This is a genomic window from Actinocorallia aurantiaca (assembly GCF_039533685.1).
Lineage (GTDB): Bacteria > Actinomycetota > Actinomycetes > Streptosporangiales > Streptosporangiaceae > Actinocorallia > Actinocorallia aurantiaca.
This window is the reverse complement of the sequence record NZ_BAAATZ010000007.1, coordinates 238503-343798: the sequence shown is the minus strand read 5'-3', so window position 1 is coordinate 343798 and position 105296 is coordinate 238503. Positions and strand designations below refer to the sequence as shown.

Annotated in this window: 93 protein-coding genes, 1 pseudogene and 2 riboswitches; of the genes and pseudogenes, 45 read left to right on the top strand and 49 right to left on the bottom strand. The window is 71.2% G+C overall.

From position 1 onward, the window contains the following. From ABD327_RS12045 to ABD327_RS12035, 3 genes are all read left to right on the top strand, one after another. Window positions 1–1389 (top strand): hypothetical protein (locus tag ABD327_RS12045; protein ID WP_344450400.1); only part of this gene is annotated, 1389 nt, incomplete at its 5' end. A 162-nt stretch (window positions 1390–1551) separates the two neighbouring features. After that, window positions 1552–2565, top strand: a complete 1014-nt coding sequence (locus ABD327_RS12040) for an oxygenase MpaB family protein (RefSeq protein WP_344450399.1) — start codon at window positions 1552–1554, stop codon at window positions 2563–2565. A 129-nt stretch (window positions 2566–2694) separates the two neighbouring features. Further along, on the top strand, window positions 2695–3330 hold the full coding sequence (locus ABD327_RS12035) for a TetR/AcrR family transcriptional regulator (protein ID WP_344450398.1): 636 nt from the start codon (window positions 2695–2697) through the stop codon (window positions 3328–3330). Window positions 3331–3334: 4 nt separating this feature from the next. On the opposite strand, the gene ABD327_RS12030 is transcribed toward ABD327_RS12035, so the two are convergent. From ABD327_RS12030 to ABD327_RS12015, 4 genes are read right to left on the bottom strand one after another with little or no spacing between them, the layout of a single operon-like run. Then, the gene (locus ABD327_RS12030) at window positions 3335–4090 is read right to left on the bottom strand and encodes an SDR family NAD(P)-dependent oxidoreductase (protein ID WP_344450397.1); all 756 of its coding nucleotides are present in this window, start codon (window positions 4088–4090) and stop codon (window positions 3335–3337) included. A gap of 3 nt (window positions 4091–4093) precedes the next feature. Beyond that, window positions 4094–5371, bottom strand: coding sequence for a cytochrome P450 (locus tag ABD327_RS12025; RefSeq protein WP_344450396.1), 1278 nt, complete (start codon window positions 5369–5371; stop codon window positions 4094–4096). Window positions 5372–5382: 11 nt separating this feature from the next. After that, window positions 5383–5844, bottom strand: coding sequence for a hypothetical protein (locus ABD327_RS12020; RefSeq protein ID WP_344450395.1), 462 nt, complete (start codon window positions 5842–5844; stop codon window positions 5383–5385). A 3-nt stretch (window positions 5845–5847) separates the two neighbouring features. Then, window positions 5848–7215, bottom strand: coding sequence for an aromatic ring-hydroxylating oxygenase subunit alpha (locus ABD327_RS12015; RefSeq protein ID WP_344450394.1), 1368 nt, complete (start codon window positions 7213–7215; stop codon window positions 5848–5850). Between the two features lie 1176 nt (window positions 7216–8391). On the opposite strand from ABD327_RS12015, the gene ABD327_RS12010 reads away from it, so the two are divergent. Both ABD327_RS12010 and ABD327_RS12005 read left to right on the top strand, forming a co-directional pair. Further along, window positions 8392–8538, top strand: coding sequence for a hypothetical protein (locus ABD327_RS12010; RefSeq protein WP_344450393.1), 147 nt, complete (start codon window positions 8392–8394; stop codon window positions 8536–8538). Beyond that, window positions 8535–8978: a hypothetical protein gene (locus tag ABD327_RS12005; protein WP_344450392.1), complete on the top strand. Its 444-nt coding sequence runs from the start codon at window positions 8535–8537 to the stop codon at window positions 8976–8978. Before ABD327_RS12010 ends, ABD327_RS12005 begins: the two co-directional genes overlap by 4 nt. Here ABD327_RS12005 and ABD327_RS12000 read toward each other — a convergent pair. Then, window positions 8975–9880, bottom strand: coding sequence for an SDR family NAD(P)-dependent oxidoreductase (locus ABD327_RS12000; RefSeq protein ID WP_344450391.1), 906 nt, complete (start codon window positions 9878–9880; stop codon window positions 8975–8977). The genes ABD327_RS12005 and ABD327_RS12000 overlap by 4 nt on opposite strands. 141 nt (window positions 9881–10021) lie before the next feature. Here ABD327_RS12000 and ABD327_RS11995 point away from each other — a divergent pair, with 141 nt between their 5' ends. Further along, window positions 10022–10885, top strand: coding sequence for a helix-turn-helix transcriptional regulator (locus ABD327_RS11995; protein ID WP_344450390.1), 864 nt, complete (start codon window positions 10022–10024; stop codon window positions 10883–10885). 35 nt (window positions 10886–10920) lie between these two features. Here the strand turns inward: ABD327_RS11995 and ABD327_RS11990 are convergent, their stop codons facing one another. Further along, window positions 10921–11661 (bottom strand): hypothetical protein, encoded by a 741-nt coding sequence (locus tag ABD327_RS11990; RefSeq protein WP_344450389.1) that lies wholly within the window; start codon window positions 11659–11661, stop codon window positions 10921–10923. A gap of 157 nt (window positions 11662–11818) precedes the next feature. Here ABD327_RS11990 and ABD327_RS11985 point away from each other — a divergent pair, with 157 nt between their 5' ends. Next, window positions 11819–12241, top strand: coding sequence for an NUDIX hydrolase (locus tag ABD327_RS11985; protein WP_344450388.1), 423 nt, complete (start codon window positions 11819–11821; stop codon window positions 12239–12241). 52 nt (window positions 12242–12293) lie between these two features. Here ABD327_RS11985 and ABD327_RS11980 read toward each other — a convergent pair whose 3' ends face one another. Then, window positions 12294–12731: a VOC family protein gene (locus ABD327_RS11980; RefSeq protein WP_344450387.1), complete on the bottom strand. Its 438-nt coding sequence runs from the start codon at window positions 12729–12731 to the stop codon at window positions 12294–12296. A gap of 192 nt (window positions 12732–12923) precedes the next feature. On the opposite strand from ABD327_RS11980, the gene ABD327_RS11975 reads away from it, so the two are divergent. The 4 genes from ABD327_RS11975 (at window position 12924) to ABD327_RS11960 (ending at window position 17386) form a co-directional block, all read left to right on the top strand. Continuing rightward, complete coding sequence (locus tag ABD327_RS11975) at window positions 12924–14072, top strand: DUF2235 domain-containing protein (RefSeq protein ID WP_344450386.1); 1149 nt, start codon at window positions 12924–12926, stop codon at window positions 14070–14072. 124 nt (window positions 14073–14196) lie between these two features. Beyond that, on the top strand, window positions 14197–15057 hold the full coding sequence (locus ABD327_RS11970) for an SDR family NAD(P)-dependent oxidoreductase (protein WP_344450385.1): 861 nt from the start codon (window positions 14197–14199) through the stop codon (window positions 15055–15057). A 10-nt stretch (window positions 15058–15067) separates the two neighbouring features. Next, window positions 15068–16663 carry a MerR family transcriptional regulator gene (locus ABD327_RS11965; protein WP_344450384.1) on the top strand — a complete coding sequence of 532 codons (1596 nt, stop codon included), beginning with the start codon at window positions 15068–15070 and terminating at the stop codon, window positions 16661–16663. A gap of 276 nt (window positions 16664–16939) precedes the next feature. Next, window positions 16940–17386: a hypothetical protein gene (locus ABD327_RS11960; RefSeq protein ID WP_344450383.1), complete on the top strand. Its 447-nt coding sequence runs from the start codon at window positions 16940–16942 to the stop codon at window positions 17384–17386. A 244-nt stretch (window positions 17387–17630) separates the two neighbouring features. On the opposite strand, the gene ABD327_RS11955 is transcribed toward ABD327_RS11960, so the two are convergent. Next, window positions 17631–18503, bottom strand: a complete 873-nt coding sequence (locus ABD327_RS11955; protein ID WP_344450382.1) for a S41 family peptidase — start codon at window positions 18501–18503, stop codon at window positions 17631–17633. Between the two features lie 697 nt (window positions 18504–19200). Between ABD327_RS11955 and ABD327_RS11950 the strand changes: the two genes are divergently transcribed. Next, window positions 19201–20190 carry a BP74-related protein gene (locus tag ABD327_RS11950; protein WP_344450381.1) on the top strand — a complete coding sequence of 330 codons (990 nt, stop codon included), beginning with the start codon at window positions 19201–19203 and terminating at the stop codon, window positions 20188–20190. 8 nt (window positions 20191–20198) lie between these two features. Here ABD327_RS11950 and ABD327_RS11945 read toward each other — a convergent pair whose 3' ends face one another. From ABD327_RS11945 to ABD327_RS11935, 3 genes are all read right to left on the bottom strand, one after another. After that, window positions 20199–20663 (bottom strand): NUDIX hydrolase, encoded by a 465-nt coding sequence (locus ABD327_RS11945; RefSeq protein ID WP_344450380.1) that lies wholly within the window; start codon window positions 20661–20663, stop codon window positions 20199–20201. Between the two features lie 20 nt (window positions 20664–20683). After that, window positions 20684–21823, bottom strand: a complete 1140-nt coding sequence (locus ABD327_RS11940; protein ID WP_344450379.1) for a TIGR03364 family FAD-dependent oxidoreductase — start codon at window positions 21821–21823, stop codon at window positions 20684–20686. A 91-nt stretch (window positions 21824–21914) separates the two neighbouring features. After that, entirely contained in the window at window positions 21915–22364 is a 450-nt protein-coding gene (locus ABD327_RS11935; protein ID WP_344450378.1) for a hypothetical protein, read from the bottom strand. Between the two features lie 20 nt (window positions 22365–22384). Between ABD327_RS11935 and ABD327_RS11930 the strand changes: the two genes are divergently transcribed. Further along, window positions 22385–23197, top strand: coding sequence for a DUF899 family protein (locus ABD327_RS11930; RefSeq protein ID WP_344450377.1), 813 nt, complete (start codon window positions 22385–22387; stop codon window positions 23195–23197). Window positions 23198–23285: 88 nt separating this feature from the next. Here ABD327_RS11930 and ABD327_RS11925 read toward each other — a convergent pair whose 3' ends face one another. Next, window positions 23286–23690 carry an SgcJ/EcaC family oxidoreductase gene (locus tag ABD327_RS11925; RefSeq protein ID WP_344450376.1) on the bottom strand — a complete coding sequence of 135 codons (405 nt, stop codon included), beginning with the start codon at window positions 23688–23690 and terminating at the stop codon, window positions 23286–23288. Between the two features lie 82 nt (window positions 23691–23772). Here ABD327_RS11925 and ABD327_RS11920 point away from each other — a divergent pair, with 82 nt between their 5' ends. Further along, window positions 23773–23979 carry a protein kinase domain-containing protein gene (locus ABD327_RS11920; RefSeq protein WP_344450375.1) on the top strand — a complete coding sequence of 69 codons (207 nt, stop codon included), beginning with the start codon at window positions 23773–23775 and terminating at the stop codon, window positions 23977–23979. 108 nt (window positions 23980–24087) lie between these two features. Further along, window positions 24088–24753, top strand: a complete 666-nt coding sequence (locus tag ABD327_RS11915; protein ID WP_344450374.1) for a maltokinase N-terminal cap-like domain-containing protein — start codon at window positions 24088–24090, stop codon at window positions 24751–24753. A 171-nt stretch (window positions 24754–24924) separates the two neighbouring features. On the opposite strand, the pseudogene ABD327_RS11910 reads toward ABD327_RS11915, so the two are convergent. The 7 genes and pseudogenes from ABD327_RS11910 to ABD327_RS11880 form a co-directional block, all read right to left on the bottom strand. Further along, window positions 24925–26153, bottom strand: a pseudogene (locus tag ABD327_RS11910) (Cmx/CmrA family chloramphenicol efflux MFS transporter). Window positions 26154–26524: 371 nt separating this feature from the next. Continuing rightward, window positions 26525–26965 (bottom strand): DUF3592 domain-containing protein, encoded by a 441-nt coding sequence (locus ABD327_RS11905; protein WP_344450372.1) that lies wholly within the window; start codon window positions 26963–26965, stop codon window positions 26525–26527. 178 nt (window positions 26966–27143) lie between these two features. Further along, complete coding sequence (locus ABD327_RS11900; protein WP_344450371.1) at window positions 27144–27680, bottom strand: dihydrofolate reductase family protein; 537 nt, start codon at window positions 27678–27680, stop codon at window positions 27144–27146. 37 nt (window positions 27681–27717) lie between these two features. Beyond that, entirely contained in the window at window positions 27718–28605 is an 888-nt protein-coding gene (locus ABD327_RS11895) for a M23 family metallopeptidase (protein ID WP_344450370.1), read from the bottom strand. Further along, entirely contained in the window at window positions 28602–29162 is a 561-nt protein-coding gene (locus ABD327_RS11890) for an ArsR family transcriptional regulator (RefSeq protein ID WP_344450369.1), read from the bottom strand. The genes ABD327_RS11895 and ABD327_RS11890 overlap by 4 nt, the downstream gene beginning before the upstream one ends. A 45-nt stretch (window positions 29163–29207) precedes the next feature. Beyond that, complete coding sequence (locus ABD327_RS11885) at window positions 29208–29357, bottom strand: hypothetical protein (RefSeq protein WP_344450368.1); 150 nt, start codon at window positions 29355–29357, stop codon at window positions 29208–29210. 114 nt (window positions 29358–29471) lie between these two features. Further along, window positions 29472–29975: a winged helix-turn-helix transcriptional regulator gene (locus tag ABD327_RS11880; RefSeq protein ID WP_344450367.1), complete on the bottom strand. Its 504-nt coding sequence runs from the start codon at window positions 29973–29975 to the stop codon at window positions 29472–29474. Between the two features lie 98 nt (window positions 29976–30073). On the opposite strand from ABD327_RS11880, the gene ABD327_RS11875 reads away from it, so the two are divergent. Together ABD327_RS11875 and ABD327_RS11870 are read left to right on the top strand one after the other, a co-directional pair. Then, entirely contained in the window at window positions 30074–31504 is a 1431-nt protein-coding gene (locus ABD327_RS11875; protein WP_344450366.1) for an MFS transporter, read from the top strand. A gap of 285 nt (window positions 31505–31789) precedes the next feature. Continuing rightward, window positions 31790–32779 carry a tetratricopeptide repeat protein gene (locus ABD327_RS11870; RefSeq protein ID WP_344450365.1) on the top strand — a complete coding sequence of 330 codons (990 nt, stop codon included), beginning with the start codon at window positions 31790–31792 and terminating at the stop codon, window positions 32777–32779. Between the two features lie 28 nt (window positions 32780–32807). Here ABD327_RS11870 and ABD327_RS11865 read toward each other — a convergent pair whose 3' ends face one another. After that, window positions 32808–33326 carry a nitroreductase family protein gene (locus ABD327_RS11865; RefSeq protein WP_344450364.1) on the bottom strand — a complete coding sequence of 173 codons (519 nt, stop codon included), beginning with the start codon at window positions 33324–33326 and terminating at the stop codon, window positions 32808–32810. Window positions 33327–33839: 513 nt separating this feature from the next. On the opposite strand from ABD327_RS11865, the gene ABD327_RS11860 reads away from it, so the two are divergent. Then, on the top strand, window positions 33840–34169 hold the full coding sequence (locus ABD327_RS11860) for a hypothetical protein (RefSeq protein ID WP_344450363.1): 330 nt from the start codon (window positions 33840–33842) through the stop codon (window positions 34167–34169). 992 nt (window positions 34170–35161) lie between these two features. Then, window positions 35162–35755 carry a TetR/AcrR family transcriptional regulator gene (locus tag ABD327_RS11855; RefSeq protein ID WP_344450362.1) on the top strand — a complete coding sequence of 198 codons (594 nt, stop codon included), beginning with the start codon at window positions 35162–35164 and terminating at the stop codon, window positions 35753–35755. Window positions 35756–35791: 36 nt separating this feature from the next. Here ABD327_RS11855 and ABD327_RS11850 read toward each other — a convergent pair whose 3' ends face one another. Next, window positions 35792–36493 carry a hypothetical protein gene (locus ABD327_RS11850; protein WP_344450361.1) on the bottom strand — a complete coding sequence of 234 codons (702 nt, stop codon included), beginning with the start codon at window positions 36491–36493 and terminating at the stop codon, window positions 35792–35794. Between the two features lie 105 nt (window positions 36494–36598). Beyond that, a riboswitch (SAM riboswitch) is annotated at window positions 36599–36711 on the top strand. A 38-nt stretch (window positions 36712–36749) separates the two neighbouring features. Between ABD327_RS11850 and ABD327_RS11845 the strand changes: the two genes are divergently transcribed. From ABD327_RS11845 to ABD327_RS11800, 10 genes are all read left to right on the top strand, one after another. After that, window positions 36750–38384, top strand: a complete 1635-nt coding sequence (locus tag ABD327_RS11845; protein WP_344450360.1) for an ABC transporter substrate-binding protein — start codon at window positions 36750–36752, stop codon at window positions 38382–38384. Next, entirely contained in the window at window positions 38381–39358 is a 978-nt protein-coding gene (locus tag ABD327_RS11840; protein WP_344450359.1) for an ABC transporter permease, read from the top strand. Before ABD327_RS11845 ends, ABD327_RS11840 begins: the two co-directional genes overlap by 4 nt. Beyond that, complete coding sequence (locus ABD327_RS11835; protein ID WP_344450358.1) at window positions 39342–40169, top strand: ABC transporter permease; 828 nt, start codon at window positions 39342–39344, stop codon at window positions 40167–40169. The genes ABD327_RS11840 and ABD327_RS11835 overlap by 17 nt, the downstream gene beginning before the upstream one ends. After that, window positions 40166–41788: a dipeptide ABC transporter ATP-binding protein gene (locus tag ABD327_RS11830; RefSeq protein WP_344450357.1), complete on the top strand. Its 1623-nt coding sequence runs from the start codon at window positions 40166–40168 to the stop codon at window positions 41786–41788. The genes ABD327_RS11835 and ABD327_RS11830 overlap by 4 nt, the downstream gene beginning before the upstream one ends. Continuing rightward, a complete protein-coding gene (locus ABD327_RS11825; protein ID WP_344450356.1) occupies window positions 41785–42921 on the top strand; it encodes an NAD(P)/FAD-dependent oxidoreductase in 1137 nt (378 codons plus the stop codon). Before ABD327_RS11830 ends, ABD327_RS11825 begins: the two co-directional genes overlap by 4 nt. A 70-nt stretch (window positions 42922–42991) precedes the next feature. Beyond that, window positions 42992–44338: an NtaA/DmoA family FMN-dependent monooxygenase gene (locus ABD327_RS11820; protein ID WP_344450355.1), complete on the top strand. Its 1347-nt coding sequence runs from the start codon at window positions 42992–42994 to the stop codon at window positions 44336–44338. Further along, the gene (locus ABD327_RS11815) at window positions 44335–45522 is read left to right on the top strand and encodes an LLM class flavin-dependent oxidoreductase (protein ID WP_344450354.1); all 1188 of its coding nucleotides are present in this window, start codon (window positions 44335–44337) and stop codon (window positions 45520–45522) included. The genes ABD327_RS11820 and ABD327_RS11815 overlap by 4 nt, the downstream gene beginning before the upstream one ends. Continuing rightward, window positions 45519–46007 (top strand): GNAT family N-acetyltransferase, encoded by a 489-nt coding sequence (locus tag ABD327_RS11810; RefSeq protein WP_344450353.1) that lies wholly within the window; start codon window positions 45519–45521, stop codon window positions 46005–46007. The genes ABD327_RS11815 and ABD327_RS11810 overlap by 4 nt, the downstream gene beginning before the upstream one ends. A 34-nt stretch (window positions 46008–46041) precedes the next feature. After that, window positions 46042–47175, top strand: coding sequence for an LLM class flavin-dependent oxidoreductase (locus tag ABD327_RS11805; protein WP_344450352.1), 1134 nt, complete (start codon window positions 46042–46044; stop codon window positions 47173–47175). Then, a complete protein-coding gene (locus tag ABD327_RS11800) occupies window positions 47172–48095 on the top strand; it encodes a glutathione S-transferase C-terminal domain-containing protein (protein ID WP_344450351.1) in 924 nt (307 codons plus the stop codon). Before ABD327_RS11805 ends, ABD327_RS11800 begins: the two co-directional genes overlap by 4 nt. 63 nt (window positions 48096–48158) lie before the next feature. On the opposite strand, the gene ABD327_RS11795 is transcribed toward ABD327_RS11800, so the two are convergent. Continuing rightward, entirely contained in the window at window positions 48159–49790 is a 1632-nt protein-coding gene (locus ABD327_RS11795) for an AMP-binding protein (protein WP_344450350.1), read from the bottom strand. Window positions 49791–49895: 105 nt separating this feature from the next. Between ABD327_RS11795 and ABD327_RS11790 the strand changes: the two genes are divergently transcribed. From ABD327_RS11790 to ABD327_RS11780, 3 genes are all read left to right on the top strand, one after another. Continuing rightward, window positions 49896–50759, top strand: coding sequence for a helix-turn-helix transcriptional regulator (locus tag ABD327_RS11790; RefSeq protein WP_344450349.1), 864 nt, complete (start codon window positions 49896–49898; stop codon window positions 50757–50759). A gap of 187 nt (window positions 50760–50946) precedes the next feature. Further along, a complete protein-coding gene (locus ABD327_RS11785; RefSeq protein ID WP_344450348.1) occupies window positions 50947–51540 on the top strand; it encodes a TetR/AcrR family transcriptional regulator in 594 nt (197 codons plus the stop codon). Between the two features lie 76 nt (window positions 51541–51616). Beyond that, window positions 51617–52162 (top strand): dihydrofolate reductase family protein, encoded by a 546-nt coding sequence (locus ABD327_RS11780; RefSeq protein ID WP_344450347.1) that lies wholly within the window; start codon window positions 51617–51619, stop codon window positions 52160–52162. 206 nt (window positions 52163–52368) lie between these two features. On the opposite strand, the gene ABD327_RS11775 is transcribed toward ABD327_RS11780, so the two are convergent. The 5 genes from ABD327_RS11775 to ABD327_RS11755 form a co-directional block, all read right to left on the bottom strand. Further along, complete coding sequence (locus ABD327_RS11775) at window positions 52369–53772, bottom strand: oxygenase MpaB family protein (RefSeq protein ID WP_344450346.1); 1404 nt, start codon at window positions 53770–53772, stop codon at window positions 52369–52371. 49 nt (window positions 53773–53821) lie between these two features. Further along, window positions 53822–54988: a PucR family transcriptional regulator gene (locus ABD327_RS11770; RefSeq protein ID WP_344450345.1), complete on the bottom strand. Its 1167-nt coding sequence runs from the start codon at window positions 54986–54988 to the stop codon at window positions 53822–53824. Further along, window positions 54985–55878, bottom strand: a complete 894-nt coding sequence (locus tag ABD327_RS11765; RefSeq protein ID WP_344450344.1) for a hypothetical protein — start codon at window positions 55876–55878, stop codon at window positions 54985–54987. The genes ABD327_RS11770 and ABD327_RS11765 overlap by 4 nt, the downstream gene beginning before the upstream one ends. Window positions 55879–55934: 56 nt before the next feature. Next, on the bottom strand, window positions 55935–57743 hold the full coding sequence (locus ABD327_RS11760; RefSeq protein ID WP_344450343.1) for a hydroxysqualene dehydroxylase: 1809 nt from the start codon (window positions 57741–57743) through the stop codon (window positions 55935–55937). 133 nt (window positions 57744–57876) lie between these two features. Then, window positions 57877–58488 (bottom strand): TetR/AcrR family transcriptional regulator, encoded by a 612-nt coding sequence (locus ABD327_RS11755; protein ID WP_344450342.1) that lies wholly within the window; start codon window positions 58486–58488, stop codon window positions 57877–57879. Between the two features lie 80 nt (window positions 58489–58568). Between ABD327_RS11755 and ABD327_RS11750 the strand changes: the two genes are divergently transcribed. Together ABD327_RS11750 and ABD327_RS11745 are read left to right on the top strand one after the other, a co-directional pair. Beyond that, entirely contained in the window at window positions 58569–60038 is a 1470-nt protein-coding gene (locus tag ABD327_RS11750) for a flavin-containing monooxygenase (protein WP_344450341.1), read from the top strand. A 115-nt stretch (window positions 60039–60153) separates the two neighbouring features. After that, window positions 60154–61497 carry an FAD-binding oxidoreductase gene (locus ABD327_RS11745; protein ID WP_344450340.1) on the top strand — a complete coding sequence of 448 codons (1344 nt, stop codon included), beginning with the start codon at window positions 60154–60156 and terminating at the stop codon, window positions 61495–61497. A 78-nt stretch (window positions 61498–61575) separates the two neighbouring features. Here ABD327_RS11745 and ABD327_RS11740 read toward each other — a convergent pair whose 3' ends face one another. Further along, entirely contained in the window at window positions 61576–63210 is a 1635-nt protein-coding gene (locus tag ABD327_RS11740; protein WP_344450339.1) for a protein kinase domain-containing protein, read from the bottom strand. Window positions 63211–63306: 96 nt separating this feature from the next. Then, entirely contained in the window at window positions 63307–63957 is a 651-nt protein-coding gene (locus tag ABD327_RS11735) for a TetR/AcrR family transcriptional regulator (protein ID WP_344450338.1), read from the bottom strand. 134 nt (window positions 63958–64091) lie between these two features. Here ABD327_RS11735 and ABD327_RS11730 point away from each other — a divergent pair, with 134 nt between their 5' ends. Continuing rightward, complete coding sequence (locus ABD327_RS11730; RefSeq protein ID WP_344450337.1) at window positions 64092–65147, top strand: hypothetical protein; 1056 nt, start codon at window positions 64092–64094, stop codon at window positions 65145–65147. Next, window positions 65144–66901: a hydroxysqualene dehydroxylase gene (locus ABD327_RS11725; RefSeq protein WP_344450336.1), complete on the top strand. Its 1758-nt coding sequence runs from the start codon at window positions 65144–65146 to the stop codon at window positions 66899–66901. Before ABD327_RS11730 ends, ABD327_RS11725 begins: the two co-directional genes overlap by 4 nt. A gap of 64 nt (window positions 66902–66965) precedes the next feature. Here ABD327_RS11725 and ABD327_RS11720 read toward each other — a convergent pair whose 3' ends face one another. Next, entirely contained in the window at window positions 66966–68336 is a 1371-nt protein-coding gene (locus ABD327_RS11720; RefSeq protein ID WP_344450335.1) for an MFS transporter, read from the bottom strand. A gap of 92 nt (window positions 68337–68428) precedes the next feature. Between ABD327_RS11720 and ABD327_RS11715 the strand changes: the two genes are divergently transcribed. Next, window positions 68429–68986: a TetR/AcrR family transcriptional regulator gene (locus ABD327_RS11715; RefSeq protein WP_344450334.1), complete on the top strand. Its 558-nt coding sequence runs from the start codon at window positions 68429–68431 to the stop codon at window positions 68984–68986. 189 nt (window positions 68987–69175) lie between these two features. After that, window positions 69176–70006, top strand: coding sequence for a siderophore-interacting protein (locus ABD327_RS11710; RefSeq protein ID WP_344450333.1), 831 nt, complete (start codon window positions 69176–69178; stop codon window positions 70004–70006). Window positions 70007–70014: 8 nt separating this feature from the next. Here ABD327_RS11710 and ABD327_RS11705 read toward each other — a convergent pair whose 3' ends face one another. After that, window positions 70015–71991 carry an AfsR/SARP family transcriptional regulator gene (locus ABD327_RS11705; protein ID WP_344450418.1) on the bottom strand — a complete coding sequence of 659 codons (1977 nt, stop codon included), beginning with the start codon at window positions 71989–71991 and terminating at the stop codon, window positions 70015–70017. Between the two features lie 81 nt (window positions 71992–72072). Here ABD327_RS11705 and ABD327_RS11700 point away from each other — a divergent pair, with 81 nt between their 5' ends. Next, entirely contained in the window at window positions 72073–72951 is an 879-nt protein-coding gene (locus tag ABD327_RS11700; protein ID WP_344450332.1) for an alpha/beta fold hydrolase, read from the top strand. Between the two features lie 36 nt (window positions 72952–72987). Here the strand turns inward: ABD327_RS11700 and ABD327_RS11695 are convergent, their stop codons facing one another. From ABD327_RS11695 to ABD327_RS11680, 4 genes are all read right to left on the bottom strand, one after another. After that, window positions 72988–74220 (bottom strand): alginate lyase family protein, encoded by a 1233-nt coding sequence (locus tag ABD327_RS11695; RefSeq protein WP_344450331.1) that lies wholly within the window; start codon window positions 74218–74220, stop codon window positions 72988–72990. A 102-nt stretch (window positions 74221–74322) separates the two neighbouring features. Beyond that, on the bottom strand, window positions 74323–76140 hold the full coding sequence (locus tag ABD327_RS11690) for a glycoside hydrolase family 15 protein (RefSeq protein ID WP_344450330.1): 1818 nt from the start codon (window positions 76138–76140) through the stop codon (window positions 74323–74325). A 76-nt stretch (window positions 76141–76216) separates the two neighbouring features. Next, window positions 76217–76780, bottom strand: a complete 564-nt coding sequence (locus tag ABD327_RS11685) for a hypothetical protein (RefSeq protein ID WP_344450329.1) — start codon at window positions 76778–76780, stop codon at window positions 76217–76219. An 87-nt stretch (window positions 76781–76867) separates the two neighbouring features. Beyond that, the gene (locus ABD327_RS11680) at window positions 76868–78619 is read right to left on the bottom strand and encodes a protein kinase family protein (protein ID WP_344450328.1); all 1752 of its coding nucleotides are present in this window, start codon (window positions 78617–78619) and stop codon (window positions 76868–76870) included. Between the two features lie 207 nt (window positions 78620–78826). Here ABD327_RS11680 and ABD327_RS11675 point away from each other — a divergent pair, with 207 nt between their 5' ends. Next, window positions 78827–83512, top strand: a complete 4686-nt coding sequence (locus tag ABD327_RS11675; RefSeq protein ID WP_344450327.1) for a phosphatase PAP2 family protein — start codon at window positions 78827–78829, stop codon at window positions 83510–83512. A 38-nt stretch (window positions 83513–83550) separates the two neighbouring features. Here the strand turns inward: ABD327_RS11675 and ABD327_RS11670 are convergent, their stop codons facing one another. From ABD327_RS11670 to ABD327_RS11660, 3 genes are read right to left on the bottom strand one after another with little or no spacing between them, the layout of a single operon-like run. Further along, complete coding sequence (locus ABD327_RS11670; protein ID WP_344450326.1) at window positions 83551–84429, bottom strand: alpha/beta fold hydrolase; 879 nt, start codon at window positions 84427–84429, stop codon at window positions 83551–83553. A 2-nt stretch (window positions 84430–84431) separates the two neighbouring features. Beyond that, window positions 84432–85811: a LuxR C-terminal-related transcriptional regulator gene (locus ABD327_RS11665; protein WP_344450325.1), complete on the bottom strand. Its 1380-nt coding sequence runs from the start codon at window positions 85809–85811 to the stop codon at window positions 84432–84434. Continuing rightward, a complete protein-coding gene (locus tag ABD327_RS11660; protein WP_425547096.1) occupies window positions 85775–87100 on the bottom strand; it encodes an AAA family ATPase in 1326 nt (441 codons plus the stop codon). Before ABD327_RS11660 ends, ABD327_RS11665 begins: the two co-directional genes overlap by 37 nt. A gap of 252 nt (window positions 87101–87352) precedes the next feature. On the opposite strand from ABD327_RS11660, the gene ABD327_RS11655 reads away from it, so the two are divergent. Continuing rightward, window positions 87353–88870 (top strand): cobyric acid synthase, encoded by a 1518-nt coding sequence (locus tag ABD327_RS11655; RefSeq protein WP_425547095.1) that lies wholly within the window; start codon window positions 87353–87355, stop codon window positions 88868–88870. Further along, window positions 88867–89613, top strand: coding sequence for a cobalt-precorrin-6A reductase (locus ABD327_RS11650; RefSeq protein ID WP_344450322.1), 747 nt, complete (start codon window positions 88867–88869; stop codon window positions 89611–89613). Before ABD327_RS11655 ends, ABD327_RS11650 begins: the two co-directional genes overlap by 4 nt. Before the next feature lie 36 nt (window positions 89614–89649). Here ABD327_RS11650 and ABD327_RS11645 read toward each other — a convergent pair whose 3' ends face one another. The 6 genes from ABD327_RS11645 to ABD327_RS11620 form a co-directional block, all read right to left on the bottom strand. Continuing rightward, complete coding sequence (locus ABD327_RS11645) at window positions 89650–90426, bottom strand: CbtA family protein (protein WP_344450321.1); 777 nt, start codon at window positions 90424–90426, stop codon at window positions 89650–89652. Between the two features lie 94 nt (window positions 90427–90520). Continuing rightward, window positions 90521–90733, bottom strand: coding sequence for a CbtB domain-containing protein (locus ABD327_RS11640; protein WP_344450320.1), 213 nt, complete (start codon window positions 90731–90733; stop codon window positions 90521–90523). 161 nt (window positions 90734–90894) lie between these two features. Further along, the gene (cobA, locus tag ABD327_RS11635; RefSeq protein WP_344450319.1) at window positions 90895–91968 is read right to left on the bottom strand and encodes a uroporphyrinogen-III C-methyltransferase; all 1074 of its coding nucleotides are present in this window, start codon (window positions 91966–91968) and stop codon (window positions 90895–90897) included. Beyond that, window positions 91965–93368, bottom strand: a complete 1404-nt coding sequence (locus tag ABD327_RS11630) for a cobyrinic acid a,c-diamide synthase CobB (RefSeq protein WP_344450318.1) — start codon at window positions 93366–93368, stop codon at window positions 91965–91967. The genes cobA and ABD327_RS11630 overlap by 4 nt, the downstream gene beginning before the upstream one ends. Continuing rightward, window positions 93362–93976, bottom strand: a complete 615-nt coding sequence (cobO, locus tag ABD327_RS11625) for a cob(I)yrinic acid a,c-diamide adenosyltransferase (protein ID WP_344450317.1) — start codon at window positions 93974–93976, stop codon at window positions 93362–93364. Before cobO ends, ABD327_RS11630 begins: the two co-directional genes overlap by 7 nt. 62 nt (window positions 93977–94038) lie before the next feature. Then, window positions 94039–96087, bottom strand: a complete 2049-nt coding sequence (locus tag ABD327_RS11620; protein WP_344450316.1) for a VWA domain-containing protein — start codon at window positions 96085–96087, stop codon at window positions 94039–94041. 22 nt (window positions 96088–96109) lie between these two features. Next, window positions 96110–96242: riboswitch (cobalamin riboswitch) on the bottom strand. 64 nt (window positions 96243–96306) lie between these two features. Between ABD327_RS11620 and cbiE the strand changes: the two genes are divergently transcribed. Beyond that, complete coding sequence (gene cbiE / locus ABD327_RS11615) at window positions 96307–97515, top strand: precorrin-6y C5,15-methyltransferase (decarboxylating) subunit CbiE (protein WP_344450315.1); 1209 nt, start codon at window positions 96307–96309, stop codon at window positions 97513–97515. Then, window positions 97488–98279, top strand: a complete 792-nt coding sequence (locus ABD327_RS11610; protein WP_344450314.1) for a cobalt-precorrin-4/precorrin-4 C(11)-methyltransferase — start codon at window positions 97488–97490, stop codon at window positions 98277–98279. Before cbiE ends, ABD327_RS11610 begins: the two co-directional genes overlap by 28 nt. 40 nt (window positions 98280–98319) lie before the next feature. On the opposite strand, the gene ABD327_RS11605 is transcribed toward ABD327_RS11610, so the two are convergent. The 3 genes from ABD327_RS11605 to ABD327_RS11590 all read right to left on the bottom strand — a co-directional run bounded on the left by ABD327_RS11605 (window position 98320) and on the right by ABD327_RS11590 (window position 102099). Further along, window positions 98320–98994, bottom strand: coding sequence for a collagen-like domain-containing protein (locus ABD327_RS11605; protein ID WP_344450313.1), 675 nt, complete (start codon window positions 98992–98994; stop codon window positions 98320–98322). A gap of 70 nt (window positions 98995–99064) precedes the next feature. Continuing rightward, window positions 99065–99307 carry a hypothetical protein gene (locus tag ABD327_RS11600; RefSeq protein WP_344450312.1) on the bottom strand — a complete coding sequence of 81 codons (243 nt, stop codon included), beginning with the start codon at window positions 99305–99307 and terminating at the stop codon, window positions 99065–99067. Between the two features lie 878 nt (window positions 99308–100185). After that, window positions 100186–102099 carry a protein-arginine deiminase family protein gene (locus ABD327_RS11590; RefSeq protein ID WP_344450311.1) on the bottom strand — a complete coding sequence of 638 codons (1914 nt, stop codon included), beginning with the start codon at window positions 102097–102099 and terminating at the stop codon, window positions 100186–100188. Window positions 102100–102261: 162 nt separating this feature from the next. On the opposite strand from ABD327_RS11590, the gene ABD327_RS11585 reads away from it, so the two are divergent. Continuing rightward, window positions 102262–102855 (top strand): DUF4291 domain-containing protein, encoded by a 594-nt coding sequence (locus tag ABD327_RS11585; protein ID WP_344450310.1) that lies wholly within the window; start codon window positions 102262–102264, stop codon window positions 102853–102855. 37 nt (window positions 102856–102892) lie between these two features. Here the strand turns inward: ABD327_RS11585 and ABD327_RS11580 are convergent, their stop codons facing one another. Next, window positions 102893–104257 carry an outer membrane protein assembly factor BamB family protein gene (locus ABD327_RS11580; RefSeq protein WP_344450309.1) on the bottom strand — a complete coding sequence of 455 codons (1365 nt, stop codon included), beginning with the start codon at window positions 104255–104257 and terminating at the stop codon, window positions 102893–102895. Between the two features lie 723 nt (window positions 104258–104980). Then, a partial coding sequence (locus ABD327_RS11575; protein WP_344450308.1) for a hypothetical protein occupies window positions 104981–105296 on the bottom strand: 316 nt, incomplete at its 5' end.

Genomic DNA, 105296 nt, shown 5'->3' with positions numbered 1-105296 from the left:
CTGGCCGTGCGCGCCCAGGCCGTGGGCGCCGTACCGCAGGCGGAGCTGCTGCGCGCGGCCCACACCGCCAGGCTGGCCGGGCTGCACCGCGCCGAGGCCGCCGCGCTGCGGGTCGTACGGGGGGTGCGGGCCGCCAGAGCGCGGCGCGACGGGCACCGCCTGGCCGACCTCACCGGCGCGATGCGCGAACTCCTGCTGGCCACGAGCCTGCTGGCGTCGGGCCGAGGCGGCGCGGCCGTGGTCGGGACCGCGCGCCGCGACTACCGGCAGGGAACCTCCCTGCGCGTCCAGGGCGTCTTCCGGGAACCGGTGATCAGCGCGACGGGATACGGGGGAGTGGTCACCCACCTCGTCGCGGAGGACGGCGGCTGGTTCTCGGTGGCCGACGTCAAACCCGGCGGTCCCTCCCGGGCGAGAGCCGCCGCCAACGCCCCCGTCGCGATGGGCGGCACAGTCCTGGACCACGCCGAGCTGTCCCGCTCCGGCCTGCTCATCGCCGGAGTGACGATCTCCCCGGACGGCCGTCTCGGTGCGGGCAAGGGCGTCCGCGCCATGCCGTCCCCCGGGCTGGATTGGCAGGAGACCCCCGCCGTCCTGTTCGGGCGCCCCCTGGCCGAGGTCGTCGCCGACCGCCTCACCATCGCTCCCGGAGCCGACCCCGTCGAGGCCGAAACCCACCTCCGCCGCCCCTTCGGCTGCGACCTGGTGATCGTCGGCCCCTCGGGCGACCATCTCCTGGCCCACGAGCTGACCCCCGACGACGAGCCGACCGGCCCGCCGATCCGCCTCACCCCGGCCCAGCACCACCCCGACCTGGCCCACATGGCCAACTTCCGCCAGTTGGCGTCCCGCCCCGGCATCCGCATCCGGGCGGTCGCCCGCGTCGACCCCGACCGCGCCACCACCCTCACCCTCCTGGCGGTGGCCCCCGTCCCGGGAGCCGCCCTCACCCTCCGCCTCCCCGCCGAGTGGAAGGGCCACGCCGACCTCGGCTACGACAACCTCCAGGGCGCGCACTTCCCGCCCGCCTCGGAGTTCCCGCCCCCGCACCCCTTCGGCCCGCCCTCCGACCCCCTGGCGGACTCCCCGTTGTGGCGGGTCCGCCGCCTGGTCGAACTGGCCGTCTCCGGAGGCCGTCGTGCGATAGCCGAATCCGCCCGCGACAACGGTTCCGCTCCCGCCCTCCTTCACCGCTCGGGCTTCCACAACGCCGCCGACCTCACCACGACCCTCACCGCCGAGGCCGACCGCCGCACCCGCGACGTCTTCGGCCGCCTCACCGACACCGACTCCCGCGGCTTCGCCACGGCCTGGCTCGCCGCGTCCCTCCACCTCACCGCCACCGAACGCGCCCTGATCCGCGCCACCTGGACGCCGCCGGGGGACTGACGTCCCGGAGAGAACTCGGAAGGCGAAGGCCCCCGGGCCGGCGGATCGACCGCCGGCCCGGGGGCCTTCGCCTCACGGTTTGCCCCCGGTCTGGACGCACCCGTACCCGAACGCTTATTCTGGGCACAGGTGTAGCCAGAATATTCCTCGAGGGAGCCTCCCATGCCGCCCACGCTCGACCTGGTCCCGAACCTCCTCGCCCAGAAGTTCGACGAGGGATTCGACGCGAACGTGCGATCCAAGTTCTTCCGGGGCCTGGACTTCGCCGGCCCGGAGGGCGACCCCGGCTGGTTCGGCCCCGACAGCGCCGTCTGGTACGTGCACTCGCACTTCCCGACGATCATGCTCGGCCTGCTCGCCGCCTCCTACATCGAGGGCCTGGACCCGAGCATCAGCTGGATGGGCTACGACCACTCCCGCCTGGCCGAACGCGGCGAGGACGGCATCCCGACGGGCAGCATCGACCCGGCGGGAGCCCAGGTCCGCCTCGGCCACTCGCTGTCGTTCTTCATCGGCACCGCCTACGGTTCCACCCAGACCGCGGAGAAGCTGGCCCGCACCGTCCGGGCCATGCACCACACCATCAAGGGCGTCCGCCCCGACGGCGTCCGCTACGACGCCGACGACCCCGAGTGGCTCCGCTGGAACTACGCCACCGTCGTCTGGGGCCTGGCCACCGCCCACGAGCGCTACCACCGCAAGCCTTTGCGCGACATCGACCGCTACTACGGCGAGTTCGTCCGCGTGGGCGAGGCCCTCGGCGGCACCGACCTTCCCACGACGAAGGCCGAAGTGGCCGAATGCCTGAAGTCCTACCTCCCCCGCCTGGCCGTCACCCCCATCAAGGCGTTCAGCACCGGCCCCAACCTCCGCGACAGCAAGCTCAAGCCCTGGGAGCCCGGCAGCCCCTTCTTCGACTGGGCCGCCCGCGACCTCCTCCCCGACTGGGCCCAGAAACTGGCCCTCTACGACCCGCCCAACCCGATCGCCCTGCACGCCCGCCGCGCCTCCCTGTGGCTGACCCTCAACACCCTCCACGAGACCGTCGGCCCCCTCCGAGAGTTCCGCGAGGCCCAGGCCCGCGTGGCCAACGGCACCACCGCCCCCGTCGCCTCCACCGCCCCCACCGAGCCCGACCCGACGCTGACCCGCGAAGAAGTCGAAGCCATGGCCTGACCGTTTCGCTTCGGGTATTTCCGCCGAGACCGACCTCGCGCAGGATCGGCGACCATACGGAACCAAGCGATGATCTCGTGCCCGGTAAAGTGCTCTGCAGAGCCGTTGTCAGCGAGCCGGGGAGATTCCGTGTCGACCACTCCGCCGATTCTGGGCCGGCCGGTCGCCGCCAAGGGCGAAGAGACCAGGCAGCGCATCATCGAGGCCACGATGCGCTGCGTGGCGGAAATGGGCTACTCGCGAGCGACAATTCGAGAGATCGCCCGTGTGGCCCAGATGACCAGCGGCAGCCTCTACCACTACTTCCCCAACAAGTCCGAGCTCGTCAAGGCCGCGTTCCTCGAGCTCGCCGGGATCTCGCTGCCCCGGCTGTCCGCGGCCGCGGACCGCGCGGACGGCGTCCTGGACAAGCTGATGGCCGTGTTCGACGAGGGCGACCGGTTCCTGCGCGACCATCCCTTCGCGGTGGCGTTCGATCGCGCGATCCGCGCGGAGAGCGCTGCTGACCTCCACCTGGCCGAGGACAGCAACACAATCTTCACCGCGCTCCGCGACGTGGTCGCGGGCATCATGGAGCAGGCCCGACGGGAGGGAGCCCTGGGGCCGGAGGCCGACGTGGAGAGCGCCTCGAACGCGATCCACACCATCATGCTGGGCCTGTGCGAGCACACGGCCAACACGCCGCCGGAGGTCTACCAGGCCACCGGACGCGCGCTGAGGCTCCTCATCCAGGGCTCCCTGTTCGACTACACGAAATTGGCATAGGCACTCACGTCTTACGGCCGCCGTTGACGCCGAGGACCTGGCCGGTGATGTACGACGACGCGTCTTCGCAGAGGAAGACCGTGGCGTTGGCGATGTCCTCGGGTCGGCCGGCCCGGCGCACGGGGGTGATGCTGACGAAGTGCTCGAGCGAATCGTAGAAGCTGCCTCCGGCGATCGACTTCTCGAGCATCGGGGTCACCACCATGCTGGGCGGGATCGTGTTGACGGTGATCCCCTTGGGGCCGAGCTCGAGAGCCAGGCTCTTGGTGAGCCCGATCAGCCCCGTCTTCGAGCTGACGTAGGCCGACATGTACGCTTCGCCGCCCTGCGCGCTCGAAGACGAGATGTTGACGATCCGGCCCCATGAGGCGGCTTTCATGTCGGGCAGCACCGTCCGGGTGCAGAGGAACGGCCCGCGCAGGTTGATCGCCATGACCCGTTCCCACAGCTCGTCGGTGATCTCGGAGAACTTGCCGAACTGCACGATGCCGGCGTTGTTGACCAGGATCAGCACCGGGCCGAGGTCGGCCCGCACCCGCTCCACGGCGGCCTCGACCAGGAAGCGGTCGGAGACGTCGACCACGTAGCCGTTGACCGTGGCTCCCCCCTCGCGCAGCCGGGCGACCTCGGTGTCGAGCAGCTCGGCCTGGACGTCGAAGACGGCGACCTTGGTGCCGCGTGCGACGAGCGCCTCGGTGATCGCCAGGCCGAGGCCGGAGGCCCCGCCGGTGACGATCGCGGTGGTTCCCTCGAAGGGCATGGTTCAGGTCCTCCCGACCGGGCTGAACTCGATGTGCAGTTCGGTGAGCCCGCGGAGGATGAACGTCGGGATGTACCTGTAGCGCCGGTCGCCCGCGGGGCCGTGCCGGTCCTCGTCGATCCGGATGTCGGAGGTGCGGTCGAAGAGGCGCTGAAGGCTGATCATGGCCTCGGCCCGGGCCAGGGGCGCGCCCGGGCAGCTGTGGACCCCGCGGCCGAACGCGACGTGGTTCCGCGCGTTCTTGCGGTCGACGTCGAAGACGTCGGGTTCGGGGAACCTGCGTGCGTCGCGGTTGGCCGCCGCGTTCAGCAGCATCACCGTGGTGCCCGCGGGGAGGTCCACACCGCCGAGGGTGACCGGGACCTTGGACAGGCGGAAGTCGCCGCGGATCGGGCTCTCGTACCGCAGGGTCTCCTCGATGAAGCCGGGGAGCAGGGCGCGGTCGGCGCGCAGCTTCGCCTGCAGCGCGGGATCCTCGGCGATCAGCATCACCGCGGTGCTGAGCAGCCGGACCGTGGTCTCCTGACCGGCGGCGAACAGGTTGGCCGCCACGCACACCGCGTCGATCACCTCCGGGGTGCTCCCGTCGGGGAAGGTGGCCGCCGAGACGCCGGTCAGGACGTCGTCGCGCGGGTCGCGGCGGCGGTCCTCGATGTACTCGGTGAACTTGCCGTAGAGGTATTCCAGGGGCGAGTGCGCCAGCGTGTCCCCCTCTTTGCTGCTGCCGAGCACGCTCCCCGTCAACAGCGCCTCCCGGAACTCGGCGTGGTCGGACTCCGGGACGCCGAGAAGGTCGGCGATGACGAGCATCGCGAACGGAGACGCGAACTCGCCGTTGAACTCGCAGCGGTCGCCGACCAGCACCTCGTCGAACTGACGGTCGGCCAGCCGCCACATGAACTCCTCGTTCTCCTTCAGGCGCCTCGGCGTGATCATCCGGGACAGGAGCCCGCGGTGGGCGGTGTGGACCGGGGGGTCCATCGTCGGCAGCTGGTCGCTCATCGGCAGCTTGTCGCGGTGCGCGACGATCAGGTCGGAGATGTCGTCGCCTTCGAGCGGGACGGGGAACCCGGGAAACGGACCGGTGACGGAGGTGCACGAGGAGAACCGCTCGCTGTCGTTGTAGACCTCGACGACTTCCTCGTAGCCGGTGATCATCACTACGCCGTGGTGCTTCTCCCGGCGGACCGGGCACTCACCGCGCATGGCGGCGAGGTAGGGGTACGGGTCGTGCAGGAGTTCGTTGTCCGTGAAGAAGTTCGCGGAATCGATGTCGGTCACTTCAGCTCCACTCACTCCGAGATCTGGACGCCCTCGTAACTCTTGAGCATGTCGTTTCCGGGCAGCGCCATCTGAAGGTAGACGTCGATGTGCCGGATCTTGCCGGCCTCGTTGAACTCGTAGACCGAGACCGAATTGACGATGCTCTTGTAGTCACCGATCCGGCTGCGCTCCTCGAGTTCGAGGAAGACCAGGCCCGGCTTCTCGGTGACCCGTTTGAAAGAACACTCCCAGTCGGCGGAGGTCGCCCAGCCGGTAAGGAACTCGACATATTCCTGCCAGTTCATGACCTCTTTGAAGTTGCCGATGCGCTCGAACTCGTCGACCGCGACCAGCTCGGCCAGCGGAGCCCAGTCCGCGGTGGAGAAGCCGGGGCTCTTCGCGCCGTCCACCAGCCGCTTCGTCGTCAGGCCGTACTCCAGCGCCTTGCGGGAAAGACCGGTGTGCTCCTTGATGACTTCCTGCAGCTCCATGGATCACACCTTGTCTTCCGCGCCGGCGAGGTACCTGTCCACGACCGAGTGGTAGTGGGCGATGACGATCTCCTCTTTCACCAGCGTCATGTGCTCGAGCCGCTTGTTGCGCAGGCCCCGCTGCTGTCGCGGCATCTGCTCGTAGTCCTGCTGGAGGGCGAGGAAGTACGGGAAGCTCCCCGGCTCCTCGACCTCGGTCGGCTCCGCCCGGAACGCTTCCCGGTGCTCCGGAGGCAGCCACATGTAGCTGCTGATGTGCCAGACGCACTTTCCGGGGTCGCCCTCGGGGTCCGGCGTGGCCAGGATGACCGTGGCCTCACCGGCGCGGATCGTCATGAAGAAGTTCGGGAAGAGCACCCAGCCGTGGTTGTCGCTCATCTGGGCGTCGGTCAACGCGCCGACGTCCAGGCCCATGCCGGTCAGTGTGTCGCGCGTGGCCTGCTGCAGCAGCGTGCGAGCGGTGACGCCCTCGGGGAATCCGAGTTTCCCGTTCTCGTCGCGGTGGACGTCGACGAGCTCCTCGAACCGGGGCAGCACCGTGGTCACCGTGGGGAAGGTCCCCGGAAGCTCCCTGATCCCCTCGACCTGGTCCTCCGGGCCGAAGACCGACACGTTCGCCACCTCGAAGGGGGCGACGGACACGCTGTGGTCGCCGAGGAAGAGGTGCCGGCTCTTGGACGGGTCGATGTCGATCACTTTGAGGAGTTCCGGATGGATACCCGAGATGTGGTATCCCTCCGAGAACGCGTCGACGACGACCTTCCAGTTGCAGTCCAGGCCCTCCCGGACGTCCAGCACCGTGACCATCTCGTCGAGGCGATAGGGGGCCAGGAGTTTCGGGATCTCGTCGCCCAGGAACTCGGTGAGCGGTGTCGCGTCCGGGTCCGGGTTGAGGAAGACGAACCCGGCGAAGCACTCGACCCGCACCGGGAGGAGCGAGTTCTCGTCCTTGTCGACCGGGTCGAGGGCCTTCTCCCTGAGGATCCCCTTCAGCTTCCCGTCGAGGTCGTACGACCACAGGTGGTACTGGCACAGGAATCCGCGCTTGGAGTTCCCCCTGCCCGCGCACAGCGGGTTGCCCCGATGCCTGCAGGCGTTGACGAACCCGCGGATCTCGCGGTCCTTCCCTCGGACGATCATGTAGGACTGGTCGAAGAGCCGGTACTCCTTCCAGTCGCCGACCTCGGGCAGCTCGTCGACGCGGCCGACGACCTGCCAGACCCGCATCCAGATCAGATCCCGCTCGTTCTCCTGGATCTCCCGGGACGTGTAGCGGTCGGTCGGAATGCGCATGCGGTACCTGTCGGACGGTATGTCCGCCAGGCCCAGTCCCGCTTCCTCGACCCGCTCACTCGGCCTCACTGATGACATGGACCTCATCCTCCTCGTCTGTGGCAGAGGTCGCTCGGTGATGCACCCGGTAAGGGGTCCGGGCATTTCCTGGGGTGTCGTTATCGCGTTCCCGACCTTCATCGGAATTTTTGAACAGACCTGACGGTGCAATTATCCGCTCAGGATGGGGCGATAATTGATCGCTTGATTGATTAGCATCATGAAGGATGAATCGAGGGGATGTCAACACTCTTCTCTAAAACTGAGAATCCTCCTACCCGGCTGGATCTGACGCACCCAGCCCGACCTGGGAGTCCCTGGGCCGCGGTCTGATGGAGTCCGTCTCGACGACGATCGCCGGCGCCGCGCACGGCGCGTAGGGCCATCGCCGGGACGGCCGGAGATGCAGCACCCGTTCGCGGGAAATGGGTGGTGGGCCCGATGGCGGTGGCGGCCGATGCTGGGGCTGAGCGGTGAGGCATCCGGATCGCGGAGGCGTGAGGGCACGCCGACCGGGGCGGAATTCCGAGGCACCGGCTTTTCTCAGACCGAGGTGATCTGCATGCGGTTCAGTTCCGTCCGGGACGGCGACGTCCCTGGGGCCGGCTCGCGGCGCGGCCCGTACGCCGCCGTCGATCTGGGCAGCAGCCGGATCCGGGTCAGCGTCCCCGCCTACAAGGTGATGATCGACCGGCCCTCGTCGCTTCCCGTGGAGCCGGACGCCCCGGCGCCGGAGCCCGAGGGCGTCCGGCCCCGACGCCGGCCGCGGTGGAGGCCGCCGCGGGCTGCCCGGTGCGCACGATGGAGGCCCCGCTGGCCGCCGCGGTCGGAGCGGGGTAGGCGAGCGAGGACATGAGCCCCCGGCTGGTGATGGACATCGGCGCGGGCCTCGCCGAGATGGCGGTGATCGCGGGAGGGGAGGTCGGCCACACACGATCCGTCCAGTACCGCCTCGAGCAGCGCCCGGCAGCGCGAACCTGCGGCTGCCGCGGCACGTGCACGGCCGACTGGCCGAGGAACTGCAGCGGATGCTGGACGGACTGCCGGCCCGGCTGCGGTTCCGGGCGCGTTCCCGGGGCCTGCTGCTGACCGGCGGCGGCGCACTGCTCCCGTCCCTGCCGGGAGGCCTCGCCCTCCAGCTGGCCATGACCGTCCGGATCGCCCCCGATCCGGCCCGCGCGACCATCCGCGGCATTCGCCGTCCAGCAGACGCTCGTGCCATACCACCAGGTCACGAGCATCTATACGCCCTACAACGGCTACTACCCGCTGGCACCGTGGGCCGGACTCGCCGTCTTGGCCGGCTACGCGGTGGTGAGCCTGGCCGTGGCGGCGATCCTTCTCCACAGGAGGGACGCGTGAGAGCGGCCCTGCACGCGGAGTGGACGAAGATACGGACCGTCACCGGCCCCCTGTGGCTGCTGCTCGGCATGATCGCGGCGACAGTGGCCCTGAGCGCCGGGGCGACGCTACGCGTGACCGCCGGGTCGATCCTCTACCTGATCCTGATCGCCCTGCTCAGCCTCGGCATCGCCGCCATCGTGCGGGACTCCGCGACCGGCATCGGGGTCGTCCTCGGCCTGCTCTACCTTCTTCCCCTCATCTCCCAGGTGATCGGAGACCCGCACTGGCAGCGCCTGCTCCATCAGATCGGGCCGATGAGCGCCGGGCTCACCGTCCAAGCCACCACCGACCTCCACAGCCTGCCCCTCAGCCCCTGGGCCGGTCTCGGCGTCACCGCCGGATGGGCCGCCGCCGCGCTCATGGCCGGCGGCTTGCTGATCCGCATACGCGACGCTTAGAGCGCCGCGGTGAATCGTTCGGCGGCGTCCCAGAGTTCGCTTTCGCGCTGCGGGTCGTATGACTCCTCCGACGATCTGGCCACCTTGCCGCGGTCGACGTAGGAGCCGTTCGGCGCCTCGGTCGTGCCGAGGACGACGTCGGCGAGGTACCGGCCCGCGGCGCGGCGGCTGGTCGCGAAGGGCGTGAGGGTCAGCGCCGGAAGGACGTACCGCATCGCGAACCGGGAGACGGGGCCGGCGTCGCGGGCCAGGCCGGTGCCGGGGACGAACGCCGGGTTGTAGGCGACGGCGTCGATTCCCTCCGGCAGGCGGCGAGCGTACTCGTGTACGAGGTGGATGGCGGCCAGTTTGCTCGTCGAGTACGCGGTGCGCCCGCCGGCCGTGGTGTCCGACCCGGGGAAGGCGCCCGTACGGGCGAGGATCTCCGGGGACTGCCAGCGCGGGCCGGGCACCATGCCCAGGTTGTGCTTGAAGTCGCCGAAATGGGTGTCGCTGACGGTGATCACGATTCGTGAGGGAGGGACGAAACGGTCCTGGAGCAGGCGGACGAACAGGTGGTTGGCGAGCACGTTGACCGTGAAGGTCGCCTCGAGCCCGTCGGGCCCCTCGGTGAGCGCGTTCGCGTATTGCACGCCCGCGTTGCCCGTGAAGCCGCGCAGCGGCGGGAGGTCGCCCCGGTCGAGGCGGTCCCGGATCTCGGCGGCGGCCGACCGGACGCTCTCGAGCGAGCCGAGGTCCGCCGCGACATACGAGACGTCCTCGCCGAGCTCACCCGACAGCCGTGCGATGGCGGACTCCCTGGCGACGACGAGGAGATGCACGTCCGGCCGGCCCAGGACGCGTTCCGCGGCGACGCGGCCGATCCCGCGGCTCGCGCCCGTCATCACGATGGTGGAGCGCATGGCAGATTCCTCCAGTGGTCGAGCGCCCGGAGCGGCGCACCACCACGTTCGTCCCTCCCGCCGCCGCGGACCAGTGCCGTGTCCGTCCCTGGGACCGGCAGTACCCAGGCTCATCCGGTGGGATGCGGCGACAATGGCCCCATGGCCACTTCCCGTTCCGGCTTCGGCGCGCTCCTACGCGCCTGGCGCGACCGTCTCGCCCCCGCCGACGCCGGCTTCCCCGCGACGCCCGGCCGCCGCGCTCCGGGGCTGCGTCGCGAAGAGCTCGCGCAACTGGCCGGCCTTTCCGTCGACTACGTCCTGCGGTTGGAGCAGGGCCGCGCGACACACCCCTCGGCCCAGGTCGTCGGCGCTCTCGCCCGTGCCCTTCAACTCTCCCGGACCGAACGCGACCAGCTGTACCGGAGCGCCAGCCTTCTCCCTCCGCAGGACGGGACGGTCAGCACGCACGTGCCTCCGGGCGTGCAACGGCTCGCCGCACGCCTCGGCGACTTCCCCATCGGAGTGTTCACCGCCGACTGGACCCTCGTGTGGTGGAACTCCATGTGGAGCGCCCTGCTCGGCGATCCGTCCGCGTTTCCCGTCATCTGGCGGAACCTCGCCCGTGTCCTGTTCACCAGCGGAGTCGCTTTTCCCGTCCGGCCCGAACGCGGGCAGGACGCCTTCGAGGCGTCGATCGTCGCCGACCTCAAGGACGCCGCGTCCCGCTACCCCGCGGATGCCCGCCTTGCCCGCCTCGTGCAGGACCTCCGGGAAACGTCCGACGTGTTCGCCCGACTCTGGGCCACGGAGACGGAATCCGCTCAGCACACCACCGACCGCAAGACGATCCGCCATCCGGAGATCGGCGACATCTTGCTCGACTGCGACGTCCTCATCGTCCCGGGCGCGGACCTCCGCATGGTCACCTACACGGCGGCCGCCGGAAGCAGCGACGCGGGGAAACTCGACCTTCTCCGCGTCACCGGCATCCCGGCGGCGAACCACTCACACGATCGGCTGTAGCCTCCACCGCCCCGATCCGGTACGGGGTCCGCCGGTCAGGCCTTGCCGTCGGCGGTGTAGCAGCTGAACGTCGCGTTGAGGTAGGCGCCCTGCGGGCGCGTTCGGTCGGAGGCGTCGGTGAGGTCGATCTGTACCGCACCGCGTCCGGCGAGGGTGAAGGGGTGGGCTTCGACGTTGCCGGACTCGACGCCGAACTCCTGAAGGTCGGCGAGTTCCTGGATGACGGAGGCCGTGGCGGTGTTGCCGGCGTCGCCGTTCTTGGCGAGGAAGATCGTGCCGCTGCGGCAGCTCGTCGAGTCCATGCGCAGTTCGGTGTCGGTGCCACTGCCGTGGGAGTAGACGTACCGGAAGAGCACGCCGCCGACGTCGACGGTCTGGGTGGAACGTCCGGTGATCTGCGACAGCGTCACGTCGGCGTAGGAGTACAGCGTGTGCACCGCCGTGGCCTTGGTGCGCTTGCCGCGGTCCCGCACCAGGATCCGGTAGCGGTACTTGCCCCTGACGGGTGCTTTGACGGTGACGGTTCCGGAGTTCCCGGACAGCGTCCGGACCGTCGTGTACTTCGCCGCCGTCCCCACGGTCCGCTGCAGCAGGACGCTGCCGCGCTTGGGCTTCCCGCTCGCCTTCCAGCTGACCTTGACCTTGGAGTTCTGACTCACCCGGTACCGGTCGAGCTTGAACGAGGCCTTGGGCGCGGCCTGAGCCGGTGAGGCGAGACCGAGCACCAGCAGAAGACCGGTCGAGAGGGTGAAAACCGGACGAAGATAAAGTCGCATAGGGTTTGTTCCTTTTCCGGATGGGTCCCTGTGCGGATAGTGTTCCGGAAAAGTCGATAATTTGCTGTCGTTTTGGAGTGATTTAAGCCTTGGGGTTTTTGTCGCAAATGTGTATGTTTACTGGCAAAGTTAAAGACCTGAGGTTCGGTGGGAGCGAATGACCAAAAGATGGCCGGTTTCCGTAAAAGGGGTCGTTCTCGACCGCGTGGGGCGTGTTCTGCTGCTGCGGAACGAGCGGGAGGAGTGGGAGCTGCCAGGGGGCAGGCTGGAGTTCGAGGAGACGCCCGAGGAATGCGTCGTCCGTGAGCTCTTCGAGGAGTCCGGCTGGACGGCCGAGGCGGGCCCGTTGCTGGACGTGTGGGTATACGAGCCGATCCCGAACGCCAAGGTGCTCATAGTGACCTACGGGTGCCACCTGCTGGAGGGCGACGTCACCCCGAGGCTGAGCCACGAGCACAAGGAGATCGGCATCTTCGAACCCGAAGAGGTCGGGGGGCTCGTGATGCCGGAAGGCTACAAGAACTCGATCCGCGCCTGGCGCCGACGGCAGACGGCTCCCTCCGGATCCGCGTTCGAGTAGGCGCGCCGCCTTCCCGGGAAGCGGCGAGGGCGGACCTGCCGGGGTCGCTCGCTCAGAAGACCGGCTGGCCGACGCTCAGCAGGTTCCCCTCGCTGTCCCGGAACCAGGCCCCGAAATCGGCCCGTGCCCCCGTACTCGGGAAGTGCCCTTCGACCCGGACGATCCCGTCCCGGGTCCGCCCACCGCCGTACTCCTCGGCCAGCTCGAACTCTTCGAACACCACACCGCGCCGCTTGAGCTCCGACACGACCGCCTCGATGTCGTCGACCCGCCACGACATCTGGGTGAAGGTCCCCGGCGAGGCCCCCGCCGACTGGAACAGACTGAACTCCGCCCCTCCGCACCGGTACAGCAGCCCGCCGGGCCGTTCTTCGGCGGGTTCCAGCCCGAGCCGCTCGGAGTAGAAGCGCCGCGCCCGCTCCAGATCCTGTGCGGGCAGCCTGGTCGACACGCGCGCCTGCTCCAGTCCGATCCCGTTGTCCGCGTCCATGTCCTCCATTGTGCCGTGAACACCGCGCCGGGACGAAGGCGAAAACTAATGATAGTCAATGCTTTTCATAAAATAGATTGAACTGTCTATCTTTTGATGCCGATCGCTTTGTCCTTGTCGTTTCATGGTGAGCGGAGTTCATGACGGGGAATGGTTCGAACATGTGCCGCGCCGAGAGGGAGGAGGGCGGCCATGGGAGTCAAGCGCCTCATCGTCTGCTGTGACGGCACCTGGAACACCGCCGACCAGATGGTGGCAGGACGTCTCTGCCCGACCAATGTCACAAAACTCGCCCTGTCCGTCGCTCCGGTGGACTCCGCCGGGGTGGAGCAGCGCACCTATTACCGCAGCGGAGTCGGTACCAGCCGGTGGGAACGCCTGCGCGGCGGCGTGTTCGGTTTCGGGCTGTCGCACAACGTCTTCGACGCCTACCGCTTCCTCATCGACAACTACGAGCCCGGGGACGAGCTGTTCTTCTTCGGGTTCAGCCGGGGCGCGTTCACCGCACGCAGCCTCGCCGGCCTGGTCCGCAACTCCGGCGTCCTGCGCCGGGAGAACGCGGGCCGGCTGGATGAGGCATGGGCCCTGTACCGCGACAGGGTCGAGAAGCCGAGCGGCATGGCCTCGACCCTGTTCCGGAACTCGTACTCGCACGAACCCCGGATCCGCTTCCTGGGCATGTTCGACACCGTCGGCACCCGCGGCATCCCGCCTCTCGGCCCTCGCCTGCTCAGGCCGGTCGTCGAAAGGATCAACCACCGCTGGGAGTTCCACGACACCACGCTCAGCTCCCGGGTCGACGGCGCGTTCCACGCCCTGGCGCTCGACGAGCGGAGGTCGGTGTTCGAGCCGACGCTCTGGCACCGGCAGCCCGACGCCGGCGACCAGGAGCTCAAGCAGGTGTGGTTCGCCGGAGTCCACTGCGACGTCGGCGGCGGCTACTGCGACACGTCCCTGTCCGATCTGACCTTGCTGTGGATGGCGGACCAGGCGTGCAGGTACGGCCTGCAGTTCCTGCCCATCGCCTTCCAGCCCGGAAGCCCCGCCGAGACGTCCCCGGACGAGAGCACCCGCTTCACGGTGGCGCCCGACCCCATGGGCCGCCTGCACTCCTCCTGGAAGGGCCTCTACCGCCTGACCGATCCCCTGGACCGAATGATCGGCACGGCCATGAACGAACAGAACATCCCCGACGGCTGCGAGCGCCTGGCCACGACCGCCAAGGAGCGCCACGACACCGATCCCCGCTACCGCCCCCGCGGCCTCGTCGCCTACCTGAAAGACCCGGCGAACATCCACCTGGAACCGGTCTCGGAGGCAGCGCGCATCAGCGACCGGTGACAGAGCCGACCTCCTCGCCCGCTTCCAGGTCGGCCAGGCGGGCGGCGGTGGGGGAGGACCTCTGCGAAGTCCGTGGTCATGCCGGTTTGCGTTCGAGTGCGCTCGAAGCCGTAGCGTCGCCGCCATGACGACACGGACCTGGATCATCACCGGCGCTTCCCGCGGTTTCGGGCGCGCGCTGGCGGAGTCGGCGCTCGCGGCGGGCGACCACGTGGTGGCGGCGGTGCGCCGGCGCGAGAGCGTGGCCGACCTGGAGGAGAAGTACCCGGACGACTGCCTGATCGCGAAGTTCGACGTCCGAGACGTCACCGCGGCTGCGGGCCTCGTGCGGGATGCCCTCGACCGCTTCGGCCGGCTCGACGTGCTGGTCAACAACGCGGGCCGGGCCGTGGTCGGGGCGGTCGAGGAGGTCGGCGACGCGCAGCTGCGGGAACTGATGGATCTGCACCTGTTCGGCCCCGCCGCACTGGTGCGCGCGGCGCTGCCCGCGATGCGCGAGCGGGGCACCGGGACGATCGTGCAGATGAGCAGTCAGGGCGGGCGGATGTCGTTCCCCGGCGTGGCGGCGTACTCCGCGTCGAAGTTCGCTCTCGAAGGCTGGTCCGAGGCCCTGGCAGGGGAGGTCGCGCCGTTCGGGATCCGCGTGATGATCGTCGAGCCCAGCCGGTTCCGGACCGGTTTCCACACGGCCGACGTGCTCGAGTTCGCCGAGGCCTCCGAGACCTACGGTGACGTGCTCGCCGGCGTCCGCGCGGACATGGCCGGGGTCGACGGCCTCCAGGAAGGCGACCCGGCGCGGGCGGCCGAGATCATCGTGTCCCTCGCGCACGGTGCCGAGGTGCCGCTGCGGCTGCCGCTCGGACGCGAGGCGGTCGAGCGGATCTCGGGCGCGTACCGGTGTGGCCTGGACGAGGTCGAGCTGTGGGCCGAGACCGCCCGCAGTGCCGACTTCGAGGGCGTTCCGGCTTCGGTCCGGCCGATCTAGGCTGACCGCCATGGCCACCGACGATCTGATGACCAGGGCGCTCGAAACGCTCGGGGACGACGGCCGGCCGTCGGTCGAGGCGATCCACCGTCTCACCGACCTGGCCGACGTACCCGAGTCGATGACGATCGCCGAGATCGCCGATCTCCTCGGCGTCTCGCCCCACACGCTGCGCTACTACGAGCGGGCCGGGCTGGTCGAGGTGCCCCGCGACGGCAAAGGCCATCGCGTCTACGATGCCGAAGCGGTGCGGCGCCTGGTCTTCCTCACCCGGATGCGGCTGTCCGGCATGCCGATGCGCGACCTGCAGCACTACATCTCGCTCGTTGACGCAGGGAAGCACACGGTGCCCGAGCGGCTCGACATGCTGCTCGAACACCGCGACACCGTCCGCCGCCGACTCCGTGAGCTGACCCTCTCCCTCGCCGCGATCGAGTACAAGATCACCACGTATGGGGGCTCGACCGGACCGGACGAGGTTCAGGCCCTCGACAACGACACCGGCACCGACCGGCCGTACGGCGCAGCCGCACGAGCCGCTGCGACGGGTACCGGCAGGTTAGTGACGCCGCCACTCGCGGGAACGCCTCGGCACGGCCGTGGACGACCAGAACCTCCCCAACGACGACGAGCGCCTGGCCGCGACCGCCAAGGAGCGCCACGACATCGACCCCCGCTACCGCCCCCGCGGCCTCGTCGCCTACCTGAAAGACCCGGCGAACACCCGTCTGGAACCGGTCCCGGAGGCAGCGCGCATCAGCGACCGGTGACAGAGCCGACCGCCGCCGGTCCAGTGATCTTTTCCCGGTTCGATCGGGACAGCGGTCACCTCCCCGCAGACGTCTGGAATGGGACGGTGTCCGCCGGGCCTCTGCTGGAAGGAACAGGTGTGCTGGAGACCGTCGTCCTACTCGCCGGAACAAAGGACCGCTACAACCCCGAGACCGGACCCTACGCGTTCGCCGCAGTGGAGATCGTCCTCGTGGGGTTGACCTTCGGGTTGGTGCGTCTCGCCAAGGTGTTCTGCTGGGACGACTGGCTGATGGTCCGAGGCCGGCTGGTCCATGTCGCGGACCTGCCGGACGTGAGGCCGTGGCGCCGGATCGCCCTCACGGGAACGGCGGCCGCAGGGCCGGACGGGATCCTACGGGCTCCCTTGAGTGAAGAGCCCTGTGTCTGGTGGAGCGTCACGACACACGAGTCCGGCCCGAGGGCCGTCGCCGGTGAGCGGCAGGAATGCTCCGAGGGTTCCTTCACCCTCGAAGACGCGACGGGCGGCGTCGTCATCCCGATCGGCGAGGACGGCATCCGCGGCTCGACGCGGAGTCTCCGCCAGGAATCCGCCGATGAGGACCGCCCCGGCGTCAGGATCGTCCGGCAGGAGCGCATCATCCCCGAGGGAGCACGCCTCCAGTTCAACGGCACGCCTCTGGCCGATGAGGACGGCCGCCCGGTGTTCCCCGGGTACGAGACACGCATCGCGACCGTCGAGCTGGCGCACCACTGGCGGCACGGATGGTTCAAGGGCCTGCTGCTGGTCGCCGCCGCCATCCCCTTCCACGCCGCCGCGATCACGGTTCTCGTCATCTCCATCAGAGATTTCTGAGCCGCCCCACCACCGCCGCGGCGCGACTACAGGGCAGGTTCCCGGAAAATGGGTGCCAGCCCGGATGGCGACGGCCGCAGCGATGGCCGATGCTGGGACAGGGAACAACGGAGCGCCCGAATCGGGCCAGAAGAATCCGTTTCGACGATGCCGCCCGAGCCGCGCACCACGCGCCGGGCCATCCCCGAACACGGAGCGGACCGACGCTCCGGATCACGCCGGGGGGNNCCCCCTCCCCCCCCCGACGTGCTCCAGGCACGCGAGTGGAGTGACACGATGCCCCAGAACCTGACCGACGACGACGTGACGAACCGAACCCTCCTGGGCCGGCTGACGCTGCCCCTCACCGGCTGGACCGCCCGCCTCTACCATCACGACGGCCACCCCGCCCGCCTGGTCCTGGACCCCGGCGGCGGCTCACCCCTGACCTATTCGCTGCTCCGCCCGCCGGTGCCGGAGCAACTGCTGCTCCAAGCCCACCACGTCGGCCTCGACCGCGCCTTCGGCCCCGCGGCGATCAGCACGGTCACCCTGGCCTACGGAATGACCGGCCGCGGCCCGACCGAACCATCCTTCCTCCGCCACCGCACCTGGCGCCCGCCCCTCGTCCACGAGGCCCGCCCCCTCACCCTGGCCGACCACATCTGGCTGGCCGAGGCCCCTGGCCACTTCGACGAGGCCCGCGTCACCGCCGACGGCCACACCGCCGTCCGCCTCGTCTGAGCCACAGAGGCGCTCGTCACAGCAGCCCGGAGGCCGCCGGGAGGTTCTCATCGCGCCTCAGCCCGGTTTCGTGGTTCTCGCCACGAAACCGGGCGGATGGTCTGTCAAGACTGATGCGTTCTCGTGAGCGGGACGGCCGCGCAGGCTCAAGCGCCTGCCCTGGATCAGATTTCGGGGTCGTCCAGGCCGCCGCCCAGGTCGGGAACCGTTCCCCGAACATGTGGTGGATCGCCGGCCACTCGAGTCACCGCAGCCAGGTGAGGGCGAGGGCCAAGGCGTCCTCTCCCCGTTCGTCCGGGGCGATCGGGTTGTTGTCGTAGACGCGGCCCAAGCGGTCCGCCTCCTTGGAACAGGTGAGGATGAGCCGTGCTCCATCAGGGAGGTCGATGCCCTCGTTCCCGGTGGCGTAGCCTGCGGTCGGTTCGCCGAAGGTGCGGACACGGGGCAAGCCCAGGAAGGAGATCAGGGTGGCCTCGGCGGCACTCGCCGTGCCGCGGTCTATGAGGATGGCGGTCCTGGGACGCAGGTGGCGCAGCACGTAGGGATTCGGTACCGGTGATTTGTTCGTGGGACCGTCGAGGACTCTTCCTTCGCGGAGTTCCCAGCGGGACTGCACTGAGCCGTCGGCTCCGACGAACGATCCGAGGTGGCCGTCGCCGAGCAGCGGCGCCACCACGGTGACCATGGGGTACATGTTTCCGCCGCCGTTGCCGCGCAGGTCGACGATCCAACCGGCGGGATCGTGTCCGTCGAGTTCACGGACGAGCGCGGCGCCCGTTGCGGTGTAGCGGCGGACGGGTTCGTCCCAGCCGGCCACGGACGGGATGGCCAGGTAGGCGAGGCGGTCGTCGATCAGCCGTCCGGTGGGGAGCGGGTCTGTCTGAGCGCTCCTGCGGGCCAGCCGTTCGGCGGCCACCGTCGGCGTCAGGAAGAACGTGTGCTTGTCGCCCAGCATCTCGACCGCCCGGGCGATGACGGCGTGTGCCTCCCCGAGCGAGCGAGCCGAGACCGCGTGGAACTGCGTCCAGTCGACCAGGGCACGGTTCAGCGCCCGGCGTTCCAACATCCCGAGCACATGCGCCAAGTACTCTCCGGGGTTCATCGCGTCAGCGGCCACGTGCCGAACGCTAGCGGCGCCTACCGACAGTTCCCCGAGGCCCTTGGCCGCCGCTCTTGCTCAGGACGGCGACACCGACGCCGCGGATGAGCGCTCGCCCACCACGGCAACACCATGGTCGCAGCCGGTTGCCCATCCGAAGCGCGAGGATCTGCACTGATTCCCGCTCCGCCTCGGCCAGGGGTCTGAAACCGCTGGGAATCAGCCCGAGCCGTCGCGCCTCCACCATCTGTTCCCAGAGCCGACGAAAGGTCCCTCCTGTCGCGAAGAACGTATCGAGGTCGTCGGTCGGCCCCTCCGAGGGCGGCTTCTCGAAGTTCTCGACCTTGCCGAGCCACTGGGGGGCAGCCCAGGCGTTCAGCGAGCTTGTACCGGGACAGTCCGGCGGCCTCCCGCCTGGCCCGCATCTCGATCACGAACGACTTCTGCGGGCCAGGCGCGTCGGTCACGTAGACGGGGCCGCGTCTCCGCTGGCCGAAGGGCTTCCAGGCGGTGTGCCGGTGGCCCTGGAGCATCCAGTGGAGTCCGTTCAGGAACTCCTTGTGCAGGTCGGGCTTGGGAACAGTATGGATTCGACCGTCTCGCGGGAAGGTTTCCACTGCGGCTTTCGGAGGGGAAGAGGGAGAGCACCGGCATCGGTGCGCGACAAGGATGTCACACCGGGTGTCGGCCCCCACCTCGCAGAAAGGCGTGATCCATGGCTGAGGCGTACTTCGCTTTCAGGGACATCAGCGGCAAGGAGTTCGTCTTCCAGCTCACCGACAGCGGCAAGATCGAGCACGCGCGGAAGATCCTCAAAGGGGAGGAGACGCAGGAGACCCATGTCATGGGCAGGCTCCGCAAGACCCGCGCCTCCTACAACCCGAACTGGAGCTTCCACCTCGACCCGGACACCATCCAGTTCTTCGCGATGGCGATCGAGGTGTGCGACGCGAACATCCAGTACGTCGAGGACCACCTGGACGAGGCCTGCGGGGCGTTCCTGCCCGGCTGCCACTGGTGCCCGTGGACCTCGTCCCTGACCCGCGAGGTCACCGCCACGGGCGAGGCCGTCGCCGCGGGCGCGGCCATCCGCAAGATCGCCGAGGGCTGGTCGGGGCTGAAGGGCACCGTGTTCGCCTCCGGCATCGACGCCGCCTGCGCCGTACCGGACAGCACCACCGACCTGTACCTCTTCAAAGGCGACCAATACGCCCGCTACCGCACCAGCGAAGAGAAGATCACCTCCGGCCCCAAGGCCATCGCCACCGGCTGGTCGGGACTGAAGGGCACCGTGTTCGCCTCCGGCATCGACGCCGCCTGCGCCGTACCCGGCAGCACCACCGACCTGTACCTCTTCAAAGGCGACCAATACGCCCGCTACCGCACCAGCGAAGAGAAGATCACCTCCGGCCCCAAGGCCATCGCCACCGGCTGGCCCGGCCTGAAGAACACCGCCTTCGCCTCCGGCATCAACGGCGCCTGCGGCGCGCCCGACGGCGCCGTCGGGCTCTACCTGTTCAAGGGCGGCCAGTACCTCCACTACCGCACCGGCGACGAGAAGATCGAGACGGGGCCGAAGGCGATCTCCGAGAAGTGGGCGCTGGCCGACGGGTTCAGCAAGGGCATCGACGCCTCATGCCTCGTCCCGGGCAGTAGCACCGACCTGTACTTCTTCAGGGGCGACGCCTACGAACGCGTCCACTGAGCCCGAACTCAGCAGGCGTTCCCGGCGGACAGGGCCAGGAGGCGGGCGGCGTCCGCCGGGAACGTCAGAGGGTCCACCGGGTCGGGGAGGTCCGCCAGTTCCTCCGGGAGGAGCCAGGCGCAGCCCAGGTAGGTGTCGTTCTCGTGGGGGGTGAACGCCGTGGGGGCGGCCGGGGGGCGGTCGGTGGGGAAACGGGCCGGGAAGAACGGCTCGTCCTTGACGTAGTGCACGCCCAGCCAGGTGAAGTCGCGGGGGACCACGACCGACACGTCCTCGACTCTCGCGGGGTCCAGGCCGGTCTCCTCCACGAGTTCGCGGCGGGCCGCCTGCAGCGGGGTCTCGCCGGGGTCGACGCCGCCGCCGGGGGGTTCCCAGTAGCGTCTGCCGTTGACGGGGTCGTTCCAGTGCAGGAGCAGCAGCCTGCCGGAGGCGTCGACGCAGACGATGCGGACGGCGGGGCGGGATTCGGACATCGGGCGGCCTCCGGAGCGGGTCAGGTCAGCGAGTCCAGGACGGCGGCGGCGAGGCCGTGGGCGGTGGTCATTCCGATGCCGGAGGTGACCGAGACGACGCGCACGCCGTCCGCGACCTCCCGGTCGAGGAAGGGGCCGGGGGCCGAGGCGTAGACGCCGTGCCAGCGTTCGCGCACCCGCAGCTTCGGGACGCCGAGCAGGCGGGCGCCTTCGCGCAGCAGCAGGTCCGACAGGTCCTCTTCGGCGAACGGCGCGTAGGTGTGGGAGTAGTGGTGGGTGTCGCCGAGGACGATATCCCCGTCCGGGCGCTGGGTGAACATCAGGTTGACGACGGCGTCGAGGAGTTCGGGCGACTCCTGCCGCACGCGGGTGCGCACGTGCTCGGCCGCGGACAGGGAGGCGAACCCGCCGTACCGCAGCAGGGACAGGCCGGTCAGCACGCCGGGCCGTACCCGCACCCCGCCGGGTGCGGCGACCTGCAGCATCTGCAGGCGGCACCGGGTCATCCCGGCCTCGTCCGCGGTCTCGGGCAGCAGCCGGTCGACGTCGTGGCCGACCGCGAGGACGACCCGGGCGGCGCGGACGTCGCCGCGGGACGTGCGGACCAGGCCGGGTCCGACGGCCAGCACGTTGGTCCGCCACGCGATCGGCACGCCCTGCTCGACCAGCCAGTCCGCCAGGGCCGGTACCGCTTCCCGAAGGTCGACCCGCAGGTCCAGGGGAAGGTGGGCGCCGCCGACCACCTCGGGGTCGTGCGTGGGCAGGTGCTCGGCGACTCCGGCGCGGTCCAGCAGCACGACCTGGTCGGCTCCGCGCGCCGCCGCGAACTCCTCCAGCACGGCCTGCTCGTCGGGCCGTCTGGCGACGACGACGGTGCCGGACTCCAGCAGCGTGAATCCGGCCTTCCCCGCCAGGTGCAGCCACCGTTCCCGGGCCGCCAGCGCGTAGGTGAGCGCGACGCCGTCCTGCGCGGTCGTGCAGATGTGCCCGAAGTTCCGTATCGAGGCGCCCGCCGCGAACGCGTCGCGTTCCACGATCGCGACCGACAGGCCGCGCAGATGCGCTTCGACGGCGTGGGCGAGTCCTACGACGCCGGCTCCGACCACGAGGAGGTCGACCGGAGAGGCGGGGAGAGCGTTCGGCTCGGTCAGGGAGGTCACGGCGGGAAGGCTGCCGAGCCATCGAGCCTGAAGTCAACACCGCAGACCGTCCTGTACGGACAAGTTCAGCCGTCGTTCACCTGCGGATTCGTCACGCCGCCGGGTCGAGCACGGCGCGGACGCGGGGCCAGCCGGAGAGCCCGTCGACGAGGACCATGGACGCGCGGAGGCCCGGTGCGAGGGCGCCGCGGTCGGTGAGCCCGGCGACGGCGGCGGGTCCGGAGGTCACCAGGGCGGTGGCCGCGGGCAGGTCCGCCAGGCCGGAACGGGTCAGGACGGCGATCGCCGCGAGCATGGTCTGCGGCAGGTAGTCCGAGGCCAGTACGTCGGCCAGGCCGTGTGCGATGAGTTCGCTCGCCGAGACGTTCCCGGCGTGCGATCCTCCGCGCACCAGGTTGGGGGCTCCCGCCACGACCAGGAGGCCGTGCTCACGGGCGGCCCGGGCCGCGGCGAGCGTCGTGGGGAACTCCGCGACGGTGCCGCCCCGCCTTGGCGAGGGTGGTTCGGCCTGGGAAGGGTACTTACGGAGACGGCCCGGCACGAGACACGACGGAGGACGCCATGACGATTCCGCCGGACGATCCGACCGCGCTGCCCGGCCGTCCGCCCGTGGTCGATCTGGCCACCTGGCAGGCCGCCCGTGACGAGCTTCTGGTCCGCGAGAAGGTCCATACGCGTGAGGGTGACGCCATCGCCGCGGCCCGTCGGCGGCTGCCCATGGTGGAGTTCGACGGGACGGTCGAGGTCGTCGGACCTGACGGCCCGGTCCCGTTCCTGGACCTGTTCCAGGGCCGCGACGAGCTCGTGGTCTACAAGCACATGTGGTACGACGGCGCGCCGCATCAAGGGCAGTGCGAGGGCTGCACCACCACGGTCTGGCACGTGAAGGACGCCGTCTACCTCAACGCCCGGGGCGTCTCGTTCGCCGTCCTGACATCGGGCAGGTGGGACGAGGTGGCTCCCTACGTCGAGTTCATGGGCTACACCCAGCCCTGGTACTCGGCGCGCGGCGTGGAGGCGCCGGTCGGCGACGGCATGGGTTCCCTCACCTGCTTCCTGCGAGACGGCGACCGTGCGTTTCTCACCTATTCCACGACGGGCCGGGGCAACGAGCCGGCCAACGCCTCTCTGGGCCTGCTCGACATGACGCCCTACGGCCGCCGCGAGGCATGGGAGGACACTCCCGCGGACTGGCCCGAGGCCCCTCAGGTCGGCTCACCGGTCGGCGGGCACGGCGCCCAGATCTGCTGGTACTGGCGCACGGACGCCGACGGGAACGCCACCTGGGGCCCGACCAGCCGCCCCACACCGCAGTGGACCCGCCCCGGCGCGACTCCAGTGGAGACCCTCGGTCGGCATGGCCCCCATCACTGACGGGCCTTCGTCGGCGGCGTCGGCGAGGGCGTCCGACTCCGTCTTCGGACACTGAAATCGGACGCCCTCGCTCCATGCGTGCAGCCGATCAGCCGGCGACGACCTCCGTGTTCTGGCAGGCGGTCAGCAGCCAGCGGCCGTCGTCCTGCTTGGACATCACGTACAGCGGAGCGCCTTCGCTCTCGTCGCCCGGGGACAGGTAGAGCTGACGAACCTTGACCGCCGCGACGTCCGGGCGGATGAAGAGTACGTGGACCACCTCATAGGTGACCTTGCCGTCCCAGTCGGCGGCGGGGAGGACTTTGTGGGTGAACTCCGAGATCGCGTCGAGGCCTATGAGGACCTTGCCGCCGCCCGTCGTCCAGACCGCCTCGGGGTGGAAGAGGGAGAGGAACTCATCGGGGTCCTTGCGCTGCTGGGAGCGCTCGACGGTGGCTACGATCTGTTCGATGGCTTCGATGTCTGCGGCGTACGCAGTGGATTCCGTGTTCATGTGCACCACGGTGCTACTTGAAGCAAGGTAGAGGTCAAGAGGTGATCGACCATTGGCCCCTGGGAATCGATTCGCTCCTGCCTTGGCGATCCGCCAGATCGTCGAAGCCCTCACCGCCGCGCACGGGCAGGGCGTGATCCACCGCGACATCAAGCCGCACGACCTCATCCGGCCGCCGGACGGGCGGCTCAAGGTCTGTGACTTCGGCATCTTCCGTCTCAAAGCGGCCACCACGGGCCTTACCAGAAGGCCTCCCGACTGCCTCGTTCAGTTCGTGAAGATGGTCTGAGACCTGGCGCTGACGGACTCGCCCTGTATTTCTTGCCCGAATAACCGCTCTGCCGGTAGATGGGAAGATGCGAAGGTCGCGTTCGCTCAATGGAAGAGAATCCCCGGCATGGCCGTCGTCCACCGCACGACCCTAAGTCCGAGCAAGCTGGAACTGCTCACCTCCTGGCTGCCCTCCCGGCCGTGGTATCGCGGCGGCGCGGACGAACCGGAACTGGCCAAGGCCGGCGGCTTCCGGCTGGACGACCCGCAGGGTGAAGTCGGGATCGAGCTCATGGTGGTCACCGACATCTCCGGTGCTCACCCGACCACCTACCTGGTGCCGCTCACCTATCGCGGCGCCCCGCTCGACGGGGCGGAACACGCCCTCGTCGGCACCATGGAACACGGGGTGCTGGGACGGCGCTGGGCCTACGACGGCTGTCACGACCCGGTGCTGGTCGCCCGGCTTCCGGCTCTGATCGAGGGCCGGATCCAGGCCCAGGACCAGAACACCAGCGACACCCCTGACCGAGAAGTCATCTGCTCCTACACCGGTGACGGCCTCGCCTCCACGGACTTCACCGGCGTCGCCACCGACGACCACGAGTGCACCAAGCTGCCCGCATCGCATGGTGTGGTCCTCCGCTTGCACCGGGTCCTGCGTCCCGCCCTCGACAACACGCCCGTCCTTCCCCTTGAAGCGGCCGGCCATGTCGCCGGCTCCTGGCGCCTGCCGGACGGCGCCCGCGCGCGAGGGCTGTTCGTCGTCCTGCACTCCGTCCCTCGCGACTAGCACCTGCCTCAACGTGAGGCCAGGAGCCTGCCGTTGAGAACGCGTGCTTCGGCAGGCGCGTGGAACCAGCGTTGGGTCTCCACGTACCTGAGAGGTCGAGCGAGTTCGTGTGCGGTAGCTGTTCTTCAACGAACTGCCGCCTGAGAACAGGAGTGGCGATGCCTCCGAGGCTCAGGCTCCGCAGAGCGGTCTCATCCGCTCGCCGACCGCGAGGCCGCTCATCGGATCGCTTGGCCGACGCGTGGTGCGACGACCCGTAGGAACGGCAGGGCGATGAGCAGCGCGAGCGCGACCAGGAGGCTGCTGACCCATACGGGGCCGAGGTCGCTGACACTGGTACCGAGAGTCGCTGCCGCAACGGCCGGCCCACCGGCTGCGCCGATGTTGAGCGCCGCGGTCGCATACGACCCGCCCATGGTGGGGGCGTCCACCGCTTCGTAGAGCACTCTGGCGATCAGGGTGCCGCCCAACGCGAAGGACAGTGCTCCTTGCACGAACACGAGGAGCAGTAGTGCCACCGGCTGTGCGGCCAGGATCGCCAACGCGACCCAGCCGAGCAACAGCATGGGGCCACAGCCTGCGATCACGAGACCGGGACGCTGATCCGAGAGCCGTCCCGCGAGGGTGACGCCGACGAAAGATCCACAACCGAAGAGCACCAGCACGACCGGGACCCACAGCTCGCCCAGGCCGGCGGTGCCGGTCACGATCGGCGCCAGGAAGGTGAATGCGGCGAAGGTGGCGGCGTTGACCAGGGAGCCGAGCACCATGACCAGGAGCAGCCCGGGCTTCGCGAGCTGGGCGATCTCGTTCCGAAGGGGCGAGCCGGCCGAAGCGCCCTGAGCGGTCCCTCTCATCCGTGGCGGGAAGCCCTTCACGATGCCGAGCACGGCGGGAAGACACAGCAGCGCGATCGCCCAGAAGGTCGCCCGCCAGCCGAGCATCGTGCCGAGCACCGCGCCGCCTGGAACTCCGGCGATGACGGCTACCGTCGTACCCGCGAGCAGAACTCCCAGCGCGCGTCCCTTCTGATCGGCTGTGACGAGCGTGGCCGCCGTACTCAGTGCCACGGCGAGAAAACCCGCGTTGGCCAGAGCGGCGATGACCCGGGTCAGCAGCAGAACCGAGAAGTTCTCCGTCAGGGCGCCCACGATATGCGTGGCTGCGAACACCAGCACGAAGCACAGCAGACTCGTCCGGACGGGCCACTTGCGCGCGAGCACCGCCATCAACGGCGCCCCGGCGATCATCCCGACCGCGAACGCCGAAGTGAGAAGGCCGGCGGCCCCGACCGACACATCAAGGCCGGCGGCGATGTCCGGCACCAGGCCGGCGAGCATGAACTCCGAAGTGCCCATGGCGAAGACCGCCACGGCGAGCAGATAGAGCGGGAGAGGCATCGAGAACTCCGAGGTGAGAGAACGACAAGGAGACGTCTCGTCACCGCGGCCAGCACCCCGAAGGCATGCGCGACTTCCCATGCGGTGAAGACCGCTGGGAACCGGACTGAGAACTCAGCGGTTCAGGGGGCTGACGGCGTGACCGAAAGCCCCCACCTTGGATGCCTCAGGGCTCGACATGGCGCTGACACTACTCGAGCCCACGGGCCGTCACGCAACCGAATTTCGTAGCGTGGGTGTCATCGACGTCATGCCGTACGCGTCGGTCGGGACGTGGTGCTCGGAGGCTGATCGTTCGCGGTCGATCGAGCTCGGTCCTGTTTCGGGCCGTCCTTGAGCGCCTGGAATTCCTCTTCGGTTCTGGGCTCGTGTCAGAGGACGATGACGACGGCGGCGAATACCAGGACGAGGGCGATGGTGCCCAAGGCGACCGAAGCGCCGATGCTCCAGTCGTCGTCGCGCTCGCTGACGATCGCGGCGCGGCGGGGTTTCTTCGGGTCGTACTTCATGCGGAGCTCGTGCTCCGGGCCGGCGACGGAGCGACCGGTGACGATCTCGGCCTCGACCTCCTCTCCCTCCACGGTGGTGAACCGGATGTAGGAGATGACCTTTCTGTTCTCGCCCACGGTCAGGCGCTCCCTGACCACCTTGCCGGGCTCCGGGGCGAGTACGGCGACGCGGTCCAGGCGTTGGGCGCTCACCGTCTCCCACATCAGGAGGACGGCGACGAGCGCGAAGATCATCGCCACCAGTCCGAGAAAGAACGCGAGGCCCACGGCATCGGTGGAGTCCATGGCGGCGATCGGGGTCATGGGCCGACGGTAGCCACAGGACGTCCCGGCGGGGAGGGGCGCTTGTCCGGTCCGCGCCGGGTATCCGGACCACGTGAGCAGGGCGCCCGTCGGCACCGCGAAAGACGTCGATGCCCATGCCGCCTGATCACACCCGGCGAACGTTCAGGACAGGGCATCGGCTGTCGGAGGGCCGCGCCTACTTTCGCACGCGGAAGCGGAGTGTCGTGACGTTGCCCGACTGGGTGTTGCTGAAGGGCTCCAGTTCGATCCTGCCGAGGCTCGGGGGCGAGAAGCGGACGCCGTCGCCGAGGAGCACCGGCAGGACGTACACCAGGATCTCGTCGACGAGCCCGCGCCGCAGGCACTGGGCGGCCACGTCGGCACCGAGGATCTCCAGGTTCTTGCCGTCCGCGGCGCTGCGTGCCGTGGCAACGGCTTCCTCAAGCCCGCAGGTGAGGAAGGTGACGGCAGGGTCCGGCTCGTCGGGAGGCTCGTGGGTGAGGACGAACTGCGTCCCCCCGTCATAGGGGGTGCCCTGCTCGGCCATGCCCTTGGCGACCTCGTACGTGCGCCGGCCGATGAGCATGGCGCCCGTGGCCGCCATCACCTCCGGGACCGCGTCCGCGGTCAGGTAATCGGAGACCCAGTCCATTGCGTGGCCGGGACCGGCGATGAAGCCGTCCAGCGACATTGCCCTGTTCACGACCACTTTGCCGGTGTTCGCATCACTCATGTGTTTCCTCCACAGATCTTGGAAACCCGAAGCCGAATCATAGTTCGGCCGGTCGCGCGTCGAACACCTGTGCGTTCGCGGGCAGGCCCGGTTCGCCTCGGCCTGTTTTCGGCAGGCCGTAGCGGGGGGCCACGAGGTCGTGGTGGACCGTGATCGTGCTCCAGCGGAAGGGGATTCCGGCGGCTTCGCCTGGACGGGGGCGGTCCATGAGCTGGAAGTGCAGGTGGGGCTCGGAGGTGTTGCCGGAGTTGCCTACCTCGCCGAGTATCTGCCCGGTCTCGACTCGATCGCCCGGGCGTACCCGTAGGGATCCGTGCTTCAGGTGGGCGTAGGCGGAGTGCACGCCGTCGCCGTGGTCGATGATCACGTGGTTGCCGAAGACGAAGCGCCAGCCGCCGATCTGGCGTGCGAGCCCCTCGACCAGCATGTACGGGAATCCGGACCAGGTGTTGCGGGCGCGGTGGTCGCGCTGCCGGTCGTCCGCTGCGACCACCACGCCGGCGGCGACCGCGTGGATCGGGGATCCGAAGGCGGCGAAGTTCTCGGGCGGGTCCGGCAGGCCCCATCCGAAGCGGGGCTTGGGGTGTTCGCCGTCCGCCGCCGTGACGTCCGACGGCACCAGGACGTCGATGGCGTATGTCTGGCCGTAGCCGCGGGTGCCGTGCGCGGGGACCTTCGAGCCGGGGCTGTTGAGGGCCAGCCATGTTCCGGTCACCGGGGCGGCGACCGTCACGGGTCCGCGGGCGCGGTCCCAGGGCGGGCGCACGTATGCCAGGGCCAGGGCGCAGAGGAAGAGCCAGTACCACCAGCCCGGAAGGTCCAGTAGCAGGAAGGCCGAGACTCCCGCGACGAAGACCTTGATGTGGACGTCGCTCCAGCGCGCCACCCATCGGCGGGCCTTTCCCGTCGTGTCCGCGTCGTTCATCGCCGTCCTCCCACGATCGTCGTCAGCAGCGGCACCACCCGTTCAGCGGGCACCTCGTGGTGGCCGCCGTCGCGCACGCGCAGCCAGCCGGTCGCCACGAGCTGGCGCAGGTGGTGGTAGACCTGGCCGGTCGTGCCCATCCCCTCGAGTTCGGCCAGCTCGCGGGCCGTGCCGCGTCCGCGCAGCACCTCCCGCAGGAGGCGCAGCCGCACCGGATGGCCGAGTGCCGCGAACACGTCCGCCAGGGACTCCCACTCGTCGTCGAGCAGGTCGTCGGTGCCCGCGCCGAGCTGCCAGCCGGCCGTGCGGCCGTCGGGCAGGGCCACGTCGCCGACGATCATCACGGCGCCCGGGGCGGGCTCGCGTTCGCGCAGCCCTTCCAGAGCCCAGAAGAGGTCGGCCGGAACGGCGCCCTCGTCCGCTGACTCCGGAGTGCTGCTCACCCGCCCCCGCCGCTTCCGCTCGGCGAGCAGCCCGGCGAGCACCTCCTCGACCGCGCTCAGACGCTCCTCGAGCGTCGGCCCGCCACCTTCCTCAAAGGACTCCACCTCGACCATGGAACGAGATTACGTAATTTCGACATCGTCGACAAGTGTTCCGTGTCAACAGCACACCAGGCGGCGGAAGAAGCCCTGCTCGCCCTTGTTTCCGGCATCGCCGGTGAGGTATCGGCGGCCGTCGGCGGTGAAGCGTTCGGCGGTCTTCTCGGAAGCGGCTTCTTGTGATGGCATGCGCGTCACGGTGCTGAGCATCTGCCTCCTCGCCGGTGCCGAACCGCCCCTCGACCAGGTCCATCGCTCTCCGGAGGGCCGGGTCGAGGGGCTCGACGCGCGGAGGCAAGGGCGTTCACGCGGAAGGAGGCCGGGTCATCCAGACGTTCCTCGCGCCGACAGGACGTCCCGGGCGACCGCCTCCCGTTCGACGGCTTCGGCGGCCGCCGCCTTCTCCTCGGCCGCGATGCGGGCGTCGTACGTCGTGCGGGCGGCGGCTATCTCGTTCTGGTGCTCTTCGGTCCAGGTGACCAGGGAGCGGATGGTCTCGTGCAGGGTCGCGCCCAGCGGGGTGAGCGCGTAGTCCACGCGCGGCGGCACGACCGGCTGCACGGTGCGGCTCACCAGGCCGTCGCGCTCCAGGTGGCGCAGGGTGCGGGTGAGCATGCGCTGGCTGACCCCGTCGATCATGCGGCGCAGTTCGGTGAAGCGGAGGCTGCGCCGGTCGAGCAGGGCGATGACCAGCAGCGACCATTTGTCCGCGACGCGGTCGAGGATCTGCCGTACCTCGCAGTCCTCCCGCGTGTCCCACTGGAGGACGTCGTAGTCGCCGTCGGTATCCCCGCAGTGACCGGGGAACTCTGATGTGCCTTCTTCCATGATCCCTCATGGTGGCTGACGATGGTGCCGGTTACAAGAAGGAACCGACAAGCACTTGGAGAACCAAGGTCGGTTCCGCGTCCTGAGAGGAGTGGACCATGTCCACGTCGAACGACCGCATGGACGCACGCGCCTGGAGCGTGCTGTTCGTACTGGCCGGGGCCGTCTTCCTGGAAGGCATCGACATCGCGATGCTGAACGTGGCGTTGCCGGCGATCCGGGAGGACCTCGGACTGTCCACCGGAGTGCTCAGCGGGGTGGTCAGCGCCTATGTTCTGGGATACGGCGGTTTCATGCTGCTGGGAGGGCGGGCGGCGGACCTGCTGGGCCGTCGCCGGATGTTCCTGTTCTGGCTGGCCGTCTTCCTGGTCTTTTCCGGTCTGGGTGGTTTCGCCAGTGAAGGTTGGATGCTGCTGGTCGCCCGGTTCGTCACCGGGGTCGCCGCCGCGTTCATGGCGCCCGCAGGGCTGGCGCTGGTCATCGGCACCTTCCCCGAGGGCCCGCAGCGCACCAAGGCGCTGGGCGTCTACGCGGGAACGGCGGCGGGCGGGTTCTCGCTCGGCCTGGTCGTCGGCGGGCTGCTGACCTCGATCGGCTGGCGGTGGGTCTTCTTCGCGCCGGTGGTGCTGTCCGCGGTGATCCTGGTGGCGGCGCTCCTCCTGATCAAGAAGTCCGACGAGCCGGAGCGGTCCGCGGGCGGCTTCGACCTGCCCGGCGCGCTCAGCATCACCGGCGCGATGCTGCTGCTGGTGTACGGGGTGGTCCGGCTGGAGCATTCCGGCAACGGCATGGCGGGTACCCTCGGCGTCTTCGCGGCGGGGCTGGCGCTGCTGGCGGCCTTCGTCGTGATCGAACGTCGGTCGGCCGACCCGCTGGTCCGGCTGGGCATCCTGCGCTCGGGTCCGCTCGTCCGGGCCAACCTCGGAGCACTGCTGTTCATCGGCTCGTTCATGGGCTTCCAGTTCCTGGCGACCCTCTACCTCCAGGAGCTGCGCGGCTGGAGCCCTCTCCAGACGGGCCTGGCCATGCTGGTGATCGGCATCGACACCGTTCTCGCCCCGACCCTGACCCCGCGGCTGGTGAACCGGTTCGGCAACGCTCCCGTGCTGTTCGGCGGGCTGGTGCTGGCGGCGCTGGCCTACGCCCTGTTCCTGCCGCTCGGGATGGACTGGACCTACGCCGCCATGCTCCCGACCCTGGTCCTGCTCGGCCTGGCGTTCTCCCTGGCGTACGGGCCGCTGACGATGGCGGCCACCGAAGGCGTCGACGAACGCGAAGAGGGCTTGGCCGGCGGCCTCTTCTACACCGCGATCCAGTTCGGCACCGCGCTCGGCGTCTCGGCCGTGACCGCCGTGAACGTCGCGGCACTCGGCGGCGCCACCGCACCCGAAGCGAAGCTCGACGCCCTCCGCACCGCGTTCGCCCTTCCCGTGGGGGCGGCGGTCCTCGGCGCTGTGATCACCGCCTTCGGTCTCCGCACCCGCCGGGCAGCCCCCGAACGCGCCGAGCCGGTCGTCGTCCCGGCCTGACCGCGGATGTGACGGCGCGCGTCCCGACGGCCGAAGCCCCGGCCCGTGACCCGTTCCCGGGCCGGGCACCGGTCGGGGGCGTCGCCGTCCACCGCATCGCCTCCGTCGGCCACGCGGCGGGAAACCGGATGGAAAGGGAAACCGACCTGGAAGCGTCCAGACTCGGTGGTATGTCCCATTTGTCTAGATAAATACAAATACGGGTTTCTCTGGAGAAAGGCGGGAGATGCCGGTAGCGACAGGGCGCGGACCGTCACGGCGGCCAGGTCTGAAGGGGTGAGACCGATGGAAGCGCGGCAGGTACATCCGGACCCGGCGGAGACGCGGCGTGAGGCGGTGTCGCTGGGGGACCAGGCGAACAGGCTGGTGGAGGAGGGAAAGCTGGAGGAGGCCCTCCCGGTCTCGGAGAAGGCGGTGGGACTTCGGCGGGAACTCGTCGAACAGGACCACGACTCCAACCTCCTCGACCTCGCGGCCTCTCTGCACAACCACGCGGTGCTGCTGGCGGAGACCGGGCATCGGGGTGAGGCCCTGCCGGTGTCGGAGGAGGCCGTCGCGCTCTGCCGTGAGCTCATAGGCGTCGACCGTGACACCTACCTCCCCGATCTGGCGATGTCGCTGACCAACCAGGTGCTCTGGCTGACGGAGGCGGGACGGGACGAGGAGGCGGCGTCGGTCTCCCGGGAGGTGATCGCGCTCTACCGGGAGCTCGTCCAGACCGACCGGGACACCTATCTCCCCGACCTCATGATCTCGCTGATCAACCATTCGGTGCGGCTCGCGGAGTCCGGCGAGCGCTCCGAGGCGCTCGACGCGTCGGAGGAGGCGCTGCTCTTCTCCCGGGAACTGGTGGCGCGCGACCGCGACACCTACCTCCCGTACCTGGCGATGTCCCTGAACAACCAGGGCCAGCTGCTCGCGGAGCTGGGCCGCGAGGCCGACGCGCTCTTCGTCTCCGAGGAGGCCGTCAACGCCTACCGCGAACTCGTCCGCCTCGACCGCGCCGCGTACCTGCCGAGCTTCATCCGCAGCCTGGCGGCGGCCGGTTACGCCCGGCTCGTCGGCGACCAGATCGGCACGGCCGTCCAGCCCCTCCTCGAGGGGCTCTCCCGCACGGAGGAGCTGCCCGACCACGTCCGCGAGGAGCTCGTCCCGGCCTTCGTGGGCATCCTCCGCGAGGCCTACACCGCGGACCCCGACGCCTTCACCGTCCAGTACACCCAGTTCACCGGCGAGGACCCCCCGGCCTGGATCCGGGAGCACGGCGGCCTCTGAGCGCCCCCTTCAAGGACGACGGGGCGGTCTACCAGCCGTCCCAGTGCACGACCTCCTCGAAGGGGCGCCGGTCGGGGTGGGCGATCGGGCGCAGAGGGCGGTCGGCGGGGTGACCGAGGCCGATCATGTACGCGGCGAAGCGGCCGGCGGGAAGGCCCAGGACGCGCTGCGCTCGACGCTGGTCGCCGACGGCGGAGTGACCGGATCCGATGCCGAGGTCGACGGCGGTCAGCATCATGTTCGCGGTCGCCTGGCCGAAGTCGTACATCAGCCAGTCGCGGTGCCGGGCGTCCTCGGGTTCCCGGCCCACCAGCACGATCGTCGCCGCCGAGCTCGCTATGTGCCTTCCGCCCGCCTCCCAGGCCTTGGCCAGCTCGACCAGTCGATCGCGGTCGGTGACGACCACGAAGTCCCACGGCTGCCAGTTCTGCGACGACGGCGCCCGGCGTCCGGCTTCCAGGATGCGCTCCAGGTCCTCGCGGGCGATCGGCTGATCGGTGTACTGCCGCACGTTGCGGCGCGCGCGGACGGCGTCCCACGTCTCCATGTCCCACAATCCCTTCGAGAGGCCGCCGTGCGGACGACGCGCGGACGACGTTCTTGAGGCTCCTTCCCTCCTCGACTGAGATGACCAGACGTTTCGGGTAAGCATTAGGTCAGCGCCGCACCGCTGATGCGCTTCGGGTTCGCGCCCATCGCGAGTTCGAATCTCGCCACCTCCGCCGCCTGACCAGCGCCTCCGCGGAACTGAGCCCTCTCAGGGCAGGTCAGCGCTGTACAGCTCCTCGCCGGATCCCTCACACACGGTCACCACCAGCCGGATCACGACAGCTGAACAGCCTCTGTCAACCGCGACCACCTGGGGATGGCGAGCTGGCGAACCTTCAGCACAGGTCGAGGACCGCGCTGGTCCATCCGAGGACTTGGGGCGTGCCAACGAGGCCGGCTGCCCAGCCCGGCCAGACGGCGGCCTTTCAGAAACTCCACGAGATCCGGAGCGAACGCGAACGGCCCGAGAAGCGCTTCAGGAACATCGGCCACCAGGCGCTGAGGATCTCTGGTGCTCTCGAACCAAGGGGAGAGCGATCCGCCTGATCTGTTCGCAGAACTCGACCAGATGGGGAACACGCTTCTCCGGGCGGGTCAACCCCATCGTGTTGCCGAATCCGATCCGAGCCATGTCATAACAGCTGGTCGCACATACAACGTTCAGCGCCCCGTCTGGGCGAACCACCGTTCATGGATGATGAGTCACGCACCAGGCGCCCAGATCACGATCATCGACCTCCGGTTGCGCCACAGCGAACTGGACGAACGAGCCAGACCTGTTGTGATGGCTCTGCTCCACGATCAACCGCTCGACCCGGCCGACACCGTCTCGCCGCTCTAAGCACCGCCGTGACCTGACCCAGCGGAACCCATCCGACTCGAACTCCCCGGCCATGCACAACCCCGCTGCCTGAAGGACATCAGCCGGCCGGTGGGCATCCATCGGCTGTTCGACCAGGTTCTCGCTCCACGTGATCCCCACACCCAGATGATGCACCAAGGTCAAGGACCGGACGAATACGCGACAGTTGAATACGCGACTCCGCGAGTCCGGGACCCCAAGAGGGTTCGGAGTCCTTCTACCTGTCTATCTGCCGGAAGGTCCTGTCGTCGATTCCTCCTCGAAAACACCCACTCGGAGCGGTGTCCCGTCTCCTAGGGTCAGGTTTTCCGGACGCTCGGGGGCGAGTGCGGCGGGGTGTCGGGAAATTGCGGATAGGAGAAGGCCGGGTACGACAGAGCACCGGTAGCGGCCAGTCTGATCATTGACCGGGCCGCATACTGCCTGGGAGGCTTTCTGATCGACCCAAAGAGCCCGCTCGGATCTCATGGAGGGATCATGTCGGATCGCTGCCAGAATTGTGGGACCCATGTCGACAAGTGCAAGTACTGCAAGGGAAGCGGCGAGGGACTCATGTGGGGAGAGTGCTTGCCCTGCGCCGGGTCCGGAAAGCTATGCCCCCAACATGAGGGCGATTGGAAAGGTTGAACCCGGCGTGTCACGCGCGGCGGATCGACCCGGTACAGCCTGCGAGTATTGCTCCCACCCGCCAGTTGGGAGACCAGGACAAACCGCGGGAACACCTGGCCAGCGCCTGTTCGGCGGCCTGATACAGGGCCGCCTCGTACCGGCTCGCCCGCTCAGATCCGTCTCGCCTTGAGCTGGAGTCCGCAGCCCTTCCCACGGTTTCTCCCGGTCTCCCAAAAGGGAACGGGGTGTCGGTAAGACCGGACGTTTTTCAGAGTGCGGCGAGTTCGCGGGGCGTGGGACGGTGTTCGCCGGCGGCCCGGCGGGGTTGATTGTTGAGTTGAACTCAACTTACGCTCTGCCACATGACGTCTCTCTCGGAACGCGGCACTCAGACCCGGCGGCGGCTGCTCGACGCCGCGGCGGAGGAACTGATCCGGACGGGGGAGGTGGAGGTCGCGGCGGTCGCGCGGCGGGCCGGGGTGAGCGTGGGGCTGCCCTACCGGTACTTCGGCACGCAGAGCGGGCTGCTCGGCGCGCTTCTGGCGCGCTTCTACTACCAGGTGGACGCCGTGGTGTTCCGCGGGTTTCCGGGCGAGACCTGGGTCGCGCGGGAGAGGGCCCGGATGGCGGCCCTGGTGCGGCATCTGTACGCCGATCCGCTCGCGCCGACGATCCTGGGGCAGATGAGCAGGGACATCCAGGCCGCCGAAGTCGAGGCCCAGTACATGAGGCTGATCATCGACCGGGCCGCGCGCAACCTCGCGGGGGCCCGCAGCCGCGGGGAGGGGGCCGCCGACGGCGACCTCGAACTGCTGGCGGCCTGCCTCATGGGCGGGTTGCGCTCGGCGCTGAGCCTGGCGCTCAACCGGACGCCCCGGCCCGACCCCGAGGTCCTGACCGAGGCCCTCTGGACGTTCATGAAGAACATCACCCACCCGCGTGAGGCTCTGCTCTGAGGGGCTGCCCGGCAGCCCCGCCGACCGGGCGACGGGTCAGGACGCGGGGCGGACGTCGACGTGGTCGGAGCCGGAGGTCTGGGCGTCGAAACGGGAGGTGCCGTCGAAACGGGCCTGCCAGGAGCCGTCGCGGTCCGCGGTGAAGGCGCGGGTGAAGCGGCCGTCCCGGCCGGTGGTCACGGTCGCCTTGTACGTCCACTTCGAGGTGCCCTGGGCGCGGAAGTAGAGGCGGACCTTGCGGGCGGAGTAGGGGATGTAGCGCTCGGGCCGGTCGCTCCAGCGGACGAGCCTGCTCGACACGGTCAGCTTGCGGCCCTTGCGCACGGGCTCGGGACCCGCGTTGAAGCCGGTGAACTTCGTGTCGTGCTTCTGCCACCAGAAGAAGCTCTCGTCGGCGATCGTCCTGCCGCCCCGGCCGGTCACGATGACCTGGAGCCGCCACTTGCCGGTGTCCTCTTCGGTGAAGCAGCCGGTGCCGAGCTCGTAGGCGTCCTCCCCGGCCGAGAGCTTCGACGAGATCCAGCCGCCCCGGCCGCGGGAGTCGTACAGCTTGGCCCGGAAGGTCGAGCCGGAGGGCGCGGTGGCCGCCGCCCTGATGTTCGCCGGCACGCAGGTGCCGGGCCCTTGGACGACGACCTTCTTGTCGTAGGTGAAGACGACGTCCGCTCCGGCGGCCTGCGCGGGCGCGGCGGTGAGCGGGACGAGCAGCAGGGCGCTCAGGCCGAGCAGGCGGTGCATGGGGGAGCCTCCGGGGGATGGGTGCCCGAGTGTATCGAGCCATGATCGGACCCGGTTTCCCGGGCACCGTTGACATCTAACTCTAATTTTCCTACCTTTTAAGTAGGTAAAGAGCGTCGACGTCAAGCCCCGGCTGGTCGGCCGGCAACCCTCGTTCCCGCGCGGGGTGCTCCCGGGGATCACCTGGCGGCGTGATCCAGCGCCGCAATGAGCGGGCCCCGTCAGGGGCTCTCGGTGGAAAGGCATGACCCCCCACATGTACGCAGTTCGCACCTCCGCCCTCCTGCTGACCGCCCTCCTCGCCCTCACCGCCTGCGGCGGCGGGACCTCCGCGGACGCCGACGCGGAATCGGGAGAGCCGGTCAAGGGCGGGACGCTGGTCTACGCGGTCAACACCGAACCGACGAACCTCGACCCGCACGCCAGCCCGCAGGACATCACCGGCCTCTACACCAGGCCCGTGCTCGACTCCCTGGTCACGCTGGACGACCAGGGGAAGATCCACCCCTGGCTGGCCTCCTCCTGGGAGATCTCCGCGGACCAGAAGACCTACACGTTCAAGCTGCGCGAGGGCGTGAAGTTCAGCGACGGCACGGTCTTCGACGCCGCCGCCGTCAAGGCCAACCTCGAGCACATCGTGGACCCGAAGACCAAGTCGCAGCTCGCCGCCGGCTTCATCGCCCCCTACACCGGTTCGGAGGTCGTCGACGCGCGGACGGTGAAGGTCTCCTTCTCCCGCCCGCACTCGCCGTTCCTCGCCGCGCTGGCCACCGCCTACTTCGGCATCCAGTCGCCGGAGTCGCTGAAGAAGGGCCCCGAGGAGCTGGCCAAGCGGGTGATCGGCACCGGCCCGTTCGTCATCGACGAGTTCACCCCGCGCCAGGGCATCACCTACCACCGCAACCCGGACTACGACTGGGCGCCTCCGACCGCCGCGCACTCCGGTCCCGCCCACCTGGAGAAACTGGAGATCAAGCTGCTGGCCGAGGACTCCGTCCGGCTCGGCGCGCTGACCAGCGGCCAGGTCGACGGGATCGCCAGCGTGCCGCCGGTGAACGTCAAGCAGCTCAAGGCCGACTCCCGCTTCACGCTCCAGACCAAGCAGGCCCCCGGCGGCAACTACAGCTACTACCCGAACACCGCCGGCGGCGTGTTCAAGGACGTGAAGGTCCGCCAGGCGTTCCGTGACGGCATCGATTTCAAGACAGTCGTCGACAAGCTGTACTTCGGCGTCTTCCAGCCGGCGTTCAGCCCGATCTCGCCCGCCACCCAGGGGTACGACAAGAGCACCGAGACCCAGTGGAAGTACGACCCGGACGGTGCCGCCAAGCTGCTTGACGAGGCGGGCTGGACCGGCCGGGACGACCAGGGCTACCGCACCAGGGACGGTGAGCGCCTCACCGTCCGCTGGCCGTTCCTGAAGGCGTTCGCCCGCGAACAGCGCGACACCCTGGCCCAGCAGATCCAGGCCGAGGCCAAGAAGATCGGCTTCGACGTGGCGTTCGACGACGTCACCGTCGCCGAATACCTGCCCAAAGTCATCAAGGGCGACTACGACCTGGCCGACTTCAGCTGGCAGCGCGCGGACGGCGACGCCCTGCGCAACCTCTTCTCGTCCTCCAGCATCACCAACGCCGAGCAGTACGGCCAGAACCAGGCCAAGTACACCGACAAGGAGGTCGACGGCTGGCTCGACGACTCCCTGAACACCACCGACCTCGCCGAACGCGCCGCCCTGTACTCCAAGGTGCAGCAGAAGGTGAACACCGACGTCGCCGTGTTCCCCGTCTACGTCTTCAACTACGTGCTGGGCTCGTCGAAGAAGGCGCACGGCATCGGATGGGAGCCGCAGGCCTACCCGACCTTCTACAGCGCCTGGGTGACCAAGTGAGCCGGGTGAGTAAGAGCAGGACGCCCGCACGACACCCGGTGGCGCGCCGGACCCTCGTCCGGCTCGGCGCGTCGCTGCTGGTGCTGTGGGGCGCGGTCACACTCGCCTTCGCCTCGCTGCACCTGACCCCGGGCAGCATCGAGGACACGCTGATCGGCCAGTCCACGGTGACGCCGGAGGTCCGGGCGCAGATCGTCGCCGACTACGGGCTCGACGAGCCGGTGCACGTCCAGTACCTCGCCTACCTGGGCCGGGTCCTGAAGGGCGACCTCGGCCACTCCTACCAGCTGCACGACTCGGTGTCCTCGCTCATCTCCAGCCAGGCCGTCCCCTCGCTCCAGCTCACCCTGACGGGTCTGGGCCTGGCCGCGGTGACCGCGATCCTGCTGTCCCTGCTGACGGCCAAGAGGAGTCGGCTGCTGCGCGGAGTGGTGTCCGGGCTCGAGCTGGTCGGCATCTCGGTGCCGGTCTTCTGGGCCGGGATCCTGCTGCTGACGGTGTTCTCCTTCCAGCTCGGATGGTTCCCCGCCGCGGGCGGCGACGGGTTCTCCGGGCTCGTCCTGCCGGCCGTCGCGGTGGCGATCTCCGTGACCGCCCTGCTGAGCCAGGTGATGCGGGAGGGTCTGGAGACCGTCCTGGAGGAGCCGTTCGTGCTGACGGCGCGGGCCCGCGGCCTGTCCGACCTGGCGGTGCGGTTCAGGCATGCGCTGCGGCACGTGCTGCTGCCCGCCGTGACGCTCGGCGGCTGGCTGTTCGGCCTGGTCCTCGGCGGCCTCGTCACCATCGAGATGATCTTCTCCCGGCAGGGGCTCGGCCAGCTCACCCTGAACGCGGTCACCGGCAAGGACCTGCCCGTCGTGATGGGCGTGGTCGTCCTCACCAGCGGCGTCTACGTCGTCGTCAACATCCTCCTCGACCTGCTCTACCTGGTCATCGACCCCCGGTTGCGAGGTGCCCATGAGCCGGGTTCGTGAATGCCGGACGCCGCGGCCCGGCGTGTGGGGCGCCGCGGTCTTCCTCGTCCTCCTGATCGCCGCCGCGGTGTTCCCCGGACTGCTGGTCTCCGGCGACCCGAACGGGACGGACATGCTGGCGGCCCTGCAGGGGCCGACGGCGGACCACCCGCTCGGCACCGACGCCAACGGCCGCGACCTGCTCACCCGCATCGTGCACGGCGCCCGCCCCTCGCTGCTGGCGGGCCTCGGGGTGACCGCGCTGTCCATCGCGGCCGGAACGGTCATCGGGCTGGCGGCGGGACTCGGCGGGCGGATCGCCGACGAGACGCTGATGCGCCTGGTCGACGTGGTCCTGTCCATCCCGACGCTGATGCTGGCGCTGCTGGTCATCACCATCACCGGTCCCGGCGTGTTCAACACGGTGCTCGCCATCGCCTTCTTCATGGTGCCCAAGTACGCGCGGCTGATCCGGACGCAGGTCGCGGTCATCCGGCGGGCGGGCTTCGTGGAGGCGGCGACGTCGCTCGGACTCACCCGCGTTCGGATCGTGCTGCGGCACATCCTGCCGAACGCGTTCCAGCCGCTGCTGGCACTGGCGACCATCGAGGTCGGGGCCGCGATCGTGGCGGTGGCGTCGCTCAGCTTCCTCGGCCTGGGCGCCAAACCGCCCGCGCCGGAGTGGGGCGCGATGCTCGCGGGCGGCCGCGACTACTTCTCCGTCGCCTGGTGGGTGGCGGTCTTCCCCGGAGTGGCGATCACGCTCACGGTGCTGTCGATCACCGTGCTGGGCCGGTATCTGCAGCGACGGCTGGAAGGAAGGCCCGCATGAGCGAGGAACTGGTGGAACTCACCGGCCTGACGGTCGAGTTCGGCACGACCCGGGTGGTGAAAGGGGTGTCGCTTACCGTCCGCTCCGGCGAGTGCGTCGCGCTCGTGGGGGAGTCGGGGTCGGGCAAGAGCGTGACCGCGCGTACCCTCCTCGGGCTGACCGGGGACGGCGCCCGGGTGAAGGCGGAGACCCTGCGGATCGGCGGAAGGGACGCCACGGCGTTCACCGAGCGGCAGTGGCGCGAGGTCCGCGGCACCGGGATCGGCTACGTCCTGCAGGACGCGCTGGTCTCGCTCGACCCGCTGCGCACGATCGGCAAGGAGGTCGCCGAGGCGATACGGCCGTACCGCACGGCCTCACGCGCCGACATCAGGAAGCGGGTCGTCCACCTGCTGGAGGCGGTGGGCGTCCCCGAACCGGAAGTGCGCGCCTCCCAGTACCCGCACGAGCTGTCCGGGGGGCTGCGGCAGCGCGCGCTGATCGCCTCGGCGATCGCCTGCGACCCGGTGCTGCTCATCGCGGACGAGCCGACCACCGCCCTCGACGTCACCGTGCAGGCGCAGATCCTGCGGCTGCTCGGCCTGCGGAAGAGGACCGGCACGGCGCTGCTGCTGATCAGCCACGACCTGGCGGTCGTCGCCGAACTCGCCGACCGGGTGCTGGTCATGAAGGACGGCGTGATCGTCGAGGAGGGCGCCACCGAGGACGTGCTGACCTCGCCCCGGCACCCGTACACGAGGGAACTGCTCGCCGCGGTACCGGGGGAGCACGCCCGGGGCACCCGCCTGTCGGGCACGCCCGGAGTGCCGCAACGGCGGGGAGAGCCGGGCGAGATCGTCATCGAGGCCCGCGACCTGGTCAAGACGTTCAAGGGCCGGCCCGCGGTACGGGAGGTGTCGTTCCGGCTCAGGGCGGGTGAGACCCTCGGCCTCGTGGGGGAGTCGGGCTCGGGCAAGACCACCACGGCCCGGCTGGTGCTGGGCCTGCTGGACCCCGACGCCGGATCGGTCGAGATCGACGGGCACGACTGGCGGGGCCTGACCAGGGCGCGGAAACGGGAACTGCGCCGGCACATCCAGGTGGTCTACCAGGATCCGCTCAGCTCGTTCGACCCGCGCTTCAACGTTCGGCGCATCCTGGACGAGGCGCTGCACGTCGGCGGGGAGCCCAAGGAATCCCGGATCGACCGCAGCGTGGAACTCCTGGAACAGGTCGGCCTCGACGCCTCGATCCTGGAGCGCCGCCCGCTGAGCCTGTCCGGCGGGCAGCGGCAGCGGGTCGCGATCGCCCGCGCCCTCGCCCCCCGCCCCCGCGTGATCGTCTGCGACGAGCCGGTCTCCGCCCTCGACGTCTCCGTCCAGGCCCAGGTGCTGGACCTGCTCGCCGACCTCCAGGCCGACCTCGGCGTCGCCTACCTGTTCATCTCCCACCACCTCGGCGTGGTCCGCCACGTCAGCGACCGGGTGGCGGTGATGAAAGACGGCCGGATCGTCGAGACGGGCGACGTCGAGAGCGTCTTCACCGACCCGCGCCACGACTACACCCGCGAGCTGATCGCGGCCGTCCCCCGACTCCCGGACCCGTCCCGGGCCGCGGTGGAAGAGGAGGTCCCGGCATGAGCCATGACGTCGGGATCATCGGCGCGGGGATCCACGGGATCAGCGCGGCCTTCCACCTCGCCGGACGCGGAGCGAGCACCGTCGTGTTCGACAAGGGGAACATCGCGGGCGGCCCGACCGGCAGGTCCGGCGCCATCTGCCGGGCCTACTACACCTCGGAGTTCCTGGCGGAGACCGCGCGGGACGGCATCGGCTTCCTGGCGGACTTCTCCGACCGCACGGACGGGGAGCAGTCGGGGTTCCGCCGGACCGGGGCCTTCTACCTCCACGGCCCCGACGACCTGGAAGCCGCGAAGGAGACGGCCGAGAACGTAGCGGGCGAACTCGTCGAACCCGGCGAACTCCAGGAGCTCGATTCGTGGGGCGTGGCCGTCGCGGTCTGGGAACCGGGCGCGGGCTTCGCCGACCCCTACGCCACGACGCTCGGCCTGGCCTGCGCGGCGCGGCGGCGCGGAGCGGTGATCCGCGAAGGAAGCCCGGTCATCGCTATCGAGGAGAAGCCGCGAAGCGTCTCCGTCACCACCGCTGACGGAGACGTCCACGAGGTCGGCACCCTGCTCATAGCCGCTGGCCCCTGGACCCGACCGCTGCTCGGAGGCATCGGCGTCGACCTGCCCCTCACGGTGGAACGCCATGTGGTCGCGCTCCTGGAACACGACCCGGCCGACGCCTCCGGCCTCGTCCCCTACGTGCTGATCGACCTGCCGGGCGGCTACTACTCCACCCCGCAACCCCGCACCCAGTACCTCGTCGGCGGAGTCGTCCCGGCCGAACCCGCCGACCCGGACGGCTACGACCGCGCGGTGTCGGCCACCGAACACCAGGCCTTGGCCGAGACCGCGGCGCGGCGAGTCCCGGCCAGAGCCCGGGCCGCCCCCGCAGGAGGCTGGGCCTCCCTCTACGACGTCAGCCCCGACTGGCAGCCGGTGACGGGCCGGGTGGGCGAGAACGTCTTCGTGGACGCCGGGACCAGCGGACACGGCTTCAAACTCGCCCCGGCCTGGGGCGAACACGTGGCCCGCATGCTCCTGGACGACGACCCCGACCCCCGCTTGGCCGCGTTCGGCCCGGCCCGATTCCAGGACGGAGCCGGCCTGCCAGCCGGTTTCGGTCCGGCGAGGATCCTCGGTTGAGCGACTCGATCCACCTCTCCCTGGCCGAACCGACAGACGTCCTCCACGCCCTCATACCGGGAGGTTCCTGATGCCCAAGCAGATCCATCTGGCCGCGCATTTCCCCGGCGTCAACAACACCACCGTGTGGTCCGACCCCGCTTCCAAAAGCCAGATCGACTTCGCGTCCTTCATCCACCTCGCTCAGACGGCCGAGCGCGGGAAGTTCGACTTCTTCTTCCTCGCCGAGGGGCTGCGGCTGCGTGAGCTCAAAGGGAGGATCCACGACCTGGACGTGGTCGGCAGGCCCGAGTCGCTGACCGTTCTGTCGGCGCTCGCCGGGGTCACCACGCGCCTGGGGCTGGCGGCCACCGTCAACTCCACCTTCAACGAGCCCTACGAACTGGCCCGGCGCCTGGCCACCCTCGACCACCTCAGCGACGGCCGCGCCGCCTGGAACGTGGTGACGAGCTGGGACGCCTTCACCGGCGAGAACTTCCGGCGCGGCGGCTACCTCGCCCAGGAGGACCGCTACAGCCGGGCGAAGTCGACGCTGCGGGCGGCGCGCGAGCTGTGGGACTCCTGGGACGACGACGCGATCCTCGCCGACCGCTCGACGGGCGAGTTCGTCCGGCCCGGCCAAGGGGAGTTCCGCTACTCCGACGAGCACTTCGACATCGAGGGCCGTTTCACCACGCCGCGCGGGCCCCAGGGCCACCCGGTGATCATCCAGGCCGGCAACTCCGACGAGGGACGGGAGTTCGCGGCCTCCGACGCCGACGTCATCTTCAGCTCCTACAGCAAGTTCGAGGAGGCCAGGCTCTTCTACAAGGACGTCAAGGACCGGCTGGCCAAGTACAGGCGGAAGCACGAAGACCTCAAGATCCTTCCGGCGACGACCTACGTGCTCGGCGACACCGAGGAGGAGGCCGCCGAACGGGCCGCGCAGATACGCAGGGCGCAGGTGAGCCCGCAGACGGCGATCGCGTTCGTCGAGGGCTTCTGGGGCCGGGACCTCTCCGCCTACGACCCCGACGGCCCCCTGCCCGACCTCGAGCCCGACCTCGGTGAAGGAGTCTCCCAGGGCCGCGCCCAGTTCCGCGGCGACAGGGGCGCGGTCGTCCGCGAGTGGAGGCGGCTCGCCGAGGAGAAGGGCTTCAGCATCCGCGAGCTGGTCATCGAGGTCACCGGCAGGCAGCCCTTCATCGGGACCCCTCGCACGGTCGCCGACCAGCTCGACGACTTCGTCCAGAACGACGGATCCGACGGGTTCATCCTCGTCCCGCACCTCACGCCGGGCGGACTCGACGACTTCGTGGACCAGGTCGTGCCCCTGCTCCAGGAGAAGGGCGTCTTCCGCACCGACTACACCGGCCCGACCCTGCGCGACCACCTCGGCCTCACCGCCCCCCGCACGTCCAGGAAGGAAGCCCGATGACCGGTCTCCACCTCGCCGTCGCCCTGGACGGAGCGGGCTGGCACCCCGCCGCCTGGCGCGACCTCCTCGCCCGACCCTCCGAACTGCTCTCGGCCCGCTACTGGAGCGGCCTGGCCGCCGAAGCCGAACGCGGCCTGCTGGACTTCGTGACGATCGAGGACGCCTTCGCGCTCCAGTCGTCCCGGTTCGAAGGGCCCGACGACCGCACCGACCAGGTCCGGGGCCGCCTCGACGCGGTGCTGGTCGCCGCCCGGCTCGCCGCCGCCACCACCCACCTCGGCCTGGTCCCGACGACCAGCACCACTCACACCGAACCGTTCCACGTCGCCATCGGCATCGCCTCCCTCGACCACGTCACCCGGGGCCGGGCCGGCTGGCGGCCGCAGGTGTCCGGACGGACCCCGGACGCCGCGCACTTCGGACGGCGGAAGTTCCCGCGGTTCGACGAGGCCTTCTACCGGGCACCGGGAAGCGCGGCGTTCGTCGCCGAACTGTTCGCCGAGGCCGCCGACGCCGTCGAGGTCGTCCGGCGGCTGTGGGACAGCTGGGAGGACGACGCGGAGATCCGCGACGCCGAGACCGGCCGGTTCATCGACCGGGACAAGCTCCACTACATCGATTTCGAGGGCGAGCACTTCAGCGTCAGGGGGCCGTCGATCACGCCTCGGTCCCCGCAGGGCCAGCCGCTCGTGACCGCCCTCGCCCACGACGTGCTGCCGTACGAGTTCGCGGCCCGCTCGGCCGACGTCGTGTACGTGACACCGCACTCGCGCGAGGGGACCGCGGAGATCATCGCCCAGGTCCGCGACGCCGAGACCCGGACCGGGCGGACGGGCGAACCCCTGAAGATCTTCGCCGACCTCGTGGTCTTCCTCGGAGACGACGCCGACGGACGCAAGGCGGAACTCGACGAACTGGACGGCGCCGAACTGGCCTCCGACGCGGAGATCTTCGTCGGCGCCCCGGCCCGCCTGGCCGACCTCCTGCTCGACTGGAAGGCGGCCGGACTCGACGGCTTCCGCCTCCGCCCCGGCACCCTCACCCGCGACCTGGAGGCGATCACCCGCGCCCTCGTCCCCGAACTCCAGGCCCGCGGCGAGTTCCGCGACCACTACGCCGAGACGACCCTGCGGGCCCGCCTCGGCCTCGAGCGCCCCGCCAGCCGCTACGCCGCCGCCCCATGAGCCGGCCCAAGGTCGAGATCCACGAGACCGGCTGGGGCGACCCGGACGGCGAGGCGCTGCGCCGGGCCATGGAGGCCGAGATGGAGCAGCGCTACGCCGACCGCCTGGCCGAGTTCGCCTCCCGCGCCGCCGACCTGCCCGACGCGCTGGGCGTGGACGCCGACCACGTGGTCTATGTGGGCGTCGCCTACGACGAGAACGGCGTGCCCGTCGGCCACGCCGCCCTGCGCAGGACGAACGGCGACCTCGAACTCAAACGCATGTACGTGGCGCCTTCGCACCGCGGACGGGGCGTCTCGACCGCCCTGCTCGCCGGCATCGAGGACGCCGCCCGGGCCCTGGGCGCACCGCGGGTCATCCTGCAGACCGGCGACAGGCAGCCGGACGCCGTCCGCCTGTACGAGCGGGAGGGCTACACCCCCATCCCCACCTTCTCGCCCTACGAATGGATCGAGTTCTCGGTCTGCATGGAGAAGCACCTGTGAAGTTCCCGGCCCTTCCCCAGATCGGAGACCCGGCATGAGCGTTCCCCTGTCCATCCTCGACCTCGCCCCCATCGTCTCGGGGAGCGACCCGCGCCGGGCGCTCCGGGAGACCGTCGAACTCGCCCGCCGCGCCGAGGAGTCCGGCTACCACCGCTACTGGCTGGCCGAGCACCACTTCACGCCGGGTGTGGCCAGCTCCGCGCCGCAGGTGCTGATCGCGCTGGTCGCGGCGGCCACCGAACGCATCAGGGTCGGCTCCGGCGCGGTGCAGACCGGGCACGTGACGGCGCCGGTGCTCGTCGAGCAGTTCGGCACCATCGACGCCCTGCACCCGGGCCGCGTCGACCTCGGCCTGGGCCGCTCCGGGCACCGCAAGTCGCAGTTCGCGGAACTGGCCGCCGGGGTTTCGAAGCCAGAGGCGAGGACGGAGGCCCGCACCGTCGACGGGCTGCTCATCCCGCCGCCCGCCGACTTCTCCCGGATCGCCGGATCCCCGACGCTCCGGCTGTACACCGCGCTGCTCCAGCAGCAGGGCGCGGAGGCACCGGAGTTCGCCGAGCTCGTCGACGAGATCACCGCGCTGATCGAGGGCACCTTCAAGCTCTCCGACGGCACCGAGGCGCACATCGTGCCGGGCGAGGACGCCGAGCTCCAGCTGTGGATCCTCGGCAGCAGCGGCGGCGAGAGCGCCCGGGTGGCCGGCGAGCGCGGCCTGCCGTTCGCCGCGAACTACCACGTGGCGCCTTCCGCGGTCCTGGAGGCCGTGGAGGCGTACCGTGAGGCGTTCAAACCGTCCGCCGCCCTGCCCGCCCCCCACGTCATGGTCTCCGCCGACGTCGTCGTCGCCCCCGACGACGAGACCGCCCGCCGGATCGCCTCGCCCTACGCGCTGTGGGTCCTCAGCGTCCGCGACGGAAGGGGCGCGATCCCCTTCCCCACGGAGGAGGACGCCGCCGCCCACGTCTGGACCGACGAGGACCGCGCCCTCGTCGCCGACCGCGTCGACACCCAGTTCGTCGGCTCCCCGCAGACCGTCGCCGACCGTCTCCGCACCCTCCAGCGCGTGACCGGAGCCGACGAGCTCCTCGTCACCACCATCGTCCACGACCACACCGACCGGCTGCGCTCCTTCGAGCTCCTCGCCGAGGAATGGAACACTCCCCAATGACCCTCGCGTCCCCAGCCGACACCACCGTCCACGGCGCCTACCCGGCCCAGACTCGCCTGGCCGCCACCCGGGCCGAAGAGCGTCCCGACTACCCCTTCCAAGGAAGGATCGGCACCGGCGAGTTCCCCGCCGAACCCGACCGCTACCACCTGTACTCCGCCTGGACCTGCCCCTACGCCCAGCGCACCGCGATCACCCGGAGCCTCCTGGCCCTGGAGGACGTCATCACCCTGTCCTACGTGGACGACGACCGCGACGGCCGGGGCTGGGCCTTCCGCGAACACCGGGGCCCCGACCCCGTCAACGGCTTCGCCTTCCTCTCCGAGGCCTACGACGCCACCGAGCCCGGCTACCCCGGACACATCTCCGTGCCCGTCCTGTGGGACAAGTTCACCGGCGAGATCGTCAGCAACCACTACCCCGACATCACCCTCGACTTGGCCACCAGGTTCGAGAAGTGGGCCGACCCGGAGGTCTCCCTCTACCCGAAGAAGCTCCGCCCGCAGATCGACGAGCTCAACGACCACATCTTCGAGAACGTCAACACCGGCGTCACCCGAGTGGCCGCCGCCCGCACCCAGCAGGAGTACGAGGACGCCCGCGCCAAGGTCATCGAGGCCTTCGAGTCCCTCGACGCCCGCCTCGCCGATTCCAGGTTCCTCCTGGGCGACTCCCTGACCGAGTCCGACGTCCGCCTCTGGGTCAGCCTCATCCGCTTCGACGCCGCCTCCAACCCCCAGGCGGGCATCAGCGAACGCACTCTGAAGGAGTTCCCCCGCCTCTGGTCCTACACTCGGGCCCTCTACGAGCTCCCCGCCTTCCGCGACACCACGGATCTGGAGGCCGTCTCCCGAGGCGCGACCCCGCTGGAGACCCCCGGCGTCACCCGGATCCGCGTCGAACCGTCCCAGCCGGTCTGAGAAACATTCGCAGCCGACGAGATGTAGGGGTGCAGTTCCCTTAACCGCACCCCTACATCCCGCTCAGGAGGCAGACGGCTCCTGTGCGCGAAGGCGGCGGAGGACGAAGCGCTGGACCTTGCCGCTGGGGGTCTTGGGGAGGGCGTCGATGAAGTGGACGGCGCGCGGGTGGGCGTGGGCGGCGAACTTGGTCTTGACCAACTGCTGGAGCTCTCTGACGAGGTCGTCGGTCGGCGGGACACCGGGGAAGAGCACGACGTAGGCCTCGATGACCTCGCCGCGCAGGGGGTCGGGGGCGCCGATGACGGCGGCCTCGACGACGCTCTCGTGCTGGGCGAGGACGCTTTCGACGTCGAAGGGGCCGATGCGGTAACCGGACATGATGATGACGTCGTCGTCCCGGGAGGAGAAGCGGAAGAAGCCGTTCTCGTCCCTGCTGCCGGCGTCGCCGGTGAGGTACCAGCGGCCGTCGGCGGAGAAGCGTTCGGCGGTCTTCTCGGGGGCGTCGTCGTAGCCGGAGAACCACATCAGGGGGCTTTCCGGGACGCTGAGGGCGACCCTTCCGAGCACTCCGGCGGGGGCGGGCTCGTCCCGGTCATCAAGGAGGACCTCGGCGCTCCAGCCGGGGAGGGCCCTGCCCATCGAGCCGGCGGGCACGTCCTCACGGACGGCGTCGGCCCAGCCGTCGACGATCACCATGCCGTGCTCGGTCTGCCCGTAGTGGTCGCGGACGGCGGTGCCGAGCACCTGACGGGCCCAGTCGGTGACCTCGGGGGTCAGCGGCTCGCCCGCCGACGACGCGCGCCGCAGCCGGATCCCCTCCGGGGGCGGCGTGGACGAGGCGCGCAGGCCGCGGTAGACGGTCGGGGCCGCCGCGAAGTTGGTGACCTTGAAGGTCTCGAAGACCTTCCAGGTCAGTTCGGGGCTGAAACCGGCACGGAGCAGGATGTTGCGTCGGCCCGCGGCGAGCGGCGCGAGGATGCCGTAGTACAGGCCGTAGGCCCAGCCGGGGTCGGCGGCGTTCCAGAACACGTCGTCCTCCCGCACGTCGAGCCCGTACTCCAGGTAGGCGTGGAAGGATGCCAGCGCCTTGACCGGGACGGGGACGCCCTTGGGGGAGCCGGTGGTGCCGGAGGTGAAGATCTTGACGAGCGGCGCCTCCCCGCCCAGGACGACGGCCCGCCCGTCCGGCTCGTCGCCGGTGTAGAGCTCGAGCAGGTGGTGGAAGGAGAAGCCTTCGCGGGCCTCGTCGTCGACGACCACCGTCTCCCAGGGCTGCTCGGCGGGCATGTCCTCGCCGGGCGCCAGCTTGGCGGCCTGCCCCGCGTCGACGACCACGACCTTGGCGGCGCTCGCGTCCAGCCGCATCGCGATGGCGGGCGGCGCGAAGGCCGTGAACAGCGGCACGTGCACCGCTCCGCGCCGCCAGATGCCCAGCAGGGCGACGACGAGCTCGGCGGACTTGCCCATGAGGGTGGCGACGGCGTCCCCCGGCCCGACGCCCAGACCCGCCAGTGCCGCCGCGAACCGGGCCGAGTCCCGCCGCAGCCGCCCGTAGGTGAGGTCTTCGGAGGAGAGATCCTCGTGGACGACGGTGAAGGCCACCGCTTCGGCGGGGTGCCGGTCGCACAGCAGCTCCGCCGCGCAGGCGCCGGGGGAGGCATAGAGGGCGAGCAGCTCCTCGGCACGGTTCATGAAAATCCCTCACCTTCTGTCGTCGGGACGTTCGGGGCGGTATCCCTTTCGACCTATCCTGCGAGGTACATCACATCGAGACCACCCCCGGAAAGGGGTACCGGTATGCCCTCCGATCTGCTGCGCCCCTCCGACACCGACGCCTACCGCCAGGCCCTCCGCCTGCTTCGTACCCGCTCCGGACTGCCCATCGCCTTCGGCGGCCGGGTCCTGGACGGAGTCCTGACCCTCTCGGAGTTCCTCGGCGTCCGCACCTCCGGCCTGCGCGGCCTCGCCGTCGTCCCCGGCGCCGGCCTCGGCGGCAGGGTCGTCGCCGGAGCCCGCCCCGCCGCCGTCGCTGACTACGGCTCGGCCCGCTCCATCACCCACGACTACGACATCCCCGTCCTCGGCGAGGGCATCACCTCCGTCATGGCCGCCCCCGTGATCGTCTCCGGCGTCGTCAGGGGCGTCCTCTACGGCGCGGTCCGCGCCTCCACCCCCCTCGGAGACCGCGCCGGGGACGCCTTCGCCGACGTGACCCGCCGCCTGGCCGGCGAGCTGGCCGTCCGCGACGAGGTCGACCGCCGCCTGAGGCTCCAAGCCGCGGCCTCGGCCGCCGCGGGTCCCGCCACGCCCCCGTCCGTGACCGAGGAGCTCCGCGATCTCCACGCCGAGCTCCGGCGGATCGCCCAGGCCCTGGACGACCCCGCCCTCCGCGCCCGCGTCCAGGAGGCCTCCCTCCGCCTCGCCGACCTCGCCGCCCCGTCCGCGGCCTGCGAGCCCGTGCCGGTCACCCCTCTCACCCCCCGGGAGCTCGACGTCCTCTCCCAGGTCGCCCTCGGCTGCACCAACCCCGAGGCCGCGGCCCGCCTCTCCCTCCGGGCCGAGACCGTCAAGGCCTACCTGCGCAGCGCCATGCGCAAGCTCGACGCCCGCACCCGCCACGAGGCGGTCGTCTCGGCCCGTCGCAGGGGCCTCCTTCCCTGATCCCGAAAGCGCCCGGGCCGTTCGGTCGTCCCCCGGATCGGGCACCCGCCCTCCGGATCGGGCACCCGTCCCCGGATCGGGCACCCGCCCTCCGGGCTCCGGGCCGAAAGCCGCCTCGCGGCACGGGGACGCACCGGCCTTGCGGCTAGAGTTCGTGAACGAACGTTCATGAACTGGAGGAGGTCCCGTGGTCCGGCCCCGTACGACCAGCGACGAGGAGATCCTGGCCGCCGCCGCGCGCGCCGTCGGGCAGGTCGGGGCGGCGCGGCTCACGCTGGCCGCCGTCGCCCGCGAGGCGGGTCTGGCCCCGGCCACGCTCGTCCAGCGCTTCGGTTCCAAGAGGGGCCTGCTGCTGGCCCTGGCCAAGCACGGATCCGAAGGGGGCGCCTCGCCGTTCGAGGCCGCCCGCGCCGCGCACCGGTCGCCCCTCGCGGCGCTGCACGCGGCCCTCGCGGCCCTGGCCGCCCCGGTCGAAAGCCCCGAGCGGATGGCCAACAACCTGAGCTTCCTGCAACTGGACCTCACCGATCCGGAGTTCCGCGAGCACGCGGCGGCCGACGCCCGGCGCACCAACCGGCGCATCGCCGATCTCCTCACCGACGCCGTCGCGGCCGGCGAACTGGAGACGCGGGTGAACGTCCCGCGTCTGGCGCGCGCCGTCCAGGTCGCCTACAACGGCGCCCTGATCCTGTGGTCGCTCACCGGCGACACCCCCTTGAAGCAGGCCTTGCGCGCCGACGTGGACGAGGTGCTCGACCCGCACCGCTCCGCCTCCAGTTAGTAAACGAACGTGAATTTACTAACTGGCCCCGACTTGCTAGCGTTAGCGAACGGTCATTCACAAACAAGGGGGATGTATGTCCTTGCAGCGTTCGTTCACCGCCCACGTGTTCATCGGCGTCAGCCTGGACGGCTTCATCGCCCGCCCGGACGGCGACCTCGACTGGCTCACCGAACGCGGCGCGGCGGCCGACGGCGACCTGGGCTACCAGGAGTTCGCAGACGGCGTCGACACCATCGTCATGGGCCGCGTCACCTACGAGAAGCTGCTGGGCTTCGGCCCGGACGCCTGGCACTACGACGGCAAGCACGTCACCGTGCTGAGCACTCGACTCCCCGCCGACGCCGACCCGCGCATCACCGTCCACCGGTCACTGGAGGACCTGGTCGAGGCGCTCGACGCGCGTGGCAGCAAGAGCGTCTACGCGGACGGCGGCCAGGTCGTCCAGTCGTTCCTCCGAGCCGGCCTGATCGACGACCTCACCCTCACCACGGTGCCGGTCCTCATCGGCCAGGGCTTCCGCCTCTTCGGCGACCTCGACGCCGACATCCCCCTCACCCTGCGCTCGGTGGCGGACATGGGCGGCGGCATCGTCCAGTCCGTCTACTCGGTGGCCCGCTGAATCCTCTGGAGCGGTGACCCTCGTGCCGCCGGCGACCGCGTGCACGGGGGGAAGGCCCGCGCGGACTCCTGAACGAACCGGGATCGGTTCGCTGGAAGTCGAAAGGGATGCGCACCGTTCTGATGCCGCAGGTGAGGACCGGACCGCTCATCTCGGAGATTTCGTGTTCAACGCGGGAACGGTCCGGATCACGATCAGCTGCCTTATCACTCTGCCCGAGGCCTGCGGCCTTTCGACGCCTCCGCCGGGGAGGGGTCGCCGGGCGCGGCGGGGGAGGGAACGCTGGTGTCGTGGTGGTCGTAGGGGGTGCCGGTGATCCCGGCGCGGCGGGCGCGTGCGGCCACCGACGCCACGGCTCGCCTCTGCCAGACGTCGCCGTCCTTTGTGCGGCGTTCGAAACGGCTCCGGGCGCCGGGGAGGTGGTCGCCGATTCTGCGCAGCAGCACGTTGAAGCGGGTGGCGGCCCGGGCGAGGCCCTGCCAGGGCCGGAGCCGGACGTCCGCCAGAGGAGAGTCCCGGAGCAGGGCCCGGACCAGGGGCTCGCCGGTGAGGGCGGCGACCAGACCGAACACCGGGCCCAGCGCCTCGATCTGGAGCCGCCGTAGGCGGGGATCACGGCTGAGGAGGCGTTTGCAGACGGCGTCGACCGTGATCACGGTCCAGGGGGTCGGCCCGCCCGCGGTGAGGATCATGTGGTGGGCCAGCTGCATCCCCTCGACGGCGCCGCGGGGGACGAGTTCGTCGGCGACGCCCATCAGGTGGGCGATATAGGCCCAGTACAGCATGACGTCGTCCAGGTCGGCGGGGGAGATCCGCCGACCGCGGGAGTGGTCGAACAGCACGGGCATCAGCCCGAAGGTGACCGCGGCGCCCATCGTCATGGCGTTGGAGACGGGGTTGCCGTGGCGGGCGAAGTGCTCGTCCCCCCAGGCTCGGCGCAGGGCGAGCCGCGCCTGGGCGTGCATGAGCCGCACCCGGACGATGCTCTTGAAGACGGGGGAGCGCCGGTCCACTCCTCCGGGGCGGGTGACGTCGTAGAACCAGGTCGCCGTCTCCAGCTCCCGGCGCCGGAAGTCGGCGAGGAAACGGCGGGTCTGGCCGGTGGCCGAGGAGACCTCGGCTCCGACGAAGGTGCCCATGGCGTCGCTGAACAGCATGGTCAGCTTGCCCGACAGCGAGGAGTCGATCCACAGCCGGCGGCCCCGCTCCCAGCGGCGGGCGTCGAACCACTCCGGCGGGTCGTCCAGATGGCGGAACAGCTCCACGAGCTCGGCCGGCGGGTCGGCCACCGCTTCGATCCCCTGGTCGAGGGCCTGGTCGAGCATGCGGCGGCCCCGGGACATGCCGATCCCGCCGAAGGCGGCCACGACGGCGTCCATGAGTTCGTCGCCCTGCCACCGGTGGTCGTCGAAGAGCCCGGTCAGCGGGGTGCGCCGGGGTACGGCGTTCACCGGGATCCAGGGGGAGAACATCTCGTGGTGGGGCCTGGTCAGCCACAACGGCGACACCGCGGCGGCCTCGGGTCCGGGGCGCAGCGGCATCCCGGGCCGGTGGTAGTAGTCGAAGGGGTGCCGGTCGGCGGCCGCGGGGGAGGGCATGGCCGTGGGCATGGGGGCTCCAAAGGGAAAGGGCGGGCGTAGGCGGCTCGGCCGGTTCGGGTCAGGTCTGCCAGATCCCGTGTTCGTCCGGTGAGCTCATCAGCGTCCAGGCGTGCAGAGCGATCATGTAGTTGAGTGACTGGCCGGGGTCGTAGAGGTCGGGGCCGAAGAGGAGTTCCAGCCGGCGGATGCGGTAGCGGACGGTCTGGGCGTGGACGTGCAGGCGCTCGGCGGTGGCGGAGGTGCTGAACCCGCAGACGAACCAGGTGCGCAGCGTCTGGACGTGGACCGCCCTCTTCTTGGGCGGCTGCTGGGCCAGGGGCGCGAGCTGCCGCTCGGCGAGGCGGCGGACCGTTTCCGGATCGTTCATGATCATGAGGTCCGGGACGTGCTCCATGGCCGGGACCGGCCCGGAGGCGGTGATCACGCCGGTGGCGACCAGGTCGAGGGTGTGGCGCGCCAGCCGCAGGGAGGCCGCGGCCCGGGTCGGCTCGACGGTGGGGCCGAGGGCGGACGGTATCGCGTGCAGCATCCGGTGGAGCAGGGCCCCGCGGCCGGGTCCGTCGGGGTCGGGCACGAGGAGGCAGCCGCGGGCCGGGTGGACCAGGACGTCGGGGAGCAGGTGCCGGGCGGGCCGGCGTGGTCCCGGGGAGAAGGCGACCGCGGCGAGGGTGCGGGGCGGCGTCCAGCCGGCCTGGTCGGCTGCCTGCTTGAGCTGGAGCCTGGTGGGGCTGGAACGCAGCAGAAGCGTGATGAGCCGGCGCTGCGCCGGATCCGGATCCGGGTGGGATGCCTCGTTGTATCCCGCGGTGGCCGCGTCCTTGAGCCTGTCGGTGTAGGCGAACGCGCGGCGGGCCAGCAGCCCCGCCTCGTCGGGCCGGGCCAGGACGCCGAGGCGCAGGGCCTGCTCGGCGAGCCGCTGGACGGCCGTGCCGATCGCGATCTGCTGGGCGGTGTCGACGTCGTGCAGGGGCATGCCGTGGTCGGCGGCGGCGGCGCCCAGATGGTGGAAGAGCATCAGGGCGGTGGTCTCGGGATGCCGGGCCGGATCGAGGAACTGGACGATCGCGGTCTGGAGGGCGTGGCGCAGCCCTTCGGGCACGCGGCCCGCGTCGGCGGCCTCCTCGACGGCCGCCCGCGCGATCGAGGGAGCGGCCCGGTACAGCCGGTCCAGCGCGCGGGCGTCGACGGGAGGAGCGCTGGGCAGCCGGTGGAGAGCGATGGTCACAGCCGGTGTCCTCTCGGTGCGGACGCGGCGGGCCGTGCGAGGCCGACCGCGTGGCGGGGTATCGCGGCGATCGCGAGCACGGACAGGAAGAGGCCCAGGAGCACCAGGTCCCACCGGTCCGGCCAGGGTTCGGCGTAGACCGTCAGCGCGGCGACCAGGAGGTAGGTCTTGGCGGTGGCGGTGGCGACCAGCCCGACGATGACCAGGCGGCAGCGCTGCAGCGCGATCTGCAGCTGGCCGAGCGCCAGCGGCGTCGCCAGCAGGAACAGGTAGGGCTGCGGTGACGCCAGGAGCCCGGCCGGGTCGGTCCACCGCTCGGCCATGCCCTTGAGCATGAGCTCGGCGGTCCCGGTGAGGAGGCCGACGCTGACGGCCAGGGCGACCCCGTTGGTCGGGCGGCGGTGGGAGCCCTTGCGCGCCAGGTCTCCGAGCAGGAACGCCAGGGTGGGCAGCAGCAGTGAGGGGACGGCGACGGCGACCACCTCCTGCGCCGTGGGGGCGCTCTCCCGGGCCTCCGCGGAGGCCCGGGAGAGCGTGATCAGGGCGGTGGCGGCGGCCAGGAGCGCCACCGAACCCCACTCGCGGGGGCTGAGGCGCTCGCCGCGCCCCAGGAGGGCGAGCACGAGCAGGGTGGCCAGACCGGCCATGAGCAGTGGCTGAGCCTGCAGGAGGGTGAGCTCGCCGAGCACGCTGACCTGTAGGAGCGCCCCGCTCACCAGGATCAGCGCCCCGGCCGCCCACAGGCCGTGGGTGGCGAGGGCGAGGGACAGCTGGACGGGCCGGACGCCGCGCAGTTCGGGCATTTGCCCGGCCGCGGTCTTGAAGCAGGCGAGTCCGGTGAAGTACACGGCGGTGGACGCGACGGTGACGTACTGGTCTGTGTAGGGCATGCTCGTGCCTTCGCGCCGCCCGCGGCCCTCGTGGGCCGCGGGCGGTCGGTCCGGGATCAGGGCCGGTAGGGGTCGAGGATGTCGAAGGCGTTGGGCTTGCCCTGGGCGTAGCGGGCGTCGTCCTCCTTGAAGAAGCCGTCGAAGGCCGGGGGCTGCCAGAGGTCGAGCAGCTTGGCCTTGGATCCGCCGGAGCCGGAGGCGTCGATGATGGCGTTGGCGGCCTTGCGGCCGGCCTCGTTGGCGCCCTCCATGGTGGCCAGGTTGATGTTGGCGCGCACGTAGTCGGCGGCCAGGAACAGGTTGGGGAGCCTGGTCGTGGACTCGGGGCGGAAGTTCCAGGAGCTGGGGCTGTTGATGAGCAGCGGCTCGTCGTTGGCGGCCTGGGGGGTGGCCAGGCCGGTGATGGCGGGGTCGATGAACCAGGAGTGGATGAGGGAGTCCCGCAGCTTCAGCCCGCCCCACGGGACGGCCTTGCGCAGCTGCGCGAGGACCTCCTCGATGATCTGCTCGGGGGTGCACTCCTTGGCCGGCTTCTTGTAGATGATGCCGGGCCTGTCCCAGGCGGACAGGTCGATGGACAGGCAGTCCTTCACGGTGCCGTCGCCGTAGGTCCGGGCGAAGTCCTTCTTCCAGAACTGGCCCTGGCTGATCGAGGTGAGCGCCCAGGGCTGGGCGGCGTAGGCCACGTGGCCCTTGCCGAGATCGACCGGCTCCTTGAGGTAGAGCATGATGCCGTTCATCCAGTCCGTGGTCAGCTGGTTCAGCACCCGCAGGCTCGGGTCGGCGGCCAGGATGTCGGCGTTCAGCAGCGGGACGGCCCGCTCCAGCGGCACCGCCAGGACGTAGTGGTCGGCCTCGACCGGCTCCGCCCCGTTGAGCACCGCCCCGCTGATCTGCCCGCCTGCGACCTTCAGCTCGGTGAGGGTCTTGCCGATCTGGAAGTCGACGCCCAGGTTGCGCAGGTGCGCCATCCACGGGTCGATGAGCGCCTCATTGGTGGGGGCGTTCAGCAGCCGGTCCGGGGCGCCGTAGCCGCCCAGGCCCAGCGTGCTGTAGACCCACGCCTCGGCCATCAGGCCCATGGTGTGGGCGTTGGCCTTGTCGGGCTTGGCGGCGACCAGGGTGCTGGTGAACATGTCCACCAGCAGCTCGCTGTAGCGGTCGGACTTGCCCTGCACCTTGACGTAGTCGGCGAAGCTCATGTTCTCCCACTGCTTGAGCCGCCGCTGCGGCCCGCTGGTGACGAACACGATCATCTTCTCGAGGAAGAACGCGACCTCCCCCGCGGGGACGTTGCCGAACACCTTGACGGCCGTCGACAGGAACGTCAGCAGCGAGTCGGGGCTCAGCGTGCCGAGGATGCTTCCGCGGGCGGGCAGCACCATCTTGGTCCCGTTGTAGTAGGCCGAGACCTCCTTGCCGTCGACGAAGTTGTCCTTCAGGTTGCCGCCGCCGGGCCGCGGGACGCGGGCCATCGTGTCGGGCAGGTTCTGGTAGAAGCCGGGGAAGAACCGGAAGCCGTGCTCGGCGGGCAGGTCCTGGCGCCCGCCGGTGGCGGTGCCGGTGAAAGGCATGCTGCGGCACTTGCCGCCCCAGGCCTTGCGTTCGTAGACGGTCACCTGGAAACCGCGCTCGATCAGCTCGTGGGCGACCGTCAGGCCGCCCATCCCGCCGCCGAACACCGCGACACGTCTGCCGGGCGCCCTCCTGCCGCGGGCCCGGGAGGATCTCGACGACGCGGAGGCGGACCCGCCGAAGCCGAGGGCCGCCGCGCCGGCGGTGGCCAGGGCGCCGGTGACGAAGCCGCGCCTTCCGACTTCCGGGCTCTCGCTCGACGGGGCGGCGGAGGTGCTCTGTTCCTCCATGGTGCGCTCCTCTGAAGTGGGGGGAGATAACCGACACTCATGTCGGTTATGGCCCCTCACTATGGGGAGGAGGCGGCAGCGGGTCAAGGGTCCGAAAGGGGGATCGCGGTGGAAGGGATGTCCGGAACCGGACTCAGGGGCGCGGCCCGAGGCCGGACGACAACAGCCACATGACCCCTTCCACCAAGGTGGAGCGGGGGACCTCGGGGCGGTGCTCCCACCACTGGGCGACCCCGTCCATGCCGGTGATGATGAACTCCACGACGGCCTCGGCCCCCGGCTCGGCGGGGTCCACGCCGATCTCCCTCATGTCCTGGGCCAGCATCGCGGCGACCGCCTTGGTCCGGGCCTCGCGGATGCCCCAGCGCACCGTCCGGATCTCCGGATCGTCCTCGCTCGTGGGGTCGAACAGCAGTTTCCTGGCCTCGGGCCGGCTCTGCGCGAAGCCGAAGTAGGCGTCCACGGTGTCGCGCATGCGCTCGCGCGCCGTGCCCCTCCCGGTGATCCGCGCGCCGATGTACTCGACCAGCGCCGTGTTCTGCTCCTGCAGGACCGCCAGCAGCAGCACCCGCTTGGACGGGAAGTGGTCGTACATCACCGTCCGCGCCACTCCCGCGGCCTTGGCTATCTCGCCCAGCGAGGCGGCGTGGTACCCCTTCTCCGCGAAGATCCTCAGCGCGGCCGCGGTGATGACAGCCCGCCTGGCCGGTCCGCTCATGCGGCTTTTGGGTGCGCTCTCCACCATGGTCCGTCTTTCTCTTGTGTGTTACTTTCGCGCAACCGACATTAGTGTCGGTTGACCTGACGATCAGAGGGGAGTCTCACATGGGTCGCCGAGAACTGTCGATCGCCGTCGTCGGAAGCGGGTTCAGCGGCATCGCCCTGGCCGTCGGCCTGAAGAAGGCCGGCTTCACCGACCTCACCATCTTCGAACGGGGCGACGGCCCCGGCGGCGTCTGGCGTGACAACACCTATCCCGGCGCCGCCTGCGACGCGCCCTCCCACCTGTACTCCTACTCGTTCGCGCCCAAGCCCGACTGGACGCGCCGCTTCGCCGAACAGCCGGAGATCCTGGCCTATCTGCGCCACTGCGCGGAACGCTTCTCCCTGCTCCCGCACTGCCGCTTCGGCAGCGAGGTCACCGAGGCGGTCTTCGACGGCGCCGCGCGCCGCTGGCGGGTCCGCACGGCGCGGGGAGAGGAACGGGAGTTCGACCTCCTCGTCGCCGCATGCGGCCAGCTCGGCAATCCCGCCGTCCCGAGCCTGCCCGGCCTGGACTCCTTCACCGGCACCGTCTTCCACTCCGCGCGGTGGGACCACGACCACGACCTTACGGGCGAGAAGGTGGTCGTCGTCGGCAACGGCGCCAGCGCCATCCAGTTCGTCCCCCTCATCGCCCCCGACGTCGCCGACCTCACCGTCTTCCAGATCGAGCCCAACTGGATCAGCCGCAAACCCGACCGCGTCTACCCGCGCCTGCGGCAGCGCCTCAACCGGCGCCTCCCACTCGTGCAGAAGGCGTCCCGGCTGGGCATCTTCCTGTGGTTCGAGCTGCTGCTCAACCCCGCGCTGACCGCACCGGCCGGACGCCGCCTGCTGTCGGCCCACATCCGGGCGCTGTGCCTGTTCGCGCTCAGATCGGTCAAGAACCCGGCTCTCCGCCGCGCCCTCACCCCCGACTACGAACCGGGATGCAAGCGCATTCTCACCTCGAGCGAGTACTACGACACCTTGAACCGGCCCGACGTCCGGGTCGTCACCCGGCCGATCACCGAGGTCGCCCCCGACGGCGTCCGCACCGCGGACGGCGTCCATCACCCGGCCGACACCATCATCTGGGCCACCGGCTTCCGCTCCCAGGACTTCGTCGCCCCCATGCGCGTCGTCGGATCGGACGGCGTCGAGCTGAACACCGCCTGGAAGGACGGGGCCCGCGCCTACCTCGGCATGGCCGTCGCCGGATTCCCCAACTTCTTCCTCATGTACGGCCCCAACACCAATGTGGGCTCGGGCTCGATCGTCCACATGCTCGAGAGCCAGGCGGCCTACATAGTCCAGGCCGCCGAACTCCTGGCCGGCGGCGCCGGCAGCCTGGAGGTCCGCGACGACGTCCTCGACGCCCACGACGCCGCCGTCCAGCGCCGCCTGTCCACCACCGTCTGGAACCAGGGCGGATGCGACAGCTGGTACCTCGACCCGACGCGCCGCAACACCAACAACTGGCCGGGCTACATGACCGGCTACCGCCGCCGCACTCGCCGCCTCGACCCGTCGGACTACCGCCTCCTGCCCTGACCGCCGGCCCGGCCCGCCCTCACCGAGGGCTTCGGCGATGCGCTGCGACAGGCACCCTCCGGGCGTGTCCGATTCGTACAAGACCTCGGGCGGCCCGCCCGGTTAGGTTTCGGCGATGGAGAGCGGAACCGACATCGACATGGTCCTGCGGCCCGGCCGTCCGGGGTACGACGACGCGCGGATGGGGCTGAACCGGGCGGCTCCGGGGCGGCCGGCCTGCGTGGTCGCGGCGACCCGCGAAGAGGACGTGGTGGCCGCGGTGCGGATGGCCGCGGAGCAAGAGAGAGCTGTGGGCGTGCTGGCCACCGGCCACGGGCCTTCCGTGCCCGCAGACGACGCCGTCCTGGTCGACACGAGCCGGATGGACGGCGTCGGGGTCGACCCGGCCCGCGCGACGGCATGGGTCGAAGCCGGGACGCGCTGGCGGCGGGTACTGGAGCACACCACCCCGCACGGGCTGGCTCCGTTGAACGGCTCCAGCCCTGACGTGGGCGCCGTCGGATATCTGACGGGCGGCGGCGCGGGGCTGCTGGGCCGTCGGTTCGGCTTCGCCGCCGACCACGTACGGCGGCTGCGCCTGGTCACCGCCGACGGGCGGTCACGCGAGGTGACGGCCGAGACCGACCCCGACCTGTTCTGGGCGGTACGCGGCGGCAAGGACAACTTCGGCCTGGTCGTGGGCATGGAAATCGACCTGTTCCCCGTCTCGCGGCTGTACGGGGGAGGGCTGTACTTCCCGGGCGAGGCCGCCGCCGAGGTGCTGCACGCCTACGCGGACTGGACTAGGTCCGTCCCCGAGGAGATGGCGTCCTCCGTCCTGCTGGTCCAGAACCCCGACCTGCCCGACGTGCCCGAGCCGCTGCGCGGGAGGTCCGTCGCCCACCTCCGCTTCGCCTACAGCGGCGAGACGGCGGAAGGCGAGCGCCTGATACGGCCACTGCGCGAGCTCGGCCCCGTCCTCCTGGACACCGTTCGGGACATGCCCTACGCCGAGGTGGGGACGATCCACCACGAGCCCACCTCCGCGCCGTACGTGGCGCACGACCGCAACGTGCTGCTGAGCGAGCTGACCGGCGACACCGCCGCCGTGCTCGCCGACCTGGCGGGACCCGCTGCGCAGGCTCCGTTCGTCACCGAAATCCGGCACTTCGGCGGCGCCTACGCCCGCCCTCCGAAGATCCCCAACTGCGTGGGCGGCCGTGACGCGTCCTTCTCCGTCTTCACCGGAACCGTCCCGGAGCCCGAGAGCCTCCGGGCGCGTGACGACCTGCTGGCCAAGCTGCGTCCGTGGAGCACGGGCGGAACGAACCTCAACTTCTCCGGCGTTGAGGACACCGATCCGGCGCAGGTCGGGTCCGCCTACACCGCGGCCGACTTCGACCGCCTGAGAACCCTCAAGGCCCACTACGACCCCGGGAACGTGTTCCGGATCAATTTCAACATCCGTCCGCGCGAATGACCCGCGGACGGAGACGATCCGGCCGGTGAGGAGGGCCCTGGCAGCCTCGGCTGGAGCCCGGCCGGTCGTTCGCCCGGGTCACCAGGACGCGAGGGTCTTGACCTCGGCCGGATTCAGGGCGCGGCGGTAGACGACGGCCTTGTCCAGAGCGCCGGGCCAGTGGCCGCCTTGGCGGCGCGTCCACAGGTGCACGCCCAGGTGAAGGGGCTTCGTGGACTTCCAGGTGGAGATGTGCCGGGCGGAGGCCTGGAGCTCGCCGTCGACGTAGAGGCTGATCTGCTTGGAGGCGGGATCGTGGACGCCGACGACGAGATGCCAGTGGCCGGGCTCGGGCGCGATGGCGGAGGCCGCGGTGTCCACAAGCGGCTCGAACGTGTCGGCGCGGGGCATGGCGAAGTGCCAGCCGTTGACTCCCCAGGTGGACTTGTACTGGAGGAGGAAGGCCGAGGCGTTCTCGCCGGGGATGCTGGCGAGCGTGACGTCGCGCCGCCCGGCGGCTTCGTGGCCGGAGAAGCGGGCCCAGACGGCGATGGTGAAGGCCTGCGTGGGGTCCAGACCGGGGACTTCGGCCGTGGCGTGGCCGGAAAGGCCGTCCAGGGTGAGGACGCCGTCGTGTTCGGCGGGGGTCTCCAGTGTCGCGTTGCCCATCAGGCCGGGGGCCGGGGAATCGTTGGCGCTGAACTGCCACCAGGCCGCGGCGTCGGGTACGGGCGGCGGCGCGCCGGTGGCGGTGGTGGCCGGTGCGGAGGCGGGGGCCGCCTGCGGTTGCCGCTGAAGGGCCTGCGTGTCGCCCGAACCGGGGAGCGCCCAGACCATGATGGCGGCGACCGCGGCCAAGGCCGTGACGCCTGCGATGAGCGGCAGTCGCTTGTGCCTCGAAGGACTGGCCGACGCCGACCGTGTGGAGGAAAGAGCGGTGATGGCCTGGTCGGTCGCCTGGGCCATGGAGGCGGCGTTGGGCCAGCGGTCGGCGGGAGCCTTGGCCAGGGCCCGTCGGATCAGGGAGGCCGCGGCCGCCGAAACGCTCGAGGGGAGCGGCGGCGGCTCTTCCGTGAGGTGTTTGGAGACGACGGCCGTGGGGGTCGGGCCGTCGAAGGGAGGACGGCCGGTGAGGCACTCGTAGGCCACGACGCCGAGGGCGTAGAGGTCCGTGACGGCGGTGACGGGACCGCCGTCGGCCTGTTCGGGCGCGAGATAGGACGGGGTGCCGACGAACTCGCCCGACCGGGTGGGCCTGGGACCGTCCGAGGACACGGCGATGCCGAAGTCGACCAGGGTGACGGTGCCGTCGGGGTCGAGCACGATGTTGGCCGGTTTGATGTCCCGGTGGACCATGCCGGCGGCGTGGACGGTGCTCAGGGACCGGGCCACCGAGGAGACGAGGGCGAGGGTCTCGGATTCGGTCAGGGGCCCTGCGGCCAGCCTGCCGGCGAGGGTCAGGCCGGCCACGTGCTCCATGACCAGGAAGGCGGAGCCGTCGGAGGAGGCGCCGAAGTCGAGGATGCGGACCATGCCCGGGGACCGGATGGCGGCCAGGGTGCGGGCCTCGCTGAGGAAGCGGTCCGAGACCCGGGGAGTCTCGACACGGATGGTCTTGACCGCCACGGGACGGCCCAGAAGAAGGTCCATCCCCAGCCAGACGGCTCCCCGGCCGCCCCGGCCGAGCATCGAGTCCAGGCGGTACCGGTCGTTGAGGACCTGGCCGACGGCCACTCTCGCCTCCGTGCTCCCTTGAGATCTTTAGGAGGACATCATGTCAAAGCAAAGAGGCTGGTCACGCCGAGAACGGGCCCCGCGCTCCGAGAGCCCTCAAAGCCCGCTGCGGCCCCGGGATCCGCGGGGGGAGTCGCCGTAGACGGTGAGCCAGATGGCGCGGCCCAGGGAGCGGGCGACCTGCTCGTCGCCGCCGGTGTCGTCGTCGCGGCAGTGCATGGAGATGGTGCGTTCCACCATCCAGGTGAGCAGGGCGGCCGTGGTGGGGGAGTCGAGCCCGTGCCCGACGGCGCCGGCCCGGCGCTCCTCCTCCAGGCGTGCGCGGGTCAGGTCGGTGAAGCGGTCGAGGCGGGCCTGGTAGTAAGCGGCGACGTCGGGGTCGTAGGCGGAGAGTTCGCTGACGGCCAGGAGGACCCACCGGTTGGCGCGGTACTCGGCGATCATGCGGGCGATGGCCTCGGAGACGCCTTCGGGGCCGGTGGAGTGGTCGCTGCGCCACCAGGCGACGGCCGAGGCGAACATGCCCTGGCCGCCCTGCTCGGCCAGGGCGATGAGCAGGCGGCTCTTGTCGGGGAAGTGCAGGTAGAACGTCGAGCGCGGGACTCCGGCGGCCTCGGCGATGCGCTGCACGGGAAGCTCGGTGTAGGGGGTTCCGTCGGCGACGAGCCGGTGGACCGCCTCCAGGACGCGGCGGGCCACCTCGTCGCGGCGTTCCCGTACGGCGCGGGAGCGCGAGATCGGGGGCACGACCCCGATCCTACCCGGCCCGCCCTTTTCTGGACAGTGTGTCGACAGTCTGTTGACGGCGTGTCCAAAAGGGCGCACACTCCGGACGTCACCCGATATATCCCCCTTCGGGTGTCCTTTCGAGGAGGTGCAAGGTGCCCCCACGCCGTCTCACCGCCATCGCCTGCACGGCCGCCTCGCTGGCGGCACTGCTGCTCGGCCCCGCGACCCGGCCCGTCTCCGCCCGGGACGGGCTCCCCCTCACCGACATCAAGCGCTCCGACCTGACGCTTGTGCCCGGCAAGCTCGCCGAGCCCGCCGACGACGGGCCCCACCCCGGCTCGTGGACCGAATGGTGGTACGCCCACGTCATGGACCCCGCCACCAAGCGGACGTTCATCGCCATGCTGTTCACCGCCCCCGCGCCGATGGGCCTGATCTTCTGGTATCCGGAGAAGGGCCAGAAGCTGATAGTCCCGGCGCTCACCGGCGAGGTGACCGCGACGGACCAGCCCGCCGTCCGCAGCAGCGTCGGGAACCTCGTCTGGGACACCGAACGCGAGACCTACCGCCTGACCTGGAACGGCGGATTCGCCGAAGCCGACATCTGGTTCGAGAACGCCGTGCCGGGCGTCACCGGAGGGCCGATCGAGTACGACGGCGGCCAGAAGATGTACTGGACGTCCCCCGTCGCGACCAGCCACGTCAAGGGCTGGCTGAAACCGCCCGGCGGAAAGCGGATCAGCGTCGACGGCTGGCGCGGCTACCACGACCACAACTGGGGCCCCTTCAACGTCGTCGACCAGCGCTACTCCGGCTGGGAATGGGGCGTCTCCCACGAACCGGACGGCAGCGCCACCCTGCTCGGCGGCGTCGTCAAGGGCGACGGGACGTGGCAGGGCGTCGTCGGCCGCGCCACCCCGTCGGCGACGTACGGGTGCATGGCCACCCTGAAGCTGTCGGACTGGAAGACGCACGGCCTGTTCACCTATCCCGGCACGACCAACGCCTCCTGCCCGAGTTCGCTGCTGGCCACGAAAGAAGGCCTCACGGGGCGGATGCCGGCCGTCGACGTCGACTTCCACGTCGTCGACCCGGTGATCATCGACGTCGGCCTGTTCGCCCTGCCCGAGTCGCTGGGCCGCACGACGCCCGGCTCCCTCGGCCTGATCGAGCACATCCGCACCCTTCCGCCCAGGATCAACCCGTGAAGGGCCCGGAGATGAACCCCTCGCGCCGCCGCGTCCTGGCGGGGAGCGCCCTCGCCCTCGCCCCCGCGCTGCTTCCCGCGCCCGCCCTCGCCGCCGGGCCGAAGCGGGACGTGGCGGTGCTGGGCGGAGGGATGTCCGGTCTGGCCGTCGCGCAGGAACTGGTCGAACGCGGCTTCAACGTGTCGGTCTACGAGCGCAAGGCCCTGGGAGGCAAGGCCCGCAGCCTCCCCGTACCCGGCACCGGGACGGGTGGACGCCTTCCTCTGCCGGGCGAGCACGGCTTCCGGTTCTTCCCCGGCTTCTACCGGCACGTGACCGACACGATGCGGCGCATCCCCTTCCCCGGCAACGCCGGAGGGGTGCGCGACAACCTCGTCGACATCTCCGCCGGACGCCTCTCCCGCAGCGGAGGCCGCGCAGATCTGGGCGTCCCCGACCTGAAAGGCGGGGGAGGGATCGACGTCGACTGGCTCCGTGAGACCTTCACCGGTCTCCTCCAGCAGGTCACCGCCCTGCCCGCGGCGGAGATCGGCTTCTTCGTCAACCGGTACATCGTCTACGTGACCAGCAGCGAGGACCGGCGCTACGGCCAGTGGGAGAACGTCTCCTGGTGGAACTTCATCCGGGCGGAAGGCAAGTCCGCCGAGTACCAGGCGATCGTCGCCAAGTTCCTCACGCGCGGGCTCGTCGCCGTCAAGGAGGAGGTGGCCAGCACCCGCACCGTCGGCAACATGGGCCAGGCGTTCCTGCTGTCGGCCGCCGGCCTGGGCACCGACGGCGACGCGGGCCTCGCACGGATGCTCAACGCCCCCACCAACGAGGCCTGGATCGACCCCTGGACGCGGCACCTGCGCGAACTGGGCGTGAACTTCCACCTGGGCCAGACGGTCGAGGCCCTGGACGTGAAGAACGGCCGGATCGACGCGGCCCGTACGGTCGACGCCGCGGGGAAGCGCCACCGCATAGACGCGGACTGGTTCGTCTGCGCCGTCCCGCCCAACCGCGCCGTCGACCTCTGGTCCCGCGAGGTCCTGGCCCACGCGCCCGAGCTGGAGGGCACCAGGCACCTGCACACCGACTGGATGAACGGCATCCAGTTCTACCTGCGGGAGACCCCGCGCGGCCTGGGCGAACTCCTGAGCTTCATGGACTCGCCCTGGCAGCTCACCGCCATCCTGCAGAGCAGCATCTGGAACCGCGACTTCACCCGCGACTACGGCGACGGGAACGTGGCGGACTGCCTGTCCCTGGACATCTCCGACTGGGACGCCCCCGGCATCCTCTACGGCAGGCCCGCCAAACAATGTTCTCCCGCCGAAGTGGCGAAGGAGTGCTGGGCGCAGATGAAAGCCCACCTGGAGGACACCGGAGCCTCGGTGCTCCCGGACGGCGTCCTGCACTCCTGGTTCCTGGACCCCGCCATCACCTGGCATCCCGGCCTCGGCCGCAACACCAACGACGAACCCCTGACCGTCAACACCATCGGCACCTGGACCAGACGCCCCAGAGCCCGGACGGGCATCCCCAACCTCTTCGTCGCCGGCGACTACGTCCAGACGAACACCGACCTGGCCACCATGGAATCGGCCAACGAATCAGCGAGAGCCGCCGCCAACGCCCTCCTGGAGGCCGCGGACTCCCCGGCCGCCCCGGCCGAGACCTGGAAGCTCTACCAGCCCCCCGAACTCGACGCCCTCAAAAAGCTCGACGCCCAACGCTACAAAGCGGGCCGCCCCCACCTCTTCGACGTCTGACCGGAGAGACCGGTCCTCTCCGAAGCCGGACGCGATGGCCGAGTGGAGGCGGCCGCGAGGGGTTTCACCTGGTGCCGGCGAGGGTGGCAGCGGTGGTGGTGCGCGGCAGCAGCTGGACGAGGCAGGCGAGGGCCAGGGCGACGATGATCAGGTAGGCCAGCCCGTGCTGGAAGGCGTGGGCTGTGCCGCCGGGCAGGGCGCCGTAGAAGACGATGCCCACGATGCCGACTCCGAGTGCTCCGCCCACCTGCTGGGTCGCGGTGAGCATGCCCGCGGCGGATCCGGCGTGCTGGGGGGAGACCCTGGCCAGGACGGTACCCATGATCGGGGCGAGGGCCAGACCCATGCCGACCCCGTCGAGGGTCAGGGCGGGGACCAGCCAGCCGAGCGGCGCGTCCAGGTGGACGGCGAGCAGGACCAGGGCGAGGCCGGCCGCCCTGGTCAGTCCGCCGAGCGCGACGGTCTGGCGGCCGAGACGTGCGGCGAGCCGGGGGGCGAGCGAGGAGGCCGCCAGGTAGCCGATCCCGATCGGCACGAAGATCAGGCCGGCCTGGAGGGTGTCCAGGCCCCGACCCTCCTGGACGTAGAGGGCAAAGATCAGGAAATAAGCGGCCATGCCCATGGTGAAGGCGAGCTGGGCGAGCAGGCCGACGGTGAAGGCGCGCTCGCGGAACAGGGACAGATCGATCAGAGGCGAGGCGTGCCGTCGCCCGGCGTAGCCGAGGAGGAGCGCGCCGGACGCGGCGAAGGACAGCCACGTCCACCACGGCCAGCCCTGCTCACGACCCTCGATCAGGGGCAGGAGGACCGCCGTCAGCGCGAGGGTGATCAGGACGGCGCCGCCGGAGTCCAGGCGCGCGGCACCGTCCTGACGGCTTTCCGGGACCACCCGCCGGGTCAGTGCCAAGGCGGCCGCGCCGATCGGCAGATTGACCAGGAAGCAGGCGCGCCACCCCGCGCCGAACAGGTCGGCCTGGATGAGCAGGCCGCCGATGAGCTGGCCGAACACCGCGGCCAGACCCATCGTCAGCGCGTAGAGGTTGACGGCTCTGACCTGGGCGGGCCCGCTGTAGGCGGTGCGCAGGATGGCCAGCACCTGCGGGGCCAGGAGGGCGGCCGCCGCGCCTTGGGCGACACGGGCCGCGACCAGCGTCGCCGCGTCGGGGCTCAGTCCGCACACGGCCGAGGCGAGCGTGAACAGGGCCAGGCCCAGGGCGAACATCCGGCGGCGGCCGAAGACGTCGCCGAGCCGCCCGCCCAGGATGAGGCACGAGCCGTACGCCAGCCCGTATCCGGCGACCGTCCACTGGATGGCGGAGGCGCTCGCGTGCAGGTCACTCCGGATGGGGGGAACGGCGACGTTGACGATGAAGAAGTCGAGGATCGTGATGAAGACACCGGCCAGCACGACGGGGAGGGTTCCCGCGCGAACCATGAGAGCTCCTGTAGATAGAACGATCGATATACGAAGAAGATCATTAGATAGAATGGTTGGTCTACTGTCAACTCCGTGCCAGAATTTCCGGCATGGAGACGAGACCGGGCCCCCGCGAGCGGCTGCTCGAGGCCGCGCGCGAGCTCACCTACACGCAGGGGGTGCACGTCGGCGTGGACGCGATCCTCAAGCACGCCGACGTCGCCCGCCGCTCCCTCTACCAGCACTTCGGCGGCAAGGACGGCCTGATCGCCGAGGTTCTGCGCACCGCCGACACAGGCTCCCGCTACCGCCGCGCCATGGACGAGGCCGGCGACGAGCCGCGGGCGCGCATCCTGGCCGTCTTCGACGAGCTGGAGAAGGTCACCATGCGCCCGTCCTTCCACGGCTGCCGCCATACCGCCGCCGAACTCGCCCTCACGGACCCGGACCATCCCGCCCACTCGGAGGTGCGCGCCTACAAGGGCGACCTCCACCGTCTCTTCGCCGAAGAGCTGGCCCGCCACGGCCACCCGGATCCCCGCCTCGGCGCCGACCAGCTCCTCGTCCTCATCGACGGAACCCTCGCCCACGCCGTCACCCGCCCCGACGCCCACCCGGCGCTGGCCGCGCGCGCGACTGCGGAACTCATCCTCGACGTCCGCCCCTGATCCACGAATCCGTTCACCGGCCCGCCGCGCGGAGGGTCCGAGAGGCCTCGGCCTCCTCGGCGGAGGCGGGGCCGTTGGCGGAGAACCGGGTCGCCTGCCTGCGGTTTCGCCGGTCTCGCGAGTAGCGATCAGGTGAGTAAGGTATGCCTTAGTTGGGCAAAGGTGACTTAAGGCTACGAGGAGTGGTGGATGGCGACGCAGCGGACCAGGCGAGCACCTCAGGCTTTGAAGGGCACGGTGGTGCGTACCGAACGACTGACGCCCAGTATGTACAGGATCGTCCTGGGCGGTCCCGGCCTGAAGGAGTTCTCCGCGGGGGAGTGGACCGACCACTACATCAAGCTCTTCTTCCCGCGGCCCGGCGTGTCCTACCCGGAGCCCTTCGACATGCAGCGGATCCGTGAGGAGTTCCCGCGCGAGCAGTGGCCGGTGAGCCGCACCTACACCGTCCGCCGCTGGGACGCCGACGCCGGGGAGCTGACCGTCGACTTCGTCGTCCACGGCACCGAGGGGGTGGCCGGGCCCTGGGCGGCCGCCGCCCGCCCCGGCGACGTGATCGACTTCGCGGGTCCCGGCGGCGCCTACGCCCCGGCGCCCGACGCGGACTGGCACCTCCTGGCCGGTGACGAGGCGGCCCTTCCCGCGATCGCCGCCGCGCTGGAGGGCATGCCCGACGGCGCCGTCGTCCGGGCCTTCGTCGAGGTGGCGGGCCCCGAGGAGGAGCACCCCGGCGTGGGTCCCGTCGAGTGGGTCCACCGGGGCGGCCGGCGCGTTGGCGAGGCCCTGGTGGAGGCGGTCCGCTCCATGGACCTCCCCGACGGCGTTCCGCACGCCTTCGTCCACGGCGAGGCGGGCTTCGTCAAGGACCTCCGCCGCTGGCTGCGCGTCGACCAGGCCGTCCCCCGGGAACGCCTCTCCGTCTCCGGCTACTGGCGTCTGGGCCACGACGAGGACGGCTGGCAGGCCAGCAAGACCGAATGGAACGCCGAGGTCGAAGCAGAGCAGGAGAAGACCGCCTGATTCGAGGCTCAGCGGGCGAGCGCGGCGGAAAGGTCGTCCAGGTAGCGGGAGACCGGACCCAGGGTGAGCAGGCCGCTGCCCGCTCCGGCGAGCTCCGACGCGGCGGGGGCGAGCTCGCGGTGCGCGCGCTCCATCGTCTCGGTGTCGCCGACGGAGACGGCGGCGTGCGCCGTGAGGCACCACATGGCCTCGAAGAGCAGGTCGCGGGGAGGGTCCGGGGTCTCGCGCAGCGCCGTCGCCGCATCTTCCCGGCGGTCTTGGGCGAGCAGCACCAGAGGACGGGCCCACGGCTCGTAGGGGCCCCAGTCGGTGCGCTCGTCGGTTTGCGCGGGCAGACCGTGCCGGATCCGCAGGGACAGCAGCGCCAGCGGCGGCAGCCCGTGCTCCAGGCCGGGCATGCCCGCGCCGTCCAGCCGAGCGGCGGCGTCCAGGTAGGCCGCCTCGAGCTCTGAGCAGGAGGCTTCGCCGGTCGCGGCGAGCCGCAGCACCCGGTACCACCGGGTGAACACGTCCACCAGCGGCCGTTCGTTGCGCTCGGCCAAGCGATCCGCGGCGAGGGCGTGCCCGTCCGCTCCGGGGAAGTCGCCGAGCGCGCCGCGGGCCTGCATGCGGATGAGGTGCCCGAGGATCTCGAAGGTGACGAGACCGTGCCGGGAGGACAGGACGATCAGTTCGGCGCCGGTCTCGTCCCGGGCCGGAGCGAGGCCCGCGCGGTGGAAGGTCTGCATGAAGACGCCGTTGAGGGCGAAGGCCAGCAGTGCGGGATCGTCCAGGCCGCGGGCCAGCCGCTCGGCCTCCCTGGCGGCCCGGGGTCCGCGCGGGAGGCGGGTGCCGCGCGACTCCAGGGCGATCGTGGCGAGCAGCCGGGCCCGGACGGCCTCGTGCCCGCCCGGCGGAAGGGCGGACAGGGCGCGCTCGGCCGCGGCGACGACCTGAGCGGCCTGCTCCGGGTCGTCCGAGCGGGTCCAGACCGCCGGGACGTCGTAGGAGCCGATCACGCGGGCCGTCAGCTCCGCGTCGCCCAGCTCCTCGGCCGCCGTGACGGCGGCCATGCGCTGCTCGCGGGCCGCTTCCAGGCCGCTGCCGCCGGTCACCGCGAGGCCGCGCAGCAGCCCGACCGTCGATTCCAGCCGGATCCGGGCGCCGGACGCCACGGAGCGGTCGTAGGCGGCCGCGGCCTGCGCCCACACCCGTGCGGCGGTGTCCTCGGGGGAGAGGTGCCCGGCCTGGTGGAGGATGTCGTTCTCCAGGCGGCGCAGCGCCGGACCCGGGTCCACGCCCAGCTGCTCGACCAGGAGGGTCCGCGCCCGGCGCAGCACCGCGAGCGCGTCGCCCTGACGGCCCGCGCGGTACAGCGCCAGGGCCAGCAGCCGCCAGGCGTCCTCCCGCCAGGGGTGCCCGGTCGCGTGCGCGTCCAGGTCGGGAACCGCCTCGGCGGCCAGGCCCAGGTCCAGGCGGGCCTCGGCCAGCCGCTCGACGGCGTGGAGCCGCAGCTCCGCCAGCCGTGAACGCTCAGAGCGGGTCCAGGGCTCGTCGGCGAACTCGGCGTAGGAGGGGCCGCGCCACCAGCCCAGCGCCTCCTGCAGCCGCTCGAGCATGACCCCGGGCGGCGCGGTCTCGGTCACCGCCCGCTCGAACCGCCAGGCGTCCACCGCGTCCGGCTCGGCGTGCAGCGCGTACCCCGGACCCCGCGTGACCAGCAGCCGGGCCGGAGCCCGGGGAGGACGGTCGGGCTCCAGGGCGCGGCGCAGCGCGCCCACGAAGGTGCGGATCGCGCCCAGCGCTCCCGAAGGGGGATCCGGCCACAGGTCCTCGGCCAGCAGGGACACGGGGACGACCCGTCCGCGGGCGACGATCAGTCGGGCCAGCACCGCCCGGTGCCGCGGCCCCTTGAGGTCGATCACGTCCCCGGAGCCGTCCCAGGCCACCACCGGCCCCAGCACCCCGAAGACGACCCCCACCCCTGCGCCCTTCTCCCGGAACATCACTCGAGGCCACGTTAACGCGGAGCCCAGAGCGCCCGAGACGCTGATCGAACGCTGATTCGCGCCCGGCAGGCTGACGGCATGACTTCCACCATTCCCGGTTTCGACTACCACCGCGTCCCCGTCGCCGACGGCGTGTCCCTGAACACGGCCGTCGCGGGAACGGGGCCCCTGGTCGTGCTGCTGCACGGCTTTCCCCAGACCCACCTGATGTGGCGGCACGTCGCCACCGCCCTCGCGGCCGACCACACGGTGGCCTGCCCCGACCTGCGCGGCTACGGCGCCAGCGACAAACCCGCCGAGACCGACGAGACCACCTATTCCAAGCGCACCATGGCCGCCGACGTCGTGGCTCTGGCCCAAGCCCTGGGCCACGAGCGCTTCGCCCTGGCCGGACACGACCGGGGCGCCCTGGTCGCCTTCCGCGCGGGTCTGGACCACCCCGAGAAGATCACCCGCCTGGCCTGCCTGGACGTGCTCCCCACCCTGGACATGTGGGACGTGATGCGGGGCGCCTCGGCCGCCGTCGGCTTCCACCTCTACCTGATGGCCCAGCCCCCCGGCCTGCCCGAACAGATGATCTCCGCCGCCTCCGACGCCTTCTTCGGCCACTTCCTCGATCTATGGGTCAACGACCCCCAGGCGATTCCCGCCGGTGTCCGGGCCGCTTATCTGGACGCCTGCCGCGGCGCCGTTCCCTCGATCGTCGCCGACTACCGGGCCTCCGCGGGCGTCGACGTCGTCCACGACCAGGCCGACCGCACGGAAGGCAACCGCCTGCGCATGCCCGTCACCGTCCTCCAGCAGGACTGGGGCGCCGCCCTCGGCTACGACGCCCCCTCCCTGTGGCGCGCCTGGGCCCCCGACCTGCACCACACCACCGTCACCAGCGGCCACTTCATGGCGGAAGAAGCACCCGCCGACGTCACCGAGGCCCTGCGAGCGCTCCTCGCCCGCTGACCCGGCCCCGCCGCGCCGCGGGGCCCTTCGGCCGGGTCAGGCCGCCCGGGCGTTGGTGAGGGTCTCCCAGGCGACGAACTCGTGGACGGTGCCGGGGCGCTGCTTGAGGACCATGCGCTTGGTCCAGGGGAGTTCGACCTTCTTGTGGTACTCCTGCCAGACGATCTCGAAGGCGGAGGCGGGCGGGCCGGTGTCCTTGTTGATCTTTCCGCCGCACAGGTTCGCGGGGACCCCGGACAGGTTGAGCCGGGAGGTCAGCTCGCTCGCCGCGGTGATGCGGGGGCGCAGCTCGGTGAACAGGTCGCGGCCCTGGATCTTCGCGGTCTCGGCGAGCTGCATCACCGCGGCGATGCCGTAGGTGGCGTGCAGCCGGTCCCGGCAGGTCTCCTGGGTCTGGCCGTTCAGGTAGCGGACGTGCTGCCCCCCGGCGCAGGGGCGCTTGGCGTCCTCGGGCTCCCCGGGGTCGATCGTCTCGCTGCACGGCTGGTACCAGTAGGCGTCCAGGTCCTGGACGGGCGGCGTCGGCGGGTGCGGCCTGGCGCCGTCGGACCTCAGGTAGAAGTAGGCGGGGACGCGGGAGCGCATCACCTTGATGCCCTGGTCGAAGACGCGGCGGTCGTCGAGGAAGACGCCCATGTCGACGGTCGCGTCGGCCAGCGCCAGGTCCCAGTTCCCGTTCATGCCGCGATCGTGGAAGCCGTTGATCGTCCACGGGAGGTAGTACTTGCGGAGCATGTTCTCGAACCGCCCCACGGTCTTCCACTTCACCTTCTTGGGAAGCGAATAACGTGCGATCTCGGCGGCCCGCGTCCAGCTGATCGCGGCCCAGCCGGCCTGCAGGGGCGCGTCGCCGCCCCCGCGCTCCTTCAGCGTGCGCGACCAGGAGTTCATGTACTGGGCCGACTTGGCCAGGTACCGGCGGTCCTTGGTCAGATACCACAGGAGCGCGGTCGCGTAGGCGGCGTTGGCGTCGTGGAGCTCGGCCCGGCACCCGCCGTTGGATCCGGCCCCGTACGGTTCGCAGATCGAGCGGGCCCACGGGTGCGGTTTGGCCTTGAGCGAGGCGAGCGGGTCCTTCTTCAGGGCGGCGAACGCCTGCTTGAAGGGCCTGCGCTTGAGCCGGGCCCGGACGTGGTTCAGCTGCGCCCGGGTGACCAGCACTCCGGGGTGCTTGAACTTCGGCGCCGCGCCCGCCTGGCCCTGCGGCGCGATCAGCAGGCCGGTCGCCAGAAGGCAGGCCATCAACACCATCAGTGATTTCTTGGTCACCACAGCATCAAAGCAACGTAACGGCCGGGACTTGCAAGCAGGGGCCTATCGTGTCGTTACTGTTATGTTGTGAAATGTGGGAACTATCGTTCCTGTGAATTTTCAGCCGCCCGCGGGGAGCTCAGCCTGGCTGATGGCCCAGGCGGCGTTGACGAGGCCGATGTGGCTGAAGGCCTGGGGGAAGTTGCCCAGGTGCTCGCCGGTGGAGGGGATGATCTCCTCGGCCAGCAGGCCCACGTCGTTGAGCTGGGCCAGGGCCCGCTCGAAGACGGCGCGGGCGCGGCCGGTCCGGCCGGCCAGGGCCAGGGCGTGGGCGAGCCAGAAGGTGCACGTCAGGAAGGCGCCCTCGCGGCCGGGAAGGCCGTCGGGGGCGAGGTAGCGGTAGACGAGGCCGTGCCCGTCGGTGAGCCGCCGCTCCACGGCGTCGATGGTGGAGAGCATGCGGGGGTCGTCGGCCGGCAGGAACCCGGTGATGGGCATCGTGAGGGCGGCGGCGTCCAGGTCGGCGGAGCCGTAGTGCTGGGTGAAGGCCCCCACCTCGGGATTCCAGCCCCGTTCCAGGACCTCGCGGTGTATCTCGTCGCGTTCGCGGGTCCACTCCGGCACCCTGCCGCGGGCCCGCAGGAGGTCGGCGAGGTCGATGGCGCGGTCGAGAGCCGCCCAGCACATGACCTTGGAATGGAGGAAGTGCCGGGGCTCTCCGCGCACCTCCCAGATGCCCTGGTCGGGTTCGCGCCAGTGGAAGGCGGCGGCGTCGGCGCAGGCCACGAGGAAGCCCCGGGTGCCCTCGTCGATCTCGGTGAGGTAGTCCGCGAGCCGGTGGGCTGCGGTGAGGAGCTCGCCGTACACGTCGATCTGGTGCTGGTCCCAGGCCCCGTTGCCGACCCGGACGGGGCTGCTGGCCCGCCAGCCGGACAGGTGGGGCAGGACCCTCTCGGTGAGGTCGCGTTCGCCGTCGACGCCGAACATGATCTGCAGGCGGAGGTCTTCGCCGGGCGGTCCGGCGGCGGTGGCGAGGAAGGAGAAGAACTCGGCGGCCTCGTCGGGGCAGGCGGCGATCCACAGCGCGTCCATGGTGAGGCTGGCGTCGCGGACCCAGGTGAAGCGGTAGTCCCAGTTGCGCTCGCCGCCCACGCCCTCGGGCAGCGAGGTGGTCGGGGCGGCCACGATGGCGCCGCTGGGCTGGAAGGTGAGCGCCTGCAGCACGCGTCCGCTCTGCCGGACGGCGTCCTGCCACGGCCCTTCGTACGCCTGGTGGAGTTCCGACCAGGACCGCCACGCGGCCGCCGTGCGCTCCAGCCGGTGCGCCAGTTCCCCCTGCGGCCACACCCTCGCGGGAGGCCGGCCCGCGGCGGAGTGGTGCAGGGCGAAAAGCAGCACGCGTCCGGGGACGAGCCGCAGCCGGACGGAGGCGGTGCCTTCCTCGACGCGCATCGGCACCGGGCTGGTCAGGACCATCCGATCCGCTCCGCCGAGCACCTCGATCCCCCCGTCGACGGCCGACAGGACGGGCCTGACCAGGCCGTATTCCGGCCGGGGCTCGAACACGATCTCCACCTCGGCCTCACCGCCGGAGCACTCCAGCCGCCGCACCAGCAGGTGCGGCGAGTTCGCGCCGATCCCGTGCCCGAGGTCCTCACCGCCGGTCGCGAGCGCGTCGGTGAGGGTCACCACCGCGCCGGAGAGCCGGAAGGAGGTCTCCAGCACCATGGTGTCGTCCAGGTAGCGCCGGGAGGCCCGGGCCCGCTCCACCGGCCGGATCGACCAGTGCCCCGCCTCGTCGTCCAGGAGCCGGGCGAACTGGGAGGGAGCGTCGAAACGCGGCAGGCACAGCCAGTCCACCGACCCGTCCAGGGTGACCAGCGCGGCGGTGCGGCAGTCCGACAGCAGCGCGTGGTCGGCGATCGGGACGCTGCTCATGCCCGCTGCCCTCCGGAGTCGGTGACGGTCCCCGCGACACGGGCCGCAAAGGGGACCTACCCAGTTTTCGCGGGGGTCAGCTCGAGGTCGTGGTCCAGACGCGGGGTTCCAGGACCAGGGAGGACAGGGTGCGGCCGTCGGAGGCCAGGGCCGTGGCGGTCGCCGATTCCAGGGTGGGCCAGATCGCGGAGACGATCCCGTGGCCGGGGACCGGCACCGGGCGGTCGTCCAGGCGGAACAGGGCGACCTCGTCGGAGAGCCGCAGCTCGGCCGTCGAGATCCAGCCCTCGGTGGGGAGGTCGCCGACGCGGCGGCGCTTGGTGAGGCCGTGGCCGGTCAGCCTCATGTGGGTGCCGTTCAGATCCTCGCGGGACCGGCGGACGGGGATGGGGAACTCCATCGAGGCCGCGCCGCCGCCCAGGTACTCCCAGGTCCCCCGGATCCGCTCGAAGACGTACTCCTCGCTGCGGTAGGCGTCCTCGCCGGGCAGCGAGGAGATGAAGGTGACGAGGGCGATGTCACCGGCGATGTCGCAGTTCAAGGGAAAGGTCCCCGACGCGGCGACGGGCAGGGAGGGGGCCTCGACTCCCCCCTCCTCCAGGATCCTTCTGGACTCTCTCAGCAGCTCTTCGTGGTTCAAGGCGATCCCTGGCGTCGAGTGGTGGCTGATCGGTCTGTGTCAGACCATTGTCCCCCTTTCTCCGAACCGGGAGCCCGATGAGGGGGGTCAGGGACGCCACAGGCGGATCGTCCTGTCGAGTCCGGCGGAGGCCAGCAGGGCGCCGTCGGGGCTGAACGCCACCTGGGTCACGGGGCCGCCGTGGCCGGTGAGGGGATGCCCGATCCGGCTCCGGGAGGCCATGTCCCAGAGCAGGATCCTGCCGCCGGAGGCGGTGCCCTCCCCGACGGCGAGGACGCCGCCGTCGGGGCTGAACGCCACCGACCAGACGGAATCGGAGCCTCCGGCGAGAGGACGGACGGCAGGGGAGGCGCCGGACACGTCCCACAGGCTCGCCGTGTCCCGCTGGTCGGAGCCGTCTCCGCTGCAGGTGGCGACGGTCCTGCCGTCCGGGCCGAACGCCAGCGCGTGGATCTCGGCGGTCCCGTCGGTGAGGGGCGGGCGCTTCAAGGCGAGTGTGCCGGCGTCCCACAGCCGCAGCGTCCTGTCGGTGCCGCCGGTGGCGAGGACGCCGCCGTCGGGGCTGAACGCCAGGGCGGAGGCGAGGAAGGAGTGACCGCTGCCGGGCCGGCCGATCTGGGCGCGGGTCGCGGCGTCCCACAGGCGTACGGTGCCGTCGTCGCCGCAGGTGGCCAGCGTCCTGCCGTCCGGGCTGAAGGCGACCTGGCCGACGCCTCCGGTGTGGCCGGCGAGGGGGTCGCCGATGCGGATGCGCGTCTCCACGTCCCACAGGCTCACCGCCTCGCCGTCGCCGGCGACCGCGAGGGTCTCGCCGTCGGGGCTGAACGCGACCGACCAGACCGTCCCGGTGTGGCTGATGAGGGGGCCGCCGAGCTGGGCGCGCCCGCCGAGGTCCCACAGCCGCACGATGTCGCCGTCACCGGTGGCGAGGATCCTCCCACCGGGAGAGAACGCCATCGTCCAGATCTCTTCCGCCTGGCCGGTGAGCGGCGGCCCGTCGGAGGCCGGGGCATGGTCCCAGCGCGGAGACCGGGGTTCCTCGCCGCCGCTGGAGAAGAAGTGCGCGGCCGCTCCACCGGCGGTGACGCCCACCGCCACGCCGGCGGCGAGCAGGAGCCTCCGGCGGGTGAGCCCGGGCCGCGTCCTCGCCGCCGCCGGGGAGGACACCAGGGCGCCGAGGGCCGCCGCGGCCTGTTCGGCGGTCGGCTGCCGTGAGGGGTCTTCCCCCATCAGGTCCCGGAGGACGGGCCCGAGGACCCCCGTGCGGGAGGAGGGCCGGCTCCTGCCCGAGGCCGGGCGGCCCTCCACCGCGGTGCGCAGAGTGGCGCCCAGCGCGCGCAGGTCGGAGGTCACGGTGGCGTCCCGTCCCGCGGCGAGCCCGAAGCCGGTGACGGTGACCCGCCCGTCCGCCAGGAACACCATGGAGGGGCGGAGCCCGCGGTGGAGGATCCCCGCCTCGTGCGCGGCGGCCAGAACGGCGGCGACCCGCGCACCGATCCGGGCGGCCTCAACGGGCGGAAGCGGCCCTTCGCCCCTGACGATCTCCGCAAGGGAGCGGCCCCGGGCGAACTCCATCACCGCCCACGGCAGCCCGTCCTCGTCATGGAACCAGTCGTGCACGGTGATGAGGTCGGGCCTCCGGAGGCCGTGCGCCGCCTGAGCGTCCCGCCTCATGCGCTGCAGGACCCCGGTGTCGAACTCCTGAGGCGGCATGAGCCTTCTGAGCAGGACGTCCCGCCCCGTCCGCGGATCGCGCCCCCGCCAGGCCGAGCCGTCTTCGCCCAGCGTCTCCAACAGGAGATACCGGCTGTTCGTCGCATCACCGGTACCAGTGGCCACACCCGCACATAACCACGCCGCCGAACGTCGCCGATAGGGAGAGACCAATTTCGGACATTCCACCTACCCCCGGGATATCGGAGGTCGCGAGGGTTAGTTGGATCACTTGGGCCTTCGACCTCCCTGGTAGGCCGTTTAGTTCTGATTTCAAAGGAAATGTCGGGGAAGCCCGATGAAGACGACCCCCCACAAGAGAAGAGCCCCCCGATGACGCTCCGCCAGGCGGCCGCGCGCGTCCCGCGCCGAAGACTTCCGTTCAAGCCGCCCTCCCGCCGGACGGTCAGCGCCGTGCTGGGGATCGCCCTGGCCGCGATCCTGCTCGGGGCGGTGCTGCCCAAGATGGTGGACCTGCGGGAGGTCGGGGAGGTCCTCGGCGGCAGGGTCAACGCGGTGGAGATGGCGGGGCTCGTCCTGCTGACGCTCGCCTCGATCGCCGCCTCCGCCGGGCTGCTGATGGCCGGGCTGCCCGGCTTGAAGTTCCGGGACGCGGCGGCGGTGAACGTCGTGACGACCGCCGTGTCCTACGGGCTGCCCGCCGGGGGAGCGGCCGGGGCGGCGCTGAACATCACCATGCTGCGCAAGGTCGGGTTCGGCCTGCCGGAGATCGCGACTCAGGCCCTCGCGACGGGGGTGTGGAACCTCGTGGCGCGGCTCGTCCTGCCGCTGACGGCGGTCGGGGCCGCGGTGGCGGTCTCCGAGGTGCCCTCGGGGGTGCGCGGCGCCGGAGCGATCGGGCTCGGGCTCGCCGTGCTGATCCTCGGCGCCACCGGGTGGCTCTTCTGGGGGACGTTCCCGGCGGAGAAGCTGGCGCGCGGCCTCACGAAGGCGGCACGGATCCTGCCGGGCAAGCCCGAGGTGAAGGCCGAGAAGCTCCAGGTCTTCCGCTCCGACGTCCGGGAGATCGTCCGGTCCCGCTGGGCCGCGCTGACGGCGACGACGCTCTCCTACCACCTGGCGACGTTCGGCATCCTCTACATGTCGCTGCAGGCCGTGGGGGTCGTCGAGGCCGGGATCATCGAGACGTTCGCCGTCTACACGGTGGCCCGCCAGGTGACGGCCATCCCGCTCACTCCCGGCAGCGCCGGAGTCATCGACCTCGCTCTCATCGGAGGGCTCGGGCTGACCGGCGGCGACCTGCCGAAGCTGACGGCGGGCGTCCTGCTGTTCCGCTTCTTCACCTTCCTGCTGTACCTGCCTGCGGGCGCCGTGATGTGGATGTGGTGGCAGTGGGCGGTGAACCGCGAGGACCAGGAGCAGCCGACGGTCTTCCGCCACCCCGGCGACGGCCTTCGGGCCCTGGCGGCCGCCGCGCTGACCGCCGGATTCGCGCTGCTCGCGACCCGGCCCCTCGGAGACCTGGAGACCAGCCTGTTCCATCTGGTCAACGGGCTTCCGGACCTGCTGTTCGCGCCCGTCTGGGTGTTCATGCAGGCCGGATGGATCGGAATCGTCCCGGTCAGCGTGCTCCTGGCGCTGGCCGTGCGTCGCAGGGCGCTCGCCCTGGCGCTGGCGACGGCGGGCGGTGGCGCGTGGTGCCTGGCCAAGGTCGTCAAGTGGGTCGCGGGACGCGAACGTCCCGGAACGCTTCTGGACGACGTGATCCTGCGCGGAGACGTCCCGGCCGGAGGCGTCGGCTTCGTCGCCGGGCACGCCTCCGTGGCCGCCGCGCTGGTCACCGTGGCGTCCGCCTACCTTCCGCGCTCCTACCGGAGGGCCCTGTGGGGGCTCGTCGCCATGGTCGCGTTCGGGCGGGTGTACGTCGGCGCGCACCTGCCGCTGGACGTGGTCGGCGGGATGGCGTTCGGCTGGGGGATCGGCTCGGCCGTCCTCTTCGCCTACGGAACGCCCGCGCACATCCCCGGGATCCTCCGCCTGCGGAAGGTCTTCCCCGACCTGCTCCCGCCTTCGGTCGGCCTGGAACCGCTCCGCACGGACATACGCCGCGCGGTCGTCTACCGAGCTCCCACCGCGAACCTGTTCTTCAAGGTGATCGGCCGCGACCAGCGTGACGCCGACTTCTTCGACCGCCTGAAGTCCCTGAGGGAAAGCCCCGGAGCGCCGTTCGTCTCCGCCAGACGGCAACTCGAGCACGAAGAGTACGTCATGCAGCTCGCCCGGCACCGGGGAGTGCGCGTACCGGCCGTCGAACGGTTCGCGACCAGGCGTTCCGGCGACTGCTACCTGGCGATGGAGTACATCGACGGAGCCCCGCTCCACCTCATCAGCAACATCAGCGACGCGATGCTGAACGAGCTGTGGGAGCAGCTCAGACTGCTGGGAGAGGCCCGCATCGCGCACCGCGAACTGAGCACGGAGAACATCGTCGTCGACTCCGAGGGCCTCCCGTACCTGACGGGCTTCGGGCGGGCCCGCTCCCAGGCGCCCGTGAAGGCGCTGGAACTCGACCGCGACCGGCTGGAGGCCCTCACCACCGAACTCGTCGGCCCCGAGCGCGCGAAAGCAGCCAGGGAACTCGCCGGCGAACCCGACTTCACCGTCCCCAAGCGCAAAAGGCAGTGGAATCGGACCGGCCCGCACACCGCGCGGCACCCGGGCGACGTCGTACGCATCCTCGTCGGCCTGTTCCTGGTGACGTTCCTGTCCCTCTACGCCGCGGACGGGTTCCTGCTGCCCGTGGAAAGCGACCTCTTCCACCTGGTCAACAGCCTGCCGGACTGGCTGTTCTGGCCCCTGCAGATCCTCATGCAGGCCGGAGCCCTGGGAGCCGTCGGCGTGGCCGCCGCGGCGGCGCTGGTCTTCCGCCGGTTCCGGCTCGCCTCTGAACTCGCACTCGGCGGAACGCTCGCCTGGTTCCTGGCGAAGTTCTTCAAGGAGCTGACCGACCGGGGACGCCCGGGAGCGCTTCTGGAGGAGGTCGTCCTGCGCGGTGCCCACGAGAACGGCCTCGGGTTCATCTCCGGCCACGCCGCCGTCGCCGCGACCCTCGCCACCATCGCCTCGGCCCACGTGCCGCGCAGGTTCCGCCGCGTCTTCTGGGCGTGGGCGGTGGTCGTGGCGGTCAGCCGCCTGTACGTCGGCGCGCACTTCCCGCTGGACGTCGTCGCCGGCCTGGGCCTCGGCCTGATGATCGGCGGGGCCTTCCACCTGCTGTGGGGCACGCCCTCGATCCTGCCGAGCCAGGACGACATCGTGCGCGGCCTGCGCCTGGCCGTCGGCGGCGTCGAGAACGTCCGGAAGCTGAACGCCGACGCCCGCGGCTCCGTCCCGTTCCTGGCCGACCGCAGCCGGGACGGCACGGGCCTGTTCATCAAGGCCGTCAGCCGCGACCACCGGGACGCCGACCTGCTGTTCAAGGTCGCCCGGCTGCTGACGATGCGCGGAGTCGAGGACGAGAGCCCCTTCGCCACCCCGCGCCGCCAGCTCCAGCACGAGGCGTGCCTGGTGATGCGCGCCGAGGGCGCGGGCGTGCGCGTCCCGGCCTTCGCGGGCCTTGCCCCCTGCGGCGGCGGCACCTACCTGCTGGCGGAGGAGGCCATCGAGGATCCGCGCGAGCTCACCGACCTGACCGAGGTCACCGACGAGTTCCTGCACGCACTCTGGAAGGAGGCCCGCGAACTCCACCGGACGCGGATCGCGCACCGCGACCTGCGGGCCGCGAACATCCTCGTCGACGCGCAGGACCGCCCCGTCATCGTCGATTTCGGGTTCGCCGAGGACGGCGCCAGCGACCGCAAGCTCGCCCAGGACGTCGCCGAACTCCTGTGCTCCACCGCGATGCTCGACGGCGTCGGCCCGGAGCGGTCGGTGCGGGCCGCCGCGGACGTCCTGGAACCCGCCGCGCTGGCCGCCGCGATCCCGCTGCTGCAGCCCCTGGCCTTCGGCAGCTCGACCCGAAAGGCGCTGCGCGAGCGGCCCGACCTGCTGGACGAGCTGAAGGGCGAGATCCGGCGGGTCACCGGAGCCGACGAGGCCGAGGAGATCCGGCTCAGCCGGATGCCCTCCCGCTCCTGGGTGCTGCTCCTCGCCCTGCTCGGCACGCTCGCGACGGCAGTCGGCCTGGCCGACCTGACGGACGTCCACGACCCGCTCGAGGTGCTCGGCGACGCCGACCCGCGCTGGCTGGCGACCGCCGTCGTGCTGACCGCCGTCACGTACGCGGCCGGGGCCCTGGCGCTCATGGGCGCGTACGGACGCCGGCTGCCGTTCCTGCGGACGTGCCGCGAGCAGCTCGCCGCCGCCTACTCCTCCCGCCAGCACCTCCCGGGCCTGGGCTCCGGCGCGGTGCTGGCCGAGTACCTCCAGGCGTCGGGAGCGCCGGCGAACAAGGCCGAGTCGGCCGTCACGACCACCCGTCTGGTCGGCGCGCTCGTCCACGTCGTCGCGCTGGTCACGGCGATCGTCGCGGCCGTCGTGGAAGGCCCCGGCCCCCTCGACTTCCCTGAATGGCCGGTCCTCCTGGCCGCGGTGGGCGCCCTGGCCGCGGCCGGTCTGATCGTCCAGCTCCGGGCCCAGCACTCCTTCCCGACGAGGCTGCGCGAGGCGCTCCCCGACCTGTCCCGCAGCCTGAGCGCCTCTCCCCGCACGGCAGCCCTCCTGGTCGGGGCCTCGGCGGTCACCGCCGCCTCCGTCCTGGCGTTCCTCGCCACCGCCCAGGCCCTCGGCGTGGGCGTGGGTCCCGGCGCCCTGGCCGCCGCCTTCCTCGCGACGATCCCCCTCCGCCTCCTGGGCCCCCTCCCGGCGGGCATCGGCCTGGTCGAACCCGCCCTGGTGATCGTCCTGGTCATGCTCGGCGGCGCCGTCACCGAGACCGTCGTCGCGGTCATCGTCCACCGCGTCCTGTCCTTCTGGCTCCCGGTGCTCCCCGGCGGCCTGGCCTGGCGCCGGGGAGGACGGGGAGGACGCCTCGCGAAGGAGGCGTCACCCGCCGGCTGAGGTCTCCCGGGGGATCAGGCGCCTGCTTCGCGCCATCCTCACCCGGCCGTGTGGGTGAGGATGGCGGCGACCAGTTCCTCGTGGGACTCGGGGGGCAGGGTGTGCCCCATGCCCGGCACGATCATCAGCCGGGCGTCCGGAATCCGTTCGGCGATGAGCGCGCCGTGGCCTGGCTTGACCGGCTCGTGGTCGCCCTCGATGACCAGGGTGGGCGCCTTCACCCGGTGCAGCACGCCCGTCGGCTCGAAGTCGGGATCGGCCATCGCGGCCGACCGGTGGTTGCCGGCCGCCGACAGGTCGCGGGCCCGGTCGTAGATCCGTTCCTGGAGGCGGCGCGCCGCGTCCTCGTCGAAGGGCAGCCCGGTGCCGTGCAGCACGCGCTGCTCGGCGATCATGGCCTCGACGGCCCCGCGCCGGTCCTCCGGCGGCGGGGCGGTCATCAGCCCGCGGTAGAAGTCCACGAACTCCGGCGTCGGCTCGGGCAGGCTCCCCTCGGGCTGCGGCTGCCCGGTCAGGGCCCGCACGAGCACCCCGCCCTCGCCGCCGCCGAGCGGCGAGGAGGCGATGACGGTCAGCGACCGGACCCGTTCCGGGCGCTCCACGGCGACGAACTGGCCGAGCAGCCCGCCCGCCGAATGGCCGACCAGGTGCGCGCTCTCCATGCCGTGGGCGTCCATCACGCGGTACACGTCGTCCTTGATGTCGTGCCACGTGTACGGCTCGGCCTCGAAGTCGACGGTGCCCGACCTGCCGGTGTCGCGGTGGTCGTACCTGACCACCCGGCGGCCTCCGGCGGTCAGGCGGCCGACGAACCCGTCCGGCCACAGGACGCCCTGTGACATCGAACCCATGATCAACAGGATCGGCGCGTCCGTCGCGGCGCCGAACTCCTCGCTCCAAATGCTCACGTTCTGCATGCTCAAAGCATGCCGCCCTCCGTTACGGGGGCCTTCTGTAGAACTACCAGTCGCGCCAGATCCGTACGGGAGCCGATGCCCAGCTTCGGATAGATCTTGTACAGGTGGTACTCGACCGTGCGCGGGCTGAGGAAGAGCCGGGCGGCGATCTGCTTGCTCGACAGACCGTCGGCCACCAGGCCCGCGATGCGCAGTTCCTGCGGGGTCAGCGCGTCGAGGACGGGGACGGGCGGGGCCTGTCCGCTCTCGCCCGCGGCCCGCAGCTCGTCCTGCGCGCGCCGCGCCCACGGCCGCGCGCCCGCCCGCTCGAACGTCTCCCACGCCGTCCGCAGGTGCGCCCGCGCCTCGCCCGGACGCTGCGCGCGGCGCAGGCGCTCGCCCAGCAGCAGGGACGTCCTGGCCGCCTCGAACGGGTTGGTGTGCAGCCGCAGCGCCTCGCCGAAGGCGTCCTCGGACGAGTCGGCCAGGCCCCGGCAGCGGGCCAGCAGCGCGCGTGACTCGGGTGTCCCGGCGTGCGCCGACCATCGCTCGTACGCTGCCAGCGCCTCCCGCGCGCCCGCCTCGTCGCCCGCGCCCACGGCGGCCTCGACACGGTCCGGTGTCGACCGCCACGCCACGGTCGGATGCCCTGCCCCCGGCCCCGCCGCGGCGATGGCCGTGAAACGGTCGTGCGCCGCCGCGTAGCGGCCCAGGCACAGGTCGAGCAGCGCCAGCGCGTACGCGGCCAGGCCCGCGCGCAGCCCCACCCGGTGGGGGAGGGCGATGGCCAGCGCCTCGCGGGCCTGGCGCACGCAGGACTCCTCGTCGCCCCGCAGCGCCGCCAGCACCGCGAGATTGGCCAGGTGCGCGGCCACCGTGTTCGTGTACCCGGCCTCCCGCGCCAGTTCCAGGCCCTCCTCGGAGACGGCCCGGCTGCTCGCCAGCTCCCCGGCGAGGCGCTCGGCCGTGGCCGCGAACTCCAGGACGACGGGCAGCTGTCCGGTCATCCCCGACATCCTGGCAACCTGCCCGGCCCGGGCGGCCATCTCGGTGGCCAGGTCCCACTCGCCCAGGGAACTCGCCGCCGCCGTCGCCCACAAGAACTCCGCCGCGTCCTTCGACTCGCCGGCCCGCGTCAGCGCCCGCCGCAGCAGGCCCGGCCCGGCGGCGTCGCCGTCCAGCGTCAGGCCGATCCCGGCGACCGCGTCCCGCAGGAAGCCCTCGGGGTGCGCCGCCGCCCTCCGGCCGAGCTCCGCGAGGGCCGCCATGTCGCCGACGTAGGAGGCCGCCTCCGCCGCGTCGGCCAGCATGTCCAGACTCTCGCCCGCCGCCAGGATCCTCACGGCTTCGGCGGCGTTGCCCGAGTTCAGCTCGAACCGGCCCCGGAGCCGGGAGATCTCCATGGCGAGGGCGGCGTCCCCGCCGGCCCGTTCACGCGCCTCGGCCAGCAGCGACTCCGCCTGGCCCGAGCGGNNCCCGAGCGCCCGCCGAGCCAGGCCGCGACGGCGGCGTCCTTCAGCCGGGCGGCACGGGTGCGCGGTTCAGGGGTCAGCTCGGCGGCTCTGGCGAGGGCGGTGGCGGCGGTGCCGTACCCGCCGCGGTCGCGCGCCCGCTCCGCGGCTGCCGCCAGCGCGGCGGCGACCCGCTCGTCTTGGCCGAGGGCGGCTCCGGCCAGGTGCCGGGCACGGCGGTCGCCCCTGGTCAGCTCCGCCAGGACGGCGTGCGCCCGGCGGACGTCGGCGGGCGCGGCCGCCTCGAGCACCGCGGACCGGATGAGCGGATGACGGAAGCGCACGCTCGTGCCCGACACCCCGGCCAGCCCGGTCTTCTCCAGCTCGGCCAGCGCCGTCCGCCCGTCCCGGGTCCCGGTGCTCCCGCCGGCCGGTACCGCCTGCTGCTCGGCCGACAGGAGGCCGGCGGCGCGCAGGACCTGGTCGAGATCGGCCTCGACGGCGGCGAGCAGGGCGACCAGCCGGGCGGGCGCGGACAGTGCGGCCACCCGGTCGCCGAAGAGCCGGGCTCCGCCGGGCAGCGGGTCGGGCAGCGGTTCGCGCCCGGCGAGCTGCGCGGGCGTCAGGCGGGCCGCGATCTCGCCCAGGGCGAGCGGGTTCGCGCGGGTCGAGGCGACGAGCTCCCGCGCCACATGGGCGGGCAGCCCGCCGTGGCGGGACTCCAGCAGCTCGGCCGCCGCGGACTCGGGCAGGCCGCGCACGTCCACCGTCAGCCGCACGCCCTTGACCGGGGCGTCCCCGCGCACCGCGAACAGCATCGCTATCCGTTCCGTCTCCAGCCTTCTGGCAGCGAACAGCAGCGCGTCGGCCGAGGCCCGGTCGAGCCACTGGAAGTCGTCGACCACGCAGATCAGCCCATCCGGCGCGGCGGCCTCGGCCAGCAGCGACAGCACGCCGGCGCCCAGCAGGAACCGGTCCCCGGCACCGCCCGGGGCGAGTCCCAGGGCCGCGCCCACCGCATCGCGCTGCGGGCCGGGCAGCGCGTCCAGCGAACCGGTCACCGGCCACAGCAGCTGGTGCAGCGCCGCGAAAGCGAGATCGGACTCGGGCTCGACGCCGGTGGTCCGCAGCACGCGCATCCCGCCGCCCCGGACGGCCGCCGCGTCGAGCAGGGCGGTCTTGCCCGCCCCCGCCTCGCCCCGCAGTACCACCGCACCACCGGAACCGTCGCGGGCCCGCACGATCACCTCGTCGAGCGCACTGATCTCCGCAGATCTCCCATAAAGCACGGAAACCTACTGTAAGAGGCCTCTGCGCCGCTCGTCCCCGGGCCTTCGCGGTGCCGACCGGCGGTAGGACGCCTCACCACGGAACCAGCGGTACCTCGTGCGGCTTCTCCTCGGAGGGGTCGTTCGAGGCCGGGCCGTTCGGCGGTCTGGAAGGCGACCGTGCTGCTCAGGCCGCTGAGCGGGTGCGGATGGGGACGGAATATCATTTCCAGGGTGAAAACGTCGAGGTCACCCGGGGGAAGCCTGCTCGTCGCGGGGACGACGTCGGACGCGGGGAAGAGCGTCGTCACCGCAGGGGTGTGCCGGGCGCTGGCGCGGCGCGGGGTGCGGGTCGCGCCGTTCAAGGCGCAGAACATGTCGAACAACTCGATGGTCTGCGCCGACGGGGCGGAGATCGGGCGGGCGCAGTGGGTGCAGGCGCTGGCGGCGCGGGCAGAGCCCGAGGCGGCGATGAATCCGGTGCTGCTGAAGCCGGGGAGCGACCGGCGCAGCCATGTGGTGGTGATGGGGGAGCCCGCGGGGGCGATCGAGTCCTACGAATTCGCCGGGGGGCGGGTACGGCTCGCCGAGGCGGCCTTCGCGGCGTACGACGACCTTCGGAGCCGGTTCGACGTCGTCGTGTGCGAGGGCGCGGGAAGCCCGGCGGAGATCAACCTGCGGGCGAGCGACTACGTCAACATGGGGCTGGCGCGGCACGGCGGGATTCCCGTCGTGGTGGTCGGCGACATCGACCGGGGCGGGGTCTTCGCCGCGATGCACGGGACGGTCGCGCTGCTGGAGCCCGCCGACCAGCGGCTGATCGCGGGGTTCGTCATCAACAAGTTCCGGGGGGACGTCGGGCTGCTGAAGCCGGGGCTGGACATGCTGGAGGAGCTGTCCGGGCGGCGGGTGTTCGGGGTGCTGCCGTGGCGGCCCGACCTGTGGCTGGACTCGGAGGACGCGCTCGACCTGGAAGGGCGCAGGTCCACGCACCAGGCGGCGCTGCGGGTGGCCGTGGTGCGGTTCCCGAGGATCAGCAACTTCACCGACATCGACGCCCTGGGGACCGAGCCCGACGTCGACGTGGTGTTCGCGGGCAACACGCGGGCCCTGCAAGGAGCCGACGTCATCGTCCTGCCGGGGACCCGGGCGACGATCGCCGATCTGCGGTGGTTGCGGGAGCGCGGCATGGACGAGGTGGTGCTGGCGCACGCGCGGGCGGGGCGGCCGGTGCTGGGGATCTGCGGCGGCTTCCAGATGCTGGGGCGGATGATCACCGATCCCGACGGGGTCGAGGGAGCCGCCGGAGCGTCCGTCGAAGGGCTCGGGATGCTGGAAGTCGACACCCGGTTCTCCCCGCAGAAGGTCCTGCGTCTGCCCGAAGGAAGCGCCCTGGGCCATCCGGTCGAGGGGTACGAGATCCACCATGGCCGGATCACTCCCGCCGGAGGCGCCGAGGAATTCCTCGGGGGAGCGCGCGACGGGGCGGTGTACGGGACGATGTGGCACGGCAGCCTGGAGAGCGACGGGTTTCGCCGCGCCTGGCTCCGGGAGGTCGCGTCCGCCGCGGGGCACGAGGACTTCACGCCGGGCACCGAGGACTTCGCCGACCTGCGCGAACGCCGGCTCGACCTGCTCGGCGACCTCGTGGAGGAGCACCTCGACCTGGACGCGCTCCTCGAACTCGCCACCGAGGGCGTTCCGCCGGGTCTGCCGTCGTTGGAGCCGGGAGCGTCGCGATGACCGTACTGATCCTCGGCGGAACGGCCGAGGCCCGGGATCTCGCGCTCCTGCTCGAATCCCGGAACGTGCCGTTCGCGTCGTCGCTGGCCGGACGGGTGGCGCAGCCCCGGCTTCCCGTCGGGGAGGTGCGGATCGGAGGGTTCGGCGGGGTCGAGGGACTCGCCGCCCACCTGGAGGCGAACGGGATCGCGGCGGTCGTCGACGCGACGCATCCGTTCGCTCGGGGCATCTCGCGCAACGCCGTCGCCGCGTGCGCGCGGACGGGCGTGCCGCTCCTGCGCCTCGAGCGGCCCGGCTGGGAGTCCGCGCCGGGGAGCGACTCCTGGATCTGGGTCGGCACCCATGAGGAGGCCGCCGAGACCGCCGCGCGGACGGGGCGCGCGCCGTTCCTGACGACCGGCCGCCAGACGCTCGGGAGTTTCGTCGGTCCGCTGGCGGCCGCCGCGGCGGTGGTGCGGGTGGTGGACGCCCCCGAACTGGTGCTGCCGCCGTCGTGGACGCTGCTGCGGAGCCGCGGCCCCTACCTGCTGGACGGCGAGCGGGAGCTGCTGCGCGAGTACGGGTGCGACGTGCTGGTGACGAAGGACTCCGGCGGCGCCCACACGTGGCCGAAGATGGTCGCCGCCGGGGAACTGGGCATCCCCGTCGTCGTCGTGCGGCGGGAGAGCAGAACCGCCGGCGTCGAGGTGGTCGATGACCACGTCGAGGCCGGCGGCTGGCTCACCGCGAGGGGACTGGCCTGACCGGGGCGGGATCTCCGGCCGGGCCGAGCCGCCCGCTCAGGTGCGGACGCTCTCGATGAGCGCCTGCCGGACCTGTGCGGCCCGCGCGGCCCGCTGGACCAGCCCGCTGAGCACCACGGTGATCGTGCCCCACAGCACGGTCTGGGTGATCAGCGACGAGAAGCGGAAACCCCACAGCGTGTCGGCCGGGAAGTCGCCGGGGACCTCGTCGACCGTCGGAAGCGCCAGGCCGACGACCGTCACGAGGACGAGCCAGCCGAGCGCGGGGACCACGGAGGCGAGCCAGGCGTCGTTCCGCCGCGCCAGGCGGGCGGCGAGGATCACCGCGCCGACGGCGAGCAGCACCGAGACGGCCTGGAAGCCGAAGTAGGCGGCGGTCCGCGAACCGATGGTCTCTCCGCTGCCCACCGCGGGCGGGTTCGGCGGGTATTTGGCCCAGCTCACGAGAGCGAACGAGACGAAACCGACGACGGCGACGAGAGCCGTGGACGCGGCGGGCCGCAGCCTGCCGACGCGTCCGAGGGCGAAGGCCGCGGCGATCCCGACGATGCCGCCCAGCGCGACGCCGATGGCGATGGTCGCGGTGGCCAGGCCCGCCGTGGACTGCTGAGAGCGGCTGATGCCGCCCTCCTCCTCGTCATGGCTGTGGGCGGGCGTCCCTTCGGCGTGGGAGTGGTCGGAGGCGGCCGCCTCCTCGACGGCGATCGCGCCGTCGATATGGGGTTCGCCGAAGAAATAGGCGGCGCCGAAAGCGAGAATTCCGGCTATGAGACCGGCGATGAGGCCGTTGATGAGAAACGTCCTGGGACTCATGTCCTGCTCCTGAGTGCACAAAGGCAGCCCGAGGGAACATATGTCACTCGGGCATGGTGAAAAAGCCGGTCGCCCGGCGATAAAGGGGAGTGCCTCAGTGGCAGGGGTAGCCGAGGAGGTGGCGGCCGTCGTGGACCCACTCGTGAACGGCGGTTCCGGAGAAGAGCGAGAACGCTCCCTGCTCGGCGCCGACGAAGAAAACGGCGAGGGAGGCCAGGAGCGCGAAGAAGAAGGCCCACGGGGCGAGGGCGGAGAGGGGGAGCTTGGGAACGTCCAGCTCGGGGCCGGTCGTGGACACGTGAGACATGGAGACCTCCGTCAAGGGATACTGCGTCCCGTTGGATGGAACCTCGTCCTTGAGTGTCTGACTTCGCCGAAATCGACGTCACAGTAGCGCGACTGTGCCGGATTCACACCGGCTTCCTCGCGGACGATTAAGTGAGACGGTACAGGCTGCTTATATTTCGGTCAATTGGCGTATGGCTGGTCATTTATCGAAACAACGGATCCGATCACGGTCACGGCCGGCGCGGTCACCCCTTCGGCCCGCACCAGATCGGCGATCTTCGCGAGCGTCGAACGCACGACCCGCCGTCCGGGCGACGCGCCGTCCGCGATCGTCGCGGCCGGTGTGTCCGGCGGCATACCGGCCTCCACCAGCGCCCCCGCGATCTCGGGGAGGGTGCGCACGGCCATGAGGAACACCAGGGTCGTGCCCGACCCCGCGAGCGCCCGGTAGTCCACCGACGAGTCCGGATGGCCCGGCGGCACATGGCCGGACACCACGGTGAACCCCTGGGACGCACCCCGATGGGTGACCGGGATCTCGGCGAGCGCGGGCACCGCGACCGCCGAGGAGACTCCGGGGACCACGGTGACGGGCACCCCGGCGGCCCGGCAGGCGAGGAGCTCCTCGCCGCCGCGCCCGAAGACGAAGTTGTCGCCGCCCTTGAACCGCACGACGTGCGCCCCCGCCAAGGCGCGCTCCACGAGCAGCGCGTTGATGTCGTCCTGCGAGGCGGCCCGGCCCCAGGGCACCTTGGCGACGTCGATGACCTCGGCGTCCGGACGCGCCCAGCGCAGCGCGTCGAGAGGGGCGAGCCGGTCGGTGACGACGACGTCCGCGGACTCCAGCGCCTCCCGGCCGCTGACGGTCAGCAGCCCGGCGTCACCGGGGCCGCCGCCGACGAGCGTCACCCGCCCGAGCCCTCCGGCGGCCGGACTCTCCACGGCAGGAGCCCGCACGCACAGCACACGGGCCTTCTCCGACTCCCGCCCGATGGCCTCGTCGACCTCGGGCACGCTCGTCGCGGCCGCGGCGAGCCACACCCCGTCGAGGTCCCTGGACCGGAAGCCCCGCGCGCTCCACCGGACCAGCCCCCGCGCGGCGAGGTCCTCGACGGACGCGGTGACCGAGGGGGCGACCACGTGGACCCGCGCTCCGGCGGAGCGCAGCAGGGTGATCTGGCGCAGTGCCGGTTCTCCGCCGCCGAAGACGACGGCATCGCGACCGGACAGGTCCAGGGGATAAGGGCGTGTCATGACGTTCCCAAGCGAGGTGAGGTGAGAGCACCGGCGGAGAACCGGTGCGCGGCGGCGGCGAAACGCCGGGCCATGGACGGATGGCCCGCCCAGTGGGTATGCAGGTAGGAGGCGTGCACCGTCGGCGTACCGGAGCCGGTGCTGAAGCCCTCGGGCGAGCCGTCGACGGTCCAGGCCGCGTGACGTCCGGCAGGGGGCCCGACGACGGTCCGGTGGAACTCATGCCCCGTGACCTGCTCTCCGGCCTCGGCCAGCAGGGTGTTCCGCGGCGCGACGGCCTCCCGGTAGCCGAGGGTCAGGCGCGGGGACATCCTCGCCTCCGCGTCCAGCGCGCCCACCATCGGCTCGCCGTCCAGCGCCCGGCACAGGTAGAGCAGCCCGGCGCACTCGGCGACGACGGGAACGCCGTCGTCCACGGCCCGTCCGAGGGCCGTGCGCAGCGGCAGGTTCGCGCTCAGCTCGCTCGCGTGCACTTCGGGGAAGCCGCCGCCGAGGTAGAGGCCCGAGGTGCCGTCGGGCAGCCCGGGATCGGCGAGCGGATCGAAGCGCGCGACGTCGCATCCGGCCGCGCGCAGCAGCTCCTCGGTCTCGCTGTAGCGGAAGGTGAACGCCCGCCCGCCCGCGACCGCCACGACGGGCCGCCGGCCGGTGGGCGGCGAGACGTTCTCGGCGGCCGACCACGGGACGGCCTCCAGCGGCGGGGCCTGCCGGGCCAGGGCGACGATCCGCCGGAGGTCGACCTTCTCGGCGATCCGCGCCGACAGCCGCTCCAGGGCGCGGGCGGCGTCGTCCCGTTCCGCGACGGGGACGAGCCCGAGATGCCGGGACGGGGCGACGATCCCGTCGTCCCGGCTCAGGACGCCCAGAACCGGCACACCCGTCGGTTCCAGAGCGCGTCGGACCTCTCCGGCATGCCGGTCGGAGCCCGCCTTGTTCAGGATGACCCCGACGACGTCCAGCTCCGGGCCGTAGGCGACCATGCCCTGCACGACGGCCGCGATCGACCGCGAGGCGTGGGAGACGTCGACGACGAGCACGACGGGCGTGCCGGTGACCGCCGCGACATGGGCGGTCGAGGCGAAGCCGTCCCCGCCGAGCTTCCCGTCGTAGAGCCCCATGACGCCCTCGATGACGGCGATGTCGACGATCTCGGGGTTTCCCGCCCCGGCCAGCAGCAGCGGGACCAGCCGCTCCTCGCCGACCAGGTGCGGGTCGAGGTTGCGGCCCGGCAGCCCGGTCGCCAGCGAGTGGTAGCCGGGATCGATGTAGTCGGGCCCGACCTTGTGCCCGGACACCTTGTGCCCCGCCGCCCGCAGAGCCGCCATGAGCCCCGTCGCGACGGTCGTCTTGCCGTGGCCGGAGGCGGGAGCGGCGATGACCAGGCGCGGCAGCTCTACCATTCGATGCCCCGCTGGCCCTTCTGCCCGTCGTCCATCGGGTGCTTGACCTTCGTCATCTCGGTCACCAGGTCGGCGGTCTCCAGCAGCCGGGGGTGGGCCCGGCGTCCCGTCACGATCACGTGCTGGTGCCCCGGCCGGTTCGCGAGGGTCTCGACGACGTCCTCGGCGTCGACCCAGCCCCAGGCGATCGGGTAGGTGAACTCGTCCAGGACGTACAGGTCGTGGGCCCCGGCGGCGAGCCGGCGCTTGATCTCCGCCCAGCCCTCGGCCGCGTCGGCCGCGTGGTCGGCCTCCGACCCCCGCGTGCGCGACCAGGACCAGCCCGAACCCATCTTGTGCCACTCGACGGGCCCGCCCTCGCCGGTCTCGGCGTGCAGCCGGCCGAGCCGCTCCAGCACGGTCTGCTCGCCGACCCGCCACTTGGCGGACTTCACGAACTGGAACACCCCGATGTTCCAGCCCTGGTTCCAGCCGCGCATGGCCAGCCCGAACGCGGCGGTCGACTTCCCCTTGCCGTCGCCGGTGTGCACCATGAGCAGCGGCCGGTTGCGCCGCTGGCGGGTGGTGAGTCCGTCTTCGGGGACGTTCGACGGTTGGCCTTGAGGCATCAGGCACCCCTTCCGGGTGGTGATGATCGACGGGTGGGGCGGTCGGAACGGCGGGCGCCGGGTCAGGCGACCCGCTCCCGGACGGCGGCGGTCAGCGCGTCGGCGGCGACCTCGCCGAGCGGCACGTGCTCGGCGCGGAGCTCGACGCTGAGCCGGTGGGCCAGCCCCATGCGGAAGCGGCCCGTCTCGCAGTCGACGACCAGGGCCGCGACGCCCGTCCCGGCCAGCCACCGGGCGGCCTGCCGCGACCTGTCCACCGGGTCGCGGCCCGCCGTGGCGCGCCCGTCGGTGACGACGACGAGCAGGGGCCTGCGCCGGGGATCGCGCAGGCGCTCCAGCCGCAGCACCTCGGCCGCGGCGAGCAGGCCTTCGGCGATCGGGGTGCGGCCGCCCGCGGGCAGGTCCCTCAGGAGGGCGGCGGCGATGTCGACCGAGGACGTCGGGGGGAGCACCACCTCGGCGGCCGACTGACGGAACGTCACCAGGCCGACCTTGTCGCGGCGGCGGTAGGCGTCGAGGAGGAGGGAGAGGATCGCGGTCTTGACCTGCGCCATGCGGCGGCGGGCGGCCATGGAGCCGGAGGCGTCGACGCAGAACAGGATCAGGTTGGACTCACGGCCCTGGCTGACGGCGACCCGCAGGTCCTCGCCGCGTATGCGCAGGCCGGGGCCCTTCCGGCCGCGTGCGCGCTGGTGCGGGGCCGCGGCGCGGAGCGTCTCCGGCAGGTGGACGGTGCCGGTGCTCCCGTCGGGCCGGCGGGCGCCGACGCGGCGTCCCGTGCGGGTGAGGGCGGGCGAACGGCGTCCCGCCTCCCCGGTGCCGGTGCCCGCGACGCGGAAGACCTTGGGGCGGTAAGGGGCGTCGGGGGAGGCGACACCGGCGGTTCCGCTGTTCGTCTCCGTCTCCTCCGGTCCGGCGGGTTCGCCGTCGGACGCGGAGGGCCGGTCGTTGTCGAGGGGCGTCCAGGTCTCGTCGTCTCCGGAGCCTTCGCCCTGGTCGGGAGACGTACCCGAGGGCTCCGGGCCGGAGTCCGGCCCGGAGTCCGGCCCGGACGGCGGTTCCGGGGGAGACGGGTCGGACGGGGGAGGGTCCGGCGGGAGTTCGTCCTCGCCGAGGATCCGGTCGAGCAGGTCCTCGTCGATTCCGGGCGCGTCGAATGGGTTGCGGCGGCGCCGGTGCGGGAGCGCCAGGCGGGCCGCGGCCCGGACGTCCTCGCGGGTGACGGCGGCGCGGCCGTGCCAGGCGGCGTGTGCGGCGGCGGCCCTCGCGGTGACGATGTCGGCGCGCATGCCGTCGACCTCGAACGCCGCGCACACCTCGGCGATCTTGAGCAGGGCGGCGTCGCCGAGCACGACCCGCTCGAGCAGCTCCCGGGCCGTGCGGATGCGGCGGGTGAGCTTCAGCTCGGCGCCGGCGAACCGCGCGGCGAACCCGTCGGGATCGGCCTCGTAGGCCAGCCGCCGCCTGACGACCTCGACCCTGGTCCGCGGGTCCCGGGGCGCGGCGACCTCCACGGTCAGCCCGAACCGGTCGAGCAGCTGGGGCCGCAGCTCCCCCTCTTCAGGATTCATGGTGCCGACTAGGACGAACCGGGCGGCGTGCTCGATCGAGACCCCGTCGCGTTCGACCGTCGAGCGGCCCATCGCCGCGGCGTCCAGCAGCAGGTCGACCAGGTGGTCGTGCAGCAGGTTCACCTCGTCGACGTACAGGATGCCGCGGTGGGCGCGTGCCAGCAGCCCCGGCTCGTAGACCGTGACGCCCTCGTTGAGGGCCCTCTCCAGGTGCAGCGAGCCGAGCACCCGGTCCTCGGTCGCGCCGACGGGCAGTTCGACGAGCCGGACCGGCCGGGTCTCCACGGGCGCGTCCGTGGGGAACGGGCCGTCGGGGGAGAGCGGTTCTCGCTCGGCCGGGTCGCTGGAGAACCGGTCTCCGGCGACCACCTCGATGGGCGGCAGGATCCGGGCCAGCGCCCGCACCATGGTGGACTTGGCGGTGCCCTTCTCACCCCGCACGAGCACGCCGCCGACCGCCGGAGAGATCGCGGTGAGGGTGAGGGCGAGCGCCATGTCGTCGGAGCCGACGATCGCGCTGAAAGGGAAAAGCGATGGCATGTGAGGCTCCCGCTCGTCGTGCCGCCGATCGACGCACGAGGCCGGTCTTCGGACTTCCCAGGTCGACGCCTGAGTCACCGCAGCGGGCCTGTGCCGGACTCTCACCGGCTTCCCAGATTCTCCCCCGAAGGGGCACCTCGTGCTGAAGTACGCGCCAAGGCTACTCCCCGGTCGAGCCGGGAGGAACCATCGGGTCACCTGGCGCTATGGTCGTGCGCCATGACCTCCCGCATGACCGTGGTCGGCATCGGCGCCGACGGCTGGGCCCGGCTCGACGAGCCGACCCGCCGGACCGTCGAACGCGCCGGGACCCTGATCGGCGGCGAACGGCACCTGGCGATGGCGCCCCCCGTCGAAGGGCAGCGGCGGCTGCGCTGGCCGTCCCCGCTGCGCGCCGGGCTGCCCGCGCTGCTGGCGTCCTGCGACGGCGACGTGGTCGCGCTCGCCTCGGGCGACCCGCTGCTGTCGGGAGTGGGCAGCACCCTCATCGACCTCCTCGGCCCCGAGCGGGTCGAGATCATCCCGGCGCTCTCATCGGTCACGCTGGCCCGCGCCCGGATGCGGTGGCCCGCCGAGACGACGGCCGTGCTCAGCCTCGTCGGCCGCGACCCGCGCACCCTGCTGAGGCTGCTGACCCCCGGCCGCCGGATCCTCGTGCTCTCCGGCGACGGCACCACCCCCCGCCGTGTCGCCGAACTCCTGGTCGAGTCCGGGTTCGGGACGAGCGAGCTGACCGTCCTGTCCGACCTGGGAACCGCCCGAGAGGCCGCGTTCCGCGCCGTCGCCGCCGAGGGTGTGCCCGCCGAGCTCCCCGCACTCAACGTGATCGCGGTCGAATGCGCCGAGGCCCTAGCCGGAAGGTCGCTGGTGGCGGGCCTGCCCGACGAGGCGTTCGAGCACGACGGCCAGCTCACCAAACGCGACGTGCGGGCCTCCGCGCTGGCCCGGCTCGCCCCGATGCCCGGCCTGCTGCTGTGGGACGTGGGGGCGGGCGCGGGCTCGGTCGGCATCGAGTGGATGCGCGCCCACGCCTCCTGCCGGACGATCGCCGTCGAATCCCATCCCGACCGGGCCCGCCGGATCGAGACGAACGCCGCGGCCCTCGGCGTCCCCGGCCTGCGGGTCGTGCACGGCCGCGCACCCGAGGCCCTGGACGGCCTGGAAGCCCCCGACGCGGTCTTCGTCGGCGGCGGAGCCACCCGCGAAGGCGTGCTCGACCGCTGCTGGAAGGCCCTGCGTCCGGGCGGACGCCTGGTCGTCCACGGCGTCACCCTGCAGACAGAGGTCCTGCTCGCGGACAAGTACCGCGAACTGGGCGGCGAGCTGGTCCGCCTGAGCGTCGAGCAGCTCGCCCCTCTGGGCGCGTTCGACGGCTGGACACCCTCCAGGACCGTCACCCAATGGTCGCTCAGAAAGGAAGAACAGTGACCGTCCACTTCGTCGGAGCCGGACCCGGCGCCGCCGACCTGCTCACCCTGCGCGCCGTCAAGCTGCTGGAACGCGCGGACGTCTGCCTCTACCCCGGCACCTACATCGACGAGCACGTGCTGTCCCACTGCCGTGACGACGCCGTGCTCGTCGACACCCGGGACCTGGACCTCGACCAGATCGTCGCCCACCTGGCCGACGCCCACCACACGGGCCGCGACGTCGTCCGCCTCTGCTCCGGCGACCCGTCGGTCTACTCGGCCCTGGCGGAGCAGAGCAGCCGTCTGGACGAGCGCGGCGTCCCCTGGGACGTGACTCCCGGCGTCCCCGCCTACGCCGCGGCCGCGGCGCTCCTCGGCAAGGAGCTGACGGTCCCGCTGCTGTCCCAGTCCGTCGTCCTCACCCGCACCCGGGCCAGATCCACCGCCATGCCGGAAACCGAATCCCTCGCGGCCTTCGCCCGGACTCGAGCCACCCTCGTCCTCCACCTGGCCATCACCCGCATCCGGCACCTGGCGGCCGAACTCGTCCCCGAATACGGCCCCGGCTGCCCCGCCGTCGTCGTCGCCAACGCCTCCCAGCCCGCCGAGCTCATCCTCACCGGCACCCTGTTCGACATCGCCGACCAGGTGGAGGCCCATGGCCTGAGACAGGCCGCCGTCATCCTGGTGGGCCCCGCCCTGGATCCCGAGGCCCGCCGAGGCCGGGAGTCCTACCTGTACGACCCCCGCAGGGAACGCCGCAGGACGGCCCGCGAGGACTGAGTTCCTCCCTCTCCGGCCGGCTCGCCCTCACCGGGCGCGCTCAGGACGTCGGCATGCAGAACGACGAGACCGTCACGCTTCCCGGCGACCCGTTCCCGCTGGAGAAGGCCCCCTGCCACCGCCGGACGGACGGCTGGAAACTCCGCACGAGGACCGGTGACGCGGCGGTGAACGCCCCGCTGACCAGCACGGTGTCCGCCGGGCATTCGCCTCCGGCCGCGACCGCCGAACCGCTCGCGGGCACCGTCACGGCCTCGCCGGGCACCGTGACGGGCTCCCTCACCACTCCGGGCGGGCTAGGGTCCCCCTTGTTCCCCTTTTCGCCCTTGTCTCCCTTTTCTCCTTTCTCACCGTCCCTGCCGTCTCTTCCGTCCCTGCCGTCAGCACCGTCCCTGCCGTCCGAGCCGTCCGAGCCGTCCGAGCCGTCCGTACCGTCCTTGCCATCCACGCCGTCCACACCATTTGGGCCGTCTCTTCCATCCCTGCCGTCCGCACCGTCCCTGCCCGTATCGCCTTTCTCTCCCTTGCGGCCTTTGCGTCCCTTGGGGCCGGTGCATTTGGCTTTGACGAGGACGAGCTTATGCTTGTATCCCCCTTTTTTAACCTTCACTCGCTTGTAGCACCCTACGCTCGAGTCCAGGGCATCGGCGGGACCGGTGGAAAGGGTGAAGGCAGTGGCGGTCGCCACTGCCAGAAAAAAGACTGACAGCCGCATAAGAAGCATTCTTCTCTCTTGTCCGACACCGTCCGGACCTGGTCGCCGGATGACAGGAACAGGAGATCATTTATGCGCCCGCGCAGGGCTTTTCCTCATTATGGATATGGTCGAGGATCGTTAATGCCGGGCGGTCTCGGGACGTCGGCCGGACGGCCTGCCCGCCGTCGGGCACGAGGGACGAACGGTGGCTGAGCAGCACCACGATCGCCGCGATGAGCACGAGGAGCGCGACGGCGCTGAGCGCTCTGGCCCAGCCCTGCGCGTCCGGGTCCAGGATCCGGCCGCCGACGGAGAGCACGAGGAAGAACACGATGGTCCCGGTGAGGCTCCACCACGTGTAACGGCGGAAGCCGCCCAGCCCGCTCCCACGTCCCCTTCAGTCACTACTGCGCGTGTCGGCCCTGCCGCAGGCTGGTTCCTCCACGGCATCTGGGACTTCGTCCACCTCAAGAAGGACGCGGTGGTGTCCCGCTCCTACGCGAAGTGGTGCGGAACCCTCGACGTCCTGGTCGCGATCCAGCTCGTCATACCGGACCCTGGCCGCCGAACTAGTCCCCGCCTACGGCCCCGACTGCCCGGTCGCCGTCGTCGCCAACGCCTCCCAGCCCACCGAACTGATCCTCACCGGCACTCTCTCCGACATCGCCGACCAGGTTGAGTCCCGCGGCCTCCGCCAGGCCGCGGTCATCCTCGTGGGCCCGCCCTGGACCCCGAGTCCAGACGAGGCCGCGAGTCCCACCTGTACGACCCCCGCCGACACCGCGGCCCGGCCGAGCCCGACCGCTGAGCCGCGGCCGACGGCGACCCGCCGGGGATCCGGGTCCTGGCCGGCTCACCTCTCCCCGGTGGCGAAGGCGAGGATCTCGGGGCCGGTCTCGTTCAACGGGTCCTGCAGGACGAAGAGGACCCGGTCGGTGGTGACGAGGAGGTCGGGCCTCCATCCCGATGGAGCCGTGTAGCCGACCGTGAGCCTGCGGGTCTCTGCGCCTGAGCCGGGGTCGAGCGAGGTGAGGTCGAGTCGTCAGCCGCCTGGGCGCCAAGGGAGTGGGCGAGATCGGCCTCGTAGGGGTCTCAGCCGCCGTGTGCAACGCCATTTTCCATGCCACCGGCCGCCGCATCCGCAGCACCCCGATGACCCCGGACAAGGTCATGCGCCCCTGACAGGATCCCGCGGACGAGGCCGAACTCTCAGTTCTTCGCGGGGGTCCGCCTGCCGGTGGGACGCCACCAGGGGGCGGTTCCGCTCAGGTCGCGCTGGACGTTGGTGACGCAGTGGATGTCCCCGCCCGCGGTGCCGACGTTGTGCGCGTAGTCCCAGTCCTCGATCCAGTGGACGCGGACGCCGACCCGGTCCAGGGCCTGTTCGGCGGCCTGCTGGAACACGTCCTGCCCGTTCTGTCGCGGTCCGTGCTGGGCGGGGGCCAGGTATCCGCCGGTTCCCGTGCTGATGCCGTTGGCGATGTCGGGTAGGTAGGTGAGGGTCAGGTCCTTGCGCGGGTAGTCGTCGGGCAGATCGAGCCGGGTGAACGTCGCGGGAAGGCGAATGATGTCCTCCTCTGTGATCCCCGCTCCGTCGCGGAGCTGTCGCAGTGCCCGCTCGACGCCGGCCGCGGCGATGCGGGTGCCGTTCACCAGCTCCGGCTTGGAGAGGGCCTGGGCCACGGTGAGGCCGGGGAAGGGCGTGTCGGCTGGTGCGATGCCCTGGACGAGCGGCTGCCCGCCGCCGCCATCGCGGGCGACCTGCTTCAGGAGGTCCATTCCCAGCTGGGGATCGGCGATGACCATGGCCCAGCCCTTGCCGCCCTGTTTGGGCACGAAGTGGAGGAACTCGTCGAGGTGCCCCACGCCGAGCCAGCTGGTGTCGACGGCGAGCGGAGCCTGGTGGCCCTGGGCCTCCAGCATCCGGATGAACGTCGCATCCGGGGTGAACTCGCCCTCACCTCCGTAGATGATCCGCCCGGCGGGGTACCCGTCGTACGGCGGGATCGTCCCGAAGTTGCCGCTCGAGCTCGCCGACCCGTAGTACAGGTTGTCGTCGGGGCGGTCGACGGCCTTCGGGTCGAACTGCTGGAGCCCCGCGACGCCCGGGCCGCGCATCATGGTGAACACGGGCCGGGAGGCGTCCCGCAGCGGGCGGTCGCGGGCCGGGAAGTCCGGGGGCACGGCCGGGGACCGGAGATTGACCACGATGTGGTGCTCCTTGCCGTCCTGTCCCGGCATGGACGCGTATCCGGCCTTGAACATGTCGCCCATCCACTGGTCGCCGCCCGCCGGCGACTCGATGAACGGTTTGCGCAGTCCCTCGGCGTCGAGGCCGCGCCGCAGGTCGCGCCGGTAGGCCTTAGCCCCCGGGGTCGCCTTGCCGGGCGCGTTCCCTCCTTCGAGGGTCACGGGAGCTTCGGGGTTCGCCACCACGGCCCGATCCAGGCGCAGGAGGTCGTGCTGGAAGAGCACCGGCGCCACGCGCAGCCGCACGGTATCGCTCCGGACCCGGCCGCCGTCGGTGATGGTGAGGGTGAGGTCGCCGAACCCGGACCAGACGGCCGGATCACGGACGAAGTCGCGCGCTTCGACCGCCAGCCGGACCCCGCGGCGCAATTCGTCCGCGCGGATCTCCCCATCCGCACCGAGCGCCGTGAGGTGCCCGTCGCGGGTGATGAAGATCCTCACCTTGTCCCGTGAAGGGGCATCGGGCAGCAACGTCGCCCGCGCGGAGGCCGAGACCCCCTTGACCGCCGGTATCTCCAGCGGCGCCAGGTCGGCGGTGTCGTCCACGCCGTTCACCACCGCGTCCGCGGCGTCGTCGCAGGCGGCCAGCACCGCATCGGTGAGCCGCTTTCCGCCTCGGCCCGCCGCGGGGCAGCGCGAGGCGTCATCGTCGAGGTTCGGCAACATGATCGCGCCGCGGACGTCCGTCCAGCTCCCGCGCCGGTCATCGTCAGCGGGCGACAGCCGCCCGTCGCGGTCGGTGTCCGCCCGCAGCAGCGCTTTGCCCGGTGACGCGCTCATCGGTGAGGCCCCGGCCGTCAGACCGCACGCGGTGAGCTGGGCGAGCACGACCGCGAACACCCCGATCCCTGCAATTCGCTTGTGATCGTTCATGGGAACAAGCCTCAGACCCGCGGCCCCACCGGGACATCCGCCGTTCGGCAGATCTTTCCTCCGGCCACCACGGCAGAGCGGATACGACCACGGTCTCAGCTGACACATTCCCAGGAGGAAATCCGGTTGTCCGGAAAGAGGGCGATACGGGAATGTTCCGGGATGGAGATCTTCGAGATCCGGGCCGACTACGACCGGGACAGCATCGTCGTCTACCAGGCGTACGGCCGGGCGATAGGAGAGCCGGCCGTGGCCGCGGGCCGGTTCGTGCCCCCGTTCTCCCGCGACCGGATGACCTGGATCAAGCCGTCGTTCCTGTGGCTGATGGGCCGCAGCGGCTGGGCGGGAAAACCGGGCCAGGAGATGGTGCTGGCCGTCCGCATCACCCGCGAAGGCTGGGAGAAGGCCCTGCGCGAAGCCGTCCTCACCAGCCCGGACCGCCGCGTATACGCTGACAGCGCAGTCTGGCGTGAACGTATGAAGAGCGCCCCCGTGCGCGTCCAATGGGACCCCGAACGCACTTTGAGAGGCGCCCACCTGGACGCACGCAGCATCCAGGTGGGCCTCAGCCGCCACATCATCGACGAGTACGCCGATAACTGGACGGTCGGCATCACCGACCTGACACCCGCCGTCCGGAAAATCCGCGATCTGCTGCGCCAAGGAAGGGAAGACAAGGCACGCGCCCTGCTCCCTCCCGAAAAGGTCTACCCGCTACCCGAAGAACTGGTGCTCTCCCTGGGAATGCGCGCTTGACGAGACCGGCCCACGGTGGCCGCTCTCTCCGGCGGGATCATTTCTTCCAGGAGCCGAAGGCCTGGGTCTCGGGCGCGTCGCTCCAGGAGCCCGGGTCGATGAAGAGGGCGAGTTCGGGGGTGCTGTGGAGTTCGAGGACCCGGGGACGGGAGAAGGCACGGGGGACGTGGGAGCGGTGGGTCTCGGCGCCTGAGGCAGGATCGAGGACGGCGAGGGCGGCCGGGGCCCCGCCGGAGGAAGCGGCCACGAGGAGTTCGGAGCCGGTGAGGTGCACGGCTTCGACACCGTCTTCGAAGCGGGCGCTCCACAGGATTTCGCCGGTGAAGGAGAGGGCGCGGACGCTTGTGGTTCCGGACTGGTCGACCACGGTGTGAATGCGTTCCTCTCCGACCAGGACGGGAAGATCTCTTGCCAGGGTGTCGGCGGGGAGGGCGGCCAGGCGCCGTCCCGTGGCGGCCTCGAAGACGAGGAGTTCCCGTCCGACGTCCGCGGTCTTCCGCGACCGCACCACCACGGGGTCGGCGGAGAGCACGGACGCCTCCCCGAGCGGGACACCGGTACCGAGCACGGCGGACCAGGAGGAGCCGGTGCCGAGCTCGTTCACGACGAGCCGGACGGAGTCGTCCTTCGCGCAGAAGAAGACGGCCGCGACCCTGCCGCCGTCGAGGGCCAGCGAGTCGTCCCACGCGCGAGGCCTGCACCCCGAGGGGGGACGCGGAGTGCGACGAGGCTCACCCGTCCGCAGGTCGAGGACGTCCAGGCCCACGCTGGAGAAGACGGCCGCGATTCCGGAGTCGGCCGCCACCCCTGTCAGGTACCCGCGGTGTTCATCGGGGTTCTCGGAAGTGCCATGGGTCCACAGGGGGCGTCCCGTATTCAGATCGAGCGCCGTCACCCGGTCGCAGATCCCGCCCTTCGTGGCGGAGGAGACGAGGCCGACCCCCTCGTCCGCGGATGAGCTCGTCCCGCACACCTCCTCCGGAGCGGAGACCCGGTGGTTCCAGAGCTCTTTCCCGTCCTTCAACCCGTGCGCGAACACCCCGTCCACCCGCGCCCGGACGAGCGCGTCACCGGTGACCCAGTAGCCCTTCCATTCCGGATCCTTGGGAACATCGGCCGGTATCGCCCACCGCTTTTCCAGCTCGTCATACCGGATCTCCTGGAAGAGCACGTACCCGGATCCCGCCGCCACGAGGGTGAAGAACGCGAGGGCCCCCGCCGACAGCCCGCGTCGCGGAACGCCCTTCCGCCGAACGAGAAGGAAGAACAGCAGCAATCCGCAGGCCGTCACCAGCAGAAAGGCTGGAAAGAAGGTGTCGTGATTCCATGGCTGGAAACCCAGGGCGAGGTTCAATGCGATTCCGCCGAACAGCACCAGTGACACCAGTGACTTCTTTCCCATGGCGGAAACGCTATACCGGCACAAGGATCCCTTTCATCCTCAGGGATCCGGTCGCGGTGGCGGCGCTCAGCAGATCCGACGATTCTCATCAGGCTCACTGAGCGCGTCCACGCGCCCGTTGGGACCCTTCCTCTAAGCTGCCGCAATGCCCCGAAAAGCGGAGTCCGTACGGTCGCTCGACGCCCGGAGGAGTCTGTTGTTCCTAGCGCTGCTGCCCGGCCTGTACGTCCAGTACCTCCAAGTCTCCGCCGCCATCGAGTGGCTCCGCAGCGACAGGCCCGAGGAGATCTACATCGGGCTTGCCAGCCTTCTCGAGCTCAACCGGGGATTCAATCTCCTGGCCCTGGTGCCGGCGTCTCGTCGACCGGCTTCCCGTCACGTCCGGATCGCAACTGACCGTCCAGGCCTGCGGGTCCCTCGTCGAGGCCGCGCTCGTGGTCCCTGGGATGGCGCTGACCGTCTGGATGGTCCAGTGCATCACCCGGGCACAACGTGACGACCACGGACTGCGCCCGAAACCCTTCGCCCTCACCCGGCCGGGCGGCGAGGCGGAAGCCGATGGCGCCGCTTGAAGAGTCCGGGGCGTCCTTCGTACGGGCCCTCCTACTTACGGGCGCGGGGTCTGGTCCGCCGCCCTCCTGACCACCGACGGACCCGACCGCACCGGCGGTTTCACGCGCCTGTCCCAGCTGCTGGACTCGCCGCTGCGGCCATGGAAGGAGGTCAGCCCAGCTCCTCTTCGGCGAGGTGGAGGAGGACGTTGATCAGGCGTGCCTTGAGGGGGAGGTCCTCGGCGAGGTGGTCCGGGGTTCGGACGTCCCAGGTGGTGGTCTGGAGAGCGATGTCCTGAGCGCGGGGCTCGTCCTCGGTGACGAGCGCCAGGGCGAGGTCCAGGGTGGGGCTCGGCCCGTCCAGGGTGGCGCGGAAATCGGTGAACCGCTGGAGGTGCGTCGCGGCCGCCGGCGGGTTGAGCGTGGCCATAAGGAGCAGCTGGGCTTTGTGGGCTTGCGGCGATCGCTGCCACAGGGTCAGCAGGGCG

Excerpts from the sequence above, each read along its gene's own strand:
- ABD327_RS12040 (WP_344450399.1), top strand. The coding sequence starts at position 1,552 with ATGCCGCCCACGCTCGACCTGGTCCCGAACCTCCTCGCCCAGAAGTTC.
- ABD327_RS12030 (WP_344450397.1), bottom strand. The coding sequence starts at position 4,090 with ATGCCCTTCGAGGGAACCACCGCGATCGTCACCGGCGGGGCCTCCGGC.
- ABD327_RS12020 (WP_344450395.1), bottom strand. The coding sequence starts at position 5,844 with ATGGAGCTGCAGGAAGTCATCAAGGAGCACACCGGTCTTTCCCGCAAG.
- ABD327_RS12015 (WP_344450394.1), bottom strand. The coding sequence starts at position 7,215 with ATGTCATCAGTGAGGCCGAGTGAGCGGGTCGAGGAAGCGGGACTGGGC.
- ABD327_RS12000 (WP_344450391.1), bottom strand. The coding sequence starts at position 9,880 with ATGCGCTCCACCATCGTGATGACGGGCGCGAGCCGCGGGATCGGCCGC.
- ABD327_RS11995 (WP_344450390.1), top strand. The coding sequence starts at position 10,022 with ATGGCCACTTCCCGTTCCGGCTTCGGCGCGCTCCTACGCGCCTGGCGC.
- ABD327_RS11990 (WP_344450389.1), bottom strand. The coding sequence starts at position 11,661 with ATGCGACTTTATCTTCGTCCGGTTTTCACCCTCTCGACCGGTCTTCTG.
- ABD327_RS11985 (WP_344450388.1), top strand. The coding sequence starts at position 11,819 with ATGACCAAAAGATGGCCGGTTTCCGTAAAAGGGGTCGTTCTCGACCGC.
- ABD327_RS11980 (WP_344450387.1), bottom strand. The coding sequence starts at position 12,731 with ATGGACGCGGACAACGGGATCGGACTGGAGCAGGCGCGCGTGTCGACC.
- ABD327_RS11975 (WP_344450386.1), top strand. The coding sequence starts at position 12,924 with ATGGGAGTCAAGCGCCTCATCGTCTGCTGTGACGGCACCTGGAACACC.
- ABD327_RS11970 (WP_344450385.1), top strand. The coding sequence starts at position 14,197 with ATGACGACACGGACCTGGATCATCACCGGCGCTTCCCGCGGTTTCGGG.
- ABD327_RS11965 (WP_344450384.1), top strand. The coding sequence starts at position 15,068 with ATGGCCACCGACGATCTGATGACCAGGGCGCTCGAAACGCTCGGGGAC.
- ABD327_RS11960 (WP_344450383.1), top strand. The coding sequence starts at position 16,940 with ATGCCCCAGAACCTGACCGACGACGACGTGACGAACCGAACCCTCCTG.
- ABD327_RS11950 (WP_344450381.1), top strand. The coding sequence starts at position 19,201 with ATGGCTGAGGCGTACTTCGCTTTCAGGGACATCAGCGGCAAGGAGTTC.
- ABD327_RS11945 (WP_344450380.1), bottom strand. The coding sequence starts at position 20,663 with ATGTCCGAATCCCGCCCCGCCGTCCGCATCGTCTGCGTCGACGCCTCC.
- ABD327_RS11930 (WP_344450377.1), top strand. The coding sequence starts at position 22,385 with ATGACGATTCCGCCGGACGATCCGACCGCGCTGCCCGGCCGTCCGCCC.
- ABD327_RS11925 (WP_344450376.1), bottom strand. The coding sequence starts at position 23,690 with ATGAACACGGAATCCACTGCGTACGCCGCAGACATCGAAGCCATCGAA.
- ABD327_RS11915 (WP_344450374.1), top strand. The coding sequence starts at position 24,088 with ATGGCCGTCGTCCACCGCACGACCCTAAGTCCGAGCAAGCTGGAACTG.
- ABD327_RS11905 (WP_344450372.1), bottom strand. The coding sequence starts at position 26,965 with ATGACCCCGATCGCCGCCATGGACTCCACCGATGCCGTGGGCCTCGCG.
- ABD327_RS11900 (WP_344450371.1), bottom strand. The coding sequence starts at position 27,680 with ATGAGTGATGCGAACACCGGCAAAGTGGTCGTGAACAGGGCAATGTCG.
- ABD327_RS11895 (WP_344450370.1), bottom strand. The coding sequence starts at position 28,605 with ATGAACGACGCGGACACGACGGGAAAGGCCCGCCGATGGGTGGCGCGC.
- ABD327_RS11890 (WP_344450369.1), bottom strand. The coding sequence starts at position 29,162 with ATGGTCGAGGTGGAGTCCTTTGAGGAAGGTGGCGGGCCGACGCTCGAG.
- ABD327_RS11885 (WP_344450368.1), bottom strand. The coding sequence starts at position 29,357 with ATGCTCAGCACCGTGACGCGCATGCCATCACAAGAAGCCGCTTCCGAG.
- ABD327_RS11880 (WP_344450367.1), bottom strand. The coding sequence starts at position 29,975 with ATGGAAGAAGGCACATCAGAGTTCCCCGGTCACTGCGGGGATACCGAC.
- ABD327_RS11875 (WP_344450366.1), top strand. The coding sequence starts at position 30,074 with ATGTCCACGTCGAACGACCGCATGGACGCACGCGCCTGGAGCGTGCTG.
- ABD327_RS11870 (WP_344450365.1), top strand. The coding sequence starts at position 31,790 with ATGGAAGCGCGGCAGGTACATCCGGACCCGGCGGAGACGCGGCGTGAG.
- ABD327_RS11865 (WP_344450364.1), bottom strand. The coding sequence starts at position 33,326 with ATGGAGACGTGGGACGCCGTCCGCGCGCGCCGCAACGTGCGGCAGTAC.
- ABD327_RS11855 (WP_344450362.1), top strand. The coding sequence starts at position 35,162 with ATGACGTCTCTCTCGGAACGCGGCACTCAGACCCGGCGGCGGCTGCTC.
- ABD327_RS11850 (WP_344450361.1), bottom strand. The coding sequence starts at position 36,493 with ATGCACCGCCTGCTCGGCCTGAGCGCCCTGCTGCTCGTCCCGCTCACC.
- ABD327_RS11845 (WP_344450360.1), top strand. The coding sequence starts at position 36,750 with ATGTACGCAGTTCGCACCTCCGCCCTCCTGCTGACCGCCCTCCTCGCC.
- ABD327_RS11835 (WP_344450358.1), top strand. The coding sequence starts at position 39,342 with ATGAGCCGGGTTCGTGAATGCCGGACGCCGCGGCCCGGCGTGTGGGGC.
- ABD327_RS11830 (WP_344450357.1), top strand. The coding sequence starts at position 40,166 with ATGAGCGAGGAACTGGTGGAACTCACCGGCCTGACGGTCGAGTTCGGC.
- ABD327_RS11825 (WP_344450356.1), top strand. The coding sequence starts at position 41,785 with ATGAGCCATGACGTCGGGATCATCGGCGCGGGGATCCACGGGATCAGC.
- ABD327_RS11820 (WP_344450355.1), top strand. The coding sequence starts at position 42,992 with ATGCCCAAGCAGATCCATCTGGCCGCGCATTTCCCCGGCGTCAACAAC.
- ABD327_RS11815 (WP_344450354.1), top strand. The coding sequence starts at position 44,335 with ATGACCGGTCTCCACCTCGCCGTCGCCCTGGACGGAGCGGGCTGGCAC.
- ABD327_RS11810 (WP_344450353.1), top strand. The coding sequence starts at position 45,519 with ATGAGCCGGCCCAAGGTCGAGATCCACGAGACCGGCTGGGGCGACCCG.
- ABD327_RS11805 (WP_344450352.1), top strand. The coding sequence starts at position 46,042 with ATGAGCGTTCCCCTGTCCATCCTCGACCTCGCCCCCATCGTCTCGGGG.
- ABD327_RS11800 (WP_344450351.1), top strand. The coding sequence starts at position 47,172 with ATGACCCTCGCGTCCCCAGCCGACACCACCGTCCACGGCGCCTACCCG.
- ABD327_RS11795 (WP_344450350.1), bottom strand. The coding sequence starts at position 49,790 with ATGAACCGTGCCGAGGAGCTGCTCGCCCTCTATGCCTCCCCCGGCGCC.
- ABD327_RS11790 (WP_344450349.1), top strand. The coding sequence starts at position 49,896 with ATGCCCTCCGATCTGCTGCGCCCCTCCGACACCGACGCCTACCGCCAG.
- ABD327_RS11780 (WP_344450347.1), top strand. The coding sequence starts at position 51,617 with ATGTCCTTGCAGCGTTCGTTCACCGCCCACGTGTTCATCGGCGTCAGC.
- ABD327_RS11775 (WP_344450346.1), bottom strand. The coding sequence starts at position 53,772 with ATGCCCACGGCCATGCCCTCCCCCGCGGCCGCCGACCGGCACCCCTTC.
- ABD327_RS11765 (WP_344450344.1), bottom strand. The coding sequence starts at position 55,878 with ATGCCCTACACAGACCAGTACGTCACCGTCGCGTCCACCGCCGTGTAC.
- ABD327_RS11760 (WP_344450343.1), bottom strand. The coding sequence starts at position 57,743 with ATGGAGGAACAGAGCACCTCCGCCGCCCCGTCGAGCGAGAGCCCGGAA.
- ABD327_RS11755 (WP_344450342.1), bottom strand. The coding sequence starts at position 58,488 with ATGGTGGAGAGCGCACCCAAAAGCCGCATGAGCGGACCGGCCAGGCGG.
- ABD327_RS11750 (WP_344450341.1), top strand. The coding sequence starts at position 58,569 with ATGGGTCGCCGAGAACTGTCGATCGCCGTCGTCGGAAGCGGGTTCAGC.
- ABD327_RS11745 (WP_344450340.1), top strand. The coding sequence starts at position 60,154 with ATGGAGAGCGGAACCGACATCGACATGGTCCTGCGGCCCGGCCGTCCG.
- ABD327_RS11720 (WP_344450335.1), bottom strand. The coding sequence starts at position 68,336 with ATGGTTCGCGCGGGAACCCTCCCCGTCGTGCTGGCCGGTGTCTTCATC.
- ABD327_RS11715 (WP_344450334.1), top strand. The coding sequence starts at position 68,429 with ATGGAGACGAGACCGGGCCCCCGCGAGCGGCTGCTCGAGGCCGCGCGC.
- ABD327_RS11710 (WP_344450333.1), top strand. The coding sequence starts at position 69,176 with ATGGCGACGCAGCGGACCAGGCGAGCACCTCAGGCTTTGAAGGGCACG.
- ABD327_RS11705 (WP_344450418.1), bottom strand. The coding sequence starts at position 71,991 with ATGTTCCGGGAGAAGGGCGCAGGGGTGGGGGTCGTCTTCGGGGTGCTG.
- ABD327_RS11700 (WP_344450332.1), top strand. The coding sequence starts at position 72,073 with ATGACTTCCACCATTCCCGGTTTCGACTACCACCGCGTCCCCGTCGCC.
- ABD327_RS11690 (WP_344450330.1), bottom strand. The coding sequence starts at position 76,140 with ATGAGCAGCGTCCCGATCGCCGACCACGCGCTGCTGTCGGACTGCCGC.
- ABD327_RS11675 (WP_344450327.1), top strand. The coding sequence starts at position 78,827 with ATGACGCTCCGCCAGGCGGCCGCGCGCGTCCCGCGCCGAAGACTTCCG.
- ABD327_RS11670 (WP_344450326.1), bottom strand. The coding sequence starts at position 84,429 with ATGCAGAACGTGAGCATTTGGAGCGAGGAGTTCGGCGCCGCGACGGAC.
- ABD327_RS11665 (WP_344450325.1), bottom strand. The coding sequence starts at position 85,811 with ATGGAGATCTCCCGGCTCCGGGGCCGGTTCGAGCTGAACTCGGGCAAC.
- ABD327_RS11650 (WP_344450322.1), top strand. The coding sequence starts at position 88,867 with ATGACCGTACTGATCCTCGGCGGAACGGCCGAGGCCCGGGATCTCGCG.
- ABD327_RS11645 (WP_344450321.1), bottom strand. The coding sequence starts at position 90,426 with ATGAGTCCCAGGACGTTTCTCATCAACGGCCTCATCGCCGGTCTCATA.
- ABD327_RS11640 (WP_344450320.1), bottom strand. The coding sequence starts at position 90,733 with ATGTCTCACGTGTCCACGACCGGCCCCGAGCTGGACGTTCCCAAGCTC.
- cobA (WP_344450319.1), bottom strand. The coding sequence starts at position 91,968 with ATGACACGCCCTTATCCCCTGGACCTGTCCGGTCGCGATGCCGTCGTC.
- ABD327_RS11630 (WP_344450318.1), bottom strand. The coding sequence starts at position 93,368 with ATGGTAGAGCTGCCGCGCCTGGTCATCGCCGCTCCCGCCTCCGGCCAC.
- cobO (WP_344450317.1), bottom strand. The coding sequence starts at position 93,976 with ATGCCTCAAGGCCAACCGTCGAACGTCCCCGAAGACGGACTCACCACC.
- ABD327_RS11620 (WP_344450316.1), bottom strand. The coding sequence starts at position 96,087 with ATGCCATCGCTTTTCCCTTTCAGCGCGATCGTCGGCTCCGACGACATG.
- cbiE (WP_344450315.1), top strand. The coding sequence starts at position 96,307 with ATGACCTCCCGCATGACCGTGGTCGGCATCGGCGCCGACGGCTGGGCC.
- ABD327_RS11610 (WP_344450314.1), top strand. The coding sequence starts at position 97,488 with ATGGTCGCTCAGAAAGGAAGAACAGTGACCGTCCACTTCGTCGGAGCC.
- ABD327_RS11605 (WP_344450313.1), bottom strand. The coding sequence starts at position 98,994 with ATGCGGCTGTCAGTCTTTTTTCTGGCAGTGGCGACCGCCACTGCCTTC.
- ABD327_RS11590 (WP_344450311.1), bottom strand. The coding sequence starts at position 102,099 with ATGAACGATCACAAGCGAATTGCAGGGATCGGGGTGTTCGCGGTCGTG.
- ABD327_RS11585 (WP_344450310.1), top strand. The coding sequence starts at position 102,262 with ATGGAGATCTTCGAGATCCGGGCCGACTACGACCGGGACAGCATCGTC.
- ABD327_RS11580 (WP_344450309.1), bottom strand. The coding sequence starts at position 104,257 with ATGGGAAAGAAGTCACTGGTGTCACTGGTGCTGTTCGGCGGAATCGCA.